The following is a 113,716-nucleotide window of genomic DNA, read 5'->3' as shown; positions in this document are numbered from 1 at the left end:
CGAGCGCGATCTCGATCGGCCCCGGCGACCGCGTGGCGATTGCCGGTGAGAACGGGCGATGGCGGGTCGTCAACGCGACGCTGGAGAGGGTGGCAACGACGCTGGAACTGGTAGCAGAGCGCGCGGCGACGTTGCCGGCAAGCGCGAGTTCGGGGCGTTCGCTCTCGGCGCCCGATGCCGTCGCCGGGACGACGATCCTCGATGCTTTCGAACTGCCGCCATTGGATGAGGCGCTGCTGAGCGAGCCGCGCCTCACGATCGTGGCGGCCGGGACCGCGCCGGGCTGGCGCCGGGCCGCGCTGCGCTACAGCCTCGACGATGGCGCGAGTTGGGCAGCGATCGGCGCGACCGCCGTGCCCGCGACGCTCGGTATGCTTGTCGACGACTTGGCTGCTGGATCGGTGACGTTGCTCGATCGGCGCGGCGCGATCATCGTTGAGCTGGCGCATGACGGCATGTCGCTCAGCGGCGCCGATGCGGCGGCGATCGATCGGGGCGCAAACCTTGCGCTCGTCGGCGACGAACTGGTGCAATTCGCGGAGGCAGAGCAACTCGCGCCGCGCCGCTGGCGGCTCCATTCACTTTCGCGCGGACGGCGTGGAACGGCCTCGATCGACCATATGGCCGGCGCGCGCTTCGTGCTGATCGAGCCGGAAACGGCGGTGGCCATCGCGATATCGGCGTCTCCGGGGCAAAAAGTGCGCGTCGCGGCGGATGCGGTGGTCGATACGGCGGAAATCGAAACGGTGCTCACCGGCGCCTCGATCCTGCCGCCGGCCCCGGTTTCTCTCGAAACCGATGTACAAACCGATGGCGGCGCGCTGGTGCGCTGGCGCCGACGTGGCCGCAGCGGATGGCGCTGGCGTGACGGCGCCGACACGCCGTTGGGGGAGGAGCGCGAGCAATATCGCGTGGTGATTACGCCGGGGGCGCTGCCGCCGCGTATCGTGGAAACCGCTGCCAATGCGATCGCCGTCTCCGCCGCCGAGCGTGAGGCTGGCGCGGTCGCGATCAGCGTTGTCCAGATCGGCACCAACGGCACTTCCCTGCCTGCAACGACAATCATCTGAGGGAGAAAGAGATGAGCGACGATCGATCGCCACGTTTCGCGCTGCCGCTATTGCAGCCGGGGCAGGCGCAGAAGGAAACCGATCACAATGAGGCGCTGGCGCTATTGGAGATCGCAACGCAGGCCGGGGTGAAAAGCGTGGCGGTGAATGTTCCGCCCCCGGACCCGGTACCGGGAGAGTGCTGGATACTCGGCACCGCCCCGACCGGCGATTGGACCGGGCACGCCGGCGCGATCGCCGGATGGACGGCGGGGGGCTGGCGTTTCGTCGCTCCGCTGCCCGGCATGGTGGTATGGAGCATCGCTGACGGTGTGCCGGTCCGTTATCTGGCGAGCGGCTGGCGGCTGGGCGAAATTCACGCGACGCGCTTGATGGTCGACGGCGTGCAGATCGTCGGCGCGCGGCGTGGTGCGATTGCCGATCCGGCGGGTGGCGCGAACGTCGACAATGAGGCGCGCGACACGCTCCGCGGCGTGCTCGCGGCTTTGCGTGAGCATGGCTTAATCGCATGAATGATTGTTGCCTTTATGCAACATTTCGAGGTTTTTGCGAGCTTGCGTGGAAACCATCCTTTAGGTAGTGAGTTTGCGTTGTCCGTAGTGACACCATGGAAAGGGGATTATGATGCGGAAGCTTGCCGTTGTAGTGGCACTTGCCTCCACCGCACTTGCTTCGCCGGCGCTTGCGCGTGACAAGGCGTGGTATGTGGGCGCTGATTTCGGCGCGATGATTGTTGAGGATATCAACTATAACATCGCGAATGCGGCGCCGGCGCTGACTGGCACCTCGACTGTCAACCATCATTATGGTTGGGATTCGGATGGCGTGATCGGTTACGACTTCGGCGGTTTCCGTCTCGAAGCCGAAGTCGGTTATCGCACCGCACGGGTCGATGGCTATCAGGCGACTGCAGGCATCCCGATCTCGGGCGGCGGTTTCCTGCCGGCCGGAACGTATAACGGCGCGGGTGGCCGTTCGTCGGCGCTCAGCTTCATGCTGAACGGCTTGCTGGACTTCGGTCCGGACGATGGCCTTCAGGGCTTCGTCGGCGGTGGTGCCGGTGTCGCTCGCGTGAAGAGCCGTATCGATCTGGGCACGGCCGGTTCGCCGCTCGACGATTCGGACAGCGTGTTCGCATGGCAGGCGATCGCGGGTATCCGCGCTCCGCTGACCAGCCATGTCGACGTGTCGCTGAAGTATCGCTTCTTCAACGCGGACAAGGTCAAGCTGACCGACCTCACGGGTTCGGCATATGACGGCCGGTTCCGGTCGCACAGCCTGCTGGGTGGCCTGACCTACAACTTCGGTGAGCCGGCAGCTCCGCCGCCGCCGCCGCCGCCGCCGCCGCCGCCGCCTCCCCCGCCGCCTCCGCCTCCGCCGCCGCCGCCGGAAGTGGTGTGCTCGCCGGGTCCGTTCATTGTCTTCTTCGAATGGGACAAGTCGGACGTTACGCCGGAAGCAGCGTCGATCCTCGACAACGCCGTCACCCAGTACCAGAGCTGCGGCAATGCGCAGGTCATGGTTGCGGGCTTCACCGACACCTCGGGTTCGGCGAAGTACAACATGGGCCTGTCGCAGCGTCGTGCGGACACGGTGAAGGCGTATCTGACGTCGAAGTCGGTTCCGGAAGGCGTCATCGCGACCCAGGCGTTCGGCAAGACGCACCTGCGCGTGCAGACCGCCGATGGCGTCCGCGAAGTGCAGAACCGTCGCGTGGAGATCACTTACGGTCCGGGTTCCGGTCAGTAAGATCGTCCATCAGGCGAAAAAATCGGGAGGTCGGCATTGCCGGCCTCCTTTTTTTTGTGCGTGAGGCAGCGGGTGACGTCCGGGCCCGATGTTGTCCCGGTGAGGTTTCACGCAACGCGACGGACCACCGGCGGTCCGAGGGTGATCGTGTGACCGACCTAGAGTTGATCCGCTTCGTGTGAAAAAGCGCGACTGAGTTGCTGGCCCTGTGCGCGGTGTTGAGCCTGTTGGCTGCTGGTGTTCCTTTGCAATGCTGGCATTTCGTCGGACACGGACACGGACACGGACACGGACACGGACACGGACACGGACACGGACACGGACACGGGCGCGGCGGCGGTGTTCGGATGTTTCGAAACGCGGAAATCTGCCCAATGGGGCGCGGCTGAGCGCAGACGGAATACAGGCGCCTCATCATCCGCGCTGCCCGGAACTATGATTCGTCTCGCGCCCGCAATTTATCAGCGCGAACGCGCGATTGCCGCCGGATTCGGAAAAGATTTGAGAGGCGCGGCGCTACGCGAAGATCGGCCTGCGATGGCATCCACACGTTTCGCGGTGAGAAGCCACGCGTCCGGACGGTTAATTGTGGCGTTTGACGACGGAGACTTTAGAGCCGCAAACGGTAGCAAGCCTCACCGAAGGGAGTTCAGATGCGCATCACGATGGTCGGCTCAGGCTATGTCGGATTGGTCTCCGGCGCGTGCTTCGCCGATTTCGGTCATAGCGTGACCTGCGTCGACAAGGCGGCGGACAAGATTGAATCACTGCTGGCCGGGCGCATGCCGATTTTCGAGCCGGGGCTTGAGCAACTGGTTGCCGGCAACGTCGCGGCTGGGCGGCTGGCCTTCACCACTGATCTTGCGGCGGGTATCGCCGGCGCAGATGCCGTGTTCATCGCGGTGGGCACGCCATCGCGGCGTGGCGACGGCCATGCGGACCTCAGCTATGTCTATGCGGCGGCGGAAGAAATCGCGCGTGCGGCGACCGGGCCCTTGGTAGTGGTCAACAAGTCGACCGTGCCGGTCGGCACCGGCGATCGGGTTGAGCAGATTCTGCGCGATGCGCGTCCGGACGGCGATTTTGCGGTCGTCTCCAACCCTGAATTCCTGCGTGAAGGCGCGGCGATCGGCGATTTCAAACGGCCGGACCGGATCGTGATCGGCACCGATGACGAGCGCGCCAAGGCAGTGATGCGGGAGGTCTATCGTCCGCTCTATCTTGGTGAGAGCCCGATCCTGTTCACGGGACGACGCACGGCCGAACTGACCAAATATGCCGCCAACGCCTTTCTGGCGACCAAGATCACGTTCATCAACGAGATGGCCGATCTGTGTGAAGCGGTCGGCGCCGACGTGCGTGACGTGGCGCGCGGCATCGGGCTCGACAATCGCATCGGGCGCAAGTTCCTGCACGCTGGGCCAGGCTATGGCGGCTCGTGTTTCCCCAAAGACACGCTCGCGCTGCTAAAGACGGCGGAGGATTTCGAGAGCCCGGTGCGGATCGTGGAGGCGGTCGTCCAGGTGAACGATACCCGCAAACGCGCGATGGGGCGCAAGGTGCTCGCGGTGCTGGACGGTGAGCCGCGCGGCAAGACGGTCGCGGTGCTTGGCCTGACGTTCAAGCCGAATACCGATGACATGCGCGATGCGCCGTCGATCGCGATCGTCCAGAGCCTGATCGATGCGGGCGTCAATGTCCGCGGCTATGATCCGGAGGGCACGGAGGCCGCGAAGGCGATAATGCCCAACATCACATACTGCCGCGACGCTTATGACGCAGCGCATGGCGCGGATGCGGTGGTGATTGTCACCGAATGGGATGTGTTCCGCGCGCTCGATCTGAAGCGTCTTGCCAATACGATGGCGTCGCCTGTGTTGGTCGATCTTCGCAACATCTACGATCGCGAAGAAGCTGAGCGAGCCGGCTTCTCCTATACGGCGATCGGCCGGTGACCGTGCCGCCACCGATCGCGGGCTTGCTGGAGACGTCGCTTTACGTCTCCGACATGGCGCGATCGGTGGCGTTTTTCCGCGACACGCTGGGCCTTGCGATCATGGTCGAAAGCCCACGGCTGACCGCGTTCGATGCGGGAAGCGGCGGCGTGTTGCTGCTGTTTCCCGAGGGAGGCGCGACGCGCGACGTGACCAGCGAACGCGGCATCGTGCCGGGGCACGACGGGCGCGGGCCGCTGCACATGGCCTTTGCGATAGCCGCGGACGCGCTGGACGAATGGCGTGCGCATCTCGCGGCGGCCGGGGTGACGACGCGAGGCGAGATGCATTGGCCGCGCGGTGGCACCAGCCTCTATTTCGAAGACCCCGACGGCCATGTGCTCGAACTCGCGACGCCGGGGCTATGGCCCAATGACGCGGATCGTCCGTCAGTCGAGCGCGGTTGAGAGCCAGTCGGGAATGATCGCATCGCCCAGCGCTTCGACGCGGCGATGCTCGATCATCAAGCCCAATTCGGGATAGCTGGCGCGGGTGCGCTCGCCCGGCGCGCCGAGTGGCGCGACAACGAGACGGCGGTTAACCTTGGCGCGATGGTGCATTCGCGCGGTATTCTCCTGACCGACGTAACAGCCCTTGGTGTAACTGACGCCATTCAGCTCGCCTGCATTGCATTCCAGCCAGAGCGTCGTGCCGTCGCCAAGCTCCTCGATGCCCTCGGTTACGCCCAGCGATAGGCGGTGCGCGAGCCAGCCCACGGCAGGAGCCTCAGGCGCTGCGATCCAGCGCCGGCCGAGCGCGGCGAGGCGCGGATCGGCGACGCCTCGATCGCCGACGGGGCTCCAATGCACGGCAAGCGTCTCATCGCGGGCGATGGTGATCGCGCGACGTAGCCGATAGACCGACAGCCGCCGCATCAGCGCATCCGCCTGCGCCGCCGCGCAATCGACCAACAGGTCCGCGCCATCCTCCCACAGCAGAAAATCGAACAGCGCCTTGCCCTGTGGCGTGAGCAGCCCCGCCCATACCGGCAGTGGTCCGGATACGTCGTTCGTCACCAGCCCTTGAAGGAAGCCGCGCACATCCTCGCCGGAAATGCGGATCACGGCGCGGTCGGCCAGCATGGTTGGGGTGGTATCGCTCATGCCTGACAGTTAGGGAGGCGGAGCGGGCGACGGAAGGGCTGAACGATGACGACCTTTGATCTCAAGCTGGTGAACGGGATCGTGCATACACCGGGTGGCCCGGTGGCTGCCGATGTCGGCGTGCGTGACGGCAAGATCGTTGCGATCGGGGCGAACGGCGATGCCGGGCGGACGATCGACTGCGCAGGGCTCGATATCCTGCCGGGCGTGATCGACACGCAGGTCCATTTCCGCGAGCCAGGGCTGGAGCATAAGGAAGATTTAGCCACCGGCAGCGTCGCGGCGGTGATGGGCGGTGTGACCGGCGTGTTCGAGATGCCGAACACCAAACCCAATACCGACAGCGCAGACGCGATTGCCGACAAGCTTTCCCGCGCCAAGGGGCGGATGTGGTGCGACCATGCGTTCTATGTCGGCGCGACCAACCATAATGCGCGCGATCTGGCCGAGCTGGAGCGGCTGCCGGGCACTGCCGGCGTGAAAATCTTCATGGGCGCGTCGACCGGCGATCTGCTGGTGAGCGAGGATGCGCGGCTGGCGGAAGTGCTGGCATCGGGCCACCGTCGCGTCGCGATCCACGCCGAGGACGAAGACCGCATGAACGCGCGCGCCGATGAGCGCGTCGCGGGCGATCCCTCCAGCCACCCGGTGTGGCGCGACGATGAGAGCGCGATCCTCGCCACGCGGCGCATTCTGGCGCTGGCGCGCGCGGCGCGGCGGCGGGTGCACGTGCTTCACGTCACGACGCCGGCTGAGCTGGAGCTGCTGTCGCGACACAAGGACATCGCCTCGTGCGAGGTAACGCCGCAGCATCTGACGTTGGCCGGCGAGGAAGCCTATCCGCGGCTTGGCACGCTGGCGCAGATGAACCCCCCGATCCGTTCCGGCGCACATCGCGACGGGCTGTGGCATTGGCTCAATCAGGGCGTGCCCGATGTGATCGGCTCCGATCACGCGCCGCATACGCTGGAGGAGAAGTCCAAGCCTTATCCTGCCTCGCCGAGCGGGATGCCGGGGGTGCAGACGCTGCTGCCGCTCTTGCTCGATCACGCCGCGCAGGGGCGGCTGACGCTCCAGCGCGTGATCGATCTGACCAGCGCGGGGGCACAGCGCATCTTCGGGATCGCCGGCAAGGGGCGGATCGCGGTGGGCTATGACGCGGATTTCACGATCGTCGATTTGAAGAAGCGCTGGACGGTCGATGAAAAATGGCTCGCCTCGCGCAGTGGCTGGTCGCCGTTCACCGGGATGGAGCTGACCGGCAAGGCGATCGGCACGATCATTCGCGGCACGGTCGCGATGTGGGAGGACAGCCTTGGCGAGGCACCCCAAGGGGCGCCGATCCGGTTCGAGTCAGTAGATTTCGGATAAATCTTCTGTCCTACACGAACCTAATGGGTTAAATAATGCCGCCTTTCCGATGTTGAGGGGTGGCAAATGGATATCGATGAGCTGATCGACGAGGTGATCGGCCGCGAGGGCGGCTACACCAACGCTAAGTCAGATCGCGGCGGCGCGACGCGCTGGGGCATCACCGAAAAGGTGGCGCGCGCGAATGGTTTTGCCGGCGACATGCGCGGATTGCCGCGCGCGACCGCCGCGATGATCTATCGCCGGCTCTATTGGCAGAAGCCGGGTTATGATCGGGTCGCGACGCGCGTGCCGTTGGTTGCCGCCGAGCTGTTCGACACGGGCGTCAACATGAGCCCGGCGGTGGCCACCAAATTCCTCCAGCGCGTGCTGAACGCGCTCAATCGCGGCGCGATCGATTATCCGGATATCGCGGTGGACGGGCTGATCGGCCCGCGCACGTTGCGCTCGCTTGATGGCTTTGTCGCAAAGCGTGGCGCTGGCGGCGAAAGGGTGCTCGTCAAGGCGTTGGAGGCGTTGCAGGGCGCGCGCTACATGGCGCTCGCGGAGAGCCGCCCGGCCAATGAGGCGTTCCTCTATGGCTGGCTCGCCAACCGGCTGGGCTGAGGATCGGGAGGAAAGCCATGGCATTGCCCGATGGAATCATCGTGCCGGTCGCGGGCCTGCTCGATCGTATCGTTCCCGATGCAGCGGTGCGCGACGCGGCGAAGCTCGAACTGCTGCGGCTCGATGGAACGCGCGCGCTGGAGCAGATCAAGGCACAGATGACGATGGTGTTGGCGGAGGCGAATTCCACCGATCCATGGATCAGCCGGGCGCGCCCGAGCTTTCTTTATGTGATGTATGTGTTGCTGCTCTGGTCGATCCCGATGGGGTTGATCGCGGCATTCCGCCCGGCATGGGCCACGGCGATCGGGCACGGGATGACAGCGTATCTCAACGCTATCCCTGAGCCGCTCTACGCGTTGTTCGGCACCGGTTATCTTGGCTACACGGTAGCGCGCGAATGGGGGAAGGCGAAGGGGCGCTGAGGCTCCCTTCGCCCGCGCCCTCAGTTCTTCGCCAGCGCGTCGAGCTTGCCGAGATCGACCGCCGCGACGATCGCCTTGAAAGCCGCCGCATCGGGAGCCGAGCCTTCGGCGGAGACCGCGAAGCGATTGCCGACGATCACATTATACTCGCCGTTACGCGAGGCGCCGTCCCACTTTTCGGTGGTCATCCGGCCATCGACGGTGGCGGTGCGCTCATAACCGTCCTTCGTCTCGCGGTTCGACTGGACGTTGAGCGCCTGTCCCAGCCCGGCGAGCGCACCCATTGCAGCGACATCGGCAACCGACAGTGTGATCGTGTCGTTGCCGAGCGTATAACGCGCTTCAGCCTTCGATCCGCCGATGCCGCCGGCCCCGCCGCTCGCGGTTTCGACATCGCCACGCTTCCAGCCGCCGATCGTTTCGGGGAGGAATGCCTGCAGGGTCGCGGTCGGCGTGAGCGAAGCGGGCGTGCCCGCCTTAGCGTTGGCCGCCATGTTGTTCGCGGCTGCCTCCATCTGCTTGCTCGCGGCGTCGAGCTTGCCGAGATCGAGCGATCCGACGCCCGGGACCGAGACGGCGCCGCTCATCGTACCCGCGTTGAAAGCCGGCCGCATCAGGCTTGAGGTGACCGCCGTGGTGGCAAAGGAAATCACCACCATCACCACGATCGCGGCAACGATTGTCGCCAGGGTATAGCCCATCGCTTTGTCTTCGGGTGCCCGCATCAGGCGTGGCAGGCCGAGATAGAGCAGATAGAGGCTGTAGAGCCCGAGCAGCCCCAGGAACGACAGCATCGGGATGATCTGGAATATTCCCGCGAGCCATCCGGCGGTCATCGAATAGGCCGCCACCTTGGTGGCCGAGACCGGATTCTTCGTGCCGCCGAAGGTTGGCGCCAGCGCGTCGATGATCAGCGAGATAACCCACACCCCCAGCAACGCCAGCGCATAGGAGATCACCGCCGTCGTCACCGCCCCGCCGATCGAGGGGCGCCAGGTGATGCCGAGAATGCTGTAGCCGAAGGTCAGGCTGCCGATCAGCCCGGCGACCGGCCCGATCGCGGCGAGCGGCACGGCCCAGCCGGTCATGATCCCCTTCACCGTCATCGGCTCGGCGTCGATCGCGGGCCATTCCTCCTTGGGTTGCAGGATGATCCGCCGCGCGCGTTCGATCAGCGACGAGGCGCGATCCTGCGGGAGCTGGCTTGTCATTGGTATGTTCCCCTCTTTCCCAGTGCGCTGATCCTGCGTTGCGTGAACGGCGAGTGATAGGATCAATGCGACAGCAACGGACGGGAGATTGCGGCGTCCGGGCTGCCGCACCATATGCGGCGCCATGAGCAACGAAAACAGCATGCCTGTGTGGCATGGTACGACGATCCTGTCGATCCGGCGCGGGGGCAAGGTGGTAGTGGCCGGTGACGGCCAGGTCTCGATGGGCAACACCGTGATGAAGCCCAATGCGCGCAAGGTCCGCACGCTTGGCGCGGATGGGAAGGTGATCGGCGGATTCGCCGGCGCGACCGCGGATGCCTTCACCCTGTTCGAGCGGCTGGAGGCCAAGCTGGAGCGGCATCAGGGGCATCTGATGCGTGCGGCGGTGGAGCTGGCAAAGGATTGGCGCACCGACAAATATCTCCGCAATCTGGAGGCGATGATGATCGTCGCCGACAAGGATGTGACGCTGATCCTCACCGGCAACGGCGACGTGCTGGAGCCGGAGGAGGGCATCGCCGCGATCGGATCGGGCGGTAATTTCGCGCTCGCCGCCGCCCGCGCGCTGACCGAATATGAGCAGGATGCGGAAATCGCGGCGCGCAAGGCGATGAAGATCGCCGCCGAGCTGTGCGTCTTCACCAACGAACGGTTGGTGATCGAAACGCTCGACAGCGCCGCCTGACGCCCCCTCGATCTTCACGAAAGAAAGCAATGAACGACAATCTTACGCCCAAGGCGATCGTCGCCGCGCTCGACGCGCATATCATCGGGCAGCGCGACGCGAAGCGCGCGGTCGCGGTGGCGCTGCGCAACCGCTGGCGCCGGCAAAAGCTCAGCCCCGATCTGCGCGACGAGGTGACGCCGAAGAACATCCTGATGATCGGCCCAACGGGTTGCGGCAAAACCGAAATCAGCCGCCGCCTCGCCAAACTGGCCGATGCGCCGTTCGTGAAGGTCGAAGCGACCAAATTCACCGAGGTCGGCTATGTCGGCCGCGATGTGGAGCAGATCGCGCGCGATCTGGTTGAGGAAGCGGTGCGGCTGGAGAAGGAGCGCCGTCGCAATGCGGTGAAGGACAAGGCGGAAGAGGCCGCGCTGGCGCGCCTGCTCGATGCACTGGTCGGCAAGGATGCGAGCCAGGCGACGCGCGAAAGCTTCCGCCAGCGTTTCCGTGACGGCCATCTTGAGCAGACCGAAATCGAGCTGGAGCTGCAACAGGCCCCGCAAATGCCGTTCGAGCTGCCCGGTGGCGGTTCAATGGGCATGATCAACCTGTCCGAGATGATGGGCAAGGCGCTGGGTGGCGGGCAGACCAAGCGGCGCAAGCTGACCGTGCCGGCGGCATGGGAAAAGCTGGTCGAGGAGGAAGCCGACAAGCGGCTCGATCAGGATGAAGTGAGCCGCGTCGCACTGGCCGATGCGGAGGCGAACGGCATCGTCTTCCTCGACGAGATCGACAAGATCGCGGTCAGCGACGTGCGCGGCGGCAGTGTCAGCCGCGAAGGCGTGCAGCGCGATCTGTTGCCGCTGATCGAGGGCACGACCGTCTCGACCAAATATGGCCCGATGAAAACGGACCATATCCTGTTTATCGCCTCCGGCGCGTTCCACGTCGCCAAGCCGAGCGATCTGCTGCCTGAGCTTCAGGGCCGCCTGCCGATCCGCGTCGAGCTGCAAGGGCTGACCGAGGAGGATTTCGTCGCGATCCTGTCCGACACCAAGGCATCGCTGCCGGCGCAATATAAGGCGTTGCTCGATACCGAAGGCGTGACGATCGACTTCACGGCCGACGGGGTGCGTGCGGTCGCGCGGATCGCGGCGGAGGTGAATAGCGAGATCGAGAATATCGGTGCACGCCGGCTCCAGACGGTGATGGAAAAGCTGCTGGAGGAAGTGAGCTTCGATGCGGAGGATCGCGCCGGCGCGACGCTGACGATCGACGCGGCCTATGTCGAAAAGCAACTCGCCAGCATCGCGCGCAACACCGATCTCAGCCGGTTCGTGCTGTAACCTTCATTCGGGCTGAGCCGGATCAGCTCAGCCCGATGATCGCGATCTGGCGGCCGTAATCCGGCTCGCCGCGATGCGTCGCGCGGCGATAGCTGAAGAAGCGTGTCGGGTCGGCATAGGTGTCGAGCCCGAGCGTTTCGATCCGCATCAGCCCGGCGGCCGCCAGCCGGTACGCGACATAGGCCTCCAGATCGAACTGGGCATGGCCTTCGCGTGCGTCGGCGAAGAAGCGCTCATTCTCCGCATCCGCCTGTTCGAACCGCTGGCGAAAGGCGAGATCGACTTCATAGCTGGCGCGCGCGATGCACGGCCCGACCGCCGCCGCGATGCGATCGCGCCGCGCGCCCAAAGCCTCCATCGCGAGGATCGTGGTGTCGGTGACGCCGGCGAGCGCGCCCTTCCAGCCCGCATGGGCTGCGCCGACTACGCCGGCCTCCCGATCGGCGAGCAGCACCGGCGCGCAATCCGCCGTCAGCACGCCGATCGCGAGCCCCGGCCGATCGGTGACCAGCGCATCGGCGTGCGGACGCAGCGCGTGGTCGAACGGTGCGCGCACCGTGACGCATTCGGCCGAGTGGACCTGATAGAGGGTCACCAGCGTCGCGCCGGGCAACACCGCCTCGGTCGCGCGGCGGCGGTTTTCGGCGATCGCCTCCGCCTCGTCGGCCGATCCGGTGCCGACGTTCAATCCGTCATGCAGCCCGGTCGATACCCCGCCGCGCCGCCCAAGGAAGCCGTGCGCGACCCCCTCCAGCGCGGCGGCGCGATTGACCTCCACCGCGCTCACAGCGCGAGCCGCATGATGAGATCGCGATCCACCTGGTCCCCGACGGGGAAATCATAATCGCCGATATGGATGAATCCGCGCTTTTCATAGAAGCGGATCGCGCGGGGATTTTCCTCATAAACGGTGAGCACCAGCGCCGTCGCGCCGCTCGCGCGCGCCATATCGGTCGCCCAGTCCATCAGCGCATGCGCGATGCCCGCGCCGTGATGCGAACTGGCGACATAAAGCTGGCTCAACTGTGTCGCGCCCGCGGTCATCGCGGGATCGGGCAGGAAGGGCGGCGTGAGCTTGGCGTATCCCACGATCGCGCCGTTGTCGCAGGCGATGCGCCAGGTCACATCCGGGTTGCTGAGATCGCGGGTCAGCTTCCCGTCCGACCCGTAAGCTTCCGCGAAATAATGCGCGATATTCTCGGGCGTGGTGAATGGCTCGAACGTCTCCAGCCAGATTTTCCGCGCCATTGCATCGAGCGCGGGGCCGTCGGCGGGCGTCGGGGTGCGATAATCGATCATGCGAATCCTGCGGGTTCGGGCCAATCCGCATGGCGCAGCGCGAGCACCTTGAACAGCGTGCCCATCGCCTCGACCAATCGATCGCGGTCGGCGCGCACCTTTTCATCCGTGCGCGCCAATGCCTCGGCCCGCGCATCCACGCCGAGCGCGCGGAGGAACGCACCTTGCCCGACCGGGCCGATCGCCACCGCGCCGCTGGCGTGGCCGACCAGCCCCAGCGTCGCGAAATCGACATGCGCGGTCAGATCGCGTTCGCCCGGCTCCTCGAACGGGTTGGCGAAGGCATGGCCGCGCACCGCCTGCAGCGTGTCGCCCACCGCCGGGCCTTCATAGCCATAATCGATCGCGAGCAGCCCGCCGCCCTGCGCCACGATCCGCGCCGCCAGCACGCGCATGATGCCGACGGAAGCGGGCGAGGTCTCGATGATCGCGCCCGGCGCGGCGTCGCGCAGATGCGCGGGGATCACCTCGTCGGGCATCTGCTTGCCCGCGATCGGCAGGAACAATGTGTCCTGACAGGCCACGAGCCGTTCGTGCCAGCCGGCGCGCGCGCGCATGAGCTGGCGGATCGGCAGCGCGTCGAAGAATTCGTTGGCGACGATCAGCAGCGGCCGGTCGGTCGGCAGATCCTCGACATCGTCATGCCAGGTGGCGTGCGGCACGCGCTTCGCCTGCTCGGCGCGCAGCACCGGGCTGGTCTCGACGAAATGTACCGGGGGGGTGAACCCCGCTTTGGCCATCGCGCGCAACGCGTCCGCCGCCAGCGTCCCGCGCCCCGGCCCCAGCTCCACCCACGCCACATCGGGCCGCCCCGCGCGATCCCACAGATCGGCGCACCACAGGCCGATCAGCTCGCCGAACATCTGGCTGATCTCGGGCGCGGTGGTGAAATCGCCGCCCGCGCCGAGCGGATCGCGCGTCGCGTAATAATGCGCGTTGGCGGCGGCCATGAACTGGCTGACGGGGATCGGGCCGCCCAGGGTGATCGCGCGCGCCAGCCGCTCGGGCAGCGGCGAGGTTTCGTCGGTATTTCCGCTCACGCTACGCTGTCGCTCCCGGCGATGGGCTCGACGCGCTCACGCCGCCCGCGTGCGGTGAGGATCAGCCACAGGCCGCCCGCGATCATCGGCAGGCACAAAAGCTGCCCCATATGGATCGTGGTGGCGAAGAAGGTGCCCGCGAATTGCGAATCCGGCTCGCGGAAGAACTCCACGAAGAACCGCGCGAGCCCGTAACCGAGCACGAAGATGCCGACGAGCTTGCCCGGCTCATACCGCGCCTTGGTGCGCCAGAAGAAGAACCACAGGATGGCGAACAGCAATGCGCCTTCCAGCCCCGCCTCATAGAGCTGGCTTGGGTGGCGCGCCGGCTCGATCATGCCGGGGGGCACGGTATGCGGGAAGACGATCGCCCAAGGCACGTCGCTCGGCTTGCCCCACAATTCGCCGTTCACGAAATTGGCGAGCCGGCCGAAGAACAATCCGAACGGCGCGACGCATGCCACGTAATCGTGGATGCGCAGCCAGTTCAGCCCGTTCTTGCGCGCGAACAGGATGATCCCGATGGTCGTGCCGATCACCCCGCCGTGGAACGACATGCCGCCATCCCACAGCCGCAGGATGCGGATCGGATGGAGGATCATTTCCGGCGCGTAGAACAGCACATAACCGATCCGCCCGCCCAGGATGATGCCGAGCGTCGCATAGAACACCAGATCGTCCGCATGGCGTCGCGCCATCGGCGCGCCGGGCTGGGCGAGCAGTTTGAGCAGATACCACCAGCCGACGACGATCCCGGCGATATAGGCGAGGCTATACCAGCGCAGGGTGAAGAAGCCGATCGAGAACACGTCCGGGTGGAGGCCCAGATCGGCGAAGTGAATATGGCCGGCAGAAGCGGCGAACAAAGACAGGATCAAGGCTTTCCCCTCGTGCGTCGCCCCTGCATAGTGAGCCAAACAGGCAAGACCAAGCGGAGAGACGCATGAAGACCGAGCTCGACCTGAAGATGGACGCGGTGCTGGCCGCGATGACGGGCGAGGGTGGTCAACTGGCGCTTGGGCAGGTCGAGCGATTTGGCCAGAAGCTGCCCATGATCGCGGCAGCGCCACCGACGCTCACGGCCTATCTGGCGTTTTTCAGCGCGCAGCATGCGGCGACGGAATTCCTGATCGCAGGCGACGAGCGGCTGACCTTCGCCGACGTGCATGGCATCGCGCAGCAGGTCGCCGCCGGGCTGGTCGGCGGGTTCGGCGTGAAGAAGGGCGATCGCGTCGGTATCGCGGCGCGCAACTCGCCATCATGGATCGCGCTGTACATGGGCGTGCTGATTGCCGGCGGGACGGTGACGCTGCTCAACGGCTGGTGGCAATCGGAAGAGCTGCGTGACGGTATCGAGGATGTCGAATGCGGCCTCGTCTTCGCCGACGCCCCACGCGCGGCGCGGCTCGCGGCGATCGATGGGCTGAAGGCGAAGGTCGTCACGTTCGATGATACGCAGCGCCTCGCCACCGCGATGGCCGATGTCGTCGCGCAGGCCAACGGCACTTCATTGCCGGAGATCGGGCCGGACGATTTCGCGACGATCCTGTTTACCTCCGGCTCCACCGGCCGGTCGAAGGGCGCGCTCTCCACCCATCGTCAGGTGGTGCAGGGCGTGTTCAACTATCTCGCCTCGGCGATGATGATGCTCACCATCGCGACGCAGGACGGCGAGGTGAGCGCGCTCCAGCCTTCCACCTTGCTCAACGTGCCGCTGTTCCATGTCACCGCCGAGGTGCCGGTGATGCTCCAGTCGTTCGCGATCGGGCGCAAGCTGGTGCTGATGCCGAAATGGGATGCCGAAGAGGCGATGCGGCTGATCGAAAAGGAAAAGATCACCTATTTCGTCGGTGTGCCGCTGATGAGCTTCGAGATGCTGACGCATCCGAACCGCGCCAAATACGACCTGTCGACGATGACCGATATCGCGGCCGGGGGCGCGCCGCGCCCGGTGGAGCATGTCCGCCGCATTCACGAGGAGATGCAGGGCGCGCCGCTGATCGGATATGGCCTGACGGAAACCAATGGTGTCGGCACCGGCAACTGGCGCGGCAATTATCTCGCCAAGCCCAATTCGGCCGGCCGCGCATCGCCGCCGCTGGTCGATCTCGCGATCCTCGACGATGCGGGCAAGCCGGTGGCGCAGGGGCAGCGCGGCGAGGTGTGCATCCGCTCGGTTGCCAATTTCGAGCGTTACTGGGGCAATCCGCAAGCGACCGCCGACGCCTATACCGCCGACGGTTACTTCCGCACTGGCGACATCGGCTATGTCGACGCGGAGGGCTATCTGTTCATCGTCGATCGCAAGAAGGACATCATCATCCGTGGCGGCGAGAATATCAGCTGTCAGGAGGTCGAGGCCGCGCTCTACGAACATGCCGGTGTCGCCGAAGCGGCGGTGTTCGGGCTTGCGGACGAGAAATTCGGTGAGGTGCCCGGCGCGGTGGTGCTGCCGACCGAGGGGGCCACGCTGACGGCAGAGGAGCTCACCGCATTCCTCCTCCAGCATATCGCCGCGTTCAAGGTGCCGGCCCGCATCTGGCTGGTGGCGGATGCATTGCCCCGGCTCGGCACCGAGAAGATCGACAAGGTGACGCTCCGGGCGAAATATCGCGCGCTGGCCGCGGCGGAGGCGGCCTGAGCGCCGGGCGGAAAGGGCGCGCCGCTCTCTCCCGTCGCTGCCTTCGCGCCCGCGCTGGAATGACGGACTTGGCGGAACGCCGGGCACGACCTAGTGCCTGACGCGATGGTCACTCGACGCAATTTGCTGATCGCCGGCGGGGCGGGGGTCGGGCTGATCCTCGCCTGGGCGGCATGGCCGCGCAGCTATCGCCCCAATCTCACCGCCGCGCCGGGCGAGACCGTTTATAACGCGTGGCTGAAGATCGGCACGGACGGGCAGGTGACGGTTGCGGTGCCGCAGGCGGAACATGGGCAGGGAAGCTGGACGACGCTGCCCCAGATCGTCGCGGATGAGCTGGGCGCGGACTGGCGCACCGTGGGGGTGGAGGCCGCGCCGCTCAACCCGCTCTATGCCAATCCGCTTGCGGCAGACACGTTGTTCGCGGGCACATTCGATCGCATCCCCGCCGCGTTGCGTCGCGAACATGCCGCGCGCGGCGCGCTGATGCTGACGGGGGGCTCCACCTCGATCCGCATGTTCGAGCCGGCGCTGCGCGAAGCGGGGGCGGCCGCGCGCGTGCTGTTGTGCAAGGCGGCGGCGAAGCGCTGGGGCGTCGACTGGACGGCGTGCGAAACGGCGGACGGCTTCGTCGTCGCGGGCAAGCAGCGGCTGCGCTTCGCCGAATTGGCGGCGGACGCGGTGGGCTTCGACCTGCCCGGTGAATTGCCGTTGCGCGTTGACGAAGACGGTCGACTGACCGGCAAGAACCTGCCCCGGCTCGATGTGCCGGCAAAGGTGGATGGCTCGGCCAATTTCGCCGCCGACGTGCGGTTGCCCGACATGTTGTTCGCCAGCATCATGCAAGGGCCATTGGGCGATTCGCGATTGGTGCGGGTTAACCGCGCCGCGGCGGAGCGGGTGCGCGGCATGGTCTCCGTCGTGGAAAGCGAGCGCTGGGTGGCGGCGCTCGCGACCAATTGGTGGGCGGCGGATCGCGCGCTCGCCGCGCTCAGCCCGCGTTTCGCGACGCATGGGCCGGTGGTAGACGATGCGAGCATCGCGGCGGCGCTGGATACCGCGCTTTCGGTGCCGGGGCATCGCTTTGCGACTGCCGGGGATATCGCGCCGGTGATGGGCGGCCCGGGGCTGATCGTGGCAGAATATACCATCGCCCCCGCCTTTCACGCCGCGATCGAGCCGCCCTGCGCCACCGCGTGGTTTCGCGGTGATCGGCTGGAGCTGTGGGTCGGTACGCAGGCGCCGAGCCTTGCGCGGGAGGCGGCGGCGCGCGCGATCGGCATTTCGCCCGAGGCGGTGATCCTTCATCCCACGCTGATCGGCGGGTCGTTCGGTGCCGCGCTGGAATGCGATGTCGCGGCACAGGCGGCGGTGCTGACGGTGAAGGCGAAGCGCCCTGTGCAGCTCGTCTGGTCGCAGCGCGAGGCGCTGGCGCGCGATCGGGTTCGTGCGCCGGCGAAGGCGCGGATGACCGCGCGGCTGTCCTCGAACGGCGCGATCCTCGGCTGGCGCGCGCAGATTGCCGTGCCGGCGACGGGGCGCGAACTCGCCGCGCGGTTGATGCCGGATGACAAGCTGGTCAGGGCGGCGCTCGCATTGCCCGAAGGCGCGGACGGTTATGCCGTGGCGGGCGCGCTGCCGCCCTATCGCCTGCCGGGATGTATCGTCGAGCATCATCCCGCCACGATCGGTCTGCCGACCGGCCATCTGCGCGGGCAGGCGCATGGCTATACCTGTTTCTTCACCGAAAGCTTCATCGACGAGCTGGCGCATCAGGCGGGGATGGAACCGATGTCCTATCGCATCGGGATGCTCGGTGGGGACGCGCGGCTGGCGCGCTGCCTCTCGACCGTCGCGGCACTCGGCGGCTGGGATGGCGGTGGTGATGGCAGCGGGCAGGGCATCGCCTGTCACACCATGGCGGGAAGCTGCATCGCGGTGCTGGCGGAGGCCGAGATGGGCGATGATGGGCGCCCGCGTGTCGCGCGGCTGGTCGCGGCGGTCGATTGCGGGCGACAGGTGAACCCCGACATTATCCGGCAGCAGATCGAGGGCGGGTTGATCTTCGGTGTCGCGGCGGCCACGTCCGCCGGCGTGCAGATCGATCGCAACCTCATCACCGCGCATAGCCTTGGCGCGCTAGCGCTGCCCCGGCTGGCGGACATGCCGGATATCACCGTCGAGCTGATCGCGAGCAATGCGGAACCGGGCGGAGTGGGCGATCTCGGGATGGTCGCGGTTGCTCCCGCCGTCGCCAACGCGCTGCGTTCCGCCACCGGCAAGCGGCTCCGCGCATTGCCGTTCGGGCGCGTCGCATGAAGCCGGTCGATCATCCGGGGATGGCCGCGCCGCGCGTCGGCGTGTTGCTGATCAATCTGGGCACGCCCGATGCGCCGGACGCAAAATCGGTGCGGCGCTATCTGGCGGAGTTTCTGTCCGATCGGCGGGTGGTGGAGCTGCCCAAATTATTGTGGCAGCCGATCCTTCATGGCGCCGTCCTCACGACCCGGCCGCGCAAGTCCGCTCATGCTTATGCGCAGGTGTGGCGGCCCGATGGTTCGCCGCTCGCCGCGTTCACGCGCGCGCAGGCGGACGGGCTCTGCGACGCATTCGGGCCGGATGTGATGGTCGATTGGGCGATGCGCTATGGCGCCCCGGCGATCGGCGATCGGCTGAAGGCGCTGAAGGCGGCGGGGTGTGAGCGCATCCTGCTCGCCCCGCTCTATCCGCAATATTGCGCGGCGACGACCGCGACCGCCAACGATCGTGCCTTCGCCACGCTGGCGGGCATGCGCTGGCAACCGGCGATCCGCACGCTGCCGCCTTATTATGACGACCCCGCCTATATCGCGACGCTGAAGCAATCGGTGGAGGAATCGCTCGCCCGGATCGGTTTCGAGCCCGATGCGCTGGTGGTCAGTTTCCACGGCATGCCGACGCGCACGCTGGAGCTCGGTGATCCCTATCATTGCCATTGCCGCAAGACCGCGCGGCTGCTCGGTGAGGCGCTGGGGCGCGAGGTGACGGTAACGTTCCAGTCGCGCTTCGGCAGCGCGAAATGGCTGGAGCCCGCCACCGAAGCGGTGCTGGCGGCGATGCCGGCGAAGGGCGTGAAGCGTGTCGCGATCGTCGCGCCGGGCTTTTCGGTCGATTGCATCGAGACGCTGGAGGAGCTGGCGATTCGCGGTCGAGAGACGTTCACCAACGCGGGCGGGGAGGATTTCGCCTATCTGCCGTGTCTTAACGACAGCGCGATCGGTTTGGAAATGCTGCGGAAAATCCTTTCGCGAGAGCTTGAAGGATGGGCCGCCCTTCCGTAGCTTCGATCTGTCTTCATGGACGAGGAGATTTCCGAATGGCGCGTGTGGCGGTCGTAACGGGGGGTACCCGTGGCATCGGTGAGGCGATCAGCGTCGCGTTGCGGGATAAGGGCATAACGGTCGCGGCAAACTATGCCGGCAACGACGAGCGTGCCCGCGAATTTTCGGAGCGAACCGGGATCAAGGCCTATAAGTGGGACGTCGCCGATTACGACGCCTGCCAACAGGGCTGCGCGAAGGTGGCGGCGGAGCTTGGCGAGATCGATATCGTCGTCAACAATGCCGGCATCACCCGCGACGGCACGATCCTCAAAATGACCTATGAGATGTGGCGTGAGGTGATGGACACCAATCTCGGCGGTTGTTTCAACATGGCCAAGGCGGTGTTTCCCGGCATGCGCGAGCGCAAATGGGGCCGGATCGTCAACATCGGCTCGATCAACGGGCAGGCCGGCCAATATGGCCAGGTGAATTACGCCGCCGCCAAATCGGGCATCCACGGCTTCACCAAGGCGCTGGCGCAAGAGGGCGCGCGGCTCGGCGTGACGGTCAACGCGATCGCGCCCGGTTATATCGATACGGACATGGTCGCGGCGGTGCCGGCGGATGTGCTGGAGAAGATCGTCGCCAAAATTCCGGTCGGCCGCTTGGGGCAGGCGGAGGAAATCGCGCGTGGCGTGGCGTTCCTTTGTTCGGACGATGCCGGGTTTGTGACGGGATCGACGCTGAGCATCAACGGCGGGCAGCATATGTACTGACGGGCCGAGGTGCGTCGGCGGAGCGACGGCACCGATGCGCCATCGGCGCACGGCCGGCGGGTCGGCCCCGCCGACCCGACCGACGGCGCGGGATTAACTCCCGCGCCGCACCCTAAGTTACGCAGAGTCTCCCCCCGTGATCCGGGGTGGCGGCCTTTGCGGCAAAAAAAACCGTGGTGACACGCAAACGGCCGGCATTTTCCACGGCTGATCGCCATTCACGAGATGGTGGAGCGAAAATGGCGGCCTTCCGTGACTCGGAGCGCAGCGGACTACCGGCCCGTGAGCACCGGAAGCGCGGAAAGCCGCCATTTGCGGTCCGCCAGAACTGAATGTCGATCCGCGCTAGCCGGCGTCCCCTCTTCACCCTCGCTGCATCGACCAGTCGCTCGCTCTCCTGTAACCACAAGATAATGCCGAGCCGCTTCGATAACCTGCCCAACCGCCGCGCGATCGTTGATCGCCGTGCGCTTTCCGATCGTCTCGCCGGGCTCGATATCGCCGATCCGGCGGCGCTGCGCCGCGCCGTGACGGCGGAGCTGAAACAGGCGCTCGACACCGGCCGCGCGGAGATCGCGCGCCGCCTGACCGAGCGTCCGTCGCGCGGGCTGGAGGCGGCGAACGGGCAGGCGTTTCTGATCGATCAGTTGTTGCGCGTATTGTTCGATCTCGTCACCCAGCGGCTCTATCCGCTGAGCAACCCGACAGCGGCGGAACGGCTCACGCTGCTCGCGGTGGGGGGATATGGCCGGGGCGAGATGGCGCCCTTCTCGGATGTCGATATCGCCTTTCTCACGCCATGGAAGCAGACGCCATGGGCGGAGCAGGTGATCGAATCCATGCTCTACGTGCTGTGGGATCTCGGGCTCAAGCTCGGCCATTCCAGCCGATCGCTCGATGAGATGGTGCGTCAGGCGCGAGGCGATGTGACGATCCGCACCGCTTTGCTGGAAGCGCGCTACGTCTGGGGGGACGAGGCGCTGGCGGATGAGGCCGCGCACCGCTTCAAGGCGGAGGTGCAGCGCGATACGGAACGCCAGTTCGTCGCGGACAAGCTGGCCGAACGCGATCAGCGCCACCTGAAGATGGGCGATACGCGCTATGTCGTCGAACCCAATGTGAAGGAGGGGAAGGGCGGGATGCGCGATCTCCACGCCCTCTTCTGGATCGGCAAATATGTCTATGATGTCGATCGCGCGGCCGATCTCGTGGACAAAGGGCTGTTCACCCCGGCCGAATATCGCCTGTTCCATCGCGCGGACAATTTCCTGTGCGCGGTGCGCTGCCATTTGCATCTCGTCACCGGCCGCGCCGAGGATCGGCTGACGTTCGACGTGCAGCGCGAGATCGCGGAACGGATGCGTTTTTCCGATCGGCTGGGGAAATCCGGCGTCGAACGCTTCATGCAATATTACTTCCTGCAGGCGAAGGCGGTCGGCACGCTGACCGGGGTGTTCCTCGCGCATCTCGATGAGCAATTCGCCGCGCGCGGGCGGCGCTTCGGCCTGCCGACGATCCGGCGGCGGCCGCGCAAGCTGGGCGGATTCGTGCTCGATCGCGGGCGGCTGGCGCTGCCGCATGACGATTTTTTCGTCGAAGATCCCGTTCGGATGATCGAGATTTTTCAGCTCGCCGATCTGCATCGGCTGGAAATCCATCCGATGGCGATGCGCGTCGCGACGCGCGATGCGAAACTGGTCGATGAGATCAGGGATGATCCCCGCGCCAACGCGCTGTTTCTCGATCTGGTCGCCAGCCCGCGTGACCCGGAACTGGTGCTGCGCTGGATGAACGAGGCGGGGGTGTTCGGCCGTTTCGTGCCCGATTTCGGGCGCGTCGTCGCGCAGATGCAGTTCGATATGTATCACCATTACACGGTCGATGAGCATACGATCCGCGCGATCGGGCTGTTGAGCCGGATCGAACGCGGCGAACTGGCGGAGGAACATCCGCTGTCGACCGCGATCTTCAAGCATATCGTTTCGCGGCGGGCGCTCTACGTCGCGGTGCTGCTGCACGATATCGCAAAGGGGCGCGGCGGCGATCACTCGATTCTGGGGGCAGAGGTCGCGGAGCGGCTGTGCCCGCGTTTCGGCTTGTCGCCGGCGGAAACGGAGAATGTGGCCTGGCTGGTGCGCAATCACCTGCTGATGTCGGCGACCGCGTTCAAGCGCGACCTTGCGGACTTCAAGACCATCCTCGATTTTGCCGCGACGGTGCAATCGCCGGAGCGGCTGCGGATGCTGCTTGCGCTTACCGTGGTCGATATCCGCGCGGTCGGGCCGGGCACGTGGAACGGCTGGAAGCGACAGTTGCTCAACGACCTGTTCGAGGCGGCGGAGGAGGTGCTGCGGCTCGGCCATAAGCAGCGAGGCCGCAGCGAGCGATTGGCCGAAAAGCAGGCGAATCTGGCGCGCGCGCTGGATTGGGACGATGCGACGCTGGCCCGCTTCGTCCGCCACATGCCCGAGCCATATTGGATCGCGGAGCCGGAGGACGTGCTGGCCCATAACGCGCGGCTCATCACCGCGGCGGGCGATGCGCAACTGACGATCGACGCGCAGGTCTATCCCGGCCGTGGCGCGACATTGGTGACGGTATATGCCGCCGACCATCCCGGCATTTTCTATCGCATCGCGGGCGCGATCCATCTGGCCGGGGGCAATATCATCGACGCGCGCATCCACACCACGCGCGATGGCATGGCGCTGGACAATTTCCTTGTGCAGGATCCGCTCGGCCGGCCGTTCGACGAGGCGGGGCAGCTCAACCGGCTACGCACCGCGATCGAGGATGCGCTCGCCAATCGCGGCAGGCTGATCGACAAACTGAAAGCGAAGCCGCTGCCGCGTGTCCGCGCCGATGCCTTTGCGGTCGAGGCGAATGTGCTGGTCGACAACCATGCGTCGAACCGCTTCACCGTGATCGAGGTCAATGCGCGGGACCGGCCGGCGTTGCTCAGCCAGCTGGCGCATGCGCTGTTCCAGTCGAAGGTGACGATCCACTCCGCGCATGTCGCCACTTATGGCGCGCGCGCGGTGGATACTTTCTACCTGACCGATCTGACCGGGGACAAGATCAACGCCAGCGCGCGGGTAAAGGCGCTCGAGCGGCGATTGCTGGATGCGGCGGCCGGGGTGACGGCCGAAATCGCGGCCTGATTCGCGCGGGCGCGAATCGGGATGCGGCAGCAGCGGCGCCGCGCCCGCCCGTGTGATTACGGGCGGGCGCGGCGCGCAGCGAGCGGTCAGCAGTAGCAGGTAGCCGGATCGGCGCCGTTACTTCGGCGCGATCACCATCAGCATCTGGCGGCCTTCCATGCGCGGATAGGCTTCCACCTTGGCGATTTCAGCCGTGGCTTCGGCGACGCGCTGAAGTACCGCCATACCGATCTGTCCGTGGCTCAATTCGCGTCCACGGAAACGCATCGTCACCTTGACCTTGTCGCCGTCCTCAAGGAACTCGACGACTTTCTTCATCTTGGTGTCGTAATCGTGGTCGTCGATATTCGGACGCATCTTGATCTCTTTGATCTCCTGCGTCTTCTGCGACTTGCGCGCGGCGTTGGCCTTCTTCTGCGCCTCGTACTTATACTTGCCGACGTCGAGGAACTTGGCCACGGGCGGATCAGCGTTGGGCGAAACCTCAACCAGGTCCAGCCCCAGATCGCGGGCCTGTTCCATTGCCTCACGCGTGTACATCACGCCGAGATTCTCACCCTCATGGTCGATCACACGGACCTTGGGGCTTTGAATCCACTCGTTGAAACGGGGGCCATTCATCGGCGGCGCCTGCATCGGGCGGCGCATCATGGGCGGACGGATAGGTACTTCTCCTGCTGGTTCACTGCGCGCGATATAGGGCTTCCGGGGGCAAACCGGAAGATGCGAAACGGCCACACCTTCCGGTTGCAATGATCGTCACGCGAGATCGGGCGCAACCGCCGCGTCGCGCAGCCGCTGGATCAGCGCGGACAGCGTCAGCACCTCCTGTTTCGCGCCCTCGCCCAGCGGGCGCAGCGCGACCGTGCCCTCATCCGCCTCGCGCTTGCCGACGACCAGCAGGTTGGGCACCTTGGCCAGGCTGTGCTCGCGCACCTTATAGTTGATCTTCTCGTTGCGCAGATCGGTTTCGACCCTCAGCCCGGCCTTGCGCAGTTCCGCGGCGACCTGCTCGGCATAATCGTCCGCATCGGAAACGATCGTCGCCACCACCGCCTGCACCGGGGCAAGCCACAGCGGCAGCTTGCCCGCGAAATGCTCGACGAGGATGCCGATGAACCGCTCATAGGAGCCGAAGATCGCGCGGTGCAGCATCACGGGGCGGTGGCGCTGGCCGTCTTCGGCGATATAGCTCGCGTCGAGCCGCTCCGGCAGCACACGATCCGACTGGATCGTACCGACCTGCCACGTCCGCCCGATCGCGTCGGTCAGGTGCCATTCCAGCTTCGGTGCATAGAAAGCGCCCTCGCCGGGCAGTTCTTCCCAGCCATATTCCGGCGTGTTGAGCCCGGCGGCGGCCACCGCATCGCGCAGCTCGTTTTCGGCCATGTCCCACATCTCGTCCGTGCCGAACCGTTTGTCCGGGCGCAGCGCGAGCTTGATCGAATAGGTGAAGCCGAAATCCTTGTAGATGCGATCGGCGAGGTTGCAGAATGCCTGCACCTCATCGACGATCTGATCCTCGCGGCAGAAGATGTGCGCGTCATCCTGCGTGAACTGGCGCACGCGCATCAGCCCGTGGAGCGCGCCATGCGGCTCGTTCCGGTGGCAGCAGCCGTTCTCATACAGGCGCAGCGGCAGATCGCGGTAAGACTTGATGCCCTGCTTGAAGATCAGGATGTGCGCCGGGCAGTTCATCGGCTTCAGCGCCATCCACTCGGCCTTGTCCGAGACGATCGGGCCTTCATCCTCGGTGTTCGGCACCTCGTCGGGGATGACGAACATATTCTCGCGATATTTGCCCCAATGGCCGGATGCTTCCCACTGGCGCGCGTCCATCACCTGCGGCGTCTTGACCTCGCGATAGCCCGCGCCGTCGATCGCGCGGCGCATATAGGCTTCCAGCTCACGCCAGATGATATAGCCCTTGGGGTGCCAGAAAACGCTGCCATGCGCTTCGGCCTGCAGGTGGAACAGGTCCATCTCCTGCCCCAGTTTGCGGTGATCGCGCTTGGCCGCCTCCTCCAGCTTGAACAGATGCTGGTCGAGCTGCTTCTTGTTGAGCCAGCCGGTGCCATAGACGCGGCTCAGCATCGCGTTGTTCTGATCGCCGCGCCAATAGGCGCCCGATACGCGCGTCAGCTTGAACGCCTGCGGATCAAGCTTGCCGGTGGAGGCGAGGTGCGGCCCACGGCACATGTCGAGCCAGTCGTCGCCCGACCAATAGACGGTCAGCTCCTCGGTGCCGGGCAGTTCGGCGGCCCATTCGGCCTTGAACGTCTCGCCCTGTTGCTTCCAGCGGCTGATGAGCTGCTCGCGGCTCCATACCTCGCGGCGCAGAGGCTTGTCGGCGGCGATGATCGCGCGCATCCGCTCCTCGATCGCGGGCAGGTCTTCCTCCGTGAAGGGGCGATCCTTGGGCGCGAAATCGTAATAGAAGCCGTCGTCGGTGGAGGGGCCGAAGGTGATCTGCGTGCCGGGGAACAATTCCTGCACCGCCTCCGCCAGCAGGTGTGCATAATCGTGGCGCGCCAGTTCCAGCGCATCCGCTTCGTCGCGCGCGGTCACCAGCGCGAGCTGCGCGTCATGCTCGATCGGGCGGTTGAGGTCGCGCAACTCGCCATCGACCCGCGCGGCGAGCGCTGCCTTGGCCAGCCCCGGCCCGATCGCGGCGGCGACATCCGCCGGCGTGGTGCCGAGCGGCATCGCGCGGACCGAGCCATCGGGCAGCGAGATCGAGATCATGTCGGTCATGTAAAGGCGTGTCCTGTCGGTTCTGGCGGGCTTATGCACATCGTGAGGCCCGGGGGAAAGCGGCAGGAAACGGGGAAGGCCGGGCGCTTGCTCCTCCCCGTTTCCGGGAAGGTGCCTGAAGCGATCGTCAGCCGATGCGCGTCAGGCCCCCCGGAAACCGGGGGTAGTGCTAGTCTGCATGGATCGCCGTGCGCGGTTCATGTGCGTGCATATAGCGCGCGGGCGCGATTACGACAACGGGCCCGCCTCCACTGGGGAGGCGGGCCCGCGCCCTCGTTACACTACTGGAGGGATCCCTCGATACGCTACGCGAGGGAAAGGGGTTTCGGCTCAGCGGCAGTAACCGCGATTGCCCGATTTATCGATCGCCCGGCCGGCCAGTGCGCCGGCGACGCCGCCGATCAGCGTGCCGCCCAAACGGTCGCCGCGTGTATCGACGGTGCGGCCGAGCAACCCGCCGGCGATCGCGCCGACCACGGTGCCGGTCGCGCCATCGGAGCAACCGCGATCGCGATAGTGATAGCGCCGGTTGTCATAGCGCCGCGCGTCATAGTCGCGATCGTAATGGCCGCGATTGTTATAGCCGTTGCCATAACCATTGCCGTAGCCGTTGTAGCGCTGCGCCTCGGCCGCGCTGGGGGCGATGGCGGCCGCGCCGATGGAAAGGGCGACGGCGGCCAGAGAAAGCTTCTTGAACATTATTCGTCTCCCGTCCGAATTCCGGTCGATGGCGGAAGCTTTCCGCCTCGACGAAAGACGGTTTGCCCGATTCGTGACGAACCGATCCTGAATGCGCTCGTTATCGACCGTTCAGGGTTGGAGCGGCTATCGGGTGGCGGTGCGCTCGCTATTGCTCTCCATTGTCGCTGTGCTGGTTGTCGTGCCGGGATATGCCGGGATCGATCCGGTCGTGCGCCTGGCGCCCGGCGCGGACGTGCGCATCCGGCGTTATGTTCCGGCTGGCGGCTGGCCGGCGCGGATCGGGCGGCTTGAGCCGGTGGCGGCGGTGGTGCTCGACAGCGCGGCGCCCGGCTTCGGCGGATTCTCCGCGCTTGCGCTGGCGAACGGGCGGGCGACCTTGCTGGGCGATTCGGGCAATTGGTTGCGTCTCCGCATCGCGAACGGACGCGTCGTGTCGCGCGAGACGGGCGCGTTGGGCGCGGGCCCGGGGCGCGGCTGGTCCAAAGAGGATCGCGACAGCGAATCGCTTGCGATCGATCCGGCGAGCGGCGGGGCATGGGTGGGTTTCGAGCGCGCCAACGAGATCTGGCGCTATGATCCCGCGCTCCAACACGGGGAGGCGCATCGCGCCCCGCGTGAGATGGCGGAATGGTGGGCCAATAGTGGCGCCGAATCGCTCGCGCGTTTTCCCGACGGCACTTTTGTCGCGATCGCGGAGCGGACGCGCGGGCCGCTGCGCCCGGCGCTGCTGTTTCTCGGCGATCCGGCGGAGCGGGCGACGCGCATCGTCCGCTTCGGTTATCGGCCACCCGCCGGCTATGATCCGAGCGACGCCGCCGTGCTGCCGTCAGGCGATCTTGTCGTGCTCAACCGCCGTCATCTCGGCTGGCTGCGTTTTTCGGCGAAGCTGGTCGTGGTGCCACGCGCGGCGATTCGCGCCGGCGCGATCGTGCAAGGCCGCGAGATCGCGACGCTCGCCGCGCCGATCATCGACGAAAATTGCGAGGGGCTGGCGATCTCTCGCGAAAATGGCGCGACGATGCTGTGGCTCACCACCGACAATGATCAGATGCTGCTCAGGCGCACGTACCTGATGAAATTCCGGCTGCGCTGATAGTCGCTCGCGCAACGCCGAACGGCCCGCCCTCCGCTTGGGAGGACGGGCCGTGCGATTCGCAACTGAAATCGGTAAAAAGCGTCAGGCCGCGGCGGCGGCGCGCTTCTTCACGATGTCACGCTTCAGGCGGCGAGCGCGAAGCGACAGCTTCTCGTCGTTGGTCTTGACGAGCCAGTTGTCGAGGCCGCCATTGTGCTCGACCGAGCGCAGGCCGTGGGTCGAGACGCGCAGACGCACGCCCTTCTCCAGCGTATCGGACAGCAGCGTCACGTTCTGCAGATTCGGCAGGAACGTCCGCTTGGTCTTGTTGTTGGCGTGAGAAACGTTGTTCCCCACCTGACGGCCCTTGCCGGTCAGTTCGCAGATGCGCGACATGATCTAATCCTGAATTTCGGTTGCCCGGAAAGAGCGCGCCTCTAGCTTGACCCTGGGATTTCGTCAACCCGATGGCGCGCAACTTCCTTGTGCTGGAAGACGTTGTTCCACCATTGAATTGATACGGGAGAGCAAGTCAATGCGCGCCATCCTCGTCCTGCTCGGTATCGTGGCGCTTGTCGCGCTTGCGGGAATCGCGACCGGCTTCATCAATGTGGATCAGACGCGCACCGCGCAATTGCCGCATCTGGAGGGTGGTCAGGCCCCGGCTTTCCGCGCCGATGTCGGCAAGATCGACGTGGGTACGCAGAAAAAGACGATCGATGTGCCCAGGGTATCGGTGCAGAAACCAGCGGATAACGGCACCGCGCAATAGGCTGGCCTCGCCCCGCGCCGGGCGGTAGGCGAAGGGGGATGTTCCCGCTCCCTCCCCCGATGCGCGCCGCGCTGGACGCTGCCGCGGCCGCCGCGTCGACGGGCGAGGTGCCGGTCGGTGCGGTGGTGATTCGCGATGGCGTGGTGATCGCCACCGCCGCCAATGCGCCGCGCCGGCTGCACGATCCCACCGCGCATGCCGAGATGCTGGCGATTCGCGCCGCCGCGCAGTTGCTCGGCCGCGATCGGCTGGAGGATTGCGATCTGTGGGTTACGCTGGAGCCGTGCGCCATGTGCGCCGGCGCGATCGCGCATGCCCGTATCGCGCGGCTCTATTACGGCGCGGCCGATCCCAAGGGCGGCGCGGTGGAACATGGCGGCCGGTTCTTCACCCAGCCCACCTGCCATCACCGCCCGGAGATATTCGCCGGTATCGGTGATCGAGAGGCGGCCGAGCTGCTACGCGATTTCTTCGCTGCGCGACGATAGTTTGTGTCGCGGCGCCGGCCGGCACCGCCCCCGGTTCAGCCTCGCTAAACCGGGCAACAAAAGCGCCTCAGGTCGGGCGGCGCTTGAGCAACGCGGATCGTTCGCACTGGCACACCACTTCGGCGCGCTGGTTGATGAGCTGGTGCGTGAAGGTGACGATTCCCGCGTCGGGCCGCGATTTGCTCTCGCGCAAACCGCTCACCTCGCTCGTCGCGCGCATCGTATCGCCGATGAACACGGGTTTCGGCATGACGAGCTTGTCGTAACCCAGATTGGCGACGAGCGTGCCAAGCGTCGTATCGCCCACCGACAGCCCCACCATCAGCGCGAAGGTGAAGGTGCCGTTGACGAGGATCTGGCCGAATTCGCTCGCCTTCGCCGCCTCCAGGTCGAGGTGCAAAGGCTGAGGATTATGCGTCATGGTCGAGAACAGCAGATTGTCCGTCTCGGTCACCGTGCGGCGGATTTCGTGTTCGATCCGGTCGCCTATTTGCCATTCGTCGAACCAGCGCCCAGCCATCATTGCTCTCCGTCGAAATGGAATTTGAACCCGGCATGGGATTTTTCCCAGCCGCGCTTTTCGTAGAATCGGTGTGCGTCCGCGCGCGTCAGCTTCGAAGTGAGCTGGACCATGCGGCAGTTGCGCGTGCGACACCGCTCTACCGCCCAGTGGATGAGCTGGCCGCCAAGCCCGCGCCCGCGCAGGTCGCTGGCGATCCGCACCGCCTCGATCTGCCCGCGCCACGCCCCCTTGAACGACAGGCCGGGGAGGTAGCTGAGCTGGAGCGTGCCGATGATGCGCCCGTCCTGCTCCGCGACGATCAGCTCCTGATTCGGATCGGTAGCGATCGCCTCGAACGCGGCGAGATAGCCGGCATTGAGCGGCGGCGATGCATCCTCGCGCCCTGCCCCGTTCACATCGTCGGCGAGCAGCGCGACGATCGCGGGCAGGTCCGCCGGTGTGGCGGGGCGCATCCGCACCGCGTTCATCCCTCCGCGCGCTCGATCCGCACCAGCAACGCGCCCTCGCTGACCTGACCGCCATCGGTGGCGTTCAACTCGGCTACCGTGCCGTCGAACGGGGCGACGAGCGAATGCTCCATCTTCATCGCCTCCAGCGTGACGAGCTTCTGGCCCTTGGTGACCGTATCGCCGGCCGCGACCTCCACCGCGATGACGCGCCCCGGCATCGGCGAGAGGATCGCGCCATCTGCGGCGGTGGCGCTTGCGTTGCCCCGAACCGCGAGCCCGGCGCGGTGCGGCGCTCCCTCCGCGAACAGGATGAATTCCTCGCCGTCGCGGATGAAGGCGCTCGAGAAGCTTTCGTCGCTGAATATCTCGCCGAACGTTTCGAGCGGCAGCGGCGTATCGATCACCGCACCGTCAACGACAAGCGCCGCTGTGGCGCGTTTGGAGGCATTGGCCCTGAACCCGGCAAGCGCGTTGCCGATCGGCCACGCCCCGCTCAACCCTTCGGACGCGAGCGTCAGGGCATGTCGCCGCCACGCTTCGGGAAGCGGCGGAGCCTGCGTCAATTCGTCGCCGCGCGCGGCGATGAACCCGGTCGTTACGTCGCCCGCGATAAATGCCGGTTCGCGCAGCAGCCGCGCAAGGAATGCGGCGTTGGTCCGGACCGGCCAGACCTCGACCTGCGCGCAGACATCGGCCAGCCGGGCGAGCGTCGTTTCTCTATCGCCAGCGTGAACGACCAGTTTGGCGATCATCGGATCGTAGAAGGGCGATACTTCGGAGCCGGCCTCGACGCCGGTTTCAACCCGTAGCGGCGCGGGTGGCGTCCAATCCGTCGGATTTCCGGTGAAGCCGCCTGCCTCGATCGCGTCGAGCAGGGCCAGCGGCGGCATCTGCCGCTCGAACACCAGATGCTCCAGCCGCCCGGTCGAAGGCAAAAATCCCTTCGCCGGATCTTCCGCATACAGCCGCGCCTCGATCGCCCAGCCGTTGATCGACAGTTCGTCCTGCCGTTTCGGCAGCGGCTCGCCGGCTGCGACGCGGAATTGCCATTCGACGAGATCGACCCCGTGATCTCCTCGGTCACCGGATGCTCGACCTGAAGCCGCGTGTTCATCTCCATGAACCAGAAGCGGTCGGCGCCGAGGCCCTCGCGCGCGTCGGCGATGAACTCGATCGTGCCGGCGCCGACATAGTCGACCGCGCGGGCGGCCTGCCGCGCCGCCAGATCGCCGACGCGGGTCGCCTCGTCCATGCCGGGGGCAGGCGCTTCCTCGATCACCTTCTGGTGGCGGCGCTGGAGCGAGCAGTCGCGCTCGAACAGATGGACGACATTGCCGTGGCTGTCGCCGAACACCTGCACCTCGATGTGGCGCGGCGAGAGAATGTATTTCTCGAGCAGCACGCGGTCGTCGCCGAAGAGCGGCCGGCCTCGCGCTGGCAGCGAGCAGCGCGTCGGCGAAATCGTCGGCTGCATCGACGCGGCGCATGCCCTTGCCGCCGCCGCCGGCCACCGCCTTGATCAGCACGGGATAGCCGATCGCGCGGCCTCGCTTCGAGCCGCTACGGAGCGTCCTGCTCGTCGCCGTGATAGCCGGGCGTCACCGGCACGCCGGCTTCGCATCAGCGCTTGGCGGCGTCCTTCAGGCCCATGGCGCGGATCGCTGGCGCGGCGGGCCGACGCAGACGAGCCCGGCGTCCAGTCACGCTGGCGCGAAATCGGCGTTCTCGGACAGGAAGCCGTAGCCGGGATGGATCGCTTCCGCGCCGGTCCCGCTGCGGCGGCGATGATGCGTCGCCGACGCAGATAGCTTTCGCGCGCGGGCGAGGGGCCGATATGCACCGCCTCGTCGGCCTTGCCGGACATGCAGCGCCTGCGCATCGGCATCGGAATAGACGGCCACCGTGCGGATGCCCATCGCCGCGCGGTGCGGATGACGCGGCAGGCGATCTCGCCGCGATTGGCGATGAGGAGCGATTTTATCATGCCGCCGGGCATCCCGTGGTGCGTTGGGTCCAGGTGATGTTGAGGATTTTCCATTGGCCGCCCTCGCGCACGAGATCGAAGTGATTGACGCCGCAATGGTTCACCTTGCCGTCGATCGTGGCGACATAATCGCTCCAGATCATCGCGATATCGCCATCGATCTCGACCGCGGGGTTGGTGAGCCGCTCGACGAATTTGGGGCCGCTATCCGGGATGCCGCCGATGAACTGCTGCCATGTCATGTGGCGATAGCTGCGCGTGCCATCGGCCTTTTCCACCACCGCCTGCGCGGCGCCATCGGCGCGGAAGAAGGTGAGCGCCTTCGCCTTGTCCCGCGCGGTCAGCGTCTCGAACAGATTGTTGGCGACGGCGAGCACCTCCTGTTCCTCACCGGGAGGGGGCAGCGCGGTGCCCTTCACGATCGGGGCGACGGGGGTGACCTGAAGCAGCAGGGCGAACAGCGGGGCGATCATGGCTTCTCCAATCACATCCGGAACACGCCGAAGCGCGGGGCATCGGGGATAGGGGCGTTGAGCGTCGCGGCGAGCGCGAGGCCGAGCACGTCGCGGGTCTGCGCCGGATCGACGATCCCATCGTCCCACAGCCGCGCGGTGGCGTGCCATGGATTGCCCTCATCCTCGTAACGCTGGCGGATCGGGGCCTTGAACGCCTCGGTTTCCTCCGGCGTCCATTTGTCGGCATCGCGGTGGACGGTGGCGAGCACGCTCGCCGCCTGTTCGCCACCCATCACGCTGATCCGGCTGTTGGGCCAGGTGAACAGGAAGCGCGGGGAATAGGCCCGGCCGCACATGCCGTAATTGCCCGCGCCGAAGCTGCCGCCGATCAGCAATGTGATCTTCGGGACGGTGGCGGTAGCGACGGCGGTGACGAGCTTCGCGCCATGCTTGGCGATCCCTCCGCCTCATATTTGCCCCCGACCATGAAGCCGGAGATGTTCTGGAGGAACAGCAAAGGGATGCGCCGCTGGCACGCCAGTTCGATGAAATGCGCCCCCTTCACCGCGCTTTCGCTGAACAGCACGCCATTATTGGCGAGGATCGCGACCGGCATTCCCAGATATGCGCGAAGCCGCAGACGAGGCTGGAGCCATAGAGCGCTTTGAACTCGTGAAACTCGCTGCCGTCGACCAGCCGCGCGATCACCTCATGCACGTCATAGGGTGCGCGCACGTCCTGCGGCACAATACCGTACAGCTCTTCGGGCGAGAATTTCGGCGGGCGCGGCTGCGCTGGTTGACGTTCGCCGGCACCTGCGGCTGGAGCGTGGAGACGATATCGCGCACGATCGTCAGCGCGTGCTCGTCATTCTCCGCGACATGATCGACGACGCCGGATTTGCGGCCGTGCGTCTCCGCCCCGCCAAGCTCCTCGGCGGAGATTTCCTCGCCCGTCGCGGCCTTCACCAGCGGCGGCCCGGCGAGGAAGATCGTGCCCTGCTTGCGCACGATCACCGTCTCGTCCGACATCGCGGGCACATAGGCGCCCCCGGCGGTGCAGCTGCCCATCACGCACGGCGATCTGCGGGATGCCCTTCGCAGACATGTTCGCCTGATTGAAGAAGATCCGCCCGAAATGCTCGCGATCGGGAAAGACCTCGGCCTGATGCGGCAGGTTCGCGCCGCCGGAATCGACGAGATAGATGCAGGGCAGCCGGTTTTCCTCGCGCGATCTCCTGCGCGCGCAGATGCTTCTTCACGGTCAGCGGATAATAGGTGCCGCCCTTGACCGTCGCATCGTTGCAGACGATCATGCACTCGACGGCCGGCGACGCGGCCGATCCCGGCGATCATCCCCGCGCCCGGCACCTCGCCGCCGTAAAGATCGTTGGCGGTAAGCTGGCCGATCTCCAGAAACGGCGAGCCGGGATCGAGCAGCCGCTCGACGCGTTCTCGTGGAAGGAGTTTGCCGCGCGACGTGTGGCGCTCGCGGCTCTTCTCGTTGCCGCCCAGCGCCGCCTTTGCCACGTCAGCGCGGAGCTGCTCGGCCAGCGCGCGGTTATGCGCTGCGTTGGCGCGGAAATCGGCGCTCTCCGTCGACAGTTTCGTGTCGAGGACGGGGGCGCTCATGCCGCCCCCACCAGTTCGCGGCCGACCAGCATGCGGCGAATCTCGTTCGTCCCCGCGCCGATGTCGAGCAGCTTGGCGTCGCGCCAATAGCGTTCGACCGGCCAGTCCTTGGTATAGCCGGCGCCGCCGAGCGCCTGGATCGCCTCGCCAGACACCTTCACCGCGCTTTCGGAGGCGAGCAGGATCGCGCCCGCCGCGTCGAATCGCGTGGTGCGCCCGGCGTCACATGCCTTCGCCACCGCATAGACATAGGCCCGCGCCGAATTGAGCGCGACATACATGTCCGCCACCTTGGCCTGCATCAGCTGGAAGCTGCCGATGGCTTTTCCGAACTGGTGACGCTCGCGAACATAGGGCAGCACGACGTCGAGGCACGCCTGCATGATGCCGAGCTGGATGCCGGACAGTACGACGCGCTCGTAATCGAGGCCGGACATCAGCACGCCGACGCCGCCATTCTCCGGACCCATGACGTTTTCATCCGGCACGAAGCAATCGTCGAAAACCAGCTCCGCCGTGGGCGAGCCGCGCATCCCCATCTTGTCGATCTTCTGACCGATCGAGAAACCGGCGAAATCCTTTTCGATCAGGAAAGCGGTGATGCCGCGCGATCCCGCATCGGGCGTGGACTTCGCATAGACGACCAAAGTGTCGGCATAGGCCGCGTTGGTGATCCAGAATTTGGTGCCATTGAGCCGCCAGCCGCCATCGACGCGATCGGCGCGCAGCTTCATCGACACCACATCCGAACCGGCCGAAGCCTCAGACATGGCGAGGCTGCCGACATGTTCGCCCGATACCAGCTTGGGCAGATATTTCGCCTTCTGCTCCGGGTTGCCCCAGCGGCGGATCTGGTTGACGCACAGATTGGAATGCGCGCCATAGCTGAGGCCGATCGACGCGGAGGCGCGGCTCACTTCCTCGACGGCGACGACATGGTCGAGATAGCCGAGCGCCAGCCCGCCATATTCTTCCTCAACCGTCACGCCGTGCAGGCCCAGCGCGCCCATTTCCGGCCACAGGTGGCGGGGAAAGCTGTCGTCGCGGTCAATCTCGGCGGCGATCGGGGCGATCCGGTCGGCGGCGAAGCGCCGCGTCGTCTCACGGATCATGTCGGCGGTCTCGCCGAGTGAATGCAGGTCGTCCACCGTTTTCTCTCCGCCTTGAATGCGAACTGTTTAGCCGCCCGGCGACCGCGAGGAAAATTGAAACGCAACGCGGCATATTATAGATGGCGTCTATGATTGACCGCTATCTGCTGCGCTATTTCCTTGCGGTGATCGATCAGGGCAATTTCTCGCGCGCGGCGATCGCATGCAATGTGTCACAGCCCACGCTCTCCGCCGGGATTGCCAAGCTGGAGGTGTCGCTCGGGCGGCAATTGTTCACCCGCACCAATCGCCGCGTGGAGTTGACGGAGGCCGGCGCGCGGCTCGTCGCGCGCGCGCGGCGGATCGAGGCTGAGTTCGCGCTGGCGGAGCGCGAGGCGGGCGCGGCGCGGGTCGCGGGGCGGTTGCGGATCGGGGTGCTGGCGAGCGCGCCGACGCGATGGGTCGCCGGTTTCGTCGCGTCGCTGCCGCGCGATGGCGAAGAGGTGGAGCTGGTCGAGGGGCGCGAACGCGAACTGGTCGATCGGTTGACGCGTGGGCGGATCGACGTGGCGCTCGGCATTATGCGCGGCAACCCGCGTTTCGCGGCGACGTCGATCCTGCGCGAACGCTATCTGATGGCGCTCTCCGCCTCGCATCCGTTGAGCGGGCGCGATGAGATCACCGCCGAGGAGCTGGTCGACGAGCGGATGATCGTGCGCCGGCATTGCGAGCTGCTCGGCGAGACGAGCCGGTATTTCACCGCGCGCGGCGTGCGGCCCTTTTTCCCCGCGCGCACCACCAGCGACGATCGCGCGCATGCGCTGGTCGCGGCGGGGCTGGGGGTGACGGTCGCGCCGGCATCGTTCGGCGGGGAGGGGGTGGTGATGCGCCCGCTCGCCGAATTCGATCATGCGCGCGAACTGGGGCTGCTCGCCGCCGATGCGGGGCTGCTCGCGCATCCGCTGGTCGAGCGGCTGGCGGAGGTGATCGTCAGGAACGCCGCCGTCACCGATAAGTGACGGCGCGCACCATCAGCCGATATCGCTTTGCGCGATCGGCACGATCTTGATCTCGACGCGGCGGTTCTGCGCCTTGCCCTCTTCGGTTTCGTTCGAGGCGATCGGCTGGGTCATGCCGAAGCCGCGAGTCGCGACACGCGCCGCCGCTACGCCACGCGATTCGAGATAGAGCGCCACCGCAGCGGCACGCCGCTCCGACAGGCCCTGGTTGTATGTGGCACTGCCGGTGGAGTCAGTGTGACCGTAAACGTCAACATAGGTGCGATCGTTCTGGCGATCTGAAAGCACACTGGCCACCTGATCCAGCGTCCGCTGAAACCGCGGCTCCACCGCCGCGCTGTCATGCGCGAAGTTCACGCCCGACGGGATGTTGAGCAGCAGATCGTCGCCCTGACGGATCACCTGCACATCGGTGCCGGCGGTGCGCTGGCGCAGTTCGCGCTCCTGTTTGTCCATATAAGCGCCGATAGCCGCGCCCGCGACGCCGCCGATGCCCGCGCCAACGATCTTTTCCGTGCGGTCATGCCGCCCGCCGACGAGATCGCCCAGCAGATAGCCGCCCAATGCGCCGCCGATGCCGCCGATCGCGGTCTTGGAAAGGCGCTGCTGCCCCGTATCCGGATCGGTGGTGCAGGCGGCGGTCGTCATGGTGAGCGCGGCGAGCAGGGCGCCCGTGGCGATCTTCGAACGAAAAGTCATCTTGCTCCCTTTATGTCTTCTCATCGGCGGGGTGAACCCGCGCATCCGGCGACTTGTTCCGCCTTCGTGATGAACCGGCAATGACGACAGCAGTTGTCGTCGCCGCGATTTGTCGTCAAGAGATGCGGTGACCATGTTACCGCCGTTCCCCTGGATCGACGTCCTTATCATTCTGGCGCTGGTGGCGCTCAACGGCGTTTTCGCGATGAGCGAACTGGCGATCGTCTCCGCGCGCAAGGCGCGGCTGGAGGCGATGGCGCGTGCCGGCAAGTCTGGCGCGCGCGCCGCGGCCGTGCTGGCGGCCGATCCGGGCAAGTTCCTTTCCACCGTGCAGATCGGCATCACGCTGATCGGCGTGCTTGCTGGCGCTTATTCCGGCGCGAGTCTCGGCCACCCCACCGCCGCCCGGCTCGAAGCGCTGGGGCTGAGCCATCACGTGGCGGAAAGTGCCGGCTTCGCGCTGGTGATCGGCCTCACGACCTTCGCGTCGCTGATCATCGGCGAGCTGGTGCCGAAACAGATCGCGCTGCGCTCGCCGGAGCCGATCGCGGCGGTCGTCGCGGTACCGATGATGTGGCTCGCGGTGGGAGCCAAGCCGATCGTGTGGCTGCTCGATTCGACCAGCGCGCTCGTTTTCCGGCTGCTGCGCCTCAATCGCGAGAGCGAGGATCAGGTGACGGCGGAGGAATTGCACCTGATCGTGGCGGAGGCATCAAAATCCGGCGTGATCGAGGAGCATGAGCGCTCGATAATCTCGGGCGTGGTGCGCCTGGCGGATCGCCCGGTGCGCGAGGTGATGACGCCGCGTACGGAGGTCGACTGGCTCGATGTGGGGTTGGACGATGCCGGTATTCGCGCGCGTCTGCTCGCCAATTCGCACAGCCGCCTGCCGGTGGCCGAAGGATCGATCGACGCGGTGATCGGCGTGGTGCAATCGCGCGACATCGCCGCCGCGTTGTTCCGGGGAGAAACGCTGGATCTCGCCAAGCTGGTGCGCAAGGCGCCGGTGGTGATCGATCAGATCGACGCGATGGATGCGCTGGACGCCTTGCGCCGGGCGGAGGTGCCGATGGCGCTGATCCACGACGAATACGGGCATTTCGAGGGTATCGTCACACCGGCCAATCTGCTCGCGGCGATTGCGGGGGAGTTTGCGTCGGACGCGGATGAGGAGGATGGCCCCTCTGTCGTCGAACGCGATGACGGATCGTTGCTCGTCGCCGGTACGATGGCAGCGGATCTGCTGGCCGAGCGGCTTGGCATCGATCTGCCCGAGGATCGCGATTACGCTACCGCCGCCGGTCTGGCGCTCGCGGTGCTGCGCCGCCTCCCGGCCGAAGGTGAGAGTTTCGTCGAGCAGGGCTGGCGGTTCGAGGTGGTCGATCTCGACGGGCGGCGCATCGACAAGCTGCTGGTGAGCCCGGCTTAGCGCTCAGCCCGCGGCGCGCGCGCGAATCGCGGCAAAACCGGCTTCCATCTCGTCGATCGATCGCCGCGCGATTGGATGCAGCAGTGCCCGCGCGAAATAATTCGCGACGCGCTCGCGCCGGGTGATCGCTGGCCAGGTGTTCGCGACGGGATCGATCAGGCGTGCCAGCCCGAGCACCGGCACCAGCGCACAATCGGCCAGCGTCGGCGCGACGGCGGGACCATCCGGGATCAGCCGATCGAGCGCATCCAGCCCGAGCGCGATCGTGGCATGGGCGGCGGCGACCACCTCCGGCGCATCGCTACGATGGAATACGACATGTGCCATGATCGGGCGGAGCCCGACGGCGATCTCGCCGATCGCCAGTGCTTCCAACTCGCGAACCCGCGCACGGGCGAGCGGATCGGCCGGCAGCAGTGCCGGGCCATCGAGCGTGTCGTCGAGATAGCCGATTAGCGCGGCCGATTCGCACAGATGCTCGCCGCTATCCAGTTCCAGCACGGGAACACGCCCCATCGGGCTGATCGCGCGGAATTCGCTGGATTGCATGCCGGCGCCCGGTGGCGACACGACCGCGATTTCATGCCCCTTGGCGCGTGCCGCCATCAGCACGCGCTGGACGAAGGGAGAAGCAAGCGAACCGTAGATATGCATCTTTCTCTCCTTCCCTTCGTCCGGCCGGGTCAGATCATGCCCAGCGCCTGACGATAGAGCTCCAGCAGCGCATCCGCTTCGTCGCGGTGATGCTTTTCCATCTTACGCAAGCGGACGATCGCGCGCATCGTTTTTCCGTCGAAGCCGGTCGACTTGGCTTCGGCATAGACGTCCCGGATATCGTCGGCGAACGCCTTCTTCTCTTCCTCCAGCCGCTCGATGCGCTCGATGAACTGGCGCAGCTGTTCGGCGGAAACATTGTCGGTCATGAATCACTCCAGTCGGAAAATCGCCCCGCGATAAGGGGCAAAATCGCTGAGGACAACGCCGGGGCCGCGTGAGAATCGACAAGTGCGAAAAAGCCGCGCCCGGCGCGACCCGCCGGCTGACCAGCGGGCCGCACCGGGCGGCGGCCATTCAATCAGGAACGGATCGGCGCGTTACTGCGCGCCGCTCGCGACCACGCCTTGATGCATCACGAACGCGACGTTCTCCAGCCGGGTCACGTCCTCCAGCGGCGAACCGCTGACCGCGATGATGTCGGCGCGCTTGCCCGGGGTGATCGAGCCGATGTCGTCACGGCCCAGCGCGTCTGCGGCGGAAACGGTCGCGGCGCGAATCGCGGCGGCCGGCGTCATGCCGGCGTTCACCATCAGTGCGAATTCCTTCGCATTGTCACCGTGCTTCGACACGCCGGTATCGGTGCCGAATGCGATCTTCACGCCCGCGGCGATTGCCTTGCGATGGCTCGCCACCGCGGCGGCGGCGGCGGCTTCCGCCTTCGGGATGGTGTTCGCCGGGAGCGCGCCTGCGCGAGCCTGGGCCAGAGCGGTCATCGGCGCGATCATCGTCGGCACCAGATAGGTACCCTTGGCCTTGAACAACCGGATCGCCTCATCGTCGAGGAAAGTGCCGTGATCGATCGTGTCGACGCCGGCCTCGATCGCCGCCTTGGTGCCTTCGGCCGCGTGGCTGTGCGCGGCGACCTTGCGTCCGAAGCTGTGCGCAGCGTCGATCAGCGCGCGCATCTCCTCCGGCGTCATCGCCCGGCCAAGGCCGCCCGCGACGTTCGAGAGCACGCCGCCAGTCGCGGCGAACTTGATGACCTGTGCGCCAAGCCCGATCTGCGCGCGCACCGCGCGGCGGCAATCGTCCGGGCCGTCGCAGGTGTTGATCTGATGCTGGTGCACCGCGTCGGACCATTCCTCGGCAAGCCCGTTGGTGCCGTCGCCGTGACCGCCGGTGATCGAGATCATCTGGCCGGCGTTGACGATCGACGGGCCTTCGACATCGCCACGCTCGATCGCGTCGCGCAGCGCGCGGACGCCGCGCGGGTTGCCGCCGAGATCGCGCACGGTGGTGAAGCCGGCTTTCAGCGTTTTGCGCGCGTTAAGCTGCGCCACGATCATGTTGTCGCCGTCGTCCTGCGTCATCCCCATGAGGCGCGCGCGCACCGGATCGCCGCCGATGCCCCAAAGGTGGACGTGCATATCGACCAGCCCCGGCAGAACGAACTTGTCCTGCAACTCGATAAGCTCGGCGGTGGCCGGCGGCACCAGGAAGCCATCGCGGACTTCCGCCACCTTGCCGTCGCGCACGATGATGGTGCTCTTGCCGCGCGGCGCCTGCCCCGGCTGATCGAGCAACGCGCCCGCATGGATATAGGTGACCTTCGCCGGCGCGGCGGTCTGCGCGATGGCCGGCGCGGCGGTGGTGACCGCCAGCGCGATCAGCAGCTTCCTCAACATCCCTCTCAATACTCCCGGTCGGGCGGCGCGCCTGATGCGCCCCTTCGTGCCCGAAGGATCGAGGTAGAGTAGGGATCGACCGCCCGACAAGCGGTCAATTCATATTCGCTTCATCAAGGCGCGTTCTTCGCGAGGCTTTCCGCCATCCGGCGCAATTGCTCGGGGGTCGCTTCCTGCTGATGGCGCGCCTTCCATTCGGCATAGGGCATGCCGTAAATCGCGGTGCGCGCCTGCTCGCGTTCGATGCCGCCGGCCTCGCCGATCCAATCCGAAAGGCAGTTGCGGCAAAATCCCGCCAGCCCCATCAGATCGATATTCTGTGCGTCTTTGCGATGGCGCAGATGGTGCACCAGCCGGCGGAATGCGGCGGCGGCGGTTGCGTCGTCGATCGCGTCGATCGGGTCCATGATCGCTCTCCCGGTTTGATCGGTCATCGATTGTCTCTAAGGCGGCTCGCTAATCAGTACGAGGACCATCATGACCAGAGCGATCAGCCCCCGCAGCCGTAAGGTACGCGTGCTCGCGACGCTGGGGCCGGCAAGCAACACGCCGGCGATGATCGCCGCCCTGTTCGAGGCGGGTGCCGACGCTTTCCGCATCAACATGAGCCACGGCGATCAGGAATCGAAAATCCCGGTGATTGCCGCGATTCGCGGGCTGGAGAAGAAATACGGCCGGCCGACGACGATCCTCGCCGATCTTCAGGGGCCGAAGCTGCGGGTGGGGCGTTTCGCCGGGGCGCGGGTGATGCTCGAAACCGGCGCGACCTTCGTGCTCGATCGCGATGATGCGCCGGGCGACATCACGCGCGTCAAGCTGCCGCATGCCGAGATATTCGCGGCGATCAAACCGGGCGCGCGCCTGCTGCTTGACGACGGCAAGCTCGTGCTGCGCGTGGTGGAAAATGATGCCGATCGCATCGTCACCGTGGTCGAGGTCGGCGGAGCGTTGAGCGACAGCAAAGGGCTGAACGTCCCCGATGTGGTGGTGCCAATGGCGGCGCTGACTGCGAAGGATCGCAGCGACCTCGCCTTCGCCTGCGAGCAGGGGGTGGACTGGATCGCGCTTTCCTTCGTCCAGCGGCCGGAGGATCTGGCCGAGGCGCGCCGGCTGATCGGCGGTAAGGCGGCGTTGCTGGCCAAGATCGAGAAGCCGGCGGCGATCGATCGGCTGGAGGAGATCGTCGAGATGTGTGACGGCGTGATGGTCGCGCGCGGGGATCTCGGCGTCGAGTTGCCGCCGCAATCGGTGCCGCCGCTGCAAAAACGCATCGTCGAGGTATCGCGCCGGATGGGCCGCCCGGTGGTGGTGGCGACGCAGATGCTCGAATCGATGATCAAGTCGCCATCGCCGACCCGCGCCGAAGTGTCCGATGTCGCCACCGCAATCTATGATGGCGCGGATGCGATCATGCTCTCGGCGGAAAGCGCGGCGGGCGATTATCCGATCGAGGCGGTGGCGATGATGAACGCGATCGGCGAGGCGGTAGAGCGCGATCCGATGCACGGCGATCGCGTGCATTTCACCGTGATGCGCCCCGATCCCACCACGGCCGACGCGCTGGCTGAGGCGGCCAAGAATATCGCGCGCACCGTTTCGGCGAAGGCGATCATCTGCTTCACCACCTCAGGCTCCACGGCCCGCCGCGTCGCGCGGGAGCGTCCGTCGGTGCCGCTGCTGGTGCTGACGCCGAAGATGGAGACGGCGCGGCGGCTGGGGCTGTTGTGGGGGGTTCATGCCGCGCACACGCGCGATGTCGAATCGTTCGAGGAAATGGTCGCCAAGTCGAAGCGGATGGCGGTCCGCCACCATATCGCGTCGGCGGGCGACAGCGTGGTGGTGATGGCGGGCGTGCCGTTTCGCACGCCGGGTTCCACCAACGTGCTCCATGTCGTGCGCATCATCGGCGACGAGCTGAAGAACTACGGCGAGCGCAGCGAGTAAAAGGTTCGTTCAGCCCCCGGCCCGCCGCCGGGGGCTGGCTTGTCGCTATCCCCCAAACGTCTTGGTCACGCCGACAAAGATGCCGCGGCGCGGGCCATATTGCGGCGCGCCGACGCCGACGCCATTGCCGTCGCGAATCTCGTAAACGTGATCGAACAGGTTGATCACGTCGATCCGCACATCGATGTTTGGCCCGGCGAGGTGATGGCTCGCGGTCAGATTGAACTGGGCATAAGGCTTGAGATGCGCGCCGTTCGGCACGATGCTGCCATCGGCCAGTTCAAGGCTGGTGCGCAGCCCCGATCCATAGATCATCGACGTGCCGATCGCCGTTTGCGCCAGCGGGCCGTGCTTGAAATTATAGGTCAGCCCGGCCGAGCCCGTGAAGGTCTGGTCGTGATCGAGGAAGATGTAGTGGTTGGCGATATAGGCCAGCTCATCCGGATCGAATGCGAACTGGCTGGAAACGATATCGCGCCCCTTGGCGCGTGCCACCGCGAAATTGGCATAGGCGTTCCAGCCGCCGTGCGAATAGGCCATGTTCGCTTCGACCCCGCCGATCCGCCCCTGCGCGTAATTGAATGGGGTGAGGATGATCGGCGCACCGAACTGGCCCTCGTCGATCAGGTTTTTCGAGATGCGATAATAGGCATCGACGCCATAGGTGAATGAACTGCTCGGCTTCGCCTGAAACCCGATATCGAAATAATGCTGGCGCTCGGAATAAGGCGTAGTGTCCTGCGTCACGATCGGGGCGGCGCTGGTGCCGGCGAACTTGCCGATGCTGGTCGCGCCGACCAGCTCGAACGGCGGGGGCACGAAATAGCGCGCGTAGCCGATGTGCGCGGTGAGCGTAGAATCCGGCTGCCACACCAGATTGATGCGCGGGCTCAGCTGATCCTCGGTGCGATAGGCGGCGAAACGATCGTAGCGCGCACCATAATTGAGCGTCAGCGTCGGCCCCAGCTTCCACTCGTCCTGAAGATAGGCGCTGAACGTGGTTGCGTTGCTGGCGGTGTTGTCGGCGATGATGATCGGTTCGCCGGATTGCGCGCCATCGGTATCGACCGGAAAGACATGCGTCGTCGTGTCGCTGGTGCTGTGATCGTGGATCAGCAGCAGCCCGCCGCGCACGGTATGCGCGCTGCCGAGGTGATAGACCGCGTCAAGCTGCCCGCCGATCGCCAGATCCTGTTTCAGCGCCGCTTGCGCCTGCCCGTTGAACAGCAATTCGCCCAACACGTCCGGGCGATAGGCGAGTGAGGAATAGCGCGCGAACAGCGACGTCTGGACCGTCAGCGGTTCCTCATCATGCAGCCAGCTCAACTGGCCGAAGCCGGTGCGCTCAAGCTGCGTTTCGTTCAGTTGTTCACTGGGGAAAGCGGACTGGCCGTTGACCTTCCATGTGCCGTCCGGCTGCAGCCCAACCGGATTGGGAATCTGGAACCATTGGTTCGAATAACCGCCGACGAACGAGACGCGGTTATTCTCGTCGATGATGTGATCGACATAGGCGAATGCCTGATATTGATCCGTATCGTCGTGAATCGCATTGGTGCGGCCGTTGACGTTTTCGATCCCCATCGCGTCGTGGCGATAGTCCCCGGAGACGAAATAATTCGTCTGCCCGCTCGATCCGCCATAAGTGAAGCTCGGCTCGATCGTGTCGCGGCTGCCACCGTAGAGCGACATGGTGCCGCCGTTTTCGAACATCCCGCTTTTGGTGGTGATGTCGATGATCCCCGCGCTGCGTAGGCCATATTGCGCGGGCAGCGCGCCGGTCAGCAGATCGACCTTATTGACGAGGCGCGGCGACAACGTCTGGCCGAACACCGCCAGCCCCTCCGGCAGCACGGTGCCGTTGATGCGATATTGCAGGCCATTGTGATCGTCGCGGACGTGGAACTGGCCGAATCCGTCCTGCACGACGCCCGGTAGTTGCAGCAGAATCTGATTGAACTGCTGATTGTCGCCGCCCGGCAGATCCTTGATCGCCGCACTGTCGACGCCATAGCTGGTGGCGCCGAGGCTCGGCTGGATATGCGCGCGCGCCTCGTCGAGCTTTCGCGCGGTGACGACGATATCCTTGGGTGCGGCATCGGCCGATTGGGGCGCGCTATCGGGTGGATTACCTTCAGCCTGCGCGGGGACGGAGATGAGCGAAGAGGAAAGAGCGAGGAACGCGGTACCGGCCAGCAACATGCGTCGCATGACATCTCCAAGTGATACTATATCATCACTCCCGGTAAGGTCGAGCTAGGCGCTCTTTCGGGTCCGCGCAAGTTTATTCGAGCGGCGCGCGCCGACCCGTTAGAGCGTGAAGCCCAGTTCCCTGAGATCGGCCCGTAGCTGCTCTGCATCGGTGAACAGCAGCGCATGCATCCCGACGGCTGCCGCGCCATCGACATTGGCCTGTCGATCATCGACAAATACCGCGTCCGCCGCGTCGATGCCGAATCGATCGAGCGAAAGGCGATAGATCGCCGCATCCGGCTTCATCAGCCGTTCCTCGCCCGAGACGACGATATCGCGGAAACGATCGAACAATGTGCGCTCGCGATCGCGGAAGGGCGGGAAGAATTCGTGACTGAAATTCGTGATCGCGAAGAGCGGCACGCCCGCCGAATCGAGATCGTGGACCAATGCGGGCATTCCCGGCATCGGCCCCGGAATCTGTTCGGAAAAGCGCGGGCCCCAGACGGCGATCAACTCGGCATGCTCAGGGAATTGCTTGCTGAGTTCCGCCGATGTGTCGGCGAAATCGCGGCCCTGATCGTGCTGAAAATGCCATTCGCGCGTGCAAACATCGCGCAGGAACACGTCTAGCGCCTCATCATCGGTGATGAGGCGCTGATAAAGGATCCGGGGATCCCAATCGTACAGGACGTGCCCAACGTCGAAAATGACGTTGCGAGGATTGGGCGTCACAGCCTTCACCTCCAGGCGATCAGGGCTTGATTAGCCCTGGCGCGCCTTGAAACGGCGATTCGTCTTGTTGATGACGTACGTGCGGCCGCGACGACGGATCACGCGGTTATCGCGATGCCGGTCCTTGAGCGACTTCAGGCTATTGCGGATCTTCATGGTGGATTCGCTTCTTGAATACGGGGTTCTGGTGAAAGGGTGGCCGCCTAGTGCCAGGGGCCTTGCAAGTCAAGCCGGAGCGCGCGACGAAGCCCCTGCGTTACGCTATCGCAAGAACAAGGATTCGGGTCATGCGCAGTTTCGTCGTCGCGATCGTCATCGGGCTGGGAGCGGCCGGTCTTTCGGGCTGCGCGACTGCGCCAAGCTCGTTCCCGGTGCAGGTTTCGCGCTATCATTTCGATGCCATGGCATCGCGCGGCACGATCACGGTGGAGCCGCTGCCGGGCGGTTCCGTGGCGAGCATCGAATATAAGACCTATGCCGCCGCGGTGGAGGCGGAACTGCTGCGCGCCGGGTTCACCAGCCCGCCGCCGGGAACGCCGGGCGAATATCTCGCCACGGTCGCGTTCAGCCGCGCCGAACGCCCGCTCCCGCCCAAGCGTTCGCCGCTCACCATCGGTATCGGCGGCGGATCGTTCAGCGGTGGCCGCAGCGGCGGCGTGGGGCTGGGCGGTGGGGTTAGCTTCCCGGTTGGCGGTCAGCGCGATCGGGTTGGCGTGGTGACCGAATTGTCCGTCCGCATCCGCCACGGCGCGGACGCGGTGTGGGAAGGGCAGGCGCAGTCGCTGACCGACACCAGCGCGCCCAATGTCGATACGCAGGCGATCGCCGGCCGGCTCTCCCGCGCCCTGTTCACAGGGTTCCCCGGCGAGAGCGGGCGCACTATCGAGGTGAAATGACCCTTACGATCAATTCCGCCTTCGACGGCGGCAACATCCGTGTCGTCAAACAGGACGGCGACCGAGTCGATCTGGAGATCGTCAACGATCACCAGTCCGATTTCTACCAATGGTTCTATTTCCGCGTCGCCGGGCTAGGCAGCGGCAGGCGGGTGACGTTTCGCATCCTGAACGCGGCCGATTCGGCCTATCCGTTCGGCTGGCCGGGCTATCAGGCGCGCGCCTCGGTCGATCGCGCGGACTGGCGGATGATCCCGACACGCTACGAAAGCGGCGTGCTGGAATTTGACTGGAGCGGCGATGCGCAGGTCGCGTGGTTCGCCTATTTCGCACCGTTCACGATGGAGATGCACGCCGATCTGATCGCGCGCATCGCGCAGCGACCCGGTGTCGCGCATCGCGAACTGGGCCTCAGCCTGGATGGTCAGCCGATCGACAGCTTCACGCTTGGCAATGGTGCAAAGCAGGTCTGGCTCTATGCGCGCCAGCATCCCGGCGAATCCATGGCCGAATGGTGGATGGATGGCGCGCTCGACTGGCTGACCAGCGATGCCGCGCGCGATCTGCTGGCGAAGGCCACCGTGCATGTCGTGCCGAATATGAATCCGGATGGCACGCGGCGCGGCCATCTGCGCACCAATGCCGTCGGCGTGAACCTCAACCGCGAATGGCATACTCCCACGGCGGAGCGCAGCCCGGAAGTGCTTTGCGTTCGCAATGCGATGGACGAAACCGGGGTCGATTTCGCGATCGACGTCCATGGCGATGAGGCGATCGCCGCCAATTTCATCGCCGGGTTCGAGGGCATCCCGTCATGGACCGATGCGCAAGGCGAGAAATTCTACGAATTTGGCCGCCAGCTCGCCGCCGCGACCCCCGATTTTCAGACCGAGAAGGGCTATGAGAAATCCGCGCCGGGCAAGGCCAACCTCTCCATGTCGACCAACCAGCTCGCCGAGCGATTCGGCGCGGTATCGGTGACGCTGGAGATGCCGTTCAAGGATCATGCGCCAAATGCGGATGCTGAATTCGGCTGGAGCCCTGAGCGATCGCGCCGCCTCGCCGTCTCGTGTCTGGAGACGTTGGCCGGCATGATCGACGAGATCTGACGCGATGGAGCTGCGCGAGGGCGGCTTGGGCGATTCGCGCGTTTGTGCGCTGATCGAACATCATCTCGCCGAAGCGCGCGGCTCCACCCCGGCGGACAATGCCCATGCGCTGGCCGCGCCCGCGCTCGACCGCCCCGACATCAGTTTTTGGGCGATGTGGGAAGGGGAGGCGTTGCTCGGCATCGGCGCTTTGCGTCGGCTCGATTCGGGCCATGCCGAGATCAAGTCGATGCGCACCGCGCCGGATCATCTGCGGCGCGGGGTGGCAAGCGCGATCCTCGCGCACCTTATCGCGCTGGCGCGGGAGCGCGGTTTCGCGCGCGTGAGCCTCGAAACCGGCACCGCGCCGATGTTCGACGCGGCGAACCGGATGTACGAGCGGGCGGGTTTCGCCGATTGCGCGCCGTTCGCGGGCTATCCGGCGAGCGCGCACAATCGCTTCATGACGCTGAGATTATAGTCGGGGCCTATCCCGCTACCTCCCGGCCATCGATCTCGAATCACTCGACCGCCATCAGCCCCTAGACGCACCCGGTCGGTGCGAGGGCGGCCGGATCGCGAAACGGTTCCACGAATCGCCCGGTTTCATGGGTCAGCGCCGCCGCTGTCGTGCCCTCGGTGATAATGCGTTCGATTTCACGCCGCACCTGCACGCTATCGGGCAATTCCCGCCGTATCGGTAGCGCACCCGCGAGCGAAACCCAGTCGAGCAGGCCGCGAATATTCGCGTCTGGCGCAAACAGCTCAACGCGCCGGCCCCAAACGCCCGTGTTTGACGCCTCGACCTATGGATCGGATCAGGGGTTCCGAGGCCGACGACATATGGCGACGTGCCCCACCCTTCTCCGTGTCGTTCGCACGAAGAATTCCGTATCGCGTGCGCAACAAGGCGGAAGGCCCATCGCTCGATCGGACACGAGGTCTGTCGATCCTCTTCCGCCGGAGCCACTCGCTCTGCTAGCAAGGCGCGATGGACACCACTCGCGGCCACGCGCCCTCGCTTTTCGCCTTTTCGATCTTCTATGGCGGCATGGTCTGCATCGCGGGCGTGCTCGGCAACAAGCAAGTGGCGGTCGGGCCGTTGGCGGTAGAGGCGGGGATATTCGCGTTCCTGCTGCTGGTCGTCACCTCCAGCGCGGTGGCGGAACTGCACGGGCCGAAAATCGCCACCCGGCTGGTACGAATCGGCTTTGTGCCGCTGATCGTATCGCTGTTGCTCACGCTGGTCGTACTCGCGGTGCCCGCATCGCCGGCGATGGACCCGGCGCGGCTTTCGGCGTTCGAGCTGATGATGACGGGTACACCGCGCATCTGGGCGGGCGGGATCGTCGCTTATGGCACCTCGCAGACGCTGAACGTCACGATCTTCGCCTGGCTGAAGGGGCGGGAAGGCGGCAGCCTGCTATGGCTGCGCGCGGGGGTCGCCAGCGTTTTGAGCCAGATCGTCGACACCTTGCTGTTCGTCACGATCGCCTTCTGGGGCGTCTTCCCGATCCGCGAGCTTTTGCTCGGGCAGATGCTGACCAAGGTAATTCTGTCGCTGATCCTCGTGCCGCCGCTGATCTATCTGTTCGTGGCGTTGGGGCGGCGGCTGGACCGCGCCGCGTAACGCGCGGCGGCGCGCAGCCACTTTCGCACCGGCGCGACGCAGGGTAAGCGCGCGCGCATGAACGATCATTCTCCCGCGCCCGATCTGCTCGCCAAGGCTGAAACGCTCGTAGAGGCGCTGCCCTATCTGCAACGTTATGCCGGCCAGACCTTCGTGGTGAAATATGGCGGCCATGCGATGGGCGATCCCGAGGCGCAGCGCGATTTCGCCGAGGATGTCGTGCTGCTCAAGGCGGTTGGGATCAACCCGGTCGTCGTCCATGGCGGCGGCCCGCAGATCGGCGCCATGCTGAAGCGGCTGGGGGTCGAATCACGCTTCGTCGATGGCCTGCGCGTCACCGATGCGGAAACGGCGCAAGTCGCCGAAATGGTGCTGGCCGGATCGATCAACAAAGAAATCGTGAGCTGGATCACCCGCGCGGGCGGTCGTGCGGTGGGTATTTCCGGCAAGGACGCAGGGCTGGTGCAGGCCGAAAAGGTTGGCCGCAATAAGCCGGATCCGTTGCAGGGGATCGAGCGCAATGTCGATCTGGGCTTCGTCGGCGAGCCGGTAGCGGTCGATCGGCGACTGATCGATTCGCTGGTGCGCGACGGGATCATCCCGGTGATTGCGCCGGTCGCGGCCGGCGCCGACGGCCACACCTATAATATCAATGCCGATACGATGGCGGGCGCGATCGCCGCGTCGCTCGGTGCGTCGCGTTTCTTCCTGCTGACTGATGTCGCGGGGGTGCTGGATAAGCAGGGCGCGCTGATGACCGATCTCACCCCGGCGGATATCGCGCGGCTGCGTGCCGATGGTACGATCTCGGGAGGAATGATCCCGAAGCTCGAAACCTGCGTCGCCGCGGTCGAGGCCGGGGTGGACGCAGCGGTCGTGCTCGACGGCCGGGTGCCGCATGGCATGCTTTTGGAGATTTTCACCCGGCGCGGAGCGGGCACGTTGATTCGACGCTAGCGACGGTGCCTCTGTCTCAATTTGGCACTGGTGTCGTTAACGTACTATTTAGAATCGGGAAAATGGCGTACTCAGAACCTAGCCGAGTCGAATAAAAAATCGAGGGTCCCGGCGCTCGTCGCACATGGCAATGGGAGCAGGTTATGAAGAGTATCGCGATTTTTGGGGCAGCTGCGCTTGCGGTTAGCTCGGTAAGCGCCATGGCGGCGCCTACAGTCTCTTTCGCTGGCGGCTCGGGGACGACCGCAGCGGGAACCGTCGTATTTCAAAACTTTGACAGCTTCGCGCCTGGGGCGGCCTTACCCGGCGGCACCAATGCCTTTGCTTATGACACAAGCAGCTCGAATGGCGCGCGCCCGGCCGATGGCAGCACCGGCAACTTCGGTTCCGTGCTCGGGGGAGGCACCTGGACGACCAGTTTCGCGCCGACCTCTCTCTTCTCTTTCGTGCTGGGTTCGCTCGACACGTACAATTCGCTGACGCTGCATTTCGTGGGCGGCAGCTCGATTACCTATGTTGGCGGCCAGATCATCAACGATCTGGTGTTCCCAAGTGGTAATCAGTCCGCGAACGGCAGCAATGGCGTCGTTACGTACAATGCTAATGGCGGCCCGTTGATCAACGGCGCAACCTTCTCGTCGGAGCAGAATTCGTTCGAATTCGACAATCTCGCCCGCGCGGTGCCTGAACCGGCGACCTGGGCGCTGATGATCCTTGGCTTTGGCGCGATTGGCGGGGCGATGCGTCGCCGCCGCACGAGTGTCGCCTACGCCTGACACGTACGTTACCCTTTTTGGTCCAGAGAAGCCGTCGGCCCAGTGCCGGCGGCTTTCTTTTTGCGCGCGGCCGTCATCAAGCGGAATCGGTCTGAGGCATTGTCGCGGGGCGGTTGCTTGGGCTAGGCGATTGGCCAGAGCTACATTGAAAAAGAGGGCCGCGTGCTGACGCTCACCATCATTCAGATCCTGCAGGTGTTGTTGAACGTCGCGTGGTGGATCATCGTTATCCAGTTCGTTCTCTCGCTGCTGATCACGTTCAATGTGGTCAACATGCAGTCGAACTTCGTGCGGAGCATGGCCTATGGCTTCGATCGGCTGACCGAGCCGCTCTATCGCCCGATCCGACGCATCATGCCCAATCTTGGCGGCCTCGATCTGGCGCCCGCGGTCGTGCTGATCGGTATCGCGATCCTTCGCATCGTCCTGAATAATGTCGCCGCCAGCGTTATGATCGGCAGCCTCTGAGCGCCTGGAAGGAAACAACCGAGGGCCTCGTTCTTGCCGTCCGTGTCACCCCGCGCGGTGGCCGTGATACGCTGACGGCGGGAACACCGGAACATTTCGCCGCGCGGATTTCTGCCCCGCCTGTGGATGGCGCCGCCAATGCGGCGCTGATCGCGCTCATCGCCAAAGTATTCGGTGTGCCGAAGCGCGATGTGGCGATTGTTGCCGGCGAAAGTGCCAGACTTAAGCGGTTGGCGATCACGGGAGATGCACAGGCGCTGGCCGAACGCGCCCGCGCGCTTTATGGCGACGCCCCATGACTGCAAAGACGATCGATGGAAAAGCATTCGCTGCCGGGTTGCGCGCCCGCGTGGCGCAAGGCGCGGCGAAGCTGCTGGCGGAAGGCGGCCGCAAGCCGGGGCTGGCGGTTGTACTGGTCGGCGACGATCCTGCCTCGTCGGTCTATGTTCGCTCAAAGGGCAAAGCGACGCTCGCGGCTGGCATGGAGAGCTTCGAACATCGCCTGCCGGATACCGCAAGCGAGGCGGAGCTGGTCGCGCTGGTCGAGCGGCTCAACGCCGACCCGGCCGTTGATGGTATCCTCGTCCAGCTTCCGTTGCCTTCGCATATCGATGAGCGTGTGGTGATCACACGGATCGATCCGGACAAGGATGTCGATGGCTTTCATCCGGTCAATGCGGGGCGACTCGCGACCGGGCTGGAAGGGTTCGTGCCGTGCACGCCACTTGGCTGCCTGATGCTGCTCAAGGACGAACTGGGCGATCTTTCGGGCAAGGATGCGGTGGTGATCGGGCGGTCGAACATCGTCGGCAAGCCAATGGCGCAATTGCTGATTGGTGCAAGCTGCACCGTGACGGTCGCGCATTCACGCACCCGCGACCTGCCGGATGTGGTGCGCCGTGCCGATATCGTGGTCGCGGCGGTGGGGCGTGCCGGCATGGTCAAGCCCGATTGGGTGAAGCCCGGCGCGACGCTGATCGACGTGGGCATCAACCGCACTGAGGCAGGGCTGGTCGGCGATATCGATCCGGCCTGCGCGGCGGTCGCCGGCGCGATGACCCCGGTGCCGGGCGGCGTCGGGCCGATGACGATCGCCTGCCTGCTGCGCAACGCGCTGGTTTCCGCGTGCCGGCGGCAGGGCGTGAGCTGCGACATTTGACACGCCTGCGATGATCGAACTGTTCATCTCCGCCTTCGCCACCTTTTTCGTGGTGATCGATCCCCCAGGTTGCGCGCCGATCTTCGCGGGGCTCACTTCGGGGGCCGAGGCGGCGCATCGCCGGGCGATGGCGATCCGCGCCGTCGGCGTATCGACGCTTATCCTCACCGTCTTCGCGCTGTTCGGAGAAAAGCTGCTCCATGGGCTTGGTATCGAGCTGGCGAGTTTCCGCATCGCCGGCGGTGTGATGCTGTTTCTCATCGCGCTCGAAATGGTGTTCGAAAAACGCACTCAGCGGCGAGAAGATCGTGCCGCCAAGGTGACGGCGGAGGAATCGGAGGACGTTTCGGTATTCCCGATGGCGATGCCGATGATCGCCGGGCCGGGCTCGATTGCGTCGGTGATGCTGCTGATGGCGCGCAACGACGGGTTGCAGCGCAGCCTGGTGGTGCTCGGCGCGATGTGGCTCAACCTCCTGCTGACGCTGGCTGCGCTACTCGCCGCCGGCAGCCTGATGCGGGTGCTCGGCCCGAAGATCGAGGCGGTGATCACGCGCCTGCTCGGCGTGCTGCTGGCGGCGCTGGCGGTGCAGTTCGTGATCGATGGGGTGCAGTCGCAGCTGCGCTGATCCGGCGCAGCGCTGCCGCTATTCGATCCGGAATGCCCGTAGCGGCGAATTAGCCGGGAGCGGGACCGGCACCAGCCACGGGAACTTCTCGTTGCTGGCCAGTCGCGAGTAGAAGCCGTTCGGCGCGCGCACGCGATAGATCGTCGATTCCGCCATGTTCGGGCAGACCAGCAGCATAGTCGCTCCATGCCGTTTCATGATCGCGCGCGCCTCTTCCGGCGAGCCGCTGAAGGCATGCTGCACGTCGAGGATCGCGTTGCCGTTGCGGTGATAAGGGCCGGCGACCGCCGAATGATGGGTGAGGGTGATCAGCCGCGGCCCGAGATCGACGAAGGTGAACACGGTTTGCGCGGGTAGCCGATCGAGCGGCTGCATCGCCGGCAATGTCACGCAGCGCCCAGACGCTTTGTTGACCCGGTTCACATAGGGGCTGGGTTTGTCGATCGCGGTCCATTTCAGCACCAGACCGGAAAACAGGCCGGATATCAGCATGAACCCGCCGACCGTGCCGAACACCCGCACAAAAACGGAACGATGGCCGAGCAGCCACGGCAGCGTGATCCACGCGAGCGCGGAAACGCCGGGCACCGCGAGCATTTGCGCGGCCGGCCCGGCGCGAATCTGCCACAGCAGCATCGCGGCGGCGAAGGTGGCGAACAGGGAAACGCACGCCCAACCCACCAGTGCGTCGGGCGTGCGACGTGCGCGCCATGTCGCGATACCGGCGCCGATCAACCCCATCACCGGCAGCGCGGCGACCGGGAAGCCGACGCGGAACGGGTGTTTGAAGATCGGCTTGGCCTCACGGATATTGCCAAGCCAGTTGCGATAGAGTTCGTCGGAAACCTGTTCCGGGCGCCCGAGACATTGCGGGAAGACCAGAGCAAAGGCCCCGGCGATCACGACTCCCGCCACGATCGCGAGGCCGAGCCGAACCTCGCGGCGCTGCGGCGATGCCATCGCCAGCACCAGCAGGAACGCGCCGGCGATCACCATCACTGACAACCAGACCGGGGTCAGCGCGTCGCACCGCAGCACGCGATTGTCGTATGAGGCGAAGGCGGCATAGCCCGCCGCCGATCCGCCCGCGAGCGTCAGTGCATATGCCGCCAGGCGATCGCGCGACTCTGCCTGCCACACCCAGCGCAGCGCGATGATCGCGCCGGCCATCACCGCATAGGGCAACATCTCCAGCCCGATTGTCAGCGATACCGCGCTCGCCGCCCCGACGATCGCGCCGCCGCGCGCACCCTTTGGATCGCACAGCCCCGCAACTGTCAGGCTCAGCATCGCGAGTTGCCAGCCGTGATGATCGATCCGATCCGGCATGAACATCATCAGCGCGACGGTCGAGCAGAGCATGAACACGATCGCGAGTGGCCACGCCAGCGGGGCGACCAGTCGGCGCACGGTGGCCGCCAGCCCGACCAGCGCAAGCGACAGCGGCAGCAGCGGCGCGATCCCGCAAGCCAGCCGCTCCGCCTCGCCGGTGCCGATGAACGGGCGCAGGATCAGGATCAACGCCGCGATCGGCAGATCGACCAGCCGGGTCCAGTGAATGTTGAAACCGCCCGGCGGATTGAGCCGATAGTTGCGGAGATCGTACCAGCCCTGCCCATCGAGCAGCGCGCGTACCTGCATCAGCCGCATATTGTCGTCGGTATCGCCCAGAGACAGCCATTGAATCGCCGTCCAGCGCTCGCCGATATACCAGAGCATGATCACCGCCCAGGCGATCATGGTAAGGCGGAGCCAGTGACGATCGAGTGCTGGCAGGAACGGCAGACCGACGCGCTTTGTCAAAGGGGACTTTCCTCAATCCGCTGGGCGCATTAGACGCCGGCTCGCGGTCCGGTCGAGTGACCGCCGGTTCGCCGCTGTATCGCGGCCGGCGCAAAGGGCAAGGCGTGGAAGCGGTTCGCAGGCATTTCCGATCCCCTCATCTGAGGGAAGTGTTCTGGCAATTGATGCGCTTCGGCGTCGCGGGCGGCCTGTCGACGCTGATCTATTCGGCTGTCTATCTGCCGCTCACCTTCTTCGTCTTTTCACGCCCCCATGCCGTCTATGCGGTCCCTTTCGCCTTTGCGGTCGCGGTGACGGCGGGATTTTTTCTGCATAGCCGCTGGAGCTTCAAAGGCCATGGAAAGCGCGAAGCCGGCGGCGGGCAGCAGGTGAAGTTCGTCGCGGTGCAGGCGTCGGGCATGGCGCTCAATGCCGTCATCACATGGTTCGGGACCGCGTGGCTCGGCCTCCCGGCCTGGGCGCCCTTGCTCCCGGCGATCGCGCTGGCGACAATCTTCACCTTCGTCCTCAACCGCTGGCTGGTGTTCGCTTGATATGGACCGCATAGTCTATGACCGCATGGCGGCGCACGATTCCACGCACTGGTGGTATCGCGCGCGGCGCGACATCCTGGCGGACTATCTGGCGCGCTACGGCGGGTTGCCGAAAGGTGCGCGTATTCTCGAAATCGGCTGCGGCACCGGGCACAATCTGCCGATGCTGGCAGGGTTCGGTGAGGTGGATGCGATCGAGATCGATCCCGCCGCGCGTGCCATCGCCAGCGCCAGGCTTGGCAAAGAAGTGGGCGCCGCGCCGCTACCGATGCTGCCGGACGTGCCCAAGGGCCATTATGATCTGATCGCGGTGCTCGATGTAGTCGAGCATATCGAGGACGATGTGGCGGCGCTCCGTGCGATGCGCGAGCGGCTTGCGCCGGGCGGTCGCATCCTGATCACCGTGCCCGCGCACCAATGGATGTGGAGCGCGCACGATGTGGTGAACCACCACCACCGCCGCTATTCCAAGGCGACTTTGATTAAAGCGATCACCGATGCCGGCCTGCGTCCGCGCAAGCTCGGTTATTTCAACTCCCTGCTGTTCCCGCTCGCCGCCGGCGCGCGGGTCGCGGGGCGGCTCACCGGCCGCGACGACAGTGATGACGCGCCGCCGCCAGCCCCGGTCAACCGGCTGTTCGAAACGATCTTTCGGCTGGAACGCCATCTCGTCGGCCGCATGCCGATGCCGCCGGGCGTGTCGATCGTAACCTTCGCGGAGCCGGCGTAGCGACGGCGGCGCTACGCGAACGCCACCTCCTCGCGGTCGACTTTAGCGGTGGCTTCGGCATAGCTCGCGCAATTGCCTGACCAATTCTGGTAGATGCGGCCGTTCGCCGCCTTGTACCAGCTATTGCAATGCGGATCGGCCCAGACCGTGCCGGATAGAGCCTGTTCGATCCGCTGATAGAAGCGACGCTGCCCTTCAGGCGTAACATCGGCCGCTGCCGCGCCCTCGGTATCGAGCGCGGCGAGTGTCTTGAGCATATAATTCACCTGCGCCTCGATCATGAAGCTGATCGAATTATGCCCGAGATTGGTGTTCGGCCCGTAGAGAACGAACATATTGGGGAAGCCCGACACCATGATGCCGAGATAGGCTTCCGGCCCGTCCGCCCAGCGGTGTTTCAGGGTTTCGCCGCCCTTGCCGGTGACGTCCATCGACCAGTTCCACTGCGTCGTCTCGAACCCGGTGGCAAAGATCAAAACGTCGAGATCGTGGAAGCCATCGCGCGTACGAACGCCCCCAGCCTCGATCCGATCGATCGCGGCGGTTTCCAGCGTCACATTGTCGCGCATAAGCGCGGGATAGAAATCGTCGGTGATCAGGATGCGCTTGCAGCCGACGGGATAATCGGGAGTCAGCTTCCGGCGCAGTTCGGCATCCGGCACCTGCTCCTCGAGGTGATCGAGCGCGGTGCGGGTGAAAGCGGCGCGCCCCTCCGGCGTCCACTGGAATGCCTGCCAGAAGAACGCGTCGGCCTGATCGAAGATCATCTCCCGCTGCATCGCGCCGAGCTTCATCGCCGCTTCGAGATTGGTGGCGAGCAGCATCTTGGTTTCGGGCGTCACGGGGAGGTCGTTGCGCGGCACGCACCAATTGGGGGTACGCTGGAAGACCACTAGGTGACCGGCTTCCTTCGCGATCTCCGGGATCAATTGCACGGCGCTCGCCGCCGATCCGATCACGCCGATGCGCTTGCCGGCAAGATCGGCCGCCGCGGGCCAATCGGCGGCGTGCCACTTGGGCCCGGCGAAATCCTCTACTCCGGCGATATCGGGGAAGGTCGGACGGCTGAGCTGGCCCAGCGCGGGGACCAGCACGTCGAATGTGCCCGTCTCGCCCTTTTCGGTTTCGATCGTCCAATGCTGCGCGGCCTCGTCCCAGTTCGCGCGCGTCACGCCTTCATTGAGGTGGAGCGAGTCGCCAAGCCCGAACTGATCGACCAGCGAGCGGGTGTAGGCGTGGATTTCTCCCCCGCGCGCGAAATGATGGCTCCAATGCGGATTGGGCGCGAAGCTGAATTGGTAAAGGATCGCCGGCACATCACATGCGACCCCCGGATAGCGGTTCGCGCGCCAGGTGCCGCCAACCGAATCGCCATGTTCGTAAATCGTTACCTCATGCCCGGCCTGTCGCGCGAGAATCGCCGCGCACAGCCCGCCCATCCCTGCACCAACCACCGCTATCCGCTTCGCCATCTCACCGCTCTCCATCTGCGGTCACGCGCCGCTTTGTGGTGCAGGATGCCGCGTGATGCGCGGGGAGGGAAGGGGAAAGTAAGTCGTTCGCGTTAAATGGCGTGGGGTGGAGATCAAACCTCCACCCCATCCGGATCAGATCGCGTCGAGTGCCTGTGCGAAATCGGCGATCAGATCGTCGGCGTCCTCCACGCCGATCGAGATGCGCACGAGATTGTCCGTGATGCCCAACGCCTGTTTGCGCGCGTCCGCGACCGACAGATGCGTCATTGCCGCCGGGTGGCTCGCCAGCGTCTCGGTGCCGCCGAGGCTGACCGCCAGCTTGGCGATGCGCAACGCATCAAGGAAACGGAACGCCTCCGCCTCGCCGCCTTTGAGGTAAAGCGAGAAGGTCGATCCCGCGCCGCTGCAATGGCGGCGATAGATATCGGCCTGCCGCGCATCCTTGCCGCCTTCGAGAAAGCCGAGATAACCGACGCGCTCAACATTGGGATGATCCGCGAGAAAGGCGCAGACCTTGGCCGCATTCTCGCCTGCGCGGCTCATCCGCAATTCCAGCGTCTCCAGCGAGCGCAGTAGCATCCACGCGGTGTTCGGGTCGCAGATCGTGCCGATCGTATTACGCATCAGCCGGATCGTGTTGATGTGCGCCTTCGTTCCGAGCACCCCGCCGGCGACGAGATCGCTATGGCCGCCGGCATATTTGGTCAGCGAATAGACCACGATATCCGCGCCATGGCGCAACGGGCGATGCCAGAGCGGGCCGAGGAAGGTGTTGTCGATCGCGATCGGCGGCTTTGTCGCCTGGCCGGCGAAGATCGCGTCGCGGCTCGCCGCCACCGCCTCAACGTCGACCAGCGCGTTGGTCGGGTTGGCGGGGCTTTCGAGGTAGATCAGCGCGACCTTGCCCTTCGCCGCCTCCGTCATCACCGCGTCGATTTCCGCGCGCGTCGCGCCGGCGGGGAAATCGAGCCATTTCACCCCGAAACGCCCAAGAATGCGGGCGATCAGGGTTTCGGTTGCGGCATAGAGGGGGCCGGAGTGGACAATCGTGTCCCCGGGTTCGACCATCGACAGGAATAGCGTGGCGATAGCGGACATGCCGGAGGAAAAAGCGAGTGCGTCTTCTGCCTCTTCCCAGACGGCGAGGCGATCCTCCAGAATTTCCTGATTGGGGCCGTTGAAACGCGAATAGACCAGCCCCTCCGCGCCGCCCGGGCGCTTGCCGGTCACGCCCTCGAAATGGCGCTTGCCCGCCGCCGCGCTGGGGAAGACGAAGGTGGAGGTGAGGAAGATCGGCGGCTTCAGCGCGCCTTCCGACAGCGCCGGATCATAGCCGTGCCCCATCATCAGCGTCGCCGGCTTCAGCTTGCGGCCGCCGATCCGCTCGATCGCGGGGCGCTGCGAGCCATGCCGCGCGACATCACTCGGGCCGGCTTCGGTTTTCTTGGTCATCATGATCTCCGAACGATCGGCCGCGCGCCGGTTACCGGAAGGATCGCGCGGCCCGTGATGACGGATATCGTGCCGGAAATTCAGTTCGCTTGATAGGGGACGAAGTTGCCCAGCGCGCAACTGCCGGTATTGATCCGCGAGGTCATATCGACCGTCCGCGCGATATCGCCGCGGCATAATTGCGAGGTGAATTGCTTGGTCACCAGCGCATCGCCACGCGCCACGCCTTCGCAACCGCCCGCCGTATCGTTCACGTAAAGCTTCTTCGAGTTGACGCGGTAGATCAGGCGCGGGCCGATCGCCTTCAACGATGTCTGATTGAAGCGCGTATCGATGCAGTCGGTCGGCTTGCCGGGGGTCAGGCCCTGCACCTCCTTCTGAAACGCGGCCTCGTTGGCGGCGGCGCGGTCGTTCGGCGACGACTGGGCAATCGCGACGGCCCCGGCGCCAAAAGCGGCGGCAGCCAGTGGAATGAGGATCATACGCATAGCAACAACTCCTTCATCACCCCGTACACAAGATAGGGATATCAGCCGCGAAATTCATCCTTTGCCCGGCGCCGCGCGGCGAGCGTTTCAGCATCGCGCGCGCGCAGAAACGGGTTGGTCGCGCATTCCAGCGCGATGGTGGTCGGCACGGTCGCCTCGCCCGCCGCGCGCGCTGCATCCACCTCGATCATCCGCGCGCGGATCGCGTGATTGTCTGGTTCGGTGACCAGCGCGAAACGGCCGTTCGACTGGGTATATTCATGCCCGCAATAGACCTGCGTTTCGCCCGGCATCGCGGCGAAGCGGCGCATGTTGGCCAGCATCTGTGCGGCATCGCCCTCGAACAGACGGCCGCAGCCCATCGCGAACAACGTGTCGCCGGTGAACACCGCGTGATCACCGGCGAAATGGAACGCGATGTGCCCGGCGGTATGCCCCGGCACCGCCAGCACGGTTGCGCGATGGCCGCCGAGCGTCACCGTATCGCCTTCGCCGACGCCATGATCGAGATGACCGATTTTCGCCCGTTCCGCCTCCGGTCCGATCACCGTTGCGCCGGTCGCGGCGGCGATCGCCGCATTGCCGCCGACATGATCGGGGTGCCAATGCGTGTTCCACACCTGCGTGATCGTCCAGCCGCGCGCGGCGGCCGCGTCTAGCAGCGGCTGCGCCTCGCCGGGATCGACCACCATCGTCTCGCCGCTCTCAAGGTCGTGAACGAGCCAGCTGTAATTGTCGTTGAGCACGGGAACGCGGATCACGTCGAGGTGGGTGGTCATGCGAGGCTCCTTCGGGCGGCGAGCGCGGCGGCGCCCAGCATTTCGGTGAGATCGGCGGCGTGGCGCTTATGGGCGAGCGGCGCGCCCTGCCCGGCCCAAAGCGACGAATAATCGCCGCGTCCTGCGGCTTCGGCCGTCGCACGCAGCGGGGCGATCGCTGCCGCCGCGAGCGGGAAGGGCGGCGTGGCCGCGCTTACCGGCCCCATCGCATCGATCAGGCGATTGCGCACGCCGCGCGCGAGCCGCCCGGAAAAGACGTTGGTGAACACGCTGTCGTCACTTGCCGACGCCGCCAAAGCCGCGCGGTGGATCGCGCTCGCGTTGCTGTCATCGGTCATCAGATAGGCGGTGCCGGCCTGTATGCCGCTGGCGCCGAGCGCTATCGCCGCCGCCGCGCCGCGTGCATCCGCGATGCCGCCCGCCGCGATCACCGGCACCTCCACCGCGTCCACGACCTGCGGCACCAATGCGAAGGTGCCGATCGGGCGATGATCGGCGAGGAAATAGCCGGCATGGCCCCCGGCCTCGAAACCCTGCGCGATGATCGCGTCGCAGCCATTGGCCGCAAGCCAGCGCGCCTCCGCCACGGTCGTCGCATTGCCGATCACGCGCGCACCGGTCGCGCGAACGCGGGCGAGCAGATCCGGCGCGGGCAGGCCGAAGTGAAAGCTGACGATCTCTGGCCGCACCTCTTCCACCGCGCGCGCCGCGTCCGCGTCGAATGGACGGCGTGGCGGCGGCGCGGGGCCATCGGCGGCAACCCCCTCCGCCGCATAGAAGGGGGCGAGTGCGGCGCGCCATGCCGCGTCATCGGTGTCGGTCGGCGGCGTGTGGCAGAAGAAGTTGAGGTTGAGCGGCCCGGAGACGGCGGCGCGCGCCGTGGCGACCTCGGTAAGCAATCGATCGGGCGTGAACATCGCCCCGGCCAGCGATCCGATCCCGCCGCCCCGGATCGCCGCGATCGCGAGCGTCGCGTCGCCGAAATTGGCCATCGGCGCCTGAATGACGGGCCATCGCGCGCCGAGCGAGGTGAAGAAATCGGCCGGCGCGCGCATGCTATCTCACCAATTGCCGGTGTTGGGCATGGACGCCCATGGCTCCTGCGGGGGGAGCACGCCATCCTGCAGCAACTCGATCGAGATGCCGTCCGGCGTCCGCACGAACGCCATATGCCCGTCGCGCGGCGGGCGGTTGATCGTATAGCCCGCATCCATGATGCGCTGGCACGTCGCGTAGATATCGTCGACGCGATAGGCGAGGTGGCCGAAATTGCGGCCGCCGGTATAAACTTCCGGCTCCTTGCCCTCGGTCGGCCAGTTATAGGTGAGTTCCACCTCCGCCTCGGCGCGTTCGCCGGGTGCGTTCATGTCGCCGGGCGCGGCGAGGAAGATCAGCGTGAAGCGGCCCGCCTCGCTCTCCATCCGCCGCACTTCTTTCAGTCCGACGAGTTCCAGGAAGGCGATCGTCTTGTCCGGCTCGGTCACGCGGATCATCGTGTGGAGGTATTTCATGTTCGGCTCCCGTCGGGAAAATGCGTCATTTCGCCTTGTCGGCTTCGAATTGGGCCAGCGCCTTCGTCGCCGCAACCCCCGCCGGTGCGATCGGGGCGATCCGCTGCGCCGCGCTCCATGCGGTTTTGGCGCCGGTTTCGTCACCGGAAAGCGCGGCGATATTGCCTGCCTCGAGCTGCACCTGCGCGTCATCGGGCGAGCGTTTCAGCGCCGCGGCGATATCGGCACGGGCGCGCGGCAGATCACCCATTCGCCGCGCGAGCGTCGCGGAGAGCAGCCATGCCAGCGGGTCCGCCGCCGCCTCGCGTGTTGCCACGTCGAGATCGGCGCGGGCGCCCGCCGTGTCGCCCGCCGCGACCAAAGCGCGGGCGCGATCGAGATGCGCTTCGCCGAGCTGCAACCCCTGCAATGTCCCCGCGGCCAGCGCCGCGTCCAGCGCGGTGCGTGCCCTGGCGGTCTGTCCGGCGGCGAGCTGCGCGTTGCCGGATTCCGCCCAATAGGTGGCGGCCATAGCGTCTTTCGCGAGTTCGGCCTGTCGCGCGGCATCCTCGAAGGCGATCGCCGCTTCGCCGTATCGCGCCTGTTCGGTGAGCGCGAGGCCGAGGCATTGCTTGGCCTTCGCCGTGCCGCCCGCCAGCGACCAGCGCTCCGCCATCCGCTCAGCCTCCACGGGATCCTCACGCACCATCGATACGCAGCGCGTGGCGGGATCTTCGGCGGCGAGCAGCAGCGCGAACAGCGGGATCATCGCAACACATCCTCCACCGCGCGAACGATCAGCGCGATATCGGCATCGCGCGACAGGCGGTGATCGCCATCCTTGACCAGCCAGGTCTGCACATCGGCTGAACGGATCAGCTCCGCGAGCCGCCCGGCGCGATGCCACGGCACGTCGGGATCGCGCTGGCCCTGCACCAGCCGCACCGGGCAATCGATCGGAATCTCGCCGAACATCAGCCGGTTGGCCTCGCCCGATTGCCAGAAGCGCGCGGTGTAGACGGTCGGCTCGGGGCCATAGGGATTGGCGCGCTCGATCCGGCCTTCCTGCAACAGCCGCATCTTCTCGTCGGTGGAAAAGCCCCAGTCGGTGAAATCGGGCGCGGGCGCGATGCCGACACAGGCGACGACGCGATCCGGCCGCGCTTTCGCCGCCGACAGCATGATCCAGCCGCCCATCGAGGAGCCGACGAGCACCACGGGGCCCTGCGCGACCTCGTCGATCATCGCCAGCGCATCATCGCGCCAGTCGGCGAAGGATTGCTCCTCGAACTTGCCCTCGCTCGCGCCGCAGCCGCCATAATCGAACCGGAGGAACGCCCGCCCGTTGGCGCGCGCCCATTGTTCGAGCGCGAGCGCCTTGGTGCCCTCCATGTCGGAGGCATAGCCGGGGAGGAAGATCACGGTCGGGCCGGTGCCCGGCGTGTGGCGAAAAGCAAGACGGGGACGCATGGCCCTGCATCTAGGGGCGGTGGTGCGGAAGCGCCAGCCGCTCACCGCGTGGCGAGCATCTCCACCATCCGCGCCGCTAGCAGCGGCAGCGTATCGTCACGCGCGCCCATCACGACGATCCGGTCTCCGGTCTGCGCGGTCGCGACGAGATGCGCGGCCGCCGCGTCACGATCGGCGATGTGCCGGGCGCTGGCCCCAGCAAGCGAGAGATCACCCACGATATCGGCGCTCGTCACCTCGCGGTTGACGGTGCCCCCCTGATAGACCGGATCGGGCATTACCAGCTGGTCGCCGGCGGCGAGCTTGCTCGCGAACATCGTCACCAGCTCGCACCGCATCACCTTGAGCGGGCCATAGCCGTGCGGCTGGAACAGCACGAGCAGCCGCCCCGGAAACGCATGGAGCGTATCGAGCGTGGCGGCGATCTTGTCCGGGTTGTGGCCGAAATCGTCGATCACCGCGACGCCCGCGGCCGTTCCGACCAGATCGAAGCGCCGCTTGAGCCCGGTGAAGCGCGTGATTCCCGCAATCGCCTGTTCGAGCGCAAGGCCCGCCGCCAGCGCCGCGCCGATCGCGGCGAGCGCGTTGGCCACATTATGCCGCCCCGGCACCGCGAGGCGGATGCGATGGCCGCGCAGCGAGAAGCTCACCGCGAACGGCTCCTCGACGATATCGCTCGCGCGGAGATCGGCCTCGCGGTCGATCGCGAAGCTCGTCACGCGGTCACGCGGCAATGCCAGCGCGAGCGTGGCGGCGTCGCTATTGTCGATGTTGACGATCGCGTGTGCCGCCTTGCCGATAAAATCGCCGAACAGCTCGTTCAACTCGGCAAGCGATTTGTGATCGAGGCTGACATTGTTGAGCACCGCGATGCGCGGGACATAAAGCGCGATCGAGCCGTCGCTTTCATCCACCTCGCTGACATAAGCGTCGCCCGCGCCGACCAATGCGCTGGCGAACGGGCGATCCGGGCGTGCGAAATCCTTCATCACCGCGCCGTTCATCACCGTCGGATCACTCCCCGCCGCATCGAGGATCGTCGCGATCATGCCGGTGACGGTGGATTTGCCCGAAGTGCCTGCCACGCCGATCGGCAGGCGGCTTGCATTGAACAGCCGCGCGTTCAGCTCCGCGCGGGTCAGGCGCGGGCAGCCGAGCCGCTCCGCCGCGACGATATCGGCCACGGTCGCCTCCACCGCTGCCGAGGCGACGACGATCTGTTCGGGCGAGGTGATGCCCGATCCGTCCTGCGGATGAAGCGCGATGCCCATCGCCTTGAGCGCGTCGAATTTGGCCGGCACGCGGCCCTGATCGAGCGAACGATCCGATCCTGCGACGATCGCCCCGCGCCCGGCAAGGATCATCGCCAGCGGCATCATCCCCGATCCGCCGATCCCGACGAGAAAGTAACGGGCGGTTGCGAGGTTGCCGTCTTGCATCGCGCGGGGCTATCCCGGTTTGGCGAATGGCTCAACCGCCGACGGGGGATTACGGGTGCGTATCGGGATCGTTTCACCGGCTAAAACGCTCGATCCGCTGGCGGCGGAGCGCTCAGCCGCTTTTGCCGCAATCGCCTATCCGGCGGTGGACATGGTTTTTCACCCGCAATGTTTCGAAAGCGACGGCGGCCATTTCGCCGGGCCGGACGAGCGCCGTGCGGCGGCGTTCCTGGAATTCGCCAATGATGCCGCGTTCGATGCGATCTGGTTCGGGCGCGGCGGCTACGGCTCCAACCGTATCCTCGCCCGCGCCATGCCGCAGCTTTCGGCGGCGGCGAAGGCCAAGGCTTATGTCGGCTATTCGGACATGGGCTTCATGCTCGCGGCGCTCTACGCCCGGCGGATCGGGCGCCCGGCGCACGGGCCGATGCCGATCGACGTGATGCGCGACGGCGGCGATCGCACGATCGCGCGCACGCTCGGCTGGCTGAACGGCGACCGGCAGGGGCTGGAGCCGGGGCTGGGCGGCCGGCCTTCGGTGGCGTTCAACCTCGCGATCCTCAACAGCCTGATCGGCACCCCATGGCTCCCCGATCTGGCGGATCATGTGCTGCTGATCGAGGAAGTGTCCGAGCCGCTCTATAATGTCGATCGCATGCTCTTCACCATGGCCAATGCGACGCAGCTACGCGGCATCGCCGGCGTGCGGCTGGGCGCGGTGACAGACGTTGCGGAGAACGACCCGCCATGGCGCGAGCCGCTAGACACGATGATCCGCCGCTGGTGCGCGGACATGGGCGTGCCGTTTCTCGGGCGCGCGGAGATCGGGCATACGCAGGGGAATTGCGTGGTGCCGTTCGGGGCAGTTTGATGGGCCGACAGGTGGCGATGCGGTAATATCGCACGGCATTGCGTAGCCCCCGCCGATCGGTCATCATTTTTCCTGCGAACGCGGGAGGCTGAATGGCGGAGCGAGCGGAGGGGCACGGAGCGGATCATTCGCTCGAGCGGCTCATTTTCTTCTCCGACGCCGTCATGGCGATCGCGATCACTTTGCTGATTATCGAAGTACATGTGCCCCATCTCCCCGCGAATGCGAGCGATGCGGAATGGGGACGGGCATTGATGGCCCTCAAGCCGAACTTCATGGCGTTCGGCATCAGCTTTCTGGTGATCGGTGCGATGTGGGCGGCACACCATGCGACGATGGGCTATGTGGCGCATTACGCTTCTCGTCTGATCTGGCCGAATTTGCTTTTTCTGATGTCGATATCGTTTCTGCCGTTTCCCACGGCGCTGATCGCGCTGCCGGCCGTTTCGCACGTCCCCTATGTGTTTTACGCCGCATCGTTGCTGGTGGCTGCGCTGCTCAAGGCTCGTCTCGCGCTGATCGCGTTATCGCCTGATCTCGTCAGGCCGGGGATCGCGCCCGCCTGCATCGCGATCGAGCGTCGCCGGGTGTGGATCATGCCGGGCGCGGCGCTGATCGCGTTGATGCTGACGTTCACCAGCGCACCGCAATGGGCCATGCTGGCGATGCTTCTGATGGCACTCGCGCGCCGCCTGCCTTATTTTCAGATGCCCAGATAAAGGCGCGCCGCTCACCCGTCTCGCGCCAGCGCCTTCAGCCGATAGAGCGTATCGAGCGCCTCGCGCGGGGTGAGTGCGTCGACATCCAGCGTCTCCACCTCGCGGCGGATCGCATCGCCCTGCTCCTCCGGCTCAGGCAGCGTGGCGGCGAACAGGGGCAGGTCGTCCAGCCCCGCCGCGAGGCCGCCGGTCTTGGCGCGGCCCGCCTCCAGCTTTGCCAGCACCGCTTTCGCTCGCGCCACGGTCGCCGGGGGCATCCCCGCGAGCCGCGCGACGGCGAGGCCGTAACTGCGGTCGGCCGGGCCGTCCGCCACTTCGTGCAGCAGCACCAGTTCGCCCTTCCACTCGCGTGCGCGGACGTTGTGGAGGCTTAAGGCGTCGCAGCGTTCGGCCAGCCGCGTCAATTCGTGATAATGCGTCGCGAACAGGCAGCGGCAGCGATTGTCTTCGTGGATCGCCTCCACCACCGCCCAGGCGATGGCGAGGCCGTCATAGGTGGAGGTGCCGCGCCCGACCTCGTCGAGGATCACGAAGCTGCGCGACGTCGCCTGCGCGAGGATCGCGGCGGTCTCGACCATCTCGACCATGAAGGTGGAGCGCCCGCGCGCGAGATTGTCCGACGCGCCGACGCGGCTGAACAGGCGATCGACCAGCCCGAGCGTCGCCTGGCTCGCGGGAACGTAGCTGCCCGCCTGCGCCAGCACCGCTATCAGCGCGTTCTGGCGCAGGAAGGTCGATTTGCCGCCCATGTTCGGGCCGGTGACGAGCCATAACCGCGACGTTTCGGAGAGCGAGCAATCATTGGCGACGAAACGCTCGCCGGCCTTGGCCACCGCTGCCTCGACCACCGGATGGCGGCCGCCCACGACGTCGAAACAGGGATGGTCGACCAGATGCGGGCGCGCCCATGCGCCTTCCGCCGCGCGTTCGGCATTGCCGGCGGCGACGTCGAGCCGGGCGAGCGCATCGGCGGTGGCGGCGATTTCCTCGCGGCGGGCGAGCGCCTGTGCGGTGAGGTCTTCGAGATGCGCGGCCTCGGCGGCGAGCGCGTGCGCGCCGGCCTGCGTGACGCGGGCGGCGACCTCGTGCAACTCCGGCGCGTTGAAGCGGACGACGCCCGCCAGCGTCTGGCGATGGGTGAAGCCCGAATCCGGCTTCATCAGCGCGTCGCCGGCGCGGGCGGGGACTTCGATATGATAGCCGAGCACGCCATTGTGGCGGATCTTGAGCGCGGAAACGCCGGTTTCGGCGCGGTATTTCGCCTCCAGCGCGGCAATCGCGCGGCGGCCGCCCGCGCCGGCATCGCGCAGATCGTCGAGCGCGGCGTCATAACCGGCCGCGATATAGCCACCGTCCGACGCCTCGATCGGCGGCGCGGGGACGATCGCGCGCTTGAGCAGGTCGATCAGCGCGCCATGCCCGCGCAATTGCGGGGCGATCGCGGCGAGCAGCGGGGGGGCGGCCTCCACGCGGTCAAGCAACTCGCCGAGCGACCATGCGCCGTCCAGCCCGTCGCGGAGCTGGCCGAGATCGCGCGGGCTGCCGCGACCGGCGGCGATCCGCCCGAGCGCCCGCCCGACATCGGGCAGTGCGCGCAAAGCCGCGCGCAGCCGCTCGCGCAACACGCCATCGTCATGGAATAGCTGGACGAGATCGAGCCGCGCGTCGATCGCGGCCTGATCCATCAGCGGCGCGCCGATATCCGCCGCGAGCAAGCGCGCGCCCGCGCCGGTGACGGTGCGGTCGACCGCATCGAGCAGGCTGCCCTTGCGCGCGCCGCCGGTGGTCTGTGTCAGTTCGAGGCTGTCGCGCGTCGCGGCGTCGATCGCCATCGCCGCGCTCGCGCTCGATACGCGCGGCGGCCGCAGGAAGGGCAACGCGCCCTTGGCGGTGTGATCGAGATAGGCGACCAGCCCGCCCGCCGCCGCCAGCATCGCGCGGCCGAATTGCCCGAAGCCGTCCAGTGTCGCGACGCCATAGAGCCGCTTCAACCGCGCCTCGCCCTCGCCGCTGTCGAAATCGGCGCGCGGGCGCCACCCCGTCGCGGGCGCATCGCTGTTGTCCGCCGCAATCACTTCCGCCGCCGCCAGCCGCGCCAGTTCCGCGCTCAATCCTTGCGCGGTGCAGGCGATCACTTCGAACCGGCCGGTGGAGATATCGGCCGCCGCGATGGCGATCTCTCCGGCCGCTTCGCCGACGGCGACGCACCAATTGGCGGCGCGCGCGTCGAGCAATGCCTCTTCGGTCAACGTGCCGGCGGTGACGACGCGGACGATCGCGCGATTGACCAGCGCCTTCGATCCGCGCGCCTTGCGGGCGGCCTCGGGCGACTCTGTCTGTTCGGCGATGGCGACGCGATGCCCGGCCTTGATCAGCCGCTGGAGATAGGCGGTCGCGGCATGGACCGGCACGCCACACATCGGGATCGGCGCGCCATTGTGCTCGCCACGCGCGGTGAGCGCGATATCGAGCACCGCGCTCGCCGCTTTCGCATCGTCGAAAAACAGTTCGAAGAAATCGCCCATCCGGTAAAACAGCAGGCAATCCGCCGACTCGGCCTTGAGCGTGAGATATTGCGCCATCATCGGCGTGGGAGCGGTGGCAGCGGTCATCCGTGCGGCGATACCGTTCCGTGCGGCGCGGGGGAACAGGGGAGTTGCGGATGACGGAGCAAACACGCTGTCGCTGGGCGCAGGGCAATGCGCTGATGCGCGCCTATCACGATATCGAATGGGGCGTGCCGCAGCACGATCCGCGCATGTTGTGGGAAATGCTGATGCTGGAGGGCTTTCAGGCCGGCCTGTCGTGGCAGACGATCCTCAATAAGCGCGAGGGGTTTCGCGCCGCCTTTGCCGCCTTCGATCCCGCGCAGGTCGCCGCATTCGGCGAAGGGGATGTGGGGCGGCTGATGGCGGATTCCGGCATCGTCCGTGCCCGCGCGAAGATCGATGCGACGATCCGTGGCGCGCAAATCTATCAGGATATGGGCTCCGCGGCGTTCCACGATTTCTGCTGGAGCTTCACCGATGGGCGGCCGATCGCGGGCGACGGCATCGATCTTCCCGCCGTCACACCGCTCTCCGAGCGCATTTCGAAGGAGATGAAGAAGCGCGGGTTCAAATTCGTCGGGCCGACGATCGTCTATGCGTGGATGCAGGCGGTAGGGATCGTCAACGATCACGCACAGGACTGTTTCCGGCGGTAGATTGTTGCATCATGACGGACGGGGCCTAAAGAAACGGGCATATTCACCTCCCCGACCCAAGGCCCACACATGTCCGAACCCACCAACGTCCAGTTTTCCGAGCGCGAAGCCCTGTTGTTCCATTCCGAAGGGCGGCCGGGAAAGATCGAGATCATCGCATCGAAGCCGATGGCGACGCAGCGCGATCTGGCGCTGGCATATTCGCCGGGCGTGGCCGTGCCGGTGCAGGCGATCGCGGACGATCCGGCGACCGCTTATGATTATACCGCCAAGGGCAATCTGGTCGCGGTAATCTCCAACGGCACCGCGATCCTGGGCATGGGCAATCTCGGCGCGCTGGCGTCGAAGCCGGTGATGGAGGGCAAGGCGGTGCTGTTCAAGCGCTTCGCCGATGTCGACTCGATCGATCTTGAAGTCGCGACGGAGGATGTGGACGCCTTCATCAATTGCGTCGCGCTGCTGGAGCCGTCGTTCGGGGGCATCAACCTTGAGGATATCAAGGCGCCCGAATGCTTCATCATCGAGCAGACGCTGCGCGAGCGGATGAACATTCCGGTGTTCCACGACGATCAGCACGGCACTGCGATCATCACCGCCGCCGGCCTGATCAACGCCTGCCTGCTCACGGGCCGTAACATCAGCGAGATAAAGGTGGTGGTGAATGGCGCGGGCGCTGCCGCGATCGCCTGCACCGAACTGATCAAGGCGATGGGCGTGCGCCATGAAAACGTGCTGATGTGCGATCGCAAGGGCGTGATCTATCAGGGGCGCGAGGGCGTCAATCAGTGGCAGTCCGCCCATGCCGTGCCGACCGACCGCCGCTCGCTGACCGAGGCGCTGGAGGGCGCGGACGTGTTCCTCGGCCTGTCTGCCGCCGGGGCGCTCAAGCCCGAGATGGTGAAGGATATGGCGAAAGCGCCGATCATCTTCGCCATGGCGAATCCCGAGCCGGAAATTCGCCCGGAAGATGCCAAGGCGGCGCGCCCCGATGCGATCGTCGCCACCGGACGTTCGGATTATCCGAACCAGGTCAATAACGTGCTCGGCTTCCCGTTCATCTTCCGAGGCGCGCTCGATGTGCGCGCCTCGGCGATCAACGAGGATATGAAGATCGCCGCCGCGAAGGCGATCGCGGAGCTTGCGCGTGAGCGTGTGCCGGAAGAGGTCGCCCTGGCTTATGGCGTGCGGCACGTGTTCGGGCCGGAATATATCATTCCCGCGCCGTTCGATCCGCGCCTGATGGAAGTGGTGTCCGTCGCCGTCGCCCGAGCCGCGATGGATTCCGGCGTCGCGACCAAGCCGATCCTCGACATGGCGGCCTATCACGAGCGGCTCCGCGCACGGCTCAATCCGACGACGTCGATCCTGACCCTCGCCTATGAAGGCGCGCGCGCGCATCCGAAGCGCGTGCTGTTCGCGGAGGGCGAGGAGGAAGTGGTGCTGCGCGCCGCGATCCAGTTCAAGGAAGGCGGCTATGGCACGCCGGTTCTTGTCGGCCGTGACGATGTGCCCGAACGGCTGCGCGCGCTGGGCGTCACCAATCCGGAAGAATATGAGCTGCACAACAGCCGCCATTCGCCGCTGGTGCCGCAGATGGTGGATTTCCTCTACGAGCGGCTGCAGCGTCGGGGCTATCTGCGCCGTGATTGCGAGCGGATGATCAACCAGGATCGCAACATCTTCGGCTCGGTGCTGCTGCAATTGGGCAAGGCCGATGCGATGATCACCGGTATCACGCGCCCGTGGGCGAAAACGATGCGCGAAGTGAAGCGCGTGATCGATCCGGAAACGGGGCGCACGCCGTTCGGCATCCATATCCTCGTCGGGCAGACCCATACGGTGTTCATCGCCGACACCACGGTCAACGAGCGTCCAAGCCCGGAGGAACTGGCCGATATCGCGGAGCATACCGCACAGGTCGCGCGGCGCATGGGGCAGGAGCCGCGCGTCGCGTTCCTCAGCTATTCCACGTTCGGCAATCCCGAAGGGCAGTGGCTGGAGAATATCCGCGCCGCCGTCGGCGTGCTCGATGAGCGGCAGGTGAGCTTCGAATATGAAGGCGAAATGTCGCCGGACGTCGCGCTCAATCCCAAGCAGCTCGCCAATTACCCGTTCGCGCGGCTTTCCGGGCCGGCCAATGTGCTGGTGATGCCGGGCCTGCAATCGGCCAATATCTCCGCGAAGCTGCTGCGGGAGCTGGGTGGGGACTCGATGATCGGCCCGATGCTGCTCGGCATGGAAAAGCCGGTGCAGATCGCGCCGATGACCTCCACGGCGAGCGAATTGGTTACACTTGCAGTGCTAGCCGCCGGCGGCATCGCGCGTTAAGTCACACTGAAATTCACGGGAACGGCAAGGTGCCGTTCCCGTGAATCTATTGGAATAAAATAAGATTTCTCCGGATTTCCAATGGTTTTCCGGCATAATTCACGCCCATCGTTCCGCTTCGGCGCAACCTTTCGCGAGCGAAACCATTTCGCTTTCACTGGGAACGATGGAGAACATATGATGCGGATGGTTGCTTTGGCCGCGCTGAGTGCGGCGGTGCTGGTAACGGGCTGCGTTGGCGACGAGGGCCCCGGCTATGCCGGCAACGGCTATGGTCGTTATGATTACAACCGCCCGGATCCCTCCTATAACGGCTATTATGCCGATCGTTATTATCGCGACGATGCGCGCTATCGCGAACGTCGCCTGAGCAACAATGATCGTGTCTATGTCGGTCAGGACGGGCGCTATTATTGCCGCCGTAACGACGGCACGACCGGCCTGATCGTCGGCGGTATCGCGGGCGGCGCGCTTGGTGCCGCGATCGCGCCGGGTGGCTCGGGCCTGCTCGGTGCACTGATTGGCGGCGTTGGCGGTGCGGCGCTCGGCAAATCCGTCGACAAGAAGGACGTGCGCTGCCGCTGATGTGATTTCCGGAACGGCGACAGATTGCGACAAATTCGTCGCCGTTCCGGCATATCCGCACGACATTCGCGCACCAGATTGTCCCATGGCCAGCGTATCGGCCGAGTAGGGAGCATGATGATGAAAAAATTGAGCTTGATCGCCGCTGGTATCGGCATTGCCTTTGCCGCCGTGCCCAGTGTCGCGGCGCCGTGGGTGCCGATCGGCCAGCGCGTCTCCAATCTTAATATGCGGATCGATCAGGGCGTGCGCTCGGGCAGCCTGAACCGCGCTGAGGCGGTGCGGCTGCGGAGCCAGCTGCGTGATCTGCAAAATCTGGAGGCCCGCTATCGCCGTGGCGGCCTGTCGATGGGCGAGCGCCGCGATCTAGATCAGCGGTTCGACAGGCTGAGCGCGCGCGTCCGCTTCGAGAAGCATGACGCAAATCGTGGGCCCGGCTTCCCGCATCACCGGTGAGCTAACGCAAGGGTTTTCCCGAATCCTTCCAGCGATCGAGCACGGGGGATTGGGGTAGGTTATCGGAGGCGGCGTCGCGCAATGCGGCGCCGCTTTCCGTATAAGCGGGCTGAATCACGGGGGGAGGCCCGGCGGGGTTCGGTTTTGAGACGGGCAATTCGGTGATCGAAACCGGGGCCTGCGCTGGAAGCGACGCGGGGATCGCCGCTTGCGGCTCGCCACCATGATAGACACCACTAAACGCCGCTGCCGTCCCCCAATAACCCTTCCAGCGATGGAAGAAATGCGCGCCGATCGCGTCGGTCATCACCAGCGTGCGGTTCCACGCCGGGGTGACGGCATAGGTATGATAATGCGTCGCCAGCCCGACCGGCGCGAACACCTGACCCGCGAGGATCGTCGCAGCATTGCGCGCGGCGCGGGCCCAGGCGTTGCGTGACGGTATGCGCGCGGCCGATCCGTCGCACGCGAAGCTGAACTGGCAACCGCTGGCGCGCGTCGCGCCCTGATAGACCACGCCGCATATGGTGGACGGGAAAGCGGGATGGCGGACGCGATTGAGCACCACCTGCGCCACCGCGCGTTGCCCCGCGTCGCTTTCCGACGCCGCCTCGTAATAAACCGCCGCAGTCAGGCATTCGAGCGCGCGGGCCCGGTCGATCGTCGTCGCAAATCGGGTGGAGAAAGGCGCGGCGGGCGTCACCCCGCCGTTCCCCGAAACGATCGCGCCACGCGGCACCGGGGGCAGCGCGATCGTGCCTGTGGTGCCCTGCGCGGGGGAGGCGAATTCACCCGATGGCGCGATGGCAGCGATCGCGGCTGCGCGGCTTGTGGGGGCGGGTACGGCGGGCGAGCGCGTGAAGTGAAACGCCGCCGCGCCCGCCAGTGCCGCGCCGCCGACGAGCGGCAGGACGAGCAGCGCGCGCCGCCGCAGGGCGCGCATGCGTGCCGGGCGTTGCGCGAGGCGCTGGGCGCGTCGTTCACTGGGATGCGTCGCTGCGGACATGTTGCCCGCTCTAGCGCGGATCGTTTACGATTTCGCTCCGATCAACGCAGCGTCGCGCTATCGAGATTGAGCGCGGTCGCCGGGATCGTTTCGGTTCCCGGCCGTTCCTTGCGCAGCGCATCGCCGAACGTGCCCGCGTCTCCGACCACCACCACAGTGGCGTTCGCCGGATCGAACAATGTGGCGGCTGCCTCTTGCACGGCCGCCGCCGGGGTGTTGCGCACCGCATCGGCATAATGCGTCATCTCATCGACCGGCAGACCGTTGATCACCGCATTGCCGACGATCCCGGCAAGCCCCGCCGTTTGCTCGATCGTGCGCCCGAAGCTGCCGATCAGCACCGAGCGGCGCGTGGCGAGTTCGCTTTCGGCGATCGGTGCGCTACCCAGCCGCCGCATCTCGCCGGTTATCAGCGACACCACCTCGGGCGCGGAGGCGTTCTTGGTCGAGGCGCCGGCGGCGATCGAGCCGGTCACGCGGCTGGCGGAAAGATCGCTGCGCGCGCCATAGGATAGCCCGCGCTTGATGCGGATTTCCTGATTGAGCCGGGAGGTGTAGCCGCCGCCCAGCACCGTATTGGCGAGCAGCGCCGGATAATAACGCGGGTCACCGCGCGCGATCGCGCCGCGCGTGACGGTGACCCCGGCCTGCCCCGCATCGGGCAGGTTGACGAGGATCGTGCGCGGCGTGGCGGCGGGCGTCGGTTTCGGGAGCGCTGCGGGAGCGGGGCCACTTGCGCGCCAGTCTCCGAACCAGCGTTCCGCCAGCGCCTTTGCGGTCGCGGGCAAAATATCGCCGGTCAGGATCAGCGTCGCGCGATCGGGCGACCAGGCGGCGTCATAAGCGGCGCGTACATCGGCGCGCGTGATCGCCTTCAGCGAGGCGGGCGTGCCGTCGATCACGCCGCCATAGCCCGATGCGCCGAACAGGGCGCGATCGGCGACCAGCCCGGCCAGCTCCATCGGATCGGTGAGCGAGACCTGCGCCGCGTCGATCGCCTGCGCCCGCGCGCGCTCCAGTTCGTCGGGGGCGAGGGTCGCGTGGCGCGCAGCATCGGCGAGGATGCCGAGCGCTGGCGACAGTGCCGGCGTGGCGACGGTGATGCCGATCGCGCTGCCCCCGCGACCCGCGCTGGTGTCGATCGACGCGCCGAGCGCCTCCGCCTCGCGTGCGATCTGCGTCGCGGAGCGCGTGGCGGTGCCCTTGGTCAGCAAGGTCGCGGCGAGGCTGGCGGTGCCAGCCTTGCCCGAGGCATCGCGCGCCGCGCCCGACGCGCCGATCAGTCGCGCGGTGACGAGCGGGATGTCATGCCGCTCTACCGTTACGACCCGCAGGCCGTTGGCGAGGCGCATTTCGCCGGGAACCGGCACATGGCCGGCGACGACCGGGCCGAGCGGCGGCAGCGCCGCGCGTTCTGCGTCGCTCGCGGGGGTGACGACGGCGATGTTCGTTCGCGCGGACAGCGCGCGCGTCTCCACGCTTGCGGCGACGGGAATCCCCGAATCGGGTTTCGCGCCCTCGGGGGCGGGGAGATAGCGGATCGTCGCGACGCGATCGTCGGCGAGCCAGATGCGCGCTACTCGCTGCACGTCGGCGGCGGTTACCGTGCGGACGGCCTCCAACTGACGCTCGGTTGCTTGCGGATCACCATCGACCAGCACCGAGGCGGCAATCACGCGAGCGCGCCCCTCGGCGGTTTCCATCGCTTTCAGCGCATCGGTGAGGATCTCGGTTTTGGCGATGGCGAGTTCGGCGGCTGAGACCGGCGTGTCGCGCACCTTGGCGATCTGAGCACGCAGCGCGCGATCCACCGCGTCCGGTGTCTTGCCGCCGGCGGCGATGGCAATGATGTCGAACTTGCCGGGGCCGGCACGCGTATCGAGCGTCGCGTCGACCGATTGCGCCAGCCCGTCGCGATAAACGAGGCTTTCGTGCAGCCGCGAGCTTTCGCCGCGCGACAGGATCGTTTGCAACACCATCAGCGCCGGCATGTCGGCCGAGCGATCGGGCGGCAGCGGATAGCTCAGCGCGATCGCGGGGAGGGGGGTGTTCGGCTCATGCACCGTCACCGTCACGGGTCTGGTGCGTATCGGTTCATCCACCGTCACGCGTGGGATCGGGAGGTCGGGGCGTTTGATGGGTGCGAAATATTGATCGACCCAGCGATCGAGTTCGGCGTCGTCGAAATTGCCCGCCACGACGAGTATCGCGTTGTCGGGCCGGTAATAGGTCGCGTGGAAGGCGCGCACATCGTCGATAGTCGCCGAATCGAGATTGGCGATGCTGCCGATCACGCCGCGCGCATAGGGATGATGCTGATAGGCAAGCGCGGGCAGATAGAGCGAATCGAGCTTGCCATAAGGCTGGGCAAGGACGCGCTGGCGAAACTCCTCCTTCACCACATCGCGTTCGGATGCGAAATCGGCCGGATCGACGACGAGTGACGCCATGCGATCGGCCTCCGCGAACAATAGCCGCTGGAGGTGGTTCGCGGGGACGATCTCGAAATAATTGGTGTAATCGTCCCCGGTGGAGGCGTTGTTATAGCCGCCGACATCCTCGGTCAGCCGATCGAATTGTTCGGGCCTCAGGTTGCGCGTCGCTTTGAACATCAGATGTTCGAACAGATGCGCGAAGCCGGAACGCCCGCGTGGATCGTCTCGGCCGCCGACGTCATACCAGACCTGGATCGCGACATTGGGCGTCGCAGTGTCGCGGATCGCAAAGACGCGTAGGCCATTGGCGAGCGTGCGCTGGGTGAACGGGATCGGCTTCACCGCCGGGAGCGGCGGGGCCGGCTCGGCGAGCGCGGGAACGGCGACGGTGGCGAGCAGCAGCGGAAGGATCAGGCGCATGGCGTTCTTTCAGCGGGGCGGGGAGCCACCCAGTTACGGGTCAGCGAAACGGGCGTGAAGCCGAGTGAGGCATAGAGCCGCGCGGGCGGCGCGCCGGCATGGGCGTCGATGAACAAGGCGTCGCAGCCGGCCGCGCGAAGCAATGCCTCCGCCCACAGGATGAACGCGGACATCACACCTCGCCCGCGATGTTCGGGCAGGACGAACAGATGCTCGATCAGGCCAAGGCGGTTGGGGCAGGCGATGGTCAGGCCATAGCCGATCGGCGCATCCCCCGCGCGCTCGGCGATCAGCCAGTAATCGGCGGGCGGGCTACGGCGGCGCATACCCTCCAACAGCCCGGCGGCGACGGCGGGGTCGATCGTGCCGGTGCGTTTGCCCTCGCGGTGATCGGCATCGACCAGTGCGGCGAAGGTGTTCCATTCCGTGGCGCCACTCACCCGTCTGGGCGCGATCGGCGGAAAAGGATGTGACGAGGCGAGCGGATCGCGCGTGATGAATTCGATCACCGGCGGCTGGGCGACATGGCCGGCGAGCGCCAGCGCGGCCTCGATCGCCGGATCGGTCAGCGCGTCGGTGGTGACGACGTGCCACGGCGAATGCGCGAGATGCCGGTCGAGCGCGTCAAACAGCGCCGCCGGTATCGCGCCCGCGTCGGCTGTCGCGAAATTGCCATCCCATGTGTCGGGATAATCGGGCGAGGCGATCACCGTCACGCCGGGGGCGGCGGTGATCGTCGTGGCCCCGAGCCGCCTGAACCAGCGTCGCGCGGTGGCGACACGGGCGGCGGCTTCGTTCATTTCCTGTCGCGATTGGCGAACAGGACGGCGGCGGCGACTGCGGCGGAACCGATGCCTACGCCCAGGCTGATCTTGCCGAGATTCCAGTTGCGGGTGCGCCGTTCGCGCTTCGCCTCGTCTGCGCCCTTTTCATGCGCCTTTGCGTCGCGCGCGGCGGCGAGGATTTCATTGGGTTCTTCATTGTCGGACACGCTTACTCTCCTTCATTCCCATAATATCGCGCGCGGAACGCATCGGCGAAAGCGCGGAGCGTACCGCTTTCGATCGCTGCGCGCAGATCCGCCATCAACGCTTCGTAGAACCAGATGTTATGCTCGGTCATCAGCATCGCGCCGAGAATTTCGCCCGCCCTGACGAGATGATGAAGATAGGCGCGGCTCCATGTGCCGCATACCGGGCAGCCGCACGCCGGATCGAGCGGCCCCATATCCTCTGAAAAGCGCGCGTTGCGGATGTTGATCGGGCCGGTGCGGGTGAAGGCCTGCCCGGTGCGGCCGGAGCGGGTGGGGAGCACGCAATCGAACATATCGACCCCACGCTCGACCGCGCCGACGATATCATCGGGCTTGCCGACCCCCATCAGATAACGCGGCTTATCGACCGGCAACTGGCCCGGTGCGAAATCGAGGCAGCCGAACATCGCCTCCTGCCCTTCGCCGACCGCGAGGCCACCGATCGCATAGCCATCAAAGCCGATATCGATCAGCGCGTCGGCCGATGCCTTGCGCAGCCCCTGATCCAGCGCGCCCTGCTGGATGCCGAAGATCGCGTTGGACGCGGCATGTTCTTCGCCGGCGTCGAATGCCGCGCGGCTGCGCTTTGCCCAGCGCATCGATCGTTCCATCGCCCCTGCTTGCACCTCGCGGGTCGATGTGGTGGGCACCAGTTCGTCGAACGCCATGATGATGTTCGAGCCGAGCAGTCGCTGAATCTCGATCGAGCGTTCCGGCGAGAGCATGTGGCGCGAGCCATCGAGGTGGCTTTTGAATGAAACGCCTTCCTCGCTGCGCTTGGTGAGATCGGCGAGGCTCATCACCTGATAGCCGCCGGAATCGGTGAGGATCGGGCGGTCCCAGCCCATGAAATCGTGCAAGCCGCCGAGCCGCGCGACCCGCTCCGCACCGGGGCGGAGCATCAGGTGATAGGTGTTGCCGAGGATGATATCCGCGCCCGATGCCGCGACATCGGCGGGCTTCATCGCCTTGACGGTGGCGGCGGTGCCGACCGGCATGAACGCGGGCGTGCGGATCACGCCGCGCTGCATCGCGATCGTGCCGGTGCGCGCCGCGCCATCCGTGGCGGCGATCGAAAAGGTGAAACGGTCGGTCATTGTGCGGTGATAATGCCCCGGTGGACTATTTCGGTTTGTGTTTGTCGCGCGGCGTGCGGTCGCTGGGCACGGTTGCGCGGATCGTCAGGCATTCGGCGCGGGTGACGACGCCATCGTGATCGCGATCGAGCCGGCGGAAAATCTGCGCCATCTTGGTCTGCAATTCGATCAATGTGATGCGATTGTCACCATCGGCATCGGTTTCGAACGGGCTGGGCAGCGCGTTGCGATCACCCAGCCAGCGCTCGGCCCAATCCGCGAAGGCGATATAGCCGAGTGAGCCCTTATGCTCGGTATCGATCGCGGCGAAACTGCGCTCGACACAGGTGTGAAGCTCCGCCGCAGTGGTGCGGCCGTCGCCATCCAGATCGCAGGCGGCAATCATCATCGCCGCCGGTTCCACCATCATCGTGGCGGGCGGCTGGCCCGGCCCCGGCGGCGTGGCGGCGACCGGAGCGGCGGCCTGAAGCAATAGCGCCAATATCATGCGACGATTTCCTGCAAGATCCATGCGGGCATGCCCTGCATCGACACGCATGCGCCTGAACCGTGGCTGAGCCGAGAGATGCCGCGCCTGTGCTCCATGTCCGTTGCCCTATGGCGCGCGCGGCAGGCTGGCAACCGCCGCACGCGAGTGACGCGGAAATGATGGTGTGGGGGAAAAAAAGAGCGGCGGCCAAGGGAGGGGTTCGGCCGCCGCTCGAAAGGGAGGTCTGCTGAACGAGTGAAACTGGCGAGGCCGGCGCAAGTTCCCGTTCGCATGGCTTTTCTTGCCGAGTCCGTTTCGGGGGTCATGCCAGCGCGGTAACCCCGGTGCAGAGCAGGCGGACCAGTTCGCTCTGACCACGCACCCCGGTCTTGGCGTAAATCCGTTTTGAATAGTTGCGCGCGGTTTCGATGGTGAGCCCGATGCTCGCGCCGGCTTCCGCGATGCTGGCGCCATCGGCCAGTGCGGCGGCGAGGCGGGCTTCGCTGTGGGTCAGTCCGTGAAGCGCCTCCAGCGCGGCGAGGCGCGCCGGGCCGGGGCGAGGCGAGACGCGGATCAGCGCGGTCATCCCGAGCGCGGCTGGGATCAGCAATGCGTCAAGCGCGGCGGTCGACGAGAGCGTGATTGCGCGTGGCGACGTATCGGAATCCGCTGGCGAAGGTGCTGGCGGCGAGCGGGAGAAGGCGCTCGGCCTCGGCGTCACCGGTGCGAAGTCGCTGTCCGATGACAGGGGCGATGCCGGTGCGCGCTTGTAGCGTTCTCGCGGCGACGGCATCCAGATCCACCACGCGCGCATCACGGTCGAAGGTGATCCACCCGGTGCTGTTACGCGTGAGCGCGTCTTCCGTGGTCGCGAGGCGCGCACGTAGTCGCTCGCTCTCCGCCAGCCCGGCGATCGCGACGGCAAGATGCGGGGCAAGCGCGGAGAGCAGGGCGCTGTCGGCCGCAGCGAAGGCGCGTTCGACGCTCGTGATTGCAAGGATCGCGCTAGCGCCCCCCGCTTCCGTGACGCGCATGATGCGCAGGTCGCTGCCGGGCGCGGACTCATCAAGTTCGGCGGCGGCGTAAACGCGATTGGGGCGCAGCCGGTCGGGCGGGATCGCCGGCAGCGGCATGGGCAAAGTGAGGGGCAACGGGGCGGTGAGCAGATGCGCATTGTCGGCGCGGGTGCGCTGGCGCAGGCGGGCAAGGAAGGTCGCCCAGCGCGGCTCCTCCCGCGCCCCGGCGTGGAGCGGTAGCAGCAGATCCGTCTCGTCAACCCGGCTGAATGCCATCTACCTCCCATATGGGAGGTGGCGCGCGAATGCCAGCCGCCCAATTCGCGAGCCATGACGATCGACGCGACGACTCTCACTCACCTCGAACGGCTCGAGGCTGAATCGATCCACATCATCCGCGAGGTGGTGGCGGAGTGTGAAAAGCCGGTGATGCTCTATTCCGTCGGCAAGGATTCGGCGGTGATGCTGCATCTGGCGCGCAAGGCCTTCTATCCCGCGCCGCCGCCGTTTCCGCTGCTCCATGTCGATACGACCTGGAAGTTCCGCGCGATGTATGAACTGCGCGATCGGATGGCGCGCGAGAGCGGCATGGAATTGCTCGTCTATCGCAATCCGGAGGCCGAGGAGCGCGGGATCAACCCGTTCGATCACGGCCCGCTCCACACCGATATGTGGAAGACTGAGGGGCTGAAGCAGGCGCTCGACCTTTATGGCTTCGACGCGGCGTTCGGCGGCGCCCGGCGCGACGAGGAAAAGAGCCGCGCGAAGGAGCGGGTGATCAGCTTCCGCTCGGCTAGCCACCGCTGGGATCCGAAGAACCAGCGGCCTGAATTGTGGAACCTCTACAATACGAAAAAGGCGAAGGGCGAAAGCATCCGCGTCTTCCCGATCTCCAATTGGACCGAGCTGGATATCTGGCAATATATCCAGCTGAACGACATTCCGATCGTCCCGCTTTACTTCGCCGCACCACGCCCGACGGTGGAGCGCGACGGGCTGCTGTTGATGGTCGATGACGACCGCTTTCCGCTGGCGGAAGGCGAGGTGCCGGTGGAGCGCTCGATCCGTTTCCGTACGCTCGGCTGCTACCCGCTGACTGGCGCGGTGGAGAGCGAGGCGGCGACGCTCGAAGAGGTGATCCAGGAAATGCTGCTCACCACCACCAGCGAGCGGCAGGGGCGGGCGATCGATCGCGATGCGGGATCGGCGAGCATGGAGAAGAAGAAGCAGGAGGGGTATTTCTGATGACCACGGCCGTTCCCGCTTCCGACAGCGCCTATCAGGTGGATGCGCTGATCGCCGAGGATATCCATGCCTATCTCGATCGCCATCAGCACAAATCGCTGCTGCGCTTCATCACCTGCGGCTCCGTGGATGATGGCAAGTCCACGCTGATCGGGCGGCTGTTGTACGATTCGAAGATGATCTTCGAAGATCAGCTCGCCGCGCTCGAATCGGATTCGAAGAAGGTTGGCACGCAGGGGCAGGAGATCGATTTCGCCCTGTTGGTCGATGGCCTCGCCGCAGAGCGCGAACAGGGCATCACGATCGATGTCGCCTATCGCTTCTTCGCGACCGAAAAGCGCAAGTTCATCGTCGCCGATACGCCGGGTCACGAACAATATACCCGCAACATGGTGACCGGTGCGTCGACCGCCGATCTGGCGGTGATCCTGATCGACGCGCGCAAGGGCGTGCTTACGCAGACGCGGCGGCATTCCTACCTCGCGCACCTGATCGGTATCCGCAACGTCGTGCTGGCGGTGAACAAGATGGATCTGATCGGTTACGATCAGGCGACGTTCGACAGCATCGTCGCGGATTATGACGCGTTTGCTCGATCGATCGGCATCACCGATTTCGTCGCGATCCCGATTTCGGGGTTCAAGGGCGACAATATCACTGCGCTCTCGCTTAATACGCCCTGGTATCGCGGGCCGACGCTGATCGAACATCTGGAAAATGTGCCGCTGGATGCGGAAGGCGATCAGGCGCGGCCATTCCGCCTGCCGGTGCAGTGGGTCAACCGGCCGGATCTCGATTTCCGCGGCTTCGCCGGGCTGATCGCGAGCGGGCGCGTCAAGCCGGGCGACGCGGTCCGCGTATTGCCATCGGGCAAGACATCACAGGTCGCGCGGATCGTGACGATGGATGGCGATCTCGACGAGGCGGTCGCGGGGCAATCGGTTACACTTACGCTTGCGGATGAGGTGGATTGCTCACGTGGCGACGTGATCGCCACCGCCGATGCGCCGCCACAGGCCGCCGATCAGTTCGAGGCGACGATCGTGTGGATGGCGGAGGAGGAAATGCTCCCCGGCCGCTCATATTGGCTGAAGCTCGCGACGCAGACGGTGAGCGCGACGGTGCAGGCGCCGAAATATCAGATAAACGTCAACACGCTGGAGCATCTCGCCGCCAAGACGCTGGATCTGAACGCGATCGGGGTCGCCAATCTCTCCACCGACCGGCCGATCGTGTTCGAGCCTTATGCCGATAACCGCCAACTCGGCGGCTTCGTGCTGATCGATAAGCTGACCAACGCGACGGTCGCGGCTGGGATGCTGCACTTCAGCCTGCGTCGCGCGCAGAACGTCCATTGGCAGGCGCTCGACGTGAGCCGCGAGGCGCGCGCCGCGCTCAAGAACCAGAAGCCGATGGTTTTGTGGTTTACCGGCCTGTCCGGTGCTGGAAAATCGACCATCGCCAATATCGTCGAGAAGAAGCTGGCGCGGATGAACCGCCATACCTTCCTGCTCGATGGCGATAACGTGCGGCACGGGCTCAACAAGGATCTTGGCTTCACCGACGCTGATCGCGTCGAGAATATCCGCCGTGTGGGTGAGGTCGCGCGGCTGATGACCGATGCCGGCGTGATCGTCATCACCGCGTTCATCTCGCCATTCCGCGCCGAGCGCGAGATGGTGCGGCGGATGATGCAGCCGGGCGAGTTCATCGAGGTGCATATCGACACGCCGCTCGCCGATGCCGAGGCGCGTGACGTGAAGGGCCTTTATGCCAAGGCGCGTAGCGGGGCGCTCAAGAACTTCACGGGCATCGACTCGCCCTATGAGGCACCGGACGATCCCGAAATCCACATCGATACCACCAGCATGACGGCGGAGGAGGCGGCCGAACTGATCGTGCGGCGGCTGATCCCGTAACCGGCGATTTTACCAATCGTTAACGGCGCGCGGGGCAGAATAAGAACCATGGCACAGCCGGCTCCCCGTTATCGCGACGATATCGTGATGCATTCGCTACCGCTGCCCGAACCGCGCTGGATCGCGGGCAGGGCTGCGGGCGAATCGCCTGTGCGCATGTTGCAGGATCGGTTGCTCGACGCATTCGATGCGCCGGCGCCGGTTCATCCGAGCCCGGAAAAACTGCCGCTCAGCGTGCGTGTCGGGGTAATGCTCGGTAGTTCGCTATTGCTGTGGGTAGCGATCGGCGGCGCGATTTACGCGCTCTAATAACCAAATAGGTTTCCTACAACGGCCGCTATGGCCTAATTGATCCGCCTTTCCGCCGGCATGGTGCCGGCCAGAAGCGAAGGGCTGGCCATGATTCCTCTATGTCAAACCGGCGTGCGGTGCGTCGCGAACACGTGCTCGATCTCGTGCGCGGGAGGTCGTTGATGATCGCGCTCGATCTTGCCATCACCACGGTCCGCGCGCGGGGGAGCGCGTCGGTCGCGCCGTTGCCGCTGATCGCCGCGATCAGCCCGGAGGGCTGGTCGGCGGAGTTCGCCAAACCGGCGGAGCTGCCGCCGATCACCTGCGAGCTGACGAGTGAAATGGCGCCGGACAGCGCGTCGAAGACGTTCGCCGGCGCACGCGTCGGTTTTGACGCGGCGGGCGCGGCAACCAGCTATTTCGACACCCGCATCGTCGCCAAGCGCACGCGGCAAACCCTATCCCAATCACTGCGCAGGCGACCGCGCGGAGCGTCGCGCTCGACGATTACGTCTATGCGACCGACACCATCGCTGGCGTGGTCAATAATTCAGCGGAAATGTCGCCAAAGCCAGTTGCGGCATGGGTTATGCCATCGCGCCTGCTCGTCGGCAATTCGGTGCGCTGGGAGATGATCGCCTTCCACCGCGATTTCCGCGGCGCGCGACAGGTGGCCTGCGTCCGCGTGCGCGGCAACGACGGAACGACGCAGACATCATGGCAGACGGTGGCGGCTACTGTCATTTCCACCTTGTGCGAGGATACAAATCCGATCGAGGTCTATGCCGGTGGTCTCGATGTAACCGCGCTTGCGACGGGGGCATTCTGGCTGGAGGCGGAAGTGTATCCGTGGATCGGTGCGGCGCCGTCGGTGCTCAAAAGCGAAGACCTGTGGGCGGCGAGTGCCAGCCCGCGCGAATTCACGCGCCGCTATTACCACAAGGATGTGGCGCTCGCCGCCGCGCCGCCGCTGGCTTATGTCAAAGCTGGCGGCTCGGACACGGCAGGGGTCTGGTCGGTCAACGCCGCGACCGCGCTGGCGACGCCGTTCGCGACGGTGGCTGGCGCGTGCAGCGCGATCACCAATGTCACGCGCGGGACGCCAAGCAAAACCGGCACCGGCGCGCGTATCCGCATCGTCGACAATACCGCCAATAACGCCGGGACGAACGGGACGAGCTTTCCACAGGGCGGCGCGGGGATCGTCATCGAGCGCGCGCCGGGTGTCGCGCGCGCCAGCGCGGTGCTGAACCTCGCCGGCAATTTGCGCGTCGGGCTGACGTGCTCCGTCGCCGGGCTTGAGCCGCATATGACGCTTAGCGACGTGTCCGTCGGGCGGAGCGTCAACACCCAGAAATTCTACGGGGAGGCGGGGGCTGCGATCGGGGTGCAATTCTGGAACGTCGCGATCAACGATACCGCCGGCTCCTCGCCATGGGCCAATGCGCACGCCAGCTTCTTCGGCGCGAGCTTTGCGACAAGCTACATATGGCTGAGCCTCAACACCGGGTTGCAGATCCGCATGACACGCGGCGTTGCCGCTGATCTCAACAATGGCGCGATTGAATCCTGGGTGGTGATCGGCTGCACGCTCCAGCAGATCGGCAGCCAGGGCGCCACCGATCCGACGAAAGGGGCAATCAGCTACGGTAATCGCCTGCTAAAGATGCGGGCGATCGCGCCCGGCTTCGCCCTTTCTGCCGCCAGCGCGGGGGACAGGATCACCGGCGTGGTCATCGTGCAGAATCTGTTCGAGGTGATCGGCGGCCACGCCAATGCGAGCGTGGGCCTTTCGCTGTCCGCCGACAACGCCAATGGCGATGTCTGGCATGCGGTAGTGGCGCACAATACGCTGACGGGCTTTGCGGGCACGGGGCGAAACAATTGGTTCTATAACGAAAGTCAGTCCCCCGGCCTGACCAACCGGCGCACCCACAAGCTGCTCCGCTCGGTCGGCAATATCTGGACCCAGCTCAACGTGAAGGGGGATATCTTCCTCGGCGGGAATGGCAACGGCACGCCGCAGCCGGGCGAGGCGGCAAACCGCACGGGCAATTTCGCCTATCTGCACGGCGTTGGCTGTCAGGGCGAGTTCTCGCAATTCTGCTCGGCGGACGGGGCGCAGGCCGGCAGCAGCTTTTCGCAGCTATACCCCGGCATAGGTGCAGCGATCGGCACCAGCCTGACGACCCGGAGCGATCCGCTGTTCGTCGATTATCAGGCGATGACGGGCGTTAGCAGCTACGGCGTGGGCGGCGGCGATTATCGCCTGAAGCCGGAAAGCCCGGCGCGAAATCGGGTTACGGCGCACGGGCTGGCGTTCGATCTTGACGGCGCCGCGCGGCCCAGTGGCAGAGCGGACGCGGCGGGTGCTTACAGCTAACGGTTCTGAAGCATTCGGGTAATGAGTGACGTCCCCGCCGGTCAGCTGGCGGGGCGCGCCACCATAGTGCGCCATCCCGCCTCCGATTGCTGGATGGAGGCGGCGCTCGCCGGACGATTAACAACCTTATTGGACTGCGCCTGGACCTGTTTGCTCAGCTGGAAGCTGCCCGCGGTATTGTTTCGCACGATCCCGCCGCCAGCTTTCACCATGACCCAATTGTCGGTCACCTTGTCCGGGCCGAGGCGGATGAAAAGCTGGTTATTCTCGATCGTCAGCCGATCGATCGGGTCCATCGCGGCGATGCCATGCCAGCCGGTTCCGATCAGCAGGTTATTGCGGATCGTGATATTGGAATATCCACGCCCGGCCGCGTGCAAATTCGCTTCATCTCGCATGAAAACGCCTTGCGAGCGCTGGCCGACCCCCGGATCCATAAGGTTGCTTTCGATCACGACATCCCGCGCGCCGTGATCGCCGGGTTCGGTTAGGCCGGCGGTGAACAACTGAACGCCGTCCGCATGGTCCCCTGGCGCCGGCCGATACGGGCCGAAGGAATTCCGGGCGATCAGCGCGGTGGTGGTTCCAACTAATTGAACGCCTTCCCGAATGTCTGAAAAGACATTGTCGGTAACCTGCACGTTGGTCGTGCGGAGAAAGGCCATGAAGTTCGCCATGTCGCGAAATGACGAATGCGAGACGACCACGTTGTTGCCGCCGCGAACGCTAAGCGACGAAAAGGCAAGCTGGTTGTCTGGCGTGGTCGCGCCGCTCCAGTTGGTGCTGTCGAAGCGGAGGCCATCGGGTTGATAGGCGGTGACGAACGCGCCGCGAGGATTGTTCCCCGGAAACGGCTCGAAGCGCGAACCGGAAAAGGTGACGTTGCGCCATTGATCGATCGTGATCGCACCGAACACGCCGCCCTTTATCGTCACGTTGGTCAAGCCGCTGAAGCGCGCGAACGTAACACGTCGGGTGCCGAGATCGATCGTGCTGCCGGGACGCGCGGCCTTCAGCATCGCCGTCCACTGCGCCGCGCTGACGTCGCCCTGAGATGTGGCCGCTGATGTGGTTTGCTGGTCGCTGATCGGTGCGGAAGCCGCACACAGAAGCACGACAGGCGCTAACAGTTTTCGCATTGATGCACCTCGTGGCGCAGAATTACTCGCATTCCCGCCGCCGCGCCAGTGTTTGGGCATCCCCGGCGCGGGGAACTGGCGCGGCTGCGAGGCTATTCGGCTTGAGCGCGCCGGATCAGGGCACCGCGAGCGCGCGAGCGGGGGACTTTTGCCGGATCGAACTGGCCGGTGCGATCTCGCGATCGATGCGCCAGCAGCACGCGATGAGTGCGCCGAGCATCACGAAAACGAAACCATGAGCATCCTGCTGGCTGAGCGTCAGCTTCACGATGACGAAGTTGATCAACGAAACACACAGCGGCACGATCATCCCCAATTCGCCATCGGGAAAGGTGATGGCGCGGCGCAGGCCGTTCCAGATCGCGATCGCGAACATCCCGAAGAAGACGGCGAAACCGATCAGGCCATATTCCAGCCCGACGGTGAGATAGAAATTGTCGATCGACGGCAGGCCCAGCGTATCGGGCGCGCGGCCCATGCCCCATCCCCAGGGGCGATCGACGATCTTGGGCACGCCGATCTGAATCTGGGCCATCCGCATGTCGTTGCTGGATTGCTGCGACCCGTCACCCCAGACGAGGTGGCGAATCCGGCCGACGAAAATCGCCGAAGCAAAAAAGCCGAAGAACAATGCCGGATAGCCGCCCAGCACCAACGTGCCGATCGGACTGTCCGGCCGCTTACGGCGATAGAGCAGGCTCCAGAAGAACAGATAGAGCAGGATCGCCAGGAAGAAATTCACCATCCCCATCCGCGAGTCGGTCTGGGAAGTGATCCAGAAAATGGCGGGTATCGTGACGAATGCGGCGATGCGGACGAGCAGTCGTCGCGCGGTGAAGCCGAAGTGCACGATGAACGGAGCGGCCAGCCCGAGGAATTCGGCGAAGTTCAGCGGCGTCGGGAAAACGCTGACGATGCGATATTTGCCGGTCGATCCGCGCGTGGCGCCCGACAGGATGTGCATCACGGTATCGTCCTGGATCGACAGCAGCTTCGGCAGATGGCCGGCCCAAAGAACCCGTTGCTCATGTTCCTCGACCAGCCCGATCAGGCTGGCGAATATCGTGATCCCCCAGATCGTCAGCGCCAGCTGGCGCAGCCGGCCCGGCGTGCGAAAGACATAAACCGCCGCGAAAAACGGCGCGAACCAGCTGAAGATGGCGACGCTGAACTTGTTCGCCGAATAAGCCACGCCGGTCGACCAGAAGATCGACAGGAAGGCGAGCGCCGCGAAGGCGCCGAGCAGCCAGGGCACTGCGGGCATGACCGACAGGGTGTCGGCAAGCTCGCGCCGGAATTCCGCGGACACCGAAAGGCTGACCAGCAGGATCATCCCGAGCGGGAGCGAAACCAGGCGCAGCAGGGTGATCCACGGCATGCCCGGCAGATCGATGCCGATATAGTTCGGCCAGCACAGCAGCACGATGACGAACGCGAATACGCCGTGCGCCATCAATGTCGTCGGCGCCTTGCCCAGATCGGGCAGCAGCCAGATCACCAACGTCGCGAGCAGCGCCAGCGGGACCAGCAGCGGCACGAGGAAATAAGTGGTGGTGACGGCGAAGAACATCCCCACGAACCACGAATATAGCGCGACGAGCGCCAGCAGCTTGATGCGATGCCGCTGCCAGAAGCCCGGCGTGGTGTAGCTGCCCAGCACCGCCGGCTCGAACCTGGGCTGTCGCGGCGATCGCTTGAAGAATTTGCGTGAGATCATCGCTCGTCAAGTCCACCCAAACAGCCGAGGCGCCGACGTGGCCGCCGCCCCGCTCCGCCGCGTGTCGATGGCGCGGCGGGCGCCAAAATGAAAGCGACAAATGGCGAAATCGTTATCTCGCCGATCCGCGATGGCAGGATCATGCCCGCGCCTCTCGGCCGGCGCGCCGGCGCTCGCGGACATGTCGCAGCACCGGGTGCTCGACGAAATGCCAGGACAGGGCGGCGAGCGGGAGCGTTCCGGCAGCGGTCAGCAAGGCAAGCAGCGGGGCAGAATGGATCGGCATGATCGCCGCAATCACCATCATCGCCGGAAAGGCATAGATATACATGCCATAGCTATAGTCCGACCAGCGCGCCGAGGTGGTGCCGCTTCGGAAGCCAGCGCACAATACGCAGTAACCGGTGACGAGCCCCGCCAGATGCGGGATCGGGAAGAAATGTACGCTGAGCGCAAGCGCGACGAGCGAGAGGAGCGCGACGCTCCACGAAAGACGCAGATACGGCCAGAAGATCAGCGCGGCGATTCCAAGCGCGAACATCGTCCACAGCCGGTCGAACAGCATCAGATTGTACAGCGCCCCGCGCGAAGGATCGCCGCCGGCCAGCGCCTGAACCGCGGGCAAGTGTATGACGATCGCGAACAGCAGCGACGGCAACAGCAGCAATGCGATCACGCGGTCACGACTGGACAGCCTCAGCAGTGCGGCAAAGAACAGGACGAGGTAGCAGCGCACTTCCCATGGGATCGTCCACAGCGAACCATTGACGTTCGTCGGCGCACCTTCCGCGCCAATCCCGGTGAGCGCGTAATGGCCTTTGACCAGCGACAGGTTGCTGGCAATGAAATGGGCGGTGTCGCCGCGCAGATATTCTGGAAGCGGCAGGCCGGCGATGAAGAAACCCGCCGTCACCATCACGAGCACCGCGACGGCGAGGCCGGGCCATAGCCGCGCGAGGCGCGCGAGCAGGAAATCCCACGCACTGCCGCGTCGCAACAGGCTGTTGTAAACCAGAAAGCCGCTGAGAAAGAAAAAGCCGTCGACCGCGAAGGATGAGACCGGCTCGCCCATCAACCACACCATCGGATCGTTGGTATCGGCGCCGGTGATCCGCCAGACGCTGTGCGACCAGATCACCGCCGATGCGAGCACCAGCCTGACGAGCGTCAGATTGTTGACCATCGGCACTTGGGGAGGCGTCGCGTTCATCAGGCCCTTATCGAATGGCTTGGCATCTTGTCGGCCTGTCTGGCCCAACCCGGGCGATTGCATCGCATCCGCGCTGGTGGCGCGCAAGTTCTTGAGTTGGCGATCGCGCGGCGATCGCGACGCTGTCTTGGCTAAGGCGTTTTAATTGTCCGATGAGAGTCTCCGCAGAGTGCGCGATTTGCGTTGTTGGCCGGGCCGGCGAGGGGTAAGCCGCTGATATCTCCGAACTGATGAAGGAATGATGTTGGTGGCGTGGTTCTGTGGGATATGGCGGGCGCCGCTGGTTGCGGCGGCATTGCTGTCGTCCCCGACGGTTTCGGCCAAGGTTGTTTATCTGAGTCCGGTGAGCCTGCGCGAATCCGCGGAAGACGAACTTCCCGGCACCGATACGAGAATGGAAACCTCCACCGTCTGGAACGATATGGAGGATGCCGCGCGCAGCGCCGCCGCGCGTGCCGGTATGGGCAATCGCGTTCCCACGCCGCAGGCCAATAGCGCTATTTTCGCGCAGGCGCTGGCCAGCCGGTTCGATCTGCCCAATGAGGTGTCGCTCAGCCGGCTGCTGGATTTCCGCGTTCCCGCCAATCCCGATGGGCAGGACGAGGAAAAGACGGAGCGCCGATCGCTTGTCGCCATCTTCCTCGCCTCGGACGTGCCGGAGCCCGCCACATGGCTCTCGCTGATATGCGGGTTCGGTGTCATCGGGGCGATGCTCCGCCGCCGCCGCCTCACCGGGCGCGAGCCGGTCCGTTCGCCTGCCCTCCGCTAACTCTCCCGCATAGGATCGAGCGTTGTTGGTGATGCGAAGCAATCCGCCGACCGTGCGCTTCTTCCCATCAAAATGACGAGATTTTACGCGCAATTATTGTTGGTATTTCAATCGTTGGCGGCGATTAGGCCACGGCCAGGCAGTGATGAGGGTGAGTGGTGATGGAGCGGTGCAGATTGTGTAGCGGTGAAGCCAGCGAAATTTTCCGCCTGCCCGTTCTCGGAAAATACGACGTCCCCTATTATCGTTGCGCGGATTGCGGATCGATCCAAACCGAAAAGCCATATTGGCTGGGCGAAGTATACGGCGATCCGATCCAGCCCGAAGACCATGAATATCTGCGGCGCAATCTTTGGATTTTGTCCAACGTCAACCTGATGCTCGACGTGCTGAAAGTGCCGAAGGAAGCGGTTATTCTGGATTTCGGCGGCGGCTTGGGGATCATTCCGCGATTGCTGCGCGAATATGGTCGCAACGCCTACAATTTCGATACTTACACCGCTTCGCCGTTTCGCGATGTGACGTGGAATGGCGAAAAGCCGACGATGGTGATCAATTCCGAACTGTTCGAGCATCTGCCGAATCCGGCGCAGGACATCGAAGGGATTTTTCAGGACTCGCCGGAGTTCGTCTATACTCACACGTGGCGTTATCGCGGTGAAGACGCGAGCTGGCCGTATTTCGGCCCGGACCATGGCGGGCACGTCTTTTTCTATACCGATCGCGCGATGGAGAAGATCGCCGCGCGCTTCGGCTATCACGTCTTCATGCCCAATGAACTCGATACGATCTTCTCCCGCGCGCCGTTGACGGGCGTTCAGCGGCGGTTGATTGGGGCCGGGTTCAACAACAAGATTCCCCGCAAGGTGATTTCGAAGGGGCTGAAGGCGGTGCGAAAGATGGTTCCCTCGCTCTGACGAGCGATCAGGCCCGGTTGGTGAGGCGCCGCAGGAGCGGCGCCTTCGTATGGGCGACGAAATCGATCAGGAATCGTTCGAAACCCGGCGGCCGACCGCTCGCCCGCCAGAGCAATGCATGCGTGACGGCATAGGTCAGGCCACCGATCGCGCCCTTCGCCACCAGCATCGCCAGATTATTGACGAAGCCGCTGCCCGCCGGCAGCGCCAGCGTGGCATCGAACGCCAATACCGCCGCGATCATCGCGCCGGTCGCAGTAAAGCTGCGCCAGGCCAGCAGAAACGGGGAAAAGAGCGGGATGGAAAAGCGCCCCGCCACCAATTGCAGTGTGAGGAACAGGTAGAAAAGGCTGCTGACCGTCCACCCCGCGAGCAATCCGGTCAGGCCGAAATGCATCACGCCGACCCACAATGCGGCCAATTTCACCCCGAGGCCGAGGAGGTTGCGGATGAAGATCGTCCGGGTGTCGCCCTCCGCCATCAGCAATGCCTGTGCCCCAACGGTGACCGTGGCGATGGCCATCGACGGTGCGACGAACCGGACCACCCAGATCGCGTCGGCCCATTTCGGGCCGGCAATGACCATGATCGCCTCATGGGCGACCAGCGACACACCGAAGCCGATCGGCAGCAGCACGCCCAATATCGTGGCCTGCGCGCTGGCATAGGCGCGTAACCGACGCGGCAGATCGTCGGTCATCGACGAAAGCGCCGAAAAGATCGCGCGCTGGAACGGATCGGCGAGCTGATTGGTCACGATCGTCGAAATCTGCATGCCCAGATTATATTCGCCGAACCGCGCGACGCTGAACCGCCCGGCGACAATCAGCGCATCCAGCTTCGAGCTGGCGTAATTGGTCACCGCCGCCGCCGACATCCAGCCACCGAAGCCGAGGAACAGGCGATAGTCGCGAAGCGCGAAGCGCGGGCGAAACGGCTTGAACCAATGGGTGGCGATGCTCATCGCGATGCTCGCCGCCACGGTGCCGACGACCAGTGCCCAGTAACTATGCGTTGCCAGTGCGACGGCGACCATCGCCAGCAGCCCAGTCACGCGGCCGATGATCGTCACGGTCGCGTCGCGTGAGAAATCGATCTCCCGCAGGTAATCGACCATCCGTGGGCTGCGCAGGCCATCGATGATCGGCACGATCGCGAGCACGAGCAGCACGTCCCGCACTTGCTGATTGTGGAGCAGCAGCGCCGCGGGGATCGAGGCGAGCGCGATGCCGATCGCGGTCAGCAGGCCGCGCACCATCGCCATCGTGAAGGCCGTGGCATAAAGATGCTGCTCGCGGCCGGGATGGCGGACCAGCGCGTTAATGAGCTGAAAGTCTGTCAGCATCTGTGCAAATTCGACGACGATCATCGCCAGCGATACGATGCCGAAATCATTGGGCGTCAACAGCCGTGCCAGCACAGCGATGCTGAAAATCCCCATGCCGCGGCTGACGAGGTTGACGAACACCAGCGTCGATGCGCCGGTCGCCGCCCGTGCCCGGACGTTCGGCGCGGGGGACGGATCGCGCTCTGGTGAGGGGGGCTGCATCGGCCGCTTCCTTGCCATTGCGCGGCGCGATGTGGCAAGCGCCCCGTCCGGCTCGAGGGGTTCAGGCATGCCAGAATGCGACACGCCGCGCCGTTTGTCTGGTGCGCGTATCTTTATCGTCAGCGACATCGATGTCGCCACCGTCGCGCTCGGCAGCGCGGAATATTGCGCGCAGGTGGCACGGATGCTTGCCGAAGAGGGCGCGACCGTAGAGCTGCTGCTGCTCGGCGTGCACCGGCCCGGTGCGGTGCGCGTGCCCGTGGGGACGCTCGATCGCTATCGCCGGGATTATGCCGCGATCGCCGTGCGCGGGGCGTTGCGGATCGGCAGCTATCTCTATTCGACTGACTGGCGACGCTGGCGCGAGCGGCTGTTTGGGGGATATGCGGCGCGCGGCTGGCTCTCCGCCCCCGATCCGCGCGCGTTGGGCTGGGCGGCGCGGCGGGTACGCAACGCCGCGCCGGATCTGCTCGTCGCGAACTATTTCAACGTCACGGGCCTGTTCGATCGTGTCGATCCCGCACTGCCGACCGCGTTGCTTATGCACGATGTGGTGGCATTGCGGGCGGCGAGCTTCGCGGCGGCCGGGCGCGCGACGGATTTTGACGCGGCGATCATCGATGACGAGGCGCGCGCGTTGCTCCGGCCCGATCTGTGCATCGCGATCAAGGAAGCAGAGGCGTCGTTCGTCCGTGCCCGCGCGCCGCGCGCGCTGGTCGTCACCGTGCCGATGACGATCGATCCCGCGCCGCCGGCCGGCGATCCGCCGTCGGCGCCGGTGGCGCTGTTCATCGGTGGCGCGTTCGCCGCCAATGTCGAGGCGCTCCGCTGGCTGCTGGACGAGGTGTGGCCACTCGTACGCAAGGCGTTGCCGGCGGCGCGATTGCGTGTGGTGGGCAAGGTGGCGGACGTGTCCGGGCTGAACTGGCCCGAAGGTGCGGAGCGGGTTGGCTTCGTTGACGATGTCGCCGACGAATATCGCGCCGCCCGCGTCGCGCTCGCGCCGTTGCTGTTTGGCAGCGGCATCAAGATCAAGGTGGTGGAGGCGCTGGGGCATGGCGTGCCGGTGGTCGCCACCGGATGCGGCGCTGACGGCATCGAGCACGCCCCGCCCGCCGCGCTGGCCATCGTGGACCGGGCTGAGGATTTCGCCGCATCGGTGGTCGCCGCGCTCACGGCCGACGATCAGCGAGAGGCACGCGCCGCCGCGCGCCGCTTCGCCAATGAGAATTTCGCGCGGGGGCCAATGTCTCGACGGCTGGCCGAGGCCGTCGCGGGGCTGATCGCCCGGGGCGGGGTGGCATCGCGGAAGTGATGCGCTAAGGAAGGGTCATGCCGGCGCTTCGCGAACGATTCAAACAATATGCGCCGTCTTTCGTCCATCGGGCGGTCGGCGCGGCGCGCGGCCTGCTGAGCCAGCCGCCGCAGGAACAACGCGTCCTGCATGGCTATGACGTGTTTCCCGAAGTGGATGATCGCGCGCGCCTCAACCTCGTCATTCCCAGCATCGAGCCGGGAGTGGCGTTCGGCGGTGTGCTGACCGGCCTCGATTTCTATCTGCGTCTCTCCGCAGCGACCGGCGCCGCCGCGCGCATCATCATCGACGATTTCAATCCCGCGCCGGATCGCAGCGTCGTCGATGCCGCGTGCCGTCGGATCGGCATCGATCCCGCCGCATTGACGGTCGTGCCGCGTGACACCGATACGCCGCAGATCAGCGTGGGCGCGCGAGACGTGTTCATCGGCTATAATTGGTGGACGATGCTCAACATGCAGGCGCTGGTCGCCGCGCAGGCGCAAGCCGCCGGTGGTCGTCGCGCGCCGTGCATCTATATCTGTCAGGATTTCGAGCCCGGTTTCTATCCCTTCTCATCCACCCATCTCGTGGCGTGGCGCGCGTTGCGGGGAGAAGGGCCGTGGTGGGCGATCTATAACAGCGCGGAACTGGCGAGCTATCTCGCGGCGCTCGGCGTTTCGTCGCAGGAGACGTTCGTGATCGAGCCGACGCTCTCCCCGGCGCTGCGGCCGTTTCTTCCGCACGGGCCGGTGCCGCGCACCCGGCGGCTGCTGGTCTATGGCCGCCCCGGCGTGCCGCGTAACTGTTTCCCCGCGGTGGTCGCCGGGCTGCGCCAATGGGCGGCCAGCTATCCCCAGGCTGCGCAGTGGGAAGTGATCTCGGCCGGCGCGCCGCACCGTCCGATGCCGCTGGGGCATGGGGTGGAGCTGCGTGCGGCGGGCAAGCTGTCGCTGGACGATTATGCGGCGATGCTGCGTGGCACCGCCGTCGGGCTGTCGCTGATGGCATCGCCGCATCCAAGCTATCCGCCGCTGGAAATGGCGCATTTCGGCGTGCTGACCGTCACGAGCGACTATGCGTTCAAGACGATGGCACGGGCGCACGACAATATCACCGCGCTCGAGGATATTCGGCCGGAAAGCATCGCCGCCGCGCTCTCGCGGTCATGCGCGCGGTTCGAGGCCGATCCGGCCGCAGGCGCCCACGGCCAGTCGCACCGCCCGGCCTATCTGGCGGACGATCTGTATCCGTTTTTACCGGAGCTTGCGGCAAAGCTCGCTTCATATTGGAGCGCTGGCGGCTGAGACGGGGCGGCCCCCGCCAGCAGCGCCGCCTCAGACCAATCGTTGCGCCAGCGTATCGCCGATCATCGTCGCGCGCTGGTTCGCCTTTATGCCCAGCACCATGTCTCGCATGAAATCGGAGAGCACGTCGAGCGACGATACGCCGTCCATGCGGATCATCGAAGCGCGGACCAGCACACCATCGGCGATATAGCCGTGCAGCGCGGTCTCGAACCGTGCCCAGCGCTGTTCATTATAGGTTTGCGGCAGCGTTTCGCCGAGCCGTGTCCAGTAAACGATGTCTTCGATGCGTGAGCCCATCTCGGCGCTCAGCATCACCGCCGGCACCGAGACGTTCTGCGTGATCGGCAGCGGGAACAGCTTGCTCTCGGTCACGGCGAACCCGGTCGCGGGATAGCATTTTTCCGGGCGATGCAGTTGCAGCACGTCGCTTTGCGACCGGCCGTAAGCGATCAGCATCATCACGTCCTGCTGCTGATCCTGGACCGTCCTGCGATAAGAGCGGGCAACACGCTCGCTATATAATTTGGCGGCAAGGCTGTCGGCCATGTCCGGCAGCACGATATCGCCGCCGCCGCCGGCATCCCATCCGCCGAAATGCTGCGGGATGACGTTGGTGAGCTTCTCGTTCTCGGGCAACAGCAGCCGCATCTTGCGCGGGCGCAGCCATTCGGCCGTGCCCAGCGCGGCGGCGCAGGCGCCGGCGAACATGAATTCGCGCCGTTCGATCATGCCGTGGCCTCCGTGCGACGACCCGCCAGCAGCTTCTGCAACAGGCGATCGATCAGGAAGATGCTGGCGATCGCGAACACGAACAGCACCAATCCCGTGGTGACATGCATGAAGCCCTGGGCGACTGCATCGCCGTAATAATAGGTCAGCAGGATCAGCGCGATCACGCGCAGGATATTCACGAACACCGCGACCGGGATGATCATCATCATCAGCACTGCGGCATAGCGCCAAGACGCGCGGTGCATCAGATAGATGTAGAACAGGCTGATCGCGACCAGCCCGGTGATCGAATTCATCCCCGCGCAGGCGTCTTCGACCAGCAATTGATATTGCGCGATCGTCAGCGAAACGCCCGAACGTTCGATCGGATAGCCCAGCGGCTGCAGCACCGAAACGGCGGCATAGGATACGAACATGCGCAGCGGCGCGGTGAGATAGTCGATCACCCAGCCCGGCGGCGGGATGACGAAGGCGAGGTAGAATAGCGCGAACAGATTGCGCCGCACCTCCGCCAGACCGGCCACCTGCACCAGCGCCGTGACGAAGATGATATAGAGCGCCGCGACCTCGATGCTCAGGAAGTCATAGGCGTGCCCGACGATATAGAGCGGCAGCGCGATGACCAGCGGCAGCAGCGTTACCGCCGGCTGGCGCACCCCTTTATCGAGCACGATACGATTGTAACTGAGCAACCAGAGCCCGGTCGCCAGCACGATCGGGCCGTGCGCGCCGGCCTCCGTCGACCATGCCTGGCGGCCGAGGTTGATGATGGTCGGGATGGCGAGCAGGAGAAGGCCAAGCAGCAGCGGCCAGTGGCGGCGCACGAAAACGCGCGCCGCTGATCCACCCTGACCCGGTGTTGATCCCTCTCCCGTACTCGCCTCAGCGTACATTGAGATAGGTTCCGATCACCTGTGACTTGTCGCTCTCCAGCTCTTCGATCAGCGTCCGCACGTCGCGCACATAGCTGCGATCGCGGCACGCCACGATCATTGCATAGCGCGTCACCGAGGCGATCCGCCGCACATCCGCGAAATTGTTCGCGGGTGGCGTATCGATCAGCACGATGTCGTAATCGCGGATGCAGCTTTCGATCAGCGATTTGAACTCCGCGCCGCTCAGCAGCTCGGATGCGTCTTCGCGCGGGGCGCCGGCGAACAGCAGCGACAGCCTCGGCAGCACGTCATCCTGCACCGCTTCGGTGAAGCTGATGCTGTGATCCGACAGGCAGTCCGAGAGGCCGAACAGCGCATCATGCGGGGTGAAGAAGGCTTCCAGCCGGGGCGCGCGCATGTTGCCGTCGATCAGCAGCACGCTAGCCCCGGTCTGCGCCAGCGCGACCGCGAGATTCGCGGTGACGAAGCTGCATCCGGCGCCGGAAGAAGGGCCGGCCATTGCCAGTGAACGCCGTCCCTCACGCAGATGCTTGGCGACGATATGGGCGCGGAGCACGCGGATCGATTCGGCCTGCGCACCGGTGGGATCACCAAGTACGACGAGCGATGACGACAGCGTGAAGCGATCGTCAACTGGGATGCCCGACGCGTCGGAATGAAGGTCGCCGTCGGCGATCTGTTGGGAGATGTTCATGCTTCAGGCACCCTGCGCCAGCGAGGCGTCCTGATCGCCGCGCGACCAGCGGAACAGGCGTCGGCGTCGCGTTGGCTGCGGGCCAACCGCCATCACACCGATAACGGGAACGCCGTCGATGGCGAGATCCTCCGGGCCGCGCACACGGCGCGCCAGCAGCTCGACCAGCAGCGACAGCAACAAGCCGAACATCAGGCCGAGGATCAGCGATCCGGCGATCACCAGCGGCCAGCGCGGGAAAGACGGCGAGGTCGGCTCGGTGGCATTGCCCAGCAGCGTGAGGCCGGTGATGGTGGACTCGCTGCGCTGCTGCTCGTCCGCCGCCTTCTGCAAGGTCTTCTGATATTGATCGCGCAACACCGCGACATCGGCGGCGAGTTGCTGGGCTTCGGCGACCTTGCCGCGCTGTGCGAGCACCTTCTGCTGTTGCGCCGAATACAGGCTGGCGATCGACGGGCCTGACGCGCCACGCGTCATCGTCGGGCTGGAAGTGCGTGCCACCTGGGCGAGCGCCTCGCGCTGCTTCTTCAGCGCGATCAGATCGGGGTTGTTCGGCCCGAGCACCTTTTCGGCGTTCGAGATCGACGCATCGACCTGTTCGAGCTGCGCCTGCGCGGGCGAAATGCCGGGGGAGAAGGACATCTGCCCAGCGGCGGTCACCGGCTGCGCGGCGGCCAGCGCGTTGAGCTTGGCGGTGTCCGCATCGACATTATTGTCCTGCAGGATGATCCCGTTGGCCTTCTCGAAATCGCTCTTCTTTTTCTCTGCCGTGTTGAGATCGGCACGTACGCGATCGGCCTGCTTGCGGAACCACGCGGCATTTTCCATCGCGTCGTCGCGGCGCAACGCCAGCGTTTCGGCGACATAGGCGGTGCGCAGGGCATCGGCCACGCGCGCGGCGTTCGCCGGATTGTCGCTGGTGAACTGGATCTCCATGATATTGGAGGAATCGATCAGCTGCGCGCGCGTATTGTCCGAGATGCGCTGGGCCAGCCAGCGCCGGAAATCGCGCTTGTCGTCGCTCGACCGGGCCGCATAGGACGCAGCCAGCTGCGGCGAGGACGTCCAGCCGAGATCATCCACCACCTTGCCGGTGATGCGATAGTCCTTGATCAGCTCGGTCTGCGTCTGGACGTAGGCGCGGGCGAAGTTTGAGCCGATCATCTCGCCGGTGACGGGATCGGGCTTCACCAGATCGAGGATCAGCCGTGAATTCCCCTCGTAACGCGGGGGAAGCAGGCTCGCCACGAGCATCGCGCCGAGGAAACAGGTGAGCGTGGTGAGGATGGTGATCCACCGCCGCGCCCACAGGATACGGAAAAATTGCACGAAACTCATAACAACTGCTCCCTCGGCGGCATTCTCAGAAGAAGCGTTCGCCGATGACGATCGTGTCGCCGTTTTTCACCATGTCGGAAAGGTCCATGTGGCTGACCTCTTTCCCATCACGGAACAGCTTGATCTTCTTTTCCGATCCACGTGGGGTAAGCCCGCCGCTGCGCGCGATCGCCTTGCGCAGCGACATGCCGCGATCGATGCGATACGAGCCGGGCTGCGCGATCTGGCCATAGATGTAATAGGTCGGCGCGGTCGCGACGAAGATCTTGTCGCCGGGCTCGACGAAAATGTCCTTGTCCGGGCCGCCGCTGGCGATCTCGTTCATCTCGAAGGTATATTCCTGGCCCGATGCGCGGCGGACCTGGATATCGTCGGAGCCGGTCGGGCGGAGACCGCCGACGCGCGCCAGGATTTCCGACAGGCGATAGGCGCGATCCACCGGCACGAGCCCGGGCGTGCCGACCTCGCCCAGCACCGTCACATAGCGCGCGGTGAAGCTGGCGACGATCACGCTGACCACCGGATCGGTGTAGAATCCGCCCTGCTGGAGGCGACGACGCACGTCCTCGCGCAGCTGGAGCACCGTTTTGCCCTCGGCCGGGATCGATTTGATGTAGGGCAGCTGAATCGTGCCATCCACCTGAACCTGCACGCGAGACTTGAATTCCTCGCGGCCGAGCACCGAGACTTCCACCACGTCGCCCACGCCCATGACATAGCCGTCGGCGAGGCTGTTCTGCTGCTTGTCAGCGGACGCAGGGGCGGCGGCGACCGCCGCCGGCGGTGGCGACGGGGGCGCCTGCTGCGCCAGTGCGACGGCGGGGCCGATCGCGAGCCATGCGAGCAGGATCAGGGAGAGGCGGCGGATGAGGCAGAGTGTCTGCGGCATAGTTTCCGTTTTCTCGGATCAGAGTGCGAATGAGGTGCGAAGCCCGATGAAATAACTGTGATAGTTATAAATTGCGTTATTGGTCTCGCGATCCTGATACCCGCCGTATAGCGTATAGGTGAGCCGCCGCGACGGGATGAAGCTGAGCGACGCGGTAAGCCGGTGGGCGAGCGAGCTAGTCAGCACCGGGCCGAACACGCCGCCCGATCCGTCATAGCGCACCTTGCCGATCGACCCGCCGACATTGGCCTTCAGCCGGTCGCTGAACGCATAATCGGCGCCCAGCGAATAGTCGCGGTTGACCTGGTAGAGCGAATCCGTGCCCAGCGAGGGTGAAATATTGCGTGATGTGCCGGCGTTCACACGGAGATTGGGGCTGGGTACGAACGTAAGCCCGACGTTCCATCCGAATCCGTTGAAGTCGTTTGAGGTGGAGCCCTGATCCGGGCGCACCATCACATAGGAGAGGCCGACCGATCCGCTCAGCATCGATCCGATCGAGCGTTGTGCGTCGAGCGAGATGCGCTTCGTGGAAAAGTCGCCGGGGCCGAAGATCGCCGGCCGATCCGGGTAGGAAGTGTCCTGCCGGGTTACGCGCAGCGACAGCTCGCCATAAGTGGGATCGCCATAAGCGACGCCCGCGCCATAGGTGTTCGAACGATAGTTCGAGATGCGGCGCAACTCTTCGCTGTTGTTGCCGGCGGTGTGCGCCACCGTGATCAGCGGGCGCAGCCCATAGCTGTCGCCGCACTGCAGCTCTCCGGCGTAGCTTTGCGTCGTCGCGGTGTTGCGGACGCTGCGCTGGCCGGGGATGTTGATCGGAACGATATCCCCAAGATCGCTCTGCGACCGAAAGATGCTTGGCCGAAGATTCAGGAAACACGGGCCGCCGACCAGCGCCAGATCGGCGTTGAAGCCGAGGCGCTCGCGGTTCAGCTCGCTGTTGCGGCGATAGAAATCATAGCCGCCGTTGGCATCGAGGGTCAGCGAGTTCCGGCCGAGCGACTTGTTGATCGACACGTTGAGGCTCGGCGTGGCGCGCTCGTCGGCCTGCCGGCCGTTGGTGAGAATCGCCCCGGCCGAGCGCGCGACATTGCTGTCATAGCCGATATCCAGCCCGGCGTTGACGTGGATGCCTTCCTGCGTCGGGTCCACGGCTTGTGCCGCGGCGCTGCCGGCGACGACCAGCGCCGTCGCCGCGCCCAGCACGGCGGCGCCCGCGCGAATTCCGCGCGCACCCGGAATGCGAACGACCGCCTTCATGCTCAATTCGCCTTGGCCGGCACTGCCGCGCCGCCCGCCTTCGCGCCGGCAGGCGTTTCCGCCGGCTTGTATTGCGGATTGATGTTAACCTTCGCCGCACCTTGCTTGATGATCTGTGAGAATTGCTCGCGCACGATGTTTTGCGTGCGCTGATTGGTGAGGATCTGGGCCGCGATCTGGTTCGCCTCCGCACCGGAGAAGGGCTGCGACTGGCGTTCGCGGATACGCGCCACCATCACCGCTCCGCCGTTCGGCAGGATGAACACGTCGTTGATCTTCAGATCGGCGATCTGCTTCGCCGCTTCGGGCGGGATGGTCATCGGGTCGATCACCGCCGCGCTGCGCCGATACGGCACGTTGTTCTTGTCGAGCAGCGCCGTGATTTCTTCCATCGTCTTCAGCGGGCCGAGCTGCTGGACTAGCTCGGGCTTGACCGGGCCGACGAGGACCTGATCGACCGAAACCAGCTGGCGCTGCGCGAATGCCTGCGGGTTGTCGCGGACATAAGCGGCGGCCTCGTCCGGCGAAACCTTCGGCAAATTGGCGCGCACGCTTTGCTCCAGCAGCTGGATCAGCGCCAGATCGCGTGCTTTCTGCAACAGGATCGCCGCAGCCGGCGTCTTGTCCAGCCCGCGTTCCACCGCCGCATCGGCGAGGATCTTGCGGTTGACGATCGATTGCAGCGCCGCTGGCTGAGCACGCTCGCTCGCGCGCGGATCGCTGGCGAGCGGGCCGAGTTCGAGCCGCACTTCGGAGGCGGTGATTTCCTTGCCGTTGACCGTCGCAGCGACCTGGCCGGTCGGCGGGGTGCCGTTGCTTGCTCCCTTGCCGCAGCCCGCGAGCGCGACGCATGCGAACAATACGGTGATAGAGCCGCTTTTCTTCAGCATGTCTCTTTTATTCCCCCAAAATGACGCGAGCGGTGCGGTTTATAGACATAATTCTATGGTGATGATAGGACTTGGAAGTTGATACTTGATGAAACTCTCGGCGCGCGGTCTATCTCCGCCGCGCCACATGGCGGGCGGCTGAACGCCGCCGCCACGCTCGCCGGCCCCGGCACGGCACGTTCGCCGGCAACGGCGCCGAACAAAGCGCTCGACCGACCCCGCCCCGCTTGGCTATCGCTCCCCGCATGAGCATGGCGCCGCCTTCCGAACCCGCGCCCGAGGTGACGGTAATCGTCGTCAGCTACAACACGCGCGAACTGACGTTGCGCGCGGTGGAGACGCTGCTCGCCAATGCCGGCGACGTCGCGATGCGCGTGGTGGTGTTCGACAACGCTTCCGCCGACGGCAGCGCGGAAGCGGTCGCGGCGGCGTTCCCCGGCGTCGAGACGATCGCTCACCCGGAAAATATCGGCTTCGCGCGCGCCAACAATCTGGTCGCGGAAACCGCCACGACGCCGTGGCTGTGCCTGCTCAATCCGGACACCGAGACGCATCCACACGCCATCGCCAACCTGTTGGCCTTCGCCAAGGCGAATCCGTGGGCGGGGATCACTGGTGGTCGCACGGTGTTTCCCGACGGATCGCTCAATCCCGCCTCCTGCTGGCGGCAGATCACACCGTGGAGCCTGTTCACCCAGACGACCGGGCTGGCGCGCGCCTTCCCGCAGTCGGGGCTGTTCAACCCCGAGGCGATGGGCGGATGGCGGCGCGACAGCGTGCGCGAAGTGGATATCGTGGTCGGTTGCTTCCTGATGATCTCCACCGCGCTGTGGCGGGAACTGGGCGGGTTCAACCGGCGCTATTTCATGTATGGCGAGGATGCCGATCTCTGCCTGCGCGCCCGCGCGCTCGGCTATCGCCCGATGATTACGCCCGATGCGGAGATCATGCATCTCGTCGGCGCCTCCACCCGCAAGCGCGGTGACAAGATCGTCGCGGTGATGCGCGCCAAGGCGACGCTGGTGCGCGATCACTGGCCGGCGTGGCTGGCGCCGCTGGGGATCGCGCAATTGTGGCTCTGGGGGCTGGCGCGGCGAACCGGCGCGGCGATCTCGCGCGATCCGGATGAGCGCGCGCGGCTGATGCAGATCTGGCAGAAGCGGCGCGACTGGCTCGCCGGTTACTGACGGGGGACTGGGTGGCCCCCCTGATCGTGCATATCAGTGCGGACTATCCCGATGCCGTGCAGCCCGCGAAGACGCGGGTGATCGCGGCGCTGGTGGAGGGGACGGCGCAGGAATTCACGCACCGCGTCTATTCGCTCAATCGCATTGCCGCGCCGCGCGGATGGGGGCGCCCGGGGCTGGCGGAGCCGGTGGCGGATGACGGCGCGGTGGCGAGCTGGCGCTATGTTGCGCCGGGGCGCGGGCTGCTCCTCGCCTCCGCGATGGAACGCGTCGCAGACGCGATCCTTGCCGATCTGCGCGAGCGCGGGATGAAGCCGGCGGCGATCCATGCGCACAAGCTGAGCGTCGAGGGGCTGGCCGCCCGGCGCGCCGCGCAGCAGCTCGGCATCCCTTTTCTGCTGACGTTGCAGGGCAATAGCGATCAGAAGATCGTGCGCATCCGGCGCGATCTTCATTCGGCCTATCGCCAATTGTGGCATGAAGCGGCGGCGGTGATCGCCTTCGCGCCGTGGATCGCGCGCTGGTGCGAGCGGCGGTTCGGCACGCGTGTGGAGCAGGTGATCGATTTGCCGTGCGTGCCGGCGAGCGAAACCGTGATCGCGCCGCGCGCGACGCCGGCGATGACCGGTACCGCCTTTCACCTGATGTATTGGCGCAACAAGAATATCGCCACGCTGGCGCGCGCGATCGCGCTGTCGCGGGCGAGCGGGCTGGAGGTCGCCGGCGGCGGCGACACGGCGAGCGCGGCGGCGGTGGATCGCGCGCTCGGACATGCCGGGGTGAGCGGCATCGCGCGTCGCGTCGGGCCGCTCGCGCCCGCCGATCTCCAGCGATGGATGAACGGTTGCGCGGTTTTCGCGCTGCCCTCCCGGCGGGAAAGCTTTGGGCTCGTGTTTATCGAGGCGCTGTTCGCCGGATGCCCGATCGTCTATCCGCGCGGCGCGGCGGTGGACGGCTGGTTCGACGATTGCCCGTTCGCGATCGGCGTCGACGCGCGCGATCCCCGCGCGGTGGCACGGGGGATTGATACGCTGATCATGGAAAATGACGTGCGCAAACGGGCGCTCGCCCAATGGCAGCAAAGCGGCGCGGCGGCGCGGTTCGGTCGCGACGCGATCCTCGCGGGCTATCGCGACGTGCTGACGCAGGTGGTGCGATGAGCGCGCCGGCCGATCCTCGCCTGCCGACGATCTGCCTTGCCGCATCGGGCGGCGGGCATGTCCGCCAGATCCTCGATTTGAAGCCGGTATGGGAAAAGTACCCGCGTTTCTTCGTGACCGAGGATACCGCGCTCGGTCGCTCGATCGCCGAGGAGGAGGAAACCCACTTCGTCCCGCATTTCGCGATCGGACAAGCGCGGCTCGGGCGCCCGTGGACGATGATCGCCGAGGCGTGGCGCAGCATTTTCCGTTCGTGGCGGATCATCGCGCGGCGGCGGCCGGACCTGTTCATCACCACCGGCGCCGGCTCGCAATTGTTCGTCATGCTGTTCGCCAGGCTGCGCGGCGCGCGGGTGATCCTGATCGATTCGTTCGCGCGCTTCACCCGCCCATCGGGTTTCGCGCGGCTGGCGGGGTGGATCGCGCATGTGCGAATCGCCCAGTCTGAAGAGAGCGCGGCGCATTGGCGCGGCGCGCTGGTGTTCGATCCGTTCCGCACGCTCGATTCCGCGCCGCCGGAAAAAGAACCTCTGCTGTTCGCCACGGTGGGCGCGACGCTGCCGTTCGATCGGCTGGTACGGCTGGTCGAAGAGGCGCACGCCGCCGGAGAGATTCCGCAGCGCATCGTGCTCCAGCGCGGGGTTGGCGGGGAGCAGCCGTCCACGCTCGATTCGGTCGAGACGCTTCCGTTCGGCGAGGTGCGTGAACTGCTTGAGCGCGCCGATATCGTGGTGTGTCATGGCGGCACCGGCTCGCTGATCACCGCGCTCCGCGCGCATTGCCGGGTGATCGCGGTGCCGCGCCTGTTCGCGCTCGGCGAGCATTATGACGACCATCAGGCGGAGATCACCGCCGCCTTCGCCGAGCGTGGGCTGATCGAGGTGGTGGGCGCGGACGAGCCGCTTGGTCCCGCGCTCGATCGCGCGCGCCGTCGTCAGCCGGTCGCGGCGACCACCGATCCTTCCGCGCTGATCGCCTATCTGGACGGGGTGGCGACGGGAATGATCCAATAATCGTCCACACGCCGGCTTGCATGGACGCCGTTAACGAGCCATTTCCTCTACGGGGGTAAGACGGGGGCGATTGCTACAACACGTCAGACGGGTAACCCACCATGTCGATTGTCGATTCGCGTAACCAGAGGTGACAGATGGAGACCCCGTTCGATTGGTTGACGCTGATGGTGTTCACCGGGCTGGTGGTGCTGCTGTTGCAGCGATCGGCCGCGGAAAATCCTGTCGACAAATTATGGCAATATGCGCCGCCGGCGATCGGCTGCGCGATCGTCAACTACCTTGGCAACGAGGGGTATGTGGCGGTCGCGATCATCGGGCTGGTCGCGGTGATCGCCTATATCTACTACGTGTTGCGACCGAAGATCAGCTTCTGATCCCGGTCATGGCGCCAGACGTCGCCACTCGCGCCGCGGATCGCTCCACGGCCCTGTTCTCGCCATTCCGGAGCGCGTAATGATCTGGACCCGTTTATTCAGTTTTCGAACCGCTCGCCGGCCTTTCGAGCAACCCGCCGCGCCGCTGGCGGGGGCGGCGGTCCGGCAGGGGCCGATGATCCGCCGCGCGTCCGAACTGCCGGAGGGAGAGGGGCCGGAGGCGTTGCCGCGTTTCCGCAGCAGCGCGAGCGATATCGGGCGTGCCACGCGTGGCGAGCGCAATCCCAATCAGGCGCGGCTGAAGCTGCAACAGGCGTTCACGCCGTCGCAGCCGGTGCAGGACGCGAAGCGCTTCGCAGGGCGCAAGGAAACGCTGGCGGCGGTGATCCGCGCGGTGGAGGAGCAACATCTCCACACCGTGATCTTCGGCGATCGCGGCATGGGCAAGACCTCGCTGCTCCATGTCTTCTCCCGCCTAGCGCGGGAAGCGCGCTATATCGTGCGCTATACCTCGTGCAGCGAGACTTCGGAGTTCGATCCGGTATTCCGCGCCTGCGCTGCCGATATCCCGTTGCTGTATCACAGTGATTTCGATCCCACGTCGGAAGCGGCGGAGCGTGGCGGCACGCTGGCGGATCTGTTGCCCGAACCTCCGGTGACGCCGGTTCAGCTCGGCGAGATTTTCGCGCGCGTTTCCGGCACGCGGGTGCTGATCGTGCTGGACGAGTTCGACCGCGCCCATTCCGCCGAGTTCAAGCGCTCGATCGCGGAGCTGATCAAAAGCCTGTCGGATCAGTCCGCGCGGGTGCAGATCGTAATCGCCGGCGTCGCCGCGAACCTTTCCGAACTGCTCGAACATATCCCTTCGATCCGTCGCAACGTCATCGGCATTCCGGTGACGAGCATGAACGAGGATGAGGTGCGCGAGCTGTTGCGTATCGGCGAAACCGCCTCCGGGCTGACGTTCGAGGAATCGGCACGGCGCACGGTGATCGAGGCGGCGCAGGGCTCTCCCTATGTCGCCGGGCTGATCGCCCAATATGCCGCCAGCAGCACGCTCGACCGTGAGCTGGAAGAGGTGGAATTGCACGACGTGCGCGTCGCGATCGAGCGCGTGATGCAGGAATCGAAGGTGCGCCTCTCGCCGCGCAGCCAGTTCCACCTCAATCTGTTGCTGTCGATGACCACCCCCGCCGCGATGGGGCCGATCGCGCAGGAAGGGTTACGGACGTTCGGGCTGGTGAATGCCGCCGCTGCCGGGGATGGCGACCGCGCTGCGCTGATCGCTCACGCGGTGGAGGCGCGGGTGCTCGTCCCGGACAATTCGCACGGCGCGGATAATTTCCGTTTCGCGGACGATAGCGTCGCGCTTTATCTCTGGCTGGCGCGGTGCGCGGGCTGATCTGATACCGCGAGATCGCTTTGCGTTCAGGGCAGCGTCCATCGGGGAGGGCGCTTTTTCCTGACGCGGGCGGCCGATTGCGCTAACCGGCCGGCCGGGCGCGTTCACATGGTTATTCGAGGTTCCACGATGTCATCGATCCCCGCGCCGGCAAGCGCCGCCATCAGTGCCGAACCGGAAGGGCCCGCCAGCGCGACCCGGACAGGCCTGCCGCAGCTTTCGATCATCTCCCCCGCGTATCACGAGCGCGACAATATCCGCCCGCTGGTGCTGGCGATCGCCGCCGCGATGAACGGCGCGCGCTGGGAATTGATCATCGTCGATGATGATAGTGGCGATGGCACTGTCGATGAGGTGTTCGCGGTCGCGCACGAAGGTTATCCGGTGCGCTGTATCCGCCGGATCGGCCGGCGGGGCCTTGCCTCGGCGGTGGTCGAGGGCGCGCTGGCCGCGACCGCGCCGGTGATCGCGGTGATCGACGCCGATCTCCAGCATGACGAGCGACTGTTGCCGCAGATGCTGACGCTGATCGCCGAGGGAGACAGCGATCTGGTCGTCGGCAGCCGCCATGTCGAGGGCGGCAGCGTCGGCGACTGGTCGAAAGACCGCCAGGCGATGAGCGGGTTCGCCACCTGGTGTGCGAATATCGTGATCGGCACCGGCATCAGCGATCCGATGAGCGGTTTCTTCGCGATCCGCCGCGATGTGTTTCACGCCTGTGTCCACGATCTGTCGCAACAGGGTTACAAGATCCTGCTCGACATCATCAGCTCTTCCCCGCGCGAGCTGAAGATCACGGAAATTCCCTATGTCTTCCGCAATCGCACGCAGGGCGAGAGCAAGGTCGACCTGATGATCATGCTGGAATTCCTGTTCCTGCTGATCGAAAAGGTGACGCGCGGGCTGGTCCCGCCGCGTTTCGTGCTGTTTTCGGCGGTGGGCGGATTGGGGCTGTTGTTCCACCTCGCGGTGCTTCAGGCGTTCAAGGTATCCGGCAGCACGTTCCTTGTGGCGCAGACAGCGGCGACGATCTCGGCGATGACGCTGAACTATGTGGTCAACAATTCCGTCACCTATCGCGCGCAGCGGCTGCGCGGCGGGCGGTTTGTCATCGGCTATTTCGTATTCTGTCTGGTTTGTTCGATCGGCGGTATCGCCAATATCGGGGTCGCCGATCTGGTGCTGGCCGGTGACGGCAATTGGGCGCTTGCAGGCATCGCCGGCGCACTGATGAGCGCGGTGTTCAACTTCGGTGTCGCGACGCAATTCGTCTGGACGCAGCGGCGGCGGACCCGGCGCCCGATGGTCAGCCGGCGGGCCAGCGCGGCCTGACGTCAGCCGCGCTCAATAGGCACGGGGGTGGACGATCACGCGAATGGTGTTCGCGATGATCGAGATGTCACGCGAGAGGCGCCAGCCGTCGATATATTCGAGATCGGCCTGAAGCCGCTTTTCGAGATCGGATTGTTCGTGGGTTGCGCCGCGATAGCCGCGGATCTGCGCGAGGCCGGTGATGCCCGGCTTCAGCGTGTGGCGCAGCCAGTATTTCTGCGTCACTTCCCAAAACAATTTGTCCCCCGCGAGCGATCCCAGTGCATGCGGGCGCGGGCCGACGATGCTCATGTCGCCCTTCAGGACGTTGAACAGCTGCGGCAATTCGTCGATGCTGGTCCTGCGGATGAAGCGGCCGACGCCGGTGACGCGATCATCGTCCGGCGTCGCTGAGCGATTGCCGTCGAAATCGCTCGCCTGCACCTTCATGCTGCGGAATTTCATGATCTTGAACGGCTTGTTGTCGCGGCCCAGCCGGGTTTGCGCGAAAAGCACCGGCCCGCTGCTCTCCAGCTTGATCGCGATCGCGACGACCACCAGCAACGGCGCCAGCACCACCACTGCCGCGCCGGCCACCGCCAGATCCATCGTGCGCTTCTTCATCCGCGCGCCGAGCGACATCGGCCCGCGCGCGACCACGATCGTGTCACGGCCATGATAACGCGCCACCCCGATCGCGCCGAGCGGCGTCTCGCCCTCCAGCAGCACTTCGGCGGTGACGTTATACGCCTTCATCAGCAACGCCCATTGCCGACGCCGCTCCTCGATGGTCGCGACGACAACGCGATCGAACGGGCCGACCAGCGCGGCGAGGCGCGCAAGCATATTGGGATCGTTGAGATCGGGGCGGAATCCGGCGGCCTGCGCGTCGAACACGTGATAGGCGCCCGGCCTGGGCGGCACGCCATCGACGATCAGCAATTCGCCGACCAGGCCGCCCGGGACCGGGCTGACGAAGCACATCGCGAAGACGAGCCGGCCGATGGCGATGAACAGGATGCTGAAAACGATCGCCACGCCGAAGGCGACGCGCGATACCAGCGGCCCGGCATATTGGAAGAAGATCAGCAAGGCGACGGCGCTGGTCGCCATGATGAAGGCGCTCAGCGCGCGGCGGATCGATTCGGAAAGACGCTCCAGCGCGATGCGGGAGATCGCGCCGTTGCGCGCCGCGAAAATCAGATGGATCGGCAGGATCAGCCAGCTTAGCTCGATCCCGTTCGGCGCGAGCCAGCGCCAGTCGCGGATCGTGCGCCCGACCGAAAAGCCGGCGCGGATCGCGGCGATGTCGCAAAGAACCAGCCCGATATAGAGCAGTCCGCGAATGTTGCGCTTGTTGAGGCTGACCGCGTTGGGCAACCCGCTCGCCGGGGCCTTTTCAGCGGCCGTCTGCCTCGTCACGCCAAAACTCCACTTTTTGGGGCGCGAACATGTCACCCGGCGGAATCGCCCGGTGGCATATCCTCCCTTAACGCATCTTTACGGCGAGCCATCGCCGCGCGAGCCCCGTCCTTTATCGGAAAAGGGTTTATGGCGAGTTTGCGACGAATCGCAACCAATCACCTATCCTAAATGGGACACGTTGCGCCCGATCCGCCATGAATGAGCGCGCGCCGCCATCGCGCCGTCGCTTGCGGCGTTGTTGCCATCGGTTTTGCGCCCTACGATCGGTGTGGATGCGCCGCTGGATCTTTCTTGTCGTGGCCCTGGCCGGGTTGGCTGTGATCGCGGGCATCGGGCTGCGCAACGCCCGGGCGGACCCGGTGGTGCGCCGCGCCGCCATCGCGCTGCCGGACTGGCCTGTCGGTGCGGGGCCGGTGCGGGTCGCGCTGCTCAGTGATCTGCATTTCGGCAATCTCGCGACGGATGAGGCGCGGCTCGCGCGCGTGGTGGCGATCACCAATGCGCAACGGCCCGATATCGTGCTGATCGCGGGCGATATATTGTCGGGCTATGATGATGCCGACGCGCGCGCGCGGGCGGCCCCGGTCGCGCGCATCCTGCATGGGTTGCGTGCGCCGCTTGGCGTGTTTGTCGTGTTCGGCAATCACGATGATGCCGGTGGCGGCGTGGTGCCGCGCGCGCTGGCCAGGGCGGGGTTGAGCACGACGCAGAATGTCGCGGTCAGCGCCGGTCCACTGGCGCTCGGGCTATCGGGCGACACGTCCGCCGGCACGGCGCGGCTGGGGCCGGTCTATGTCGGGTTGGACAAGCTGCGCCGGCGCGCGGCGTTGGCGACGATATTCGTCACCCATTCGCCCGATCTCGTGCAATTCCTGCCGACCGACCATGCGTTGCTGCTCGCCGGGCATACGCATTGCGGGCAGATCGTGCTGCCGTTGATCGGACCGTTGATCAATGTCTCGCGGGTTTCCGGCAATCGCTATCGTTGCGGGCTGATCCGTGCGGGCGGGCGCACCGTGGTGGTGACCGCCGGAATCGGCACGAGCAACGTTCCGCTGCGCTATGGCGCGCCGCCCGACCTGTGGTTGCTGACCCTGGGTCCTAGCCGATAAGCAGCCCGGCAAGCGCCGCCGACATCAAATTGGCGAGGCTGCCGGCCAGCAGCGCGCGAACGCCGAGCTTGGCGATCATCGGCCGCTGATTGGGCGCGAGGCTGCCGGTAACCGCCATCTGGATCGCGATCGACGAGAAATTGGCGAAGCCGCACAGGGCGAAGGTGATGATCGCCACGGTGCGCTGGCTGAGCTGTCCCTGCTGCTCGCCGAGCGAGATATAGGCGACGAATTCGTTGAGCACGATCTTCTGCCCGAACAGGCCGCCGGCGATCCCCGCCTCATGCCATGGCACGTTGAGCAGGAACATCACCGGCGCGAAGACATAGCCGAGCAGCCCCTGGAAGCTCAGCTCCGGATAACCGAACCATCCGCCGATCCCGCCAAGGATGCCGTTGGCGAGCGCGACCAGCGCGACGAACGCCAGCACCATCGCGCCGACCGCGACCGCGAGGCGCACGCCGGTCTGCGCTCCCTGCGCGGCGGCCATGATCAGGTTCGCCGGCTTTTCCTCGTCATGCGTGGCCTGCGGCATCGGCTCGCCGGGGGTGCCTTCGACGGCTTCCCCGCTGAACCGTGCTTCGGCGAGCGCGAGTTGGCGATCCTCCTCGTTCATGTCGCCGAGCGGCAGCTCGCCCCCGGTCGGCCCGCGGCGATCGGGCATGATGATCTTCGCCATCAGGATGCCGCCGGGCGCCGCCATGAACGAGGCCGCCAGGAGATATTCGATCCTGATTCCCATCGAGGCATAGGCCGCAAGGATCGTGCCGGCGACGCCCGCCATGCCGCTGGTCATCACCGTGAACAGCTGCGGCGGCGTAAGACCCGCGAGATATGGGCGGATCACCAGCGGCGATTCGGATTGGCCGACGAAGATGTTCGCCGCCGCGCACAAGCTTTCCACCTTGCTCGTGCCGATCACCTTTTCGATCGCGCCGCCGATCCAGCGCACGATGAGCTGCATGATCCCGAGATGGTAGAGGATCGAGACGAGCGCCGCGAAAAAGATGATCACCGGAAGCGCCTGAATCGCGAAATTCTTGCCGAGCGGATCGTCCGCCAGCTTGCCGAACAGGAATGCGGTTCCGGCATTGGCATAAGACAGCAGGTTGGCGACCCCGCCGGAAAGGAAAGCCAGCGCATGCCGCCCCCATGGCGCGTACAGCACCAGCACCGCGATTCCCGCCTGCAACGCGAACGCCGCGCCAACGACGCGTAGCCGGATCGAGCGGCGGTCAGTCGACAGCAGCACCGCGATCAGCAGGATCACGACG

At 65.7% G+C, this 113,716-nt stretch carries 110 protein-coding genes and 3 pseudogenes (2 of these 113 only partly in view); 55 read left to right on the top strand and 58 right to left on the bottom strand.

The window, feature by feature from the left end; all coding sequences use genetic code 11:
- The 5 genes from P0Y64_05095 to P0Y64_05075 form a co-directional block, all read left to right on the top strand.
- Positions 1–1,070, top strand: partial view of a phage tail protein gene (locus P0Y64_05095; protein WEK44975.1) — the 3' portion only. 565 nt of this gene lie to the left of the window's left edge; only the last 1,070 of its 1,635 coding nucleotides appear in the window; its start codon lies beyond the left edge, outside the window; it ends in the stop codon at positions 1,068–1,070.
- Between the two features lie 11 nt (positions 1,071–1,081).
- Positions 1,082–1,582, top strand: coding sequence for a DUF2793 domain-containing protein (locus tag P0Y64_05090; GenBank protein WEK44196.1), 501 nt, complete (start codon positions 1,082–1,084; stop codon positions 1,580–1,582).
- Between the two features lie 112 nt (positions 1,583–1,694).
- Positions 1,695–2,819, top strand: coding sequence for an OmpA family protein (locus tag P0Y64_05085; protein ID WEK44195.1), 1,125 nt, complete (start codon positions 1,695–1,697; stop codon positions 2,817–2,819).
- 653 nt (positions 2,820–3,472) lie between these two features.
- Positions 3,473–4,774 carry a UDP-glucose/GDP-mannose dehydrogenase family protein gene (locus P0Y64_05080; protein WEK44194.1) on the top strand — a complete coding sequence of 434 codons (1,302 nt, stop codon included), beginning with the start codon at positions 3,473–3,475 and terminating at the stop codon, positions 4,772–4,774.
- Positions 4,771–5,220, top strand: coding sequence for a VOC family protein (locus P0Y64_05075; GenBank protein WEK44193.1), 450 nt, complete (start codon positions 4,771–4,773; stop codon positions 5,218–5,220). The genes P0Y64_05080 and P0Y64_05075 overlap by 4 nt, the downstream gene beginning before the upstream one ends.
- Here the strand turns inward: P0Y64_05075 and P0Y64_05070 are convergent.
- A complete protein-coding gene (locus P0Y64_05070) occupies positions 5,203–5,916 on the bottom strand; it encodes a folate-binding protein (protein ID WEK44192.1) in 714 nt (237 codons plus the stop codon). The genes P0Y64_05075 and P0Y64_05070 overlap by 18 nt on opposite strands.
- A gap of 45 nt (positions 5,917–5,961) precedes the next feature.
- Here P0Y64_05070 and P0Y64_05065 point away from each other — a divergent pair, with 45 nt between their 5' ends.
- From P0Y64_05065 to P0Y64_05055, 3 genes are all read left to right on the top strand, one after another.
- Complete coding sequence (locus tag P0Y64_05065; protein WEK44191.1) at positions 5,962–7,287, top strand: dihydroorotase; 1,326 nt, start codon at positions 5,962–5,964, stop codon at positions 7,285–7,287.
- A 66-nt stretch (positions 7,288–7,353) separates the two neighbouring features.
- Positions 7,354–7,893, top strand: coding sequence for a glycosyl hydrolase 108 family protein (locus tag P0Y64_05060; GenBank protein WEK44190.1), 540 nt, complete (start codon positions 7,354–7,356; stop codon positions 7,891–7,893).
- 17 nt (positions 7,894–7,910) lie between these two features.
- Positions 7,911–8,318: a holin family protein gene (locus tag P0Y64_05055; protein ID WEK44189.1), complete on the top strand. Its 408-nt coding sequence runs from the start codon at positions 7,911–7,913 to the stop codon at positions 8,316–8,318.
- Between the two features lie 20 nt (positions 8,319–8,338).
- On the opposite strand, the gene P0Y64_05050 is transcribed toward P0Y64_05055, so the two are convergent.
- Positions 8,339–9,529, bottom strand: coding sequence for a Yip1 family protein (locus P0Y64_05050; GenBank protein ID WEK44188.1), 1,191 nt, complete (start codon positions 9,527–9,529; stop codon positions 8,339–8,341).
- A gap of 142 nt (positions 9,530–9,671) precedes the next feature.
- Here P0Y64_05050 and hslV point away from each other — a divergent pair, with 142 nt between their 5' ends.
- Together hslV and hslU are read left to right on the top strand one after the other, a co-directional pair.
- Positions 9,672–10,217, top strand: a complete 546-nt coding sequence (hslV, locus tag P0Y64_05045; protein ID WEK44187.1) for an ATP-dependent protease subunit HslV — start codon at positions 9,672–9,674, stop codon at positions 10,215–10,217.
- 29 nt (positions 10,218–10,246) lie between these two features.
- Positions 10,247–11,545, top strand: a complete 1,299-nt coding sequence (hslU, locus tag P0Y64_05040; protein ID WEK44186.1) for an ATP-dependent protease ATPase subunit HslU — start codon at positions 10,247–10,249, stop codon at positions 11,543–11,545.
- A gap of 22 nt (positions 11,546–11,567) precedes the next feature.
- Here hslU and pgeF read toward each other — a convergent pair whose 3' ends face one another.
- The 4 genes from pgeF to lgt form a co-directional block, all read right to left on the bottom strand.
- Entirely contained in the window at positions 11,568–12,332 is a 765-nt protein-coding gene (gene pgeF / locus P0Y64_05035) for a peptidoglycan editing factor PgeF (protein ID WEK44185.1), read from the bottom strand.
- Positions 12,329–12,844, bottom strand: a complete 516-nt coding sequence (locus P0Y64_05030) for a GNAT family N-acetyltransferase (GenBank protein WEK44184.1) — start codon at positions 12,842–12,844, stop codon at positions 12,329–12,331. Before P0Y64_05030 ends, pgeF begins: the two co-directional genes overlap by 4 nt.
- Positions 12,841–13,794, bottom strand: a complete 954-nt coding sequence (locus tag P0Y64_05025) for an SAM-dependent methyltransferase (protein WEK44974.1) — start codon at positions 13,792–13,794, stop codon at positions 12,841–12,843. The genes P0Y64_05030 and P0Y64_05025 overlap by 4 nt, the downstream gene beginning before the upstream one ends.
- 86 nt (positions 13,795–13,880) lie before the next feature.
- Entirely contained in the window at positions 13,881–14,762 is an 882-nt protein-coding gene (lgt, locus tag P0Y64_05020) for a prolipoprotein diacylglyceryl transferase (protein ID WEK44183.1), read from the bottom strand.
- Positions 14,763–14,827: 65 nt separating this feature from the next.
- Between lgt and P0Y64_05015 the strand changes: the two genes are divergently transcribed.
- From P0Y64_05015 to P0Y64_04995, 5 genes are all read left to right on the top strand, one after another.
- Complete coding sequence (locus P0Y64_05015; GenBank protein ID WEK44182.1) at positions 14,828–16,525, top strand: class I adenylate-forming enzyme family protein; 1,698 nt, start codon at positions 14,828–14,830, stop codon at positions 16,523–16,525.
- Positions 16,526–16,630: 105 nt separating this feature from the next.
- Positions 16,631–18,844, top strand: coding sequence for a molybdopterin-dependent oxidoreductase (locus P0Y64_05010; protein WEK44973.1), 2,214 nt, complete (start codon positions 16,631–16,633; stop codon positions 18,842–18,844).
- A complete protein-coding gene (gene hemH / locus P0Y64_05005) occupies positions 18,841–19,845 on the top strand; it encodes a ferrochelatase (protein WEK44181.1) in 1,005 nt (334 codons plus the stop codon). The genes P0Y64_05010 and hemH overlap by 4 nt, the downstream gene beginning before the upstream one ends.
- Before the next feature lie 35 nt (positions 19,846–19,880).
- A complete protein-coding gene (phbB, locus tag P0Y64_05000) occupies positions 19,881–20,603 on the top strand; it encodes an acetoacetyl-CoA reductase (protein ID WEK44180.1) in 723 nt (240 codons plus the stop codon).
- Between the two features lie 413 nt (positions 20,604–21,016).
- On the top strand, positions 21,017–23,764 hold the full coding sequence (locus P0Y64_04995; protein WEK44179.1) for a [protein-PII] uridylyltransferase: 2,748 nt from the start codon (positions 21,017–21,019) through the stop codon (positions 23,762–23,764).
- A 117-nt stretch (positions 23,765–23,881) separates the two neighbouring features.
- On the opposite strand, the gene infC is transcribed toward P0Y64_04995, so the two are convergent.
- From infC to P0Y64_04980, 3 genes are all read right to left on the bottom strand, one after another.
- Positions 23,882–24,415 carry a translation initiation factor IF-3 gene (infC, locus tag P0Y64_04990; GenBank protein ID WEK44178.1) on the bottom strand — a complete coding sequence of 178 codons (534 nt, stop codon included), beginning with the start codon at positions 24,413–24,415 and terminating at the stop codon, positions 23,882–23,884.
- Between the two features lie 108 nt (positions 24,416–24,523).
- A complete protein-coding gene (gene thrS / locus P0Y64_04985; protein WEK44177.1) occupies positions 24,524–26,518 on the bottom strand; it encodes a threonine--tRNA ligase in 1,995 nt (664 codons plus the stop codon).
- 330 nt (positions 26,519–26,848) lie between these two features.
- Entirely contained in the window at positions 26,849–27,217 is a 369-nt protein-coding gene (locus P0Y64_04980) for a glycine zipper 2TM domain-containing protein (protein WEK44176.1), read from the bottom strand.
- Positions 27,218–27,308: 91 nt separating this feature from the next.
- Here P0Y64_04980 and P0Y64_04975 point away from each other — a divergent pair, with 91 nt between their 5' ends.
- The gene (locus P0Y64_04975) at positions 27,309–28,313 is read left to right on the top strand and encodes an esterase-like activity of phytase family protein (GenBank protein WEK44175.1); all 1,005 of its coding nucleotides are present in this window, start codon (positions 27,309–27,311) and stop codon (positions 28,311–28,313) included.
- A gap of 84 nt (positions 28,314–28,397) precedes the next feature.
- On the opposite strand, the gene rpmB is transcribed toward P0Y64_04975, so the two are convergent.
- A complete protein-coding gene (rpmB, locus tag P0Y64_04970) occupies positions 28,398–28,691 on the bottom strand; it encodes a 50S ribosomal protein L28 (protein WEK44174.1) in 294 nt (97 codons plus the stop codon).
- 139 nt (positions 28,692–28,830) lie between these two features.
- Between rpmB and P0Y64_04965 the strand changes: the two genes are divergently transcribed.
- Both P0Y64_04965 and P0Y64_04960 read left to right on the top strand, forming a co-directional pair.
- Positions 28,831–29,067: a hypothetical protein gene (locus P0Y64_04965; protein ID WEK44173.1), complete on the top strand. Its 237-nt coding sequence runs from the start codon at positions 28,831–28,833 to the stop codon at positions 29,065–29,067.
- A gap of 59 nt (positions 29,068–29,126) precedes the next feature.
- Positions 29,127–29,555 (top strand): nucleoside deaminase, encoded by a 429-nt coding sequence (locus P0Y64_04960; GenBank protein ID WEK44972.1) that lies wholly within the window; start codon positions 29,127–29,129, stop codon positions 29,553–29,555.
- Between the two features lie 67 nt (positions 29,556–29,622).
- On the opposite strand, the gene P0Y64_04955 is transcribed toward P0Y64_04960, so the two are convergent.
- The 8 genes and pseudogenes from P0Y64_04955 to P0Y64_04920 form a co-directional block, all read right to left on the bottom strand.
- The gene (locus tag P0Y64_04955; protein WEK44172.1) at positions 29,623–30,075 is read right to left on the bottom strand and encodes a MaoC family dehydratase; all 453 of its coding nucleotides are present in this window, start codon (positions 30,073–30,075) and stop codon (positions 29,623–29,625) included.
- Entirely contained in the window at positions 30,075–30,545 is a 471-nt protein-coding gene (locus P0Y64_04950) for a GNAT family N-acetyltransferase (GenBank protein WEK44171.1), read from the bottom strand. The genes P0Y64_04955 and P0Y64_04950 overlap by 1 nt, the downstream gene beginning before the upstream one ends.
- The gene (locus P0Y64_04945) at positions 30,542–31,462 is read right to left on the bottom strand and encodes a hypothetical protein (GenBank protein WEK44971.1); all 921 of its coding nucleotides are present in this window, start codon (positions 31,460–31,462) and stop codon (positions 30,542–30,544) included. Before P0Y64_04945 ends, P0Y64_04950 begins: the two co-directional genes overlap by 4 nt.
- A gap of 188 nt (positions 31,463–31,650) precedes the next feature.
- Positions 31,651–32,001: pseudogene (locus P0Y64_04940) on the bottom strand (hypothetical protein).
- Positions 32,002–32,227: 226 nt separating this feature from the next.
- Positions 32,228–32,511 (bottom strand): annotated as a pseudogene (locus tag P0Y64_04935) (biotin carboxylase N-terminal domain-containing protein).
- Positions 32,508–32,984, bottom strand: coding sequence for a nuclear transport factor 2 family protein (locus P0Y64_04930; protein ID WEK44170.1), 477 nt, complete (start codon positions 32,982–32,984; stop codon positions 32,508–32,510). Before P0Y64_04930 ends, P0Y64_04935 begins: the two are co-directional and overlap by 4 nt.
- A gap of 11 nt (positions 32,985–32,995) precedes the next feature.
- Positions 32,996–34,597: pseudogene (locus tag P0Y64_04925) on the bottom strand (carboxyl transferase domain-containing protein).
- Positions 34,594–35,709: an isovaleryl-CoA dehydrogenase gene (locus P0Y64_04920; GenBank protein WEK44970.1), complete on the bottom strand. Its 1,116-nt coding sequence runs from the start codon at positions 35,707–35,709 to the stop codon at positions 34,594–34,596. The pseudogene P0Y64_04925 and the gene P0Y64_04920 overlap by 4 nt, the downstream one beginning before the upstream one ends.
- A gap of 128 nt (positions 35,710–35,837) precedes the next feature.
- On the opposite strand from P0Y64_04920, the gene P0Y64_04915 reads away from it, so the two are divergent.
- Positions 35,838–36,707: a LysR family transcriptional regulator gene (locus P0Y64_04915; GenBank protein ID WEK44169.1), complete on the top strand. Its 870-nt coding sequence runs from the start codon at positions 35,838–35,840 to the stop codon at positions 36,705–36,707.
- A 12-nt stretch (positions 36,708–36,719) separates the two neighbouring features.
- On the opposite strand, the gene P0Y64_04910 is transcribed toward P0Y64_04915, so the two are convergent.
- Entirely contained in the window at positions 36,720–37,406 is a 687-nt protein-coding gene (locus P0Y64_04910; protein ID WEK44168.1) for an OmpA family protein, read from the bottom strand.
- A 133-nt stretch (positions 37,407–37,539) separates the two neighbouring features.
- On the opposite strand from P0Y64_04910, the gene P0Y64_04905 reads away from it, so the two are divergent.
- Positions 37,540–38,835, top strand: coding sequence for a hemolysin family protein (locus P0Y64_04905; protein WEK44969.1), 1,296 nt, complete (start codon positions 37,540–37,542; stop codon positions 38,833–38,835).
- Positions 38,836–38,838: 3 nt separating this feature from the next.
- On the opposite strand, the gene P0Y64_04900 is transcribed toward P0Y64_04905, so the two are convergent.
- From P0Y64_04900 to P0Y64_04885, 4 genes are all read right to left on the bottom strand, one after another.
- Positions 38,839–39,489: a glutathione S-transferase family protein gene (locus P0Y64_04900; GenBank protein WEK44167.1), complete on the bottom strand. Its 651-nt coding sequence runs from the start codon at positions 39,487–39,489 to the stop codon at positions 38,839–38,841.
- 29 nt (positions 39,490–39,518) lie between these two features.
- Positions 39,519–39,758 (bottom strand): DUF2312 domain-containing protein, encoded by a 240-nt coding sequence (locus P0Y64_04895; GenBank protein WEK44166.1) that lies wholly within the window; start codon positions 39,756–39,758, stop codon positions 39,519–39,521.
- Between the two features lie 171 nt (positions 39,759–39,929).
- Entirely contained in the window at positions 39,930–41,237 is a 1,308-nt protein-coding gene (locus P0Y64_04890) for an amidohydrolase family protein (GenBank protein ID WEK44165.1), read from the bottom strand.
- 113 nt (positions 41,238–41,350) lie between these two features.
- Positions 41,351–41,644, bottom strand: a complete 294-nt coding sequence (locus tag P0Y64_04885) for a DUF1244 domain-containing protein (GenBank protein WEK44968.1) — start codon at positions 41,642–41,644, stop codon at positions 41,351–41,353.
- 70 nt (positions 41,645–41,714) lie between these two features.
- Between P0Y64_04885 and pyk the strand changes: the two genes are divergently transcribed.
- Positions 41,715–43,181 carry a pyruvate kinase gene (gene pyk, locus P0Y64_04880; protein WEK44164.1) on the top strand — a complete coding sequence of 489 codons (1,467 nt, stop codon included), beginning with the start codon at positions 41,715–41,717 and terminating at the stop codon, positions 43,179–43,181.
- Between the two features lie 45 nt (positions 43,182–43,226).
- On the opposite strand, the gene P0Y64_04875 is transcribed toward pyk, so the two are convergent.
- The 3 genes from P0Y64_04875 to ykgO form a co-directional block, all read right to left on the bottom strand.
- Complete coding sequence (locus P0Y64_04875) at positions 43,227–45,392, bottom strand: TonB-dependent receptor (protein WEK44163.1); 2,166 nt, start codon at positions 45,390–45,392, stop codon at positions 43,227–43,229.
- 99 nt (positions 45,393–45,491) lie between these two features.
- Complete coding sequence (locus P0Y64_04870; GenBank protein WEK44162.1) at positions 45,492–46,109, bottom strand: HAD family phosphatase; 618 nt, start codon at positions 46,107–46,109, stop codon at positions 45,492–45,494.
- Between the two features lie 30 nt (positions 46,110–46,139).
- A complete protein-coding gene (ykgO, locus tag P0Y64_04865) occupies positions 46,140–46,265 on the bottom strand; it encodes a type B 50S ribosomal protein L36 (protein WEK44161.1) in 126 nt (41 codons plus the stop codon).
- A 131-nt stretch (positions 46,266–46,396) separates the two neighbouring features.
- Here ykgO and P0Y64_04860 point away from each other — a divergent pair, with 131 nt between their 5' ends.
- From P0Y64_04860 to P0Y64_04815, 10 genes are all read left to right on the top strand, one after another.
- Positions 46,397–47,005, top strand: a complete 609-nt coding sequence (locus tag P0Y64_04860) for a hypothetical protein (protein ID WEK44160.1) — start codon at positions 46,397–46,399, stop codon at positions 47,003–47,005.
- On the top strand, positions 47,002–48,114 hold the full coding sequence (locus P0Y64_04855; protein ID WEK44159.1) for a M14-type cytosolic carboxypeptidase: 1,113 nt from the start codon (positions 47,002–47,004) through the stop codon (positions 48,112–48,114). Before P0Y64_04860 ends, P0Y64_04855 begins: the two co-directional genes overlap by 4 nt.
- A gap of 4 nt (positions 48,115–48,118) precedes the next feature.
- The gene (locus P0Y64_04850; protein ID WEK44158.1) at positions 48,119–48,574 is read left to right on the top strand and encodes a GNAT family N-acetyltransferase; all 456 of its coding nucleotides are present in this window, start codon (positions 48,119–48,121) and stop codon (positions 48,572–48,574) included.
- Between the two features lie 510 nt (positions 48,575–49,084).
- Positions 49,085–49,723 (top strand): queuosine precursor transporter, encoded by a 639-nt coding sequence (locus tag P0Y64_04845; GenBank protein ID WEK44157.1) that lies wholly within the window; start codon positions 49,085–49,087, stop codon positions 49,721–49,723.
- Between the two features lie 57 nt (positions 49,724–49,780).
- Positions 49,781–50,680, top strand: coding sequence for an acetylglutamate kinase (argB, locus tag P0Y64_04840; GenBank protein WEK44156.1), 900 nt, complete (start codon positions 49,781–49,783; stop codon positions 50,678–50,680).
- Positions 50,681–50,880: 200 nt separating this feature from the next.
- Positions 50,881–51,456, top strand: a complete 576-nt coding sequence (locus P0Y64_04835; protein ID WEK44155.1) for a PEPxxWA-CTERM sorting domain-containing protein — start codon at positions 50,881–50,883, stop codon at positions 51,454–51,456.
- 162 nt (positions 51,457–51,618) lie between these two features.
- Positions 51,619–51,924 carry a YggT family protein gene (locus P0Y64_04830; protein ID WEK44154.1) on the top strand — a complete coding sequence of 102 codons (306 nt, stop codon included), beginning with the start codon at positions 51,619–51,621 and terminating at the stop codon, positions 51,922–51,924.
- A 71-nt stretch (positions 51,925–51,995) separates the two neighbouring features.
- Positions 51,996–52,223 (top strand): DUF167 family protein, encoded by a 228-nt coding sequence (locus P0Y64_04825; GenBank protein ID WEK44967.1) that lies wholly within the window; start codon positions 51,996–51,998, stop codon positions 52,221–52,223.
- Positions 52,220–53,083 (top strand): bifunctional methylenetetrahydrofolate dehydrogenase/methenyltetrahydrofolate cyclohydrolase FolD, encoded by an 864-nt coding sequence (gene folD, locus P0Y64_04820; protein WEK44153.1) that lies wholly within the window; start codon positions 52,220–52,222, stop codon positions 53,081–53,083. Before P0Y64_04825 ends, folD begins: the two co-directional genes overlap by 4 nt.
- A gap of 10 nt (positions 53,084–53,093) precedes the next feature.
- On the top strand, positions 53,094–53,711 hold the full coding sequence (locus P0Y64_04815) for a MarC family protein (GenBank protein WEK44152.1): 618 nt from the start codon (positions 53,094–53,096) through the stop codon (positions 53,709–53,711).
- Between the two features lie 18 nt (positions 53,712–53,729).
- Here the strand turns inward: P0Y64_04815 and P0Y64_04810 are convergent, their stop codons facing one another.
- On the bottom strand, positions 53,730–55,451 hold the full coding sequence (locus P0Y64_04810; protein WEK44966.1) for an AcrB/AcrD/AcrF family protein: 1,722 nt from the start codon (positions 55,449–55,451) through the stop codon (positions 53,730–53,732).
- A gap of 212 nt (positions 55,452–55,663) precedes the next feature.
- Between P0Y64_04810 and P0Y64_04805 the strand changes: the two genes are divergently transcribed.
- Together P0Y64_04805 and P0Y64_04800 are read left to right on the top strand one after the other, a co-directional pair.
- On the top strand, positions 55,664–56,047 hold the full coding sequence (locus tag P0Y64_04805) for a GtrA family protein (GenBank protein ID WEK44151.1): 384 nt from the start codon (positions 55,664–55,666) through the stop codon (positions 56,045–56,047).
- A gap of 1 nt (position 56,048) precedes the next feature.
- Positions 56,049–56,777: a class I SAM-dependent methyltransferase gene (locus tag P0Y64_04800; GenBank protein WEK44150.1), complete on the top strand. Its 729-nt coding sequence runs from the start codon at positions 56,049–56,051 to the stop codon at positions 56,775–56,777.
- A gap of 11 nt (positions 56,778–56,788) precedes the next feature.
- Here the strand turns inward: P0Y64_04800 and P0Y64_04795 are convergent, their stop codons facing one another.
- From P0Y64_04795 to P0Y64_04755, 9 genes are all read right to left on the bottom strand, one after another.
- A complete protein-coding gene (locus P0Y64_04795; protein WEK44149.1) occupies positions 56,789–58,249 on the bottom strand; it encodes an NAD(P)/FAD-dependent oxidoreductase in 1,461 nt (486 codons plus the stop codon).
- A 135-nt stretch (positions 58,250–58,384) separates the two neighbouring features.
- Complete coding sequence (locus tag P0Y64_04790) at positions 58,385–59,704, bottom strand: cystathionine gamma-synthase family protein (protein ID WEK44148.1); 1,320 nt, start codon at positions 59,702–59,704, stop codon at positions 58,385–58,387.
- Between the two features lie 80 nt (positions 59,705–59,784).
- Positions 59,785–60,192 (bottom strand): hypothetical protein, encoded by a 408-nt coding sequence (locus P0Y64_04785; protein ID WEK44147.1) that lies wholly within the window; start codon positions 60,190–60,192, stop codon positions 59,785–59,787.
- A 41-nt stretch (positions 60,193–60,233) separates the two neighbouring features.
- Complete coding sequence (gene gloB, locus P0Y64_04780) at positions 60,234–60,971, bottom strand: hydroxyacylglutathione hydrolase (GenBank protein WEK44146.1); 738 nt, start codon at positions 60,969–60,971, stop codon at positions 60,234–60,236.
- A complete protein-coding gene (locus P0Y64_04775; GenBank protein WEK44145.1) occupies positions 60,968–62,026 on the bottom strand; it encodes a nitronate monooxygenase in 1,059 nt (352 codons plus the stop codon). The genes gloB and P0Y64_04775 overlap by 4 nt, the downstream gene beginning before the upstream one ends.
- 6 nt (positions 62,027–62,032) lie before the next feature.
- On the bottom strand, positions 62,033–62,482 hold the full coding sequence (locus tag P0Y64_04770; GenBank protein WEK44144.1) for a VOC family protein: 450 nt from the start codon (positions 62,480–62,482) through the stop codon (positions 62,033–62,035).
- Between the two features lie 25 nt (positions 62,483–62,507).
- On the bottom strand, positions 62,508–63,230 hold the full coding sequence (locus tag P0Y64_04765; GenBank protein WEK44143.1) for a hypothetical protein: 723 nt from the start codon (positions 63,228–63,230) through the stop codon (positions 62,508–62,510).
- Positions 63,227–63,931: an alpha/beta hydrolase gene (locus tag P0Y64_04760; protein ID WEK44142.1), complete on the bottom strand. Its 705-nt coding sequence runs from the start codon at positions 63,929–63,931 to the stop codon at positions 63,227–63,229. Before P0Y64_04760 ends, P0Y64_04765 begins: the two co-directional genes overlap by 4 nt.
- Positions 63,932–63,972: 41 nt before the next feature.
- Positions 63,973–65,370, bottom strand: coding sequence for a Mur ligase family protein (locus P0Y64_04755; protein ID WEK44141.1), 1,398 nt, complete (start codon positions 65,368–65,370; stop codon positions 63,973–63,975).
- A gap of 55 nt (positions 65,371–65,425) precedes the next feature.
- Between P0Y64_04755 and P0Y64_04750 the strand changes: the two genes are divergently transcribed.
- Positions 65,426–66,241: an LD-carboxypeptidase gene (locus P0Y64_04750; GenBank protein ID WEK44140.1), complete on the top strand. Its 816-nt coding sequence runs from the start codon at positions 65,426–65,428 to the stop codon at positions 66,239–66,241.
- Between the two features lie 92 nt (positions 66,242–66,333).
- Positions 66,334–66,960 carry a TMEM175 family protein gene (locus tag P0Y64_04745; protein WEK44139.1) on the top strand — a complete coding sequence of 209 codons (627 nt, stop codon included), beginning with the start codon at positions 66,334–66,336 and terminating at the stop codon, positions 66,958–66,960.
- Between the two features lie 11 nt (positions 66,961–66,971).
- Here P0Y64_04745 and mutS read toward each other — a convergent pair whose 3' ends face one another.
- On the bottom strand, positions 66,972–69,545 hold the full coding sequence (gene mutS / locus P0Y64_04740) for a DNA mismatch repair protein MutS (protein ID WEK44965.1): 2,574 nt from the start codon (positions 69,543–69,545) through the stop codon (positions 66,972–66,974).
- A 77-nt stretch (positions 69,546–69,622) separates the two neighbouring features.
- Between mutS and P0Y64_04735 the strand changes: the two genes are divergently transcribed.
- The 4 genes from P0Y64_04735 to P0Y64_04720 all read left to right on the top strand — a co-directional run bounded on the left by P0Y64_04735 (position 69,623) and on the right by P0Y64_04720 (position 73,534).
- The gene (locus P0Y64_04735; protein ID WEK44138.1) at positions 69,623–70,165 is read left to right on the top strand and encodes a DNA-3-methyladenine glycosylase I; all 543 of its coding nucleotides are present in this window, start codon (positions 69,623–69,625) and stop codon (positions 70,163–70,165) included.
- Between the two features lie 69 nt (positions 70,166–70,234).
- Entirely contained in the window at positions 70,235–72,493 is a 2,259-nt protein-coding gene (locus P0Y64_04730) for an NADP-dependent malic enzyme (protein ID WEK44137.1), read from the top strand.
- Positions 72,494–72,673: 180 nt separating this feature from the next.
- Positions 72,674–73,078, top strand: a complete 405-nt coding sequence (locus P0Y64_04725; protein WEK44964.1) for a hypothetical protein — start codon at positions 72,674–72,676, stop codon at positions 73,076–73,078.
- 120 nt (positions 73,079–73,198) lie between these two features.
- Positions 73,199–73,534 carry a hypothetical protein gene (locus P0Y64_04720; GenBank protein ID WEK44136.1) on the top strand — a complete coding sequence of 112 codons (336 nt, stop codon included), beginning with the start codon at positions 73,199–73,201 and terminating at the stop codon, positions 73,532–73,534.
- Position 73,535: 1 nt separating this feature from the next.
- Here P0Y64_04720 and P0Y64_04715 read toward each other — a convergent pair whose 3' ends face one another.
- From P0Y64_04715 to P0Y64_04680, 8 genes are all read right to left on the bottom strand, one after another.
- On the bottom strand, positions 73,536–74,540 hold the full coding sequence (locus tag P0Y64_04715) for a cell wall hydrolase (protein WEK44135.1): 1,005 nt from the start codon (positions 74,538–74,540) through the stop codon (positions 73,536–73,538).
- Positions 74,541–74,581: 41 nt separating this feature from the next.
- Positions 74,582–77,395 carry a pitrilysin family protein gene (locus P0Y64_04710; GenBank protein WEK44134.1) on the bottom strand — a complete coding sequence of 938 codons (2,814 nt, stop codon included), beginning with the start codon at positions 77,393–77,395 and terminating at the stop codon, positions 74,582–74,584.
- Positions 77,386–78,195 (bottom strand): GNAT family N-acetyltransferase, encoded by an 810-nt coding sequence (locus P0Y64_04705; GenBank protein ID WEK44133.1) that lies wholly within the window; start codon positions 78,193–78,195, stop codon positions 77,386–77,388. Before P0Y64_04705 ends, P0Y64_04710 begins: the two co-directional genes overlap by 10 nt.
- Positions 78,192–78,386 (bottom strand): hypothetical protein, encoded by a 195-nt coding sequence (locus P0Y64_04700; protein WEK44132.1) that lies wholly within the window; start codon positions 78,384–78,386, stop codon positions 78,192–78,194. Before P0Y64_04700 ends, P0Y64_04705 begins: the two co-directional genes overlap by 4 nt.
- 2 nt (positions 78,387–78,388) lie before the next feature.
- Positions 78,389–79,525 carry a tRNA guanosine(34) transglycosylase Tgt gene (tgt, locus tag P0Y64_04695; GenBank protein ID WEK44131.1) on the bottom strand — a complete coding sequence of 379 codons (1,137 nt, stop codon included), beginning with the start codon at positions 79,523–79,525 and terminating at the stop codon, positions 78,389–78,391.
- A 25-nt stretch (positions 79,526–79,550) separates the two neighbouring features.
- Positions 79,551–80,012, bottom strand: coding sequence for an EF-hand domain-containing protein (locus tag P0Y64_04690; protein ID WEK44130.1), 462 nt, complete (start codon positions 80,010–80,012; stop codon positions 79,551–79,553).
- A 304-nt stretch (positions 80,013–80,316) separates the two neighbouring features.
- Entirely contained in the window at positions 80,317–80,604 is a 288-nt protein-coding gene (locus tag P0Y64_04685; protein WEK44129.1) for a hypothetical protein, read from the bottom strand.
- Between the two features lie 4 nt (positions 80,605–80,608).
- Positions 80,609–81,286 (bottom strand): hypothetical protein, encoded by a 678-nt coding sequence (locus tag P0Y64_04680; protein ID WEK44128.1) that lies wholly within the window; start codon positions 81,284–81,286, stop codon positions 80,609–80,611.
- Positions 81,287–81,340: 54 nt separating this feature from the next.
- Here P0Y64_04680 and cysD point away from each other — a divergent pair, with 54 nt between their 5' ends.
- From cysD to P0Y64_04655, 5 genes are all read left to right on the top strand, one after another.
- The gene (gene cysD, locus P0Y64_04675; protein ID WEK44127.1) at positions 81,341–82,255 is read left to right on the top strand and encodes a sulfate adenylyltransferase subunit CysD; all 915 of its coding nucleotides are present in this window, start codon (positions 81,341–81,343) and stop codon (positions 82,253–82,255) included.
- Positions 82,255–84,174: a sulfate adenylyltransferase subunit CysN gene (gene cysN / locus P0Y64_04670; protein WEK44126.1), complete on the top strand. Its 1,920-nt coding sequence runs from the start codon at positions 82,255–82,257 to the stop codon at positions 84,172–84,174. Before cysD ends, cysN begins: the two co-directional genes overlap by 1 nt.
- Positions 84,175–84,222: 48 nt before the next feature.
- The gene (locus P0Y64_04665; GenBank protein WEK44125.1) at positions 84,223–84,483 is read left to right on the top strand and encodes a hypothetical protein; all 261 of its coding nucleotides are present in this window, start codon (positions 84,223–84,225) and stop codon (positions 84,481–84,483) included.
- Positions 84,484–84,602: 119 nt separating this feature from the next.
- On the top strand, positions 84,603–85,100 hold the full coding sequence (locus tag P0Y64_04660; GenBank protein ID WEK44124.1) for a hypothetical protein: 498 nt from the start codon (positions 84,603–84,605) through the stop codon (positions 85,098–85,100).
- Positions 85,055–86,848: a hypothetical protein gene (locus P0Y64_04655; GenBank protein ID WEK44123.1), complete on the top strand. Its 1,794-nt coding sequence runs from the start codon at positions 85,055–85,057 to the stop codon at positions 86,846–86,848. The genes P0Y64_04660 and P0Y64_04655 overlap by 46 nt, the downstream gene beginning before the upstream one ends.
- 41 nt (positions 86,849–86,889) lie before the next feature.
- Here P0Y64_04655 and P0Y64_04650 read toward each other — a convergent pair whose 3' ends face one another.
- From P0Y64_04650 to P0Y64_04640, 3 genes are all read right to left on the bottom strand, one after another.
- Positions 86,890–87,867 carry a right-handed parallel beta-helix repeat-containing protein gene (locus tag P0Y64_04650; protein ID WEK44122.1) on the bottom strand — a complete coding sequence of 326 codons (978 nt, stop codon included), beginning with the start codon at positions 87,865–87,867 and terminating at the stop codon, positions 86,890–86,892.
- 235 nt (positions 87,868–88,102) lie between these two features.
- Complete coding sequence (locus tag P0Y64_04645) at positions 88,103–89,704, bottom strand: O-antigen ligase family protein (GenBank protein ID WEK44121.1); 1,602 nt, start codon at positions 89,702–89,704, stop codon at positions 88,103–88,105.
- A gap of 139 nt (positions 89,705–89,843) precedes the next feature.
- Positions 89,844–90,914, bottom strand: a complete 1,071-nt coding sequence (locus P0Y64_04640; GenBank protein WEK44120.1) for an acyltransferase — start codon at positions 90,912–90,914, stop codon at positions 89,844–89,846.
- 247 nt (positions 90,915–91,161) lie between these two features.
- Here P0Y64_04640 and P0Y64_04635 point away from each other — a divergent pair, with 247 nt between their 5' ends.
- Both P0Y64_04635 and P0Y64_04630 read left to right on the top strand, forming a co-directional pair.
- A complete protein-coding gene (locus tag P0Y64_04635) occupies positions 91,162–91,683 on the top strand; it encodes a PEPxxWA-CTERM sorting domain-containing protein (GenBank protein WEK44119.1) in 522 nt (173 codons plus the stop codon).
- Positions 91,684–91,844: 161 nt separating this feature from the next.
- On the top strand, positions 91,845–92,600 hold the full coding sequence (locus P0Y64_04630; protein WEK44963.1) for a class I SAM-dependent methyltransferase: 756 nt from the start codon (positions 91,845–91,847) through the stop codon (positions 92,598–92,600).
- Positions 92,601–92,607: 7 nt separating this feature from the next.
- Here the strand turns inward: P0Y64_04630 and P0Y64_04625 are convergent, their stop codons facing one another.
- A complete protein-coding gene (locus P0Y64_04625; protein WEK44118.1) occupies positions 92,608–94,149 on the bottom strand; it encodes a lipopolysaccharide biosynthesis protein in 1,542 nt (513 codons plus the stop codon).
- Positions 94,150–94,216: 67 nt separating this feature from the next.
- Here P0Y64_04625 and P0Y64_04620 point away from each other — a divergent pair, with 67 nt between their 5' ends.
- Both P0Y64_04620 and P0Y64_04615 read left to right on the top strand, forming a co-directional pair.
- Positions 94,217–95,464 (top strand): glycosyltransferase family 4 protein, encoded by a 1,248-nt coding sequence (locus P0Y64_04620; GenBank protein WEK44117.1) that lies wholly within the window; start codon positions 94,217–94,219, stop codon positions 95,462–95,464.
- A 17-nt stretch (positions 95,465–95,481) separates the two neighbouring features.
- A complete protein-coding gene (locus tag P0Y64_04615; protein WEK44116.1) occupies positions 95,482–96,750 on the top strand; it encodes a hypothetical protein in 1,269 nt (422 codons plus the stop codon).
- 30 nt (positions 96,751–96,780) lie between these two features.
- Here the strand turns inward: P0Y64_04615 and P0Y64_04610 are convergent, their stop codons facing one another.
- From P0Y64_04610 to P0Y64_04580, 7 genes are read right to left on the bottom strand one after another with little or no spacing between them, the layout of a single operon-like run.
- Positions 96,781–97,482, bottom strand: coding sequence for an EpsI family protein (locus P0Y64_04610; GenBank protein WEK44115.1), 702 nt, complete (start codon positions 97,480–97,482; stop codon positions 96,781–96,783).
- Positions 97,479–98,309 carry an exosortase V gene (gene xrtV, locus P0Y64_04605; GenBank protein WEK44114.1) on the bottom strand — a complete coding sequence of 277 codons (831 nt, stop codon included), beginning with the start codon at positions 98,307–98,309 and terminating at the stop codon, positions 97,479–97,481. Before xrtV ends, P0Y64_04610 begins: the two co-directional genes overlap by 4 nt.
- Before the next feature lie 58 nt (positions 98,310–98,367).
- On the bottom strand, positions 98,368–99,075 hold the full coding sequence (locus P0Y64_04600; GenBank protein ID WEK44113.1) for a CpsD/CapB family tyrosine-protein kinase: 708 nt from the start codon (positions 99,073–99,075) through the stop codon (positions 98,368–98,370).
- A 3-nt stretch (positions 99,076–99,078) separates the two neighbouring features.
- Positions 99,079–100,413 (bottom strand): GNVR domain-containing protein, encoded by a 1,335-nt coding sequence (locus P0Y64_04595; GenBank protein WEK44112.1) that lies wholly within the window; start codon positions 100,411–100,413, stop codon positions 99,079–99,081.
- Between the two features lie 25 nt (positions 100,414–100,438).
- Positions 100,439–101,302, bottom strand: a complete 864-nt coding sequence (locus P0Y64_04590) for an SLBB domain-containing protein (GenBank protein ID WEK44111.1) — start codon at positions 101,300–101,302, stop codon at positions 100,439–100,441.
- A gap of 18 nt (positions 101,303–101,320) precedes the next feature.
- Entirely contained in the window at positions 101,321–102,565 is a 1,245-nt protein-coding gene (locus tag P0Y64_04585) for an outer membrane beta-barrel protein (protein WEK44110.1), read from the bottom strand.
- 2 nt (positions 102,566–102,567) lie between these two features.
- Positions 102,568–103,455 (bottom strand): hypothetical protein, encoded by an 888-nt coding sequence (locus P0Y64_04580; protein ID WEK44109.1) that lies wholly within the window; start codon positions 103,453–103,455, stop codon positions 102,568–102,570.
- Positions 103,456–103,700: 245 nt separating this feature from the next.
- On the opposite strand from P0Y64_04580, the gene P0Y64_04575 reads away from it, so the two are divergent.
- The 6 genes from P0Y64_04575 (at position 103,701) to P0Y64_04550 (ending at position 109,926) form a co-directional block, all read left to right on the top strand.
- Complete coding sequence (locus tag P0Y64_04575) at positions 103,701–104,642, top strand: glycosyltransferase family 2 protein (GenBank protein WEK44108.1); 942 nt, start codon at positions 103,701–103,703, stop codon at positions 104,640–104,642.
- Between the two features lie 11 nt (positions 104,643–104,653).
- A complete protein-coding gene (locus P0Y64_04570) occupies positions 104,654–105,802 on the top strand; it encodes a glycosyltransferase (protein WEK44107.1) in 1,149 nt (382 codons plus the stop codon).
- Positions 105,799–106,815 carry a glycosyltransferase gene (locus P0Y64_04565; protein WEK44106.1) on the top strand — a complete coding sequence of 339 codons (1,017 nt, stop codon included), beginning with the start codon at positions 105,799–105,801 and terminating at the stop codon, positions 106,813–106,815. The genes P0Y64_04570 and P0Y64_04565 overlap by 4 nt, the downstream gene beginning before the upstream one ends.
- A 137-nt stretch (positions 106,816–106,952) precedes the next feature.
- A complete protein-coding gene (locus P0Y64_04560) occupies positions 106,953–107,192 on the top strand; it encodes a hypothetical protein (GenBank protein ID WEK44105.1) in 240 nt (79 codons plus the stop codon).
- A gap of 79 nt (positions 107,193–107,271) precedes the next feature.
- Positions 107,272–108,594, top strand: a complete 1,323-nt coding sequence (locus P0Y64_04555; GenBank protein ID WEK44104.1) for an ATP-binding protein — start codon at positions 107,272–107,274, stop codon at positions 108,592–108,594.
- Between the two features lie 129 nt (positions 108,595–108,723).
- Entirely contained in the window at positions 108,724–109,926 is a 1,203-nt protein-coding gene (locus P0Y64_04550; protein ID WEK44103.1) for a glycosyltransferase family 2 protein, read from the top strand.
- A gap of 12 nt (positions 109,927–109,938) precedes the next feature.
- On the opposite strand, the gene P0Y64_04545 is transcribed toward P0Y64_04550, so the two are convergent.
- A complete protein-coding gene (locus tag P0Y64_04545) occupies positions 109,939–111,327 on the bottom strand; it encodes a sugar transferase (protein ID WEK44102.1) in 1,389 nt (462 codons plus the stop codon).
- Between the two features lie 275 nt (positions 111,328–111,602).
- Between P0Y64_04545 and P0Y64_04540 the strand changes: the two genes are divergently transcribed.
- Entirely contained in the window at positions 111,603–112,442 is an 840-nt protein-coding gene (locus P0Y64_04540; GenBank protein ID WEK44101.1) for a metallophosphoesterase, read from the top strand.
- Here the strand turns inward: P0Y64_04540 and P0Y64_04535 are convergent.
- Positions 112,432–113,716 carry the 3' portion of a NupC/NupG family nucleoside CNT transporter gene (locus P0Y64_04535; GenBank protein ID WEK44100.1) on the bottom strand. Its footprint extends 32 nt past the window's final position, so 1,285 of the gene's 1,317 nt are visible here — the last part of the coding sequence; its start codon lies off the right edge, out of view; the stop codon is at positions 112,432–112,434. The genes P0Y64_04540 and P0Y64_04535 overlap by 11 nt on opposite strands.

It is taken from the genome of Candidatus Sphingomonas colombiensis, assembly GCA_029202845.1.
GTDB classification, from domain to species: Bacteria; Pseudomonadota; Alphaproteobacteria; order Sphingomonadales; family Sphingomonadaceae; genus Sphingomonas; species Sphingomonas colombiensis.
This window is presented reverse-complemented; position numbering and strand designations above follow the sequence as displayed.

Bases quoted from the DNA above. Each gene is read 5' to 3' on its own strand.
- P0Y64_05090 (WEK44196.1), top strand. From the start codon at position 1,082: ATGAGCGACGATCGATCGCCACGTTTCGCGCTGCCGCTATTGCAGCCG.
- P0Y64_05085 (WEK44195.1), top strand. From the start codon at position 1,695: ATGCGGAAGCTTGCCGTTGTAGTGGCACTTGCCTCCACCGCACTTGCT.
- P0Y64_05080 (WEK44194.1), top strand. From the start codon at position 3,473: ATGCGCATCACGATGGTCGGCTCAGGCTATGTCGGATTGGTCTCCGGC.
- P0Y64_05070 (WEK44192.1), bottom strand. From the start codon at position 5,916: ATGAGCGATACCACCCCAACCATGCTGGCCGACCGCGCCGTGATCCGC.
- P0Y64_05065 (WEK44191.1), top strand. From the start codon at position 5,962: ATGACGACCTTTGATCTCAAGCTGGTGAACGGGATCGTGCATACACCG.
- P0Y64_05060 (WEK44190.1), top strand. From the start codon at position 7,354: ATGGATATCGATGAGCTGATCGACGAGGTGATCGGCCGCGAGGGCGGC.
- P0Y64_05055 (WEK44189.1), top strand. From the start codon at position 7,911: ATGGCATTGCCCGATGGAATCATCGTGCCGGTCGCGGGCCTGCTCGAT.
- P0Y64_05050 (WEK44188.1), bottom strand. From the start codon at position 9,529: ATGACAAGCCAGCTCCCGCAGGATCGCGCCTCGTCGCTGATCGAACGC.
- hslV (WEK44187.1), top strand. From the start codon at position 9,672: ATGCCTGTGTGGCATGGTACGACGATCCTGTCGATCCGGCGCGGGGGC.
- hslU (WEK44186.1), top strand. From the start codon at position 10,247: ATGAACGACAATCTTACGCCCAAGGCGATCGTCGCCGCGCTCGACGCG.
- P0Y64_05030 (WEK44184.1), bottom strand. From the start codon at position 12,844: ATGATCGATTATCGCACCCCGACGCCCGCCGACGGCCCCGCGCTCGAT.
- P0Y64_05025 (WEK44974.1), bottom strand. From the start codon at position 13,794: ATGGCCGCCGCCAACGCGCATTATTACGCGACGCGCGATCCGCTCGGC.
- P0Y64_05015 (WEK44182.1), top strand. From the start codon at position 14,828: ATGAAGACCGAGCTCGACCTGAAGATGGACGCGGTGCTGGCCGCGATG.
- P0Y64_05010 (WEK44973.1), top strand. From the start codon at position 16,631: ATGGTCACTCGACGCAATTTGCTGATCGCCGGCGGGGCGGGGGTCGGG.
- hemH (WEK44181.1), top strand. From the start codon at position 18,841: ATGAAGCCGGTCGATCATCCGGGGATGGCCGCGCCGCGCGTCGGCGTG.
- phbB (WEK44180.1), top strand. From the start codon at position 19,881: ATGGCGCGTGTGGCGGTCGTAACGGGGGGTACCCGTGGCATCGGTGAG.
- P0Y64_04995 (WEK44179.1), top strand. From the start codon at position 21,017: ATGCCGAGCCGCTTCGATAACCTGCCCAACCGCCGCGCGATCGTTGAT.
- infC (WEK44178.1), bottom strand. From the start codon at position 24,415: ATGATGCGCCGCCCGATGCAGGCGCCGCCGATGAATGGCCCCCGTTTC.
- thrS (WEK44177.1), bottom strand. From the start codon at position 26,518: ATGACCGACATGATCTCGATCTCGCTGCCCGATGGCTCGGTCCGCGCG.
- P0Y64_04980 (WEK44176.1), bottom strand. From the start codon at position 27,217: ATGTTCAAGAAGCTTTCTCTGGCCGCCGTCGCCCTTTCCATCGGCGCG.
- P0Y64_04975 (WEK44175.1), top strand. From the start codon at position 27,309: ATGCGCTCGTTATCGACCGTTCAGGGTTGGAGCGGCTATCGGGTGGCG.
- rpmB (WEK44174.1), bottom strand. From the start codon at position 28,691: ATGTCGCGCATCTGCGAACTGACCGGCAAGGGCCGTCAGGTGGGGAAC.
- P0Y64_04965 (WEK44173.1), top strand. From the start codon at position 28,831: ATGCGCGCCATCCTCGTCCTGCTCGGTATCGTGGCGCTTGTCGCGCTT.
- P0Y64_04960 (WEK44972.1), top strand. From the start codon at position 29,127: ATGCGCGCCGCGCTGGACGCTGCCGCGGCCGCCGCGTCGACGGGCGAG.
- P0Y64_04955 (WEK44172.1), bottom strand. From the start codon at position 30,075: ATGGCTGGGCGCTGGTTCGACGAATGGCAAATAGGCGACCGGATCGAA.
- P0Y64_04950 (WEK44171.1), bottom strand. From the start codon at position 30,545: ATGAACGCGGTGCGGATGCGCCCCGCCACACCGGCGGACCTGCCCGCG.
- P0Y64_04930 (WEK44170.1), bottom strand. From the start codon at position 32,984: ATGATCGCCCCGCTGTTCGCCCTGCTGCTTCAGGTCACCCCCGTCGCC.
- P0Y64_04920 (WEK44970.1), bottom strand. From the start codon at position 35,709: ATGATCCGTGAGACGACGCGGCGCTTCGCCGCCGACCGGATCGCCCCG.
- P0Y64_04915 (WEK44169.1), top strand. From the start codon at position 35,838: ATGATTGACCGCTATCTGCTGCGCTATTTCCTTGCGGTGATCGATCAG.
- P0Y64_04910 (WEK44168.1), bottom strand. From the start codon at position 37,406: ATGACTTTTCGTTCGAAGATCGCCACGGGCGCCCTGCTCGCCGCGCTC.
- P0Y64_04905 (WEK44969.1), top strand. From the start codon at position 37,540: ATGTTACCGCCGTTCCCCTGGATCGACGTCCTTATCATTCTGGCGCTG.
- P0Y64_04900 (WEK44167.1), bottom strand. From the start codon at position 39,489: ATGCATATCTACGGTTCGCTTGCTTCTCCCTTCGTCCAGCGCGTGCTG.
- P0Y64_04895 (WEK44166.1), bottom strand. From the start codon at position 39,758: ATGACCGACAATGTTTCCGCCGAACAGCTGCGCCAGTTCATCGAGCGC.
- P0Y64_04890 (WEK44165.1), bottom strand. From the start codon at position 41,237: ATGTTGAGGAAGCTGCTGATCGCGCTGGCGGTCACCACCGCCGCGCCG.
- P0Y64_04885 (WEK44968.1), bottom strand. From the start codon at position 41,644: ATGGACCCGATCGACGCGATCGACGACGCAACCGCCGCCGCCGCATTC.
- pyk (WEK44164.1), top strand. From the start codon at position 41,715: ATGACCAGAGCGATCAGCCCCCGCAGCCGTAAGGTACGCGTGCTCGCG.
- P0Y64_04875 (WEK44163.1), bottom strand. From the start codon at position 45,392: ATGCGACGCATGTTGCTGGCCGGTACCGCGTTCCTCGCTCTTTCCTCT.
- ykgO (WEK44161.1), bottom strand. From the start codon at position 46,265: ATGAAGATCCGCAATAGCCTGAAGTCGCTCAAGGACCGGCATCGCGAT.
- P0Y64_04860 (WEK44160.1), top strand. From the start codon at position 46,397: ATGCGCAGTTTCGTCGTCGCGATCGTCATCGGGCTGGGAGCGGCCGGT.
- P0Y64_04855 (WEK44159.1), top strand. From the start codon at position 47,002: ATGACCCTTACGATCAATTCCGCCTTCGACGGCGGCAACATCCGTGTC.
- P0Y64_04850 (WEK44158.1), top strand. From the start codon at position 48,119: ATGGAGCTGCGCGAGGGCGGCTTGGGCGATTCGCGCGTTTGTGCGCTG.
- P0Y64_04845 (WEK44157.1), top strand. From the start codon at position 49,085: ATGGACACCACTCGCGGCCACGCGCCCTCGCTTTTCGCCTTTTCGATC.
- argB (WEK44156.1), top strand. From the start codon at position 49,781: ATGAACGATCATTCTCCCGCGCCCGATCTGCTCGCCAAGGCTGAAACG.
- P0Y64_04835 (WEK44155.1), top strand. From the start codon at position 50,881: ATGGCGGCGCCTACAGTCTCTTTCGCTGGCGGCTCGGGGACGACCGCA.
- folD (WEK44153.1), top strand. From the start codon at position 52,220: ATGACTGCAAAGACGATCGATGGAAAAGCATTCGCTGCCGGGTTGCGC.
- P0Y64_04815 (WEK44152.1), top strand. From the start codon at position 53,094: ATGATCGAACTGTTCATCTCCGCCTTCGCCACCTTTTTCGTGGTGATC.
- P0Y64_04810 (WEK44966.1), bottom strand. From the start codon at position 55,451: ATGATCGCCTGGGCGGTGATCATGCTCTGGTATATCGGCGAGCGCTGG.
- P0Y64_04800 (WEK44150.1), top strand. From the start codon at position 56,049: ATGGACCGCATAGTCTATGACCGCATGGCGGCGCACGATTCCACGCAC.
- P0Y64_04795 (WEK44149.1), bottom strand. From the start codon at position 58,249: ATGGCGAAGCGGATAGCGGTGGTTGGTGCAGGGATGGGCGGGCTGTGC.
- P0Y64_04790 (WEK44148.1), bottom strand. From the start codon at position 59,704: ATGACCAAGAAAACCGAAGCCGGCCCGAGTGATGTCGCGCGGCATGGC.
- P0Y64_04785 (WEK44147.1), bottom strand. From the start codon at position 60,192: ATGCGTATGATCCTCATTCCACTGGCTGCCGCCGCTTTTGGCGCCGGG.
- gloB (WEK44146.1), bottom strand. From the start codon at position 60,971: ATGACCACCCACCTCGACGTGATCCGCGTTCCCGTGCTCAACGACAAT.
- P0Y64_04775 (WEK44145.1), bottom strand. From the start codon at position 62,026: ATGCGCGCGCCGGCCGATTTCTTCACCTCGCTCGGCGCGCGATGGCCC.
- P0Y64_04770 (WEK44144.1), bottom strand. From the start codon at position 62,482: ATGAAATACCTCCACACGATGATCCGCGTGACCGAGCCGGACAAGACG.
- P0Y64_04765 (WEK44143.1), bottom strand. From the start codon at position 63,230: ATGATCCCGCTGTTCGCGCTGCTGCTCGCCGCCGAAGATCCCGCCACG.
- P0Y64_04760 (WEK44142.1), bottom strand. From the start codon at position 63,931: ATGCGTCCCCGTCTTGCTTTTCGCCACACGCCGGGCACCGGCCCGACC.
- P0Y64_04755 (WEK44141.1), bottom strand. From the start codon at position 65,370: ATGCAAGACGGCAACCTCGCAACCGCCCGTTACTTTCTCGTCGGGATC.
- P0Y64_04745 (WEK44139.1), top strand. From the start codon at position 66,334: ATGGCGGAGCGAGCGGAGGGGCACGGAGCGGATCATTCGCTCGAGCGG.
- mutS (WEK44965.1), bottom strand. From the start codon at position 69,545: ATGATGGCGCAATATCTCACGCTCAAGGCCGAGTCGGCGGATTGCCTG.
- P0Y64_04735 (WEK44138.1), top strand. From the start codon at position 69,623: ATGACGGAGCAAACACGCTGTCGCTGGGCGCAGGGCAATGCGCTGATG.
- P0Y64_04730 (WEK44137.1), top strand. From the start codon at position 70,235: ATGTCCGAACCCACCAACGTCCAGTTTTCCGAGCGCGAAGCCCTGTTG.
- P0Y64_04725 (WEK44964.1), top strand. From the start codon at position 72,674: ATGCGGATGGTTGCTTTGGCCGCGCTGAGTGCGGCGGTGCTGGTAACG.
- P0Y64_04720 (WEK44136.1), top strand. From the start codon at position 73,199: ATGAAAAAATTGAGCTTGATCGCCGCTGGTATCGGCATTGCCTTTGCC.
- P0Y64_04715 (WEK44135.1), bottom strand. From the start codon at position 74,540: ATGTCCGCAGCGACGCATCCCAGTGAACGACGCGCCCAGCGCCTCGCG.
- P0Y64_04710 (WEK44134.1), bottom strand. From the start codon at position 77,395: ATGCGCCTGATCCTTCCGCTGCTGCTCGCCACCGTCGCCGTTCCCGCG.
- P0Y64_04705 (WEK44133.1), bottom strand. From the start codon at position 78,195: ATGAACGAAGCCGCCGCCCGTGTCGCCACCGCGCGACGCTGGTTCAGG.
- tgt (WEK44131.1), bottom strand. From the start codon at position 79,525: ATGACCGACCGTTTCACCTTTTCGATCGCCGCCACGGATGGCGCGGCG.
- P0Y64_04690 (WEK44130.1), bottom strand. From the start codon at position 80,012: ATGATATTGGCGCTATTGCTTCAGGCCGCCGCTCCGGTCGCCGCCACG.
- P0Y64_04680 (WEK44128.1), bottom strand. From the start codon at position 81,286: ATGGCATTCAGCCGGGTTGACGAGACGGATCTGCTGCTACCGCTCCAC.
- cysD (WEK44127.1), top strand. From the start codon at position 81,341: ATGACGATCGACGCGACGACTCTCACTCACCTCGAACGGCTCGAGGCT.
- cysN (WEK44126.1), top strand. From the start codon at position 82,255: ATGACCACGGCCGTTCCCGCTTCCGACAGCGCCTATCAGGTGGATGCG.
- P0Y64_04665 (WEK44125.1), top strand. From the start codon at position 84,223: ATGGCACAGCCGGCTCCCCGTTATCGCGACGATATCGTGATGCATTCG.
- P0Y64_04655 (WEK44123.1), top strand. From the start codon at position 85,055: ATGCCATCGCGCCTGCTCGTCGGCAATTCGGTGCGCTGGGAGATGATC.
- P0Y64_04650 (WEK44122.1), bottom strand. From the start codon at position 87,867: ATGCTGAAGGCCGCGCGTCCCGGCAGCACGATCGATCTCGGCACCCGA.
- P0Y64_04645 (WEK44121.1), bottom strand. From the start codon at position 89,704: ATGATCTCACGCAAATTCTTCAAGCGATCGCCGCGACAGCCCAGGTTC.
- P0Y64_04640 (WEK44120.1), bottom strand. From the start codon at position 90,914: ATGAACGCGACGCCTCCCCAAGTGCCGATGGTCAACAATCTGACGCTC.
- P0Y64_04630 (WEK44963.1), top strand. From the start codon at position 91,845: ATGGAGCGGTGCAGATTGTGTAGCGGTGAAGCCAGCGAAATTTTCCGC.
- P0Y64_04625 (WEK44118.1), bottom strand. From the start codon at position 94,149: ATGCAGCCCCCCTCACCAGAGCGCGATCCGTCCCCCGCGCCGAACGTC.
- P0Y64_04620 (WEK44117.1), top strand. From the start codon at position 94,217: ATGCCAGAATGCGACACGCCGCGCCGTTTGTCTGGTGCGCGTATCTTT.
- P0Y64_04615 (WEK44116.1), top strand. From the start codon at position 95,482: ATGCCGGCGCTTCGCGAACGATTCAAACAATATGCGCCGTCTTTCGTC.
- P0Y64_04610 (WEK44115.1), bottom strand. From the start codon at position 97,482: ATGATCGAACGGCGCGAATTCATGTTCGCCGGCGCCTGCGCCGCCGCG.
- P0Y64_04600 (WEK44113.1), bottom strand. From the start codon at position 99,075: ATGAACATCTCCCAACAGATCGCCGACGGCGACCTTCATTCCGACGCG.
- P0Y64_04595 (WEK44112.1), bottom strand. From the start codon at position 100,413: ATGAGTTTCGTGCAATTTTTCCGTATCCTGTGGGCGCGGCGGTGGATC.
- P0Y64_04590 (WEK44111.1), bottom strand. From the start codon at position 101,302: ATGCCGCAGACACTCTGCCTCATCCGCCGCCTCTCCCTGATCCTGCTC.
- P0Y64_04585 (WEK44110.1), bottom strand. From the start codon at position 102,565: ATGAAGGCGGTCGTTCGCATTCCGGGTGCGCGCGGAATTCGCGCGGGC.
- P0Y64_04580 (WEK44109.1), bottom strand. From the start codon at position 103,455: ATGCTGAAGAAAAGCGGCTCTATCACCGTATTGTTCGCATGCGTCGCG.
- P0Y64_04575 (WEK44108.1), top strand. From the start codon at position 103,701: ATGAGCATGGCGCCGCCTTCCGAACCCGCGCCCGAGGTGACGGTAATC.
- P0Y64_04565 (WEK44106.1), top strand. From the start codon at position 105,799: ATGAGCGCGCCGGCCGATCCTCGCCTGCCGACGATCTGCCTTGCCGCA.
- P0Y64_04560 (WEK44105.1), top strand. From the start codon at position 106,953: ATGGAGACCCCGTTCGATTGGTTGACGCTGATGGTGTTCACCGGGCTG.
- P0Y64_04555 (WEK44104.1), top strand. From the start codon at position 107,272: ATGATCTGGACCCGTTTATTCAGTTTTCGAACCGCTCGCCGGCCTTTC.
- P0Y64_04550 (WEK44103.1), top strand. From the start codon at position 108,724: ATGTCATCGATCCCCGCGCCGGCAAGCGCCGCCATCAGTGCCGAACCG.
- P0Y64_04540 (WEK44101.1), top strand. From the start codon at position 111,603: ATGCGCCGCTGGATCTTTCTTGTCGTGGCCCTGGCCGGGTTGGCTGTG.